Source organism: Shewanella sp. DW31, from assembly GCF_015767295.1.
In the GTDB taxonomy this organism is placed as follows: Bacteria; Pseudomonadota; Gammaproteobacteria; order Enterobacterales; family Shewanellaceae; genus Shewanella; species Shewanella oncorhynchi.
In genome coordinates, this window is the sequence record NZ_JADWMP020000005.1 from 115,343 (window position 1) to 230,685 (window position 115,343).

100 protein-coding genes and 1 pseudogene (2 of these 101 running past the window's edge) are annotated in these 115,343 nt (G+C 44.3%); 44 read left to right on the forward strand and 57 right to left on the reverse strand.

The features are described from left to right. Positions 1-244 carry the beginning of a LysR substrate-binding domain-containing protein gene (locus tag GWI56_RS06180; protein ID WP_173248252.1) on the reverse strand. The gene continues 677 nt to the left of window position 1, outside the view, so the window shows 244 of its 921 coding nt (coding positions 1-244); its start codon is at positions 242-244; the stop codon falls past the left edge of the window. A gap of 1,150 nt (positions 245-1,394) precedes the next feature. Here GWI56_RS06180 and GWI56_RS06185 point away from each other — a divergent pair. Further along, positions 1,395-1,943 carry a winged helix-turn-helix domain-containing protein gene (locus GWI56_RS06185; RefSeq protein WP_173497959.1) on the forward strand — a complete coding sequence of 183 codons (549 nt, stop codon included), beginning with the start codon at positions 1,395-1,397 and terminating at the stop codon, positions 1,941-1,943. Between the two features lie 597 nt (positions 1,944-2,540). Here GWI56_RS06185 and GWI56_RS06190 read toward each other — a convergent pair. From GWI56_RS06190 to GWI56_RS06335, 30 genes are all read right to left on the reverse strand, one after another. Beyond that, on the reverse strand, positions 2,541-2,759 hold the full coding sequence (locus GWI56_RS06190) for a FliM/FliN family flagellar motor switch protein (RefSeq protein ID WP_242068362.1): 219 nt from the start codon (positions 2,757-2,759) through the stop codon (positions 2,541-2,543). Further along, positions 2,760-3,395, reverse strand: a complete 636-nt coding sequence (locus GWI56_RS06195) for a hypothetical protein (RefSeq protein ID WP_198572416.1) — start codon at positions 3,393-3,395, stop codon at positions 2,760-2,762. It lies immediately after the preceding gene. Positions 3,396-3,408: 13 nt separating this feature from the next. Next, the gene (locus GWI56_RS06200) at positions 3,409-4,413 is read right to left on the reverse strand and encodes a hypothetical protein (RefSeq protein ID WP_173497957.1); all 1,005 of its coding nucleotides are present in this window, start codon (positions 4,411-4,413) and stop codon (positions 3,409-3,411) included. After that, positions 4,400-4,795, reverse strand: a complete 396-nt coding sequence (locus GWI56_RS06205) for a hypothetical protein (RefSeq protein WP_242068363.1) — start codon at positions 4,793-4,795, stop codon at positions 4,400-4,402. Before GWI56_RS06205 ends, GWI56_RS06200 begins: the two co-directional genes overlap by 14 nt. After that, a complete protein-coding gene (locus GWI56_RS06210) occupies positions 4,785-5,567 on the reverse strand; it encodes an OmpA family protein (RefSeq protein WP_347339117.1) in 783 nt (260 codons plus the stop codon). Before GWI56_RS06210 ends, GWI56_RS06205 begins: the two co-directional genes overlap by 11 nt. 52 nt (positions 5,568-5,619) lie before the next feature. Beyond that, positions 5,620-6,666: an EscU/YscU/HrcU family type III secretion system export apparatus switch protein gene (locus GWI56_RS06215; protein ID WP_168827156.1), complete on the reverse strand. Its 1,047-nt coding sequence runs from the start codon at positions 6,664-6,666 to the stop codon at positions 5,620-5,622. Positions 6,667-6,670: 4 nt separating this feature from the next. Continuing rightward, entirely contained in the window at positions 6,671-8,554 is a 1,884-nt protein-coding gene (locus GWI56_RS06220; RefSeq protein WP_173248262.1) for an FHIPEP family type III secretion protein, read from the reverse strand. Further along, a complete protein-coding gene (locus tag GWI56_RS06225; RefSeq protein WP_173248264.1) occupies positions 8,551-9,147 on the reverse strand; it encodes a hypothetical protein in 597 nt (198 codons plus the stop codon). The genes GWI56_RS06220 and GWI56_RS06225 overlap by 4 nt, the downstream gene beginning before the upstream one ends. Positions 9,148-9,284: 137 nt before the next feature. Continuing rightward, positions 9,285-15,041, reverse strand: coding sequence for a hypothetical protein (locus tag GWI56_RS06230; protein ID WP_347339118.1), 5,757 nt, complete (start codon positions 15,039-15,041; stop codon positions 9,285-9,287). A gap of 550 nt (positions 15,042-15,591) precedes the next feature. After that, the gene (locus GWI56_RS06235) at positions 15,592-16,158 is read right to left on the reverse strand and encodes a hypothetical protein (RefSeq protein ID WP_198572418.1); all 567 of its coding nucleotides are present in this window, start codon (positions 16,156-16,158) and stop codon (positions 15,592-15,594) included. A 5-nt stretch (positions 16,159-16,163) separates the two neighbouring features. Then, positions 16,164-16,583 (reverse strand): hypothetical protein, encoded by a 420-nt coding sequence (locus GWI56_RS06240; RefSeq protein WP_198572419.1) that lies wholly within the window; start codon positions 16,581-16,583, stop codon positions 16,164-16,166. Between the two features lie 7 nt (positions 16,584-16,590). Further along, a complete protein-coding gene (locus GWI56_RS06245) occupies positions 16,591-17,097 on the reverse strand; it encodes a hypothetical protein (protein WP_028759493.1) in 507 nt (168 codons plus the stop codon). Positions 17,098-17,135: 38 nt separating this feature from the next. After that, positions 17,136-17,942 (reverse strand): type III secretion system protein, encoded by an 807-nt coding sequence (locus GWI56_RS06250; protein ID WP_173248270.1) that lies wholly within the window; start codon positions 17,940-17,942, stop codon positions 17,136-17,138. Positions 17,943-17,956: 14 nt separating this feature from the next. Continuing rightward, positions 17,957-19,000, reverse strand: a complete 1,044-nt coding sequence (locus tag GWI56_RS06255) for a VspD (RefSeq protein WP_173248272.1) — start codon at positions 18,998-19,000, stop codon at positions 17,957-17,959. Between the two features lie 156 nt (positions 19,001-19,156). Next, positions 19,157-20,329, reverse strand: coding sequence for a hypothetical protein (locus tag GWI56_RS06260; protein WP_198572420.1), 1,173 nt, complete (start codon positions 20,327-20,329; stop codon positions 19,157-19,159). A 20-nt stretch (positions 20,330-20,349) separates the two neighbouring features. Then, a complete protein-coding gene (locus GWI56_RS06265) occupies positions 20,350-21,537 on the reverse strand; it encodes a hypothetical protein (RefSeq protein WP_173248276.1) in 1,188 nt (395 codons plus the stop codon). Positions 21,538-21,705: 168 nt separating this feature from the next. Further along, complete coding sequence (locus GWI56_RS06270) at positions 21,706-22,194, reverse strand: regulator (protein WP_198572421.1); 489 nt, start codon at positions 22,192-22,194, stop codon at positions 21,706-21,708. A gap of 29 nt (positions 22,195-22,223) precedes the next feature. Next, positions 22,224-22,715 (reverse strand): regulator, encoded by a 492-nt coding sequence (locus tag GWI56_RS06275; RefSeq protein WP_173248280.1) that lies wholly within the window; start codon positions 22,713-22,715, stop codon positions 22,224-22,226. Continuing rightward, positions 22,702-23,247 carry a type III secretion protein gene (locus GWI56_RS06280; RefSeq protein WP_173248282.1) on the reverse strand — a complete coding sequence of 182 codons (546 nt, stop codon included), beginning with the start codon at positions 23,245-23,247 and terminating at the stop codon, positions 22,702-22,704. The genes GWI56_RS06275 and GWI56_RS06280 overlap by 14 nt, the downstream gene beginning before the upstream one ends. Then, on the reverse strand, positions 23,247-23,492 hold the full coding sequence (sctI, locus tag GWI56_RS06285) for a type III secretion system inner rod subunit SctI (RefSeq protein ID WP_006079534.1): 246 nt from the start codon (positions 23,490-23,492) through the stop codon (positions 23,247-23,249). Before sctI ends, GWI56_RS06280 begins: the two co-directional genes overlap by 1 nt. A 574-nt stretch (positions 23,493-24,066) precedes the next feature. Continuing rightward, positions 24,067-24,441 carry a hypothetical protein gene (locus GWI56_RS06290; protein ID WP_173248284.1) on the reverse strand — a complete coding sequence of 125 codons (375 nt, stop codon included), beginning with the start codon at positions 24,439-24,441 and terminating at the stop codon, positions 24,067-24,069. A gap of 40 nt (positions 24,442-24,481) precedes the next feature. Beyond that, on the reverse strand, positions 24,482-24,715 hold the full coding sequence (locus tag GWI56_RS06295; RefSeq protein WP_173248286.1) for a flagellar biosynthetic protein FliQ: 234 nt from the start codon (positions 24,713-24,715) through the stop codon (positions 24,482-24,484). Then, complete coding sequence (locus GWI56_RS06300) at positions 24,702-26,345, reverse strand: hypothetical protein (RefSeq protein ID WP_198572422.1); 1,644 nt, start codon at positions 26,343-26,345, stop codon at positions 24,702-24,704. Before GWI56_RS06300 ends, GWI56_RS06295 begins: the two co-directional genes overlap by 14 nt. A 4-nt stretch (positions 26,346-26,349) precedes the next feature. After that, the gene (locus tag GWI56_RS06305; protein WP_173497860.1) at positions 26,350-26,745 is read right to left on the reverse strand and encodes a hypothetical protein; all 396 of its coding nucleotides are present in this window, start codon (positions 26,743-26,745) and stop codon (positions 26,350-26,352) included. Continuing rightward, positions 26,699-27,961 carry a type III secretion system ATPase VscN2 gene (vscN2, locus tag GWI56_RS06310; protein WP_168826340.1) on the reverse strand — a complete coding sequence of 421 codons (1,263 nt, stop codon included), beginning with the start codon at positions 27,959-27,961 and terminating at the stop codon, positions 26,699-26,701. The genes GWI56_RS06305 and vscN2 overlap by 47 nt, the downstream gene beginning before the upstream one ends. 2 nt (positions 27,962-27,963) lie before the next feature. Further along, positions 27,964-29,427: a secretin N-terminal domain-containing protein gene (locus GWI56_RS06315; protein WP_168826338.1), complete on the reverse strand. Its 1,464-nt coding sequence runs from the start codon at positions 29,425-29,427 to the stop codon at positions 27,964-27,966. Then, a complete protein-coding gene (locus GWI56_RS06320; RefSeq protein WP_168826336.1) occupies positions 29,417-29,704 on the reverse strand; it encodes a hypothetical protein in 288 nt (95 codons plus the stop codon). Before GWI56_RS06320 ends, GWI56_RS06315 begins: the two co-directional genes overlap by 11 nt. After that, entirely contained in the window at positions 29,697-30,374 is a 678-nt protein-coding gene (locus GWI56_RS06325) for a type III secretion system apparatus protein VscT2 (protein WP_242068364.1), read from the reverse strand. The genes GWI56_RS06320 and GWI56_RS06325 overlap by 8 nt, the downstream gene beginning before the upstream one ends. Before the next feature lie 7 nt (positions 30,375-30,381). Beyond that, the gene (locus tag GWI56_RS06330; RefSeq protein WP_168826332.1) at positions 30,382-31,077 is read right to left on the reverse strand and encodes an EscR/YscR/HrcR family type III secretion system export apparatus protein; all 696 of its coding nucleotides are present in this window, start codon (positions 31,075-31,077) and stop codon (positions 30,382-30,384) included. Positions 31,078-31,120: 43 nt separating this feature from the next. Beyond that, positions 31,121-31,399, reverse strand: coding sequence for a hypothetical protein (locus GWI56_RS06335; RefSeq protein ID WP_014620520.1), 279 nt, complete (start codon positions 31,397-31,399; stop codon positions 31,121-31,123). 573 nt (positions 31,400-31,972) lie between these two features. On the opposite strand from GWI56_RS06335, the gene GWI56_RS06340 reads away from it, so the two are divergent. Next, the gene (locus GWI56_RS06340) at positions 31,973-33,067 is read left to right on the forward strand and encodes a YopT-type cysteine protease domain-containing protein (protein WP_173497859.1); all 1,095 of its coding nucleotides are present in this window, start codon (positions 31,973-31,975) and stop codon (positions 33,065-33,067) included. A gap of 240 nt (positions 33,068-33,307) precedes the next feature. On the opposite strand, the gene GWI56_RS06345 is transcribed toward GWI56_RS06340, so the two are convergent. From GWI56_RS06345 to GWI56_RS06360, 4 genes are all read right to left on the reverse strand, one after another. Beyond that, the gene (locus GWI56_RS06345; RefSeq protein ID WP_198572423.1) at positions 33,308-34,174 is read right to left on the reverse strand and encodes a hypothetical protein; all 867 of its coding nucleotides are present in this window, start codon (positions 34,172-34,174) and stop codon (positions 33,308-33,310) included. Between the two features lie 233 nt (positions 34,175-34,407). Beyond that, a complete protein-coding gene (locus GWI56_RS06350) occupies positions 34,408-35,784 on the reverse strand; it encodes a hypothetical protein (RefSeq protein ID WP_198572424.1) in 1,377 nt (458 codons plus the stop codon). Between the two features lie 395 nt (positions 35,785-36,179). Next, the gene (locus GWI56_RS06355; protein ID WP_173497857.1) at positions 36,180-36,731 is read right to left on the reverse strand and encodes a winged helix-turn-helix domain-containing protein; all 552 of its coding nucleotides are present in this window, start codon (positions 36,729-36,731) and stop codon (positions 36,180-36,182) included. A gap of 517 nt (positions 36,732-37,248) precedes the next feature. Then, positions 37,249-38,709 carry a WH2 domain-containing protein gene (locus GWI56_RS06360; RefSeq protein WP_198572425.1) on the reverse strand — a complete coding sequence of 487 codons (1,461 nt, stop codon included), beginning with the start codon at positions 38,707-38,709 and terminating at the stop codon, positions 37,249-37,251. A 297-nt stretch (positions 38,710-39,006) separates the two neighbouring features. Between GWI56_RS06360 and GWI56_RS06365 the strand changes: the two genes are divergently transcribed. The 4 genes from GWI56_RS06365 (at position 39,007) to GWI56_RS06380 (ending at position 44,746) form a co-directional block, all read left to right on the forward strand. Next, entirely contained in the window at positions 39,007-40,089 is a 1,083-nt protein-coding gene (locus GWI56_RS06365; protein ID WP_173497855.1) for a hypothetical protein, read from the forward strand. 473 nt (positions 40,090-40,562) lie between these two features. Continuing rightward, a complete protein-coding gene (gene ompR, locus GWI56_RS06370) occupies positions 40,563-41,288 on the forward strand; it encodes a two-component system response regulator OmpR (protein WP_006079507.1) in 726 nt (241 codons plus the stop codon). Positions 41,289-41,330: 42 nt separating this feature from the next. Beyond that, entirely contained in the window at positions 41,331-42,647 is a 1,317-nt protein-coding gene (gene envZ / locus GWI56_RS06375; protein ID WP_198572426.1) for a two-component system sensor histidine kinase EnvZ, read from the forward strand. A gap of 128 nt (positions 42,648-42,775) precedes the next feature. Next, positions 42,776-44,746, forward strand: a complete 1,971-nt coding sequence (locus GWI56_RS06380; RefSeq protein WP_198572427.1) for a methyl-accepting chemotaxis protein — start codon at positions 42,776-42,778, stop codon at positions 44,744-44,746. Positions 44,747-44,783: 37 nt separating this feature from the next. On the opposite strand, the gene GWI56_RS06385 is transcribed toward GWI56_RS06380, so the two are convergent. After that, a complete protein-coding gene (locus GWI56_RS06385; RefSeq protein ID WP_198572428.1) occupies positions 44,784-46,076 on the reverse strand; it encodes a DUF5666 domain-containing protein in 1,293 nt (430 codons plus the stop codon). A gap of 86 nt (positions 46,077-46,162) precedes the next feature. Here GWI56_RS06385 and GWI56_RS06390 point away from each other — a divergent pair, with 86 nt between their 5' ends. From GWI56_RS06390 to GWI56_RS06400, 3 genes are all read left to right on the forward strand, one after another. Then, on the forward strand, positions 46,163-46,831 hold the full coding sequence (locus tag GWI56_RS06390; protein WP_131525518.1) for a response regulator transcription factor: 669 nt from the start codon (positions 46,163-46,165) through the stop codon (positions 46,829-46,831). Beyond that, the gene (locus GWI56_RS06395; protein ID WP_198572429.1) at positions 46,803-48,068 is read left to right on the forward strand and encodes a HAMP domain-containing sensor histidine kinase; all 1,266 of its coding nucleotides are present in this window, start codon (positions 46,803-46,805) and stop codon (positions 48,066-48,068) included. The genes GWI56_RS06390 and GWI56_RS06395 overlap by 29 nt, the downstream gene beginning before the upstream one ends. A gap of 154 nt (positions 48,069-48,222) precedes the next feature. Then, positions 48,223-48,612: a NirD/YgiW/YdeI family stress tolerance protein gene (locus tag GWI56_RS06400; protein ID WP_113940229.1), complete on the forward strand. Its 390-nt coding sequence runs from the start codon at positions 48,223-48,225 to the stop codon at positions 48,610-48,612. Between the two features lie 71 nt (positions 48,613-48,683). Here the strand turns inward: GWI56_RS06400 and GWI56_RS06405 are convergent, their stop codons facing one another. Then, the gene (locus tag GWI56_RS06405; RefSeq protein WP_113940228.1) at positions 48,684-49,157 is read right to left on the reverse strand and encodes a peroxiredoxin; all 474 of its coding nucleotides are present in this window, start codon (positions 49,155-49,157) and stop codon (positions 48,684-48,686) included. Between the two features lie 80 nt (positions 49,158-49,237). After that, positions 49,238-50,182 carry a choice-of-anchor H family protein gene (locus GWI56_RS06410; protein ID WP_198572430.1) on the reverse strand — a complete coding sequence of 315 codons (945 nt, stop codon included), beginning with the start codon at positions 50,180-50,182 and terminating at the stop codon, positions 49,238-49,240. Between the two features lie 367 nt (positions 50,183-50,549). On the opposite strand from GWI56_RS06410, the gene GWI56_RS06415 reads away from it, so the two are divergent. The 10 genes from GWI56_RS06415 to GWI56_RS06460 all read left to right on the forward strand — a co-directional run bounded on the left by GWI56_RS06415 (position 50,550) and on the right by GWI56_RS06460 (position 59,655). Continuing rightward, positions 50,550-50,852: a PepSY domain-containing protein gene (locus tag GWI56_RS06415; RefSeq protein ID WP_198572431.1), complete on the forward strand. Its 303-nt coding sequence runs from the start codon at positions 50,550-50,552 to the stop codon at positions 50,850-50,852. Between the two features lie 2 nt (positions 50,853-50,854). Then, on the forward strand, positions 50,855-51,550 hold the full coding sequence (locus tag GWI56_RS06420) for a response regulator transcription factor (RefSeq protein ID WP_105250672.1): 696 nt from the start codon (positions 50,855-50,857) through the stop codon (positions 51,548-51,550). Next, on the forward strand, positions 51,543-52,907 hold the full coding sequence (locus GWI56_RS06425) for an ATP-binding protein (RefSeq protein ID WP_198572432.1): 1,365 nt from the start codon (positions 51,543-51,545) through the stop codon (positions 52,905-52,907). Before GWI56_RS06420 ends, GWI56_RS06425 begins: the two co-directional genes overlap by 8 nt. Before the next feature lie 148 nt (positions 52,908-53,055). Next, positions 53,056-54,558, forward strand: a complete 1,503-nt coding sequence (locus GWI56_RS06430) for a DUF3300 domain-containing protein (RefSeq protein WP_198572433.1) — start codon at positions 53,056-53,058, stop codon at positions 54,556-54,558. A 259-nt stretch (positions 54,559-54,817) separates the two neighbouring features. After that, entirely contained in the window at positions 54,818-55,393 is a 576-nt protein-coding gene (locus tag GWI56_RS06435; protein WP_198572434.1) for an alpha/beta hydrolase, read from the forward strand. A gap of 144 nt (positions 55,394-55,537) precedes the next feature. After that, on the forward strand, positions 55,538-55,711 hold the full coding sequence (locus GWI56_RS06440) for a YezD family protein (protein ID WP_011790691.1): 174 nt from the start codon (positions 55,538-55,540) through the stop codon (positions 55,709-55,711). A gap of 89 nt (positions 55,712-55,800) precedes the next feature. Then, positions 55,801-56,814, forward strand: a complete 1,014-nt coding sequence (locus GWI56_RS06445; protein WP_198572435.1) for a sulfate ABC transporter substrate-binding protein — start codon at positions 55,801-55,803, stop codon at positions 56,812-56,814. Between the two features lie 68 nt (positions 56,815-56,882). Continuing rightward, positions 56,883-57,707, forward strand: coding sequence for a sulfate ABC transporter permease subunit CysT (cysT, locus tag GWI56_RS06450; RefSeq protein WP_011790693.1), 825 nt, complete (start codon positions 56,883-56,885; stop codon positions 57,705-57,707). A gap of 4 nt (positions 57,708-57,711) precedes the next feature. Then, positions 57,712-58,563: a sulfate ABC transporter permease subunit CysW gene (gene cysW / locus GWI56_RS06455; protein WP_198572436.1), complete on the forward strand. Its 852-nt coding sequence runs from the start codon at positions 57,712-57,714 to the stop codon at positions 58,561-58,563. Positions 58,564-58,590: 27 nt separating this feature from the next. Continuing rightward, positions 58,591-59,655 (forward strand): sulfate ABC transporter ATP-binding protein, encoded by a 1,065-nt coding sequence (locus GWI56_RS06460; RefSeq protein ID WP_168826299.1) that lies wholly within the window; start codon positions 58,591-58,593, stop codon positions 59,653-59,655. 24 nt (positions 59,656-59,679) lie between these two features. Here the strand turns inward: GWI56_RS06460 and GWI56_RS06465 are convergent, their stop codons facing one another. Together GWI56_RS06465 and GWI56_RS06470 are read right to left on the reverse strand one after the other, a co-directional pair. Continuing rightward, the gene (locus tag GWI56_RS06465; RefSeq protein ID WP_198572437.1) at positions 59,680-60,156 is read right to left on the reverse strand and encodes a cytoplasmic protein; all 477 of its coding nucleotides are present in this window, start codon (positions 60,154-60,156) and stop codon (positions 59,680-59,682) included. Between the two features lie 97 nt (positions 60,157-60,253). After that, positions 60,254-63,901, reverse strand: a complete 3,648-nt coding sequence (locus GWI56_RS06470; protein WP_113940219.1) for an EAL domain-containing protein — start codon at positions 63,899-63,901, stop codon at positions 60,254-60,256. 615 nt (positions 63,902-64,516) lie between these two features. On the opposite strand from GWI56_RS06470, the gene GWI56_RS06475 reads away from it, so the two are divergent. The 6 genes from GWI56_RS06475 (at position 64,517) to cyoE (ending at position 70,090) form a co-directional block, all read left to right on the forward strand. Next, entirely contained in the window at positions 64,517-64,906 is a 390-nt protein-coding gene (locus GWI56_RS06475) for a hypothetical protein (protein ID WP_198572438.1), read from the forward strand. 189 nt (positions 64,907-65,095) lie between these two features. Continuing rightward, on the forward strand, positions 65,096-66,199 hold the full coding sequence (gene cyoA, locus GWI56_RS06480; protein ID WP_173497841.1) for a ubiquinol oxidase subunit II: 1,104 nt from the start codon (positions 65,096-65,098) through the stop codon (positions 66,197-66,199). Positions 66,200-66,201: 2 nt separating this feature from the next. Next, a complete protein-coding gene (gene cyoB / locus GWI56_RS06485; protein ID WP_198572439.1) occupies positions 66,202-68,181 on the forward strand; it encodes a cytochrome o ubiquinol oxidase subunit I in 1,980 nt (659 codons plus the stop codon). Position 68,182: 1 nt separating this feature from the next. Further along, positions 68,183-68,803 (forward strand): cytochrome o ubiquinol oxidase subunit III, encoded by a 621-nt coding sequence (gene cyoC / locus GWI56_RS06490; protein ID WP_011787513.1) that lies wholly within the window; start codon positions 68,183-68,185, stop codon positions 68,801-68,803. Beyond that, positions 68,803-69,144 (forward strand): cytochrome o ubiquinol oxidase subunit IV, encoded by a 342-nt coding sequence (cyoD, locus tag GWI56_RS06495; protein ID WP_011787512.1) that lies wholly within the window; start codon positions 68,803-68,805, stop codon positions 69,142-69,144. Before cyoC ends, cyoD begins: the two co-directional genes overlap by 1 nt. Before the next feature lie 13 nt (positions 69,145-69,157). Then, complete coding sequence (gene cyoE, locus GWI56_RS06500; RefSeq protein ID WP_198572440.1) at positions 69,158-70,090, forward strand: heme o synthase; 933 nt, start codon at positions 69,158-69,160, stop codon at positions 70,088-70,090. A 111-nt stretch (positions 70,091-70,201) separates the two neighbouring features. Here cyoE and GWI56_RS06505 read toward each other — a convergent pair whose 3' ends face one another. The 5 genes from GWI56_RS06505 to GWI56_RS06525 all read right to left on the reverse strand — a co-directional run bounded on the left by GWI56_RS06505 (position 70,202) and on the right by GWI56_RS06525 (position 75,857). Next, positions 70,202-70,726 (reverse strand): protein disulfide oxidoreductase, encoded by a 525-nt coding sequence (locus GWI56_RS06505; RefSeq protein WP_198572441.1) that lies wholly within the window; start codon positions 70,724-70,726, stop codon positions 70,202-70,204. A gap of 25 nt (positions 70,727-70,751) precedes the next feature. Then, complete coding sequence (locus GWI56_RS06510) at positions 70,752-71,636, reverse strand: thioredoxin domain-containing protein (RefSeq protein ID WP_198572442.1); 885 nt, start codon at positions 71,634-71,636, stop codon at positions 70,752-70,754. A gap of 136 nt (positions 71,637-71,772) precedes the next feature. Next, positions 71,773-73,884, reverse strand: a complete 2,112-nt coding sequence (locus GWI56_RS06515) for a protein-disulfide reductase DsbD domain-containing protein (RefSeq protein WP_198572443.1) — start codon at positions 73,882-73,884, stop codon at positions 71,773-71,775. 399 nt (positions 73,885-74,283) lie between these two features. Continuing rightward, positions 74,284-74,694, reverse strand: a complete 411-nt coding sequence (locus tag GWI56_RS06520; protein WP_198572444.1) for a hypothetical protein — start codon at positions 74,692-74,694, stop codon at positions 74,284-74,286. A 413-nt stretch (positions 74,695-75,107) separates the two neighbouring features. Further along, complete coding sequence (locus tag GWI56_RS06525; protein WP_198572445.1) at positions 75,108-75,857, reverse strand: 3-oxoacyl-ACP reductase family protein; 750 nt, start codon at positions 75,855-75,857, stop codon at positions 75,108-75,110. 185 nt (positions 75,858-76,042) lie between these two features. Here GWI56_RS06525 and GWI56_RS06530 point away from each other — a divergent pair. Then, positions 76,043-76,963: pseudogene (locus GWI56_RS06530) on the forward strand (LysR family transcriptional regulator). A 46-nt stretch (positions 76,964-77,009) separates the two neighbouring features. On the opposite strand, the gene GWI56_RS06535 reads toward GWI56_RS06530, so the two are convergent. Continuing rightward, positions 77,010-77,657, reverse strand: a complete 648-nt coding sequence (locus tag GWI56_RS06535; RefSeq protein ID WP_198572446.1) for a CatB-related O-acetyltransferase — start codon at positions 77,655-77,657, stop codon at positions 77,010-77,012. A 228-nt stretch (positions 77,658-77,885) separates the two neighbouring features. Beyond that, positions 77,886-78,632 carry a class I SAM-dependent methyltransferase gene (locus tag GWI56_RS06540; RefSeq protein WP_063882138.1) on the reverse strand — a complete coding sequence of 249 codons (747 nt, stop codon included), beginning with the start codon at positions 78,630-78,632 and terminating at the stop codon, positions 77,886-77,888. Between the two features lie 266 nt (positions 78,633-78,898). Between GWI56_RS06540 and GWI56_RS06545 the strand changes: the two genes are divergently transcribed. Both GWI56_RS06545 and rlmJ read left to right on the forward strand, forming a co-directional pair. Next, positions 78,899-81,163: a bifunctional diguanylate cyclase/phosphodiesterase gene (locus GWI56_RS06545; protein ID WP_198572447.1), complete on the forward strand. Its 2,265-nt coding sequence runs from the start codon at positions 78,899-78,901 to the stop codon at positions 81,161-81,163. A gap of 92 nt (positions 81,164-81,255) precedes the next feature. Next, positions 81,256-82,101, forward strand: a complete 846-nt coding sequence (gene rlmJ / locus GWI56_RS06550; protein WP_198572448.1) for a 23S rRNA (adenine(2030)-N(6))-methyltransferase RlmJ — start codon at positions 81,256-81,258, stop codon at positions 82,099-82,101. A gap of 69 nt (positions 82,102-82,170) precedes the next feature. Here the strand turns inward: rlmJ and GWI56_RS06555 are convergent, their stop codons facing one another. Genes GWI56_RS06555 through GWI56_RS06565 form a run of 3 tightly spaced genes read right to left on the reverse strand, consistent with a single transcriptional unit; the run spans position 82,171 to position 84,579 of the window. Next, positions 82,171-82,926 carry a lytic transglycosylase domain-containing protein gene (locus GWI56_RS06555; protein WP_168826208.1) on the reverse strand — a complete coding sequence of 252 codons (756 nt, stop codon included), beginning with the start codon at positions 82,924-82,926 and terminating at the stop codon, positions 82,171-82,173. Further along, on the reverse strand, positions 82,926-83,963 hold the full coding sequence (locus GWI56_RS06560; protein ID WP_198572449.1) for a DUF3137 domain-containing protein: 1,038 nt from the start codon (positions 83,961-83,963) through the stop codon (positions 82,926-82,928). Before GWI56_RS06560 ends, GWI56_RS06555 begins: the two co-directional genes overlap by 1 nt. Before the next feature lie 49 nt (positions 83,964-84,012). Continuing rightward, positions 84,013-84,579, reverse strand: coding sequence for a LemA family protein (locus GWI56_RS06565; protein ID WP_173248363.1), 567 nt, complete (start codon positions 84,577-84,579; stop codon positions 84,013-84,015). 559 nt (positions 84,580-85,138) lie between these two features. Here GWI56_RS06565 and GWI56_RS06570 point away from each other — a divergent pair. Then, entirely contained in the window at positions 85,139-86,761 is a 1,623-nt protein-coding gene (locus GWI56_RS06570; protein WP_206766008.1) for an AbgT family transporter, read from the forward strand. 56 nt (positions 86,762-86,817) lie between these two features. On the opposite strand, the gene GWI56_RS06575 is transcribed toward GWI56_RS06570, so the two are convergent. The 5 genes from GWI56_RS06575 to GWI56_RS06595 all read right to left on the reverse strand — a co-directional run bounded on the left by GWI56_RS06575 (position 86,818) and on the right by GWI56_RS06595 (position 93,377). Further along, positions 86,818-87,141 carry a hypothetical protein gene (locus tag GWI56_RS06575; protein ID WP_198572450.1) on the reverse strand — a complete coding sequence of 108 codons (324 nt, stop codon included), beginning with the start codon at positions 87,139-87,141 and terminating at the stop codon, positions 86,818-86,820. 37 nt (positions 87,142-87,178) lie between these two features. After that, on the reverse strand, positions 87,179-87,442 hold the full coding sequence (locus GWI56_RS06580; protein WP_198572451.1) for a hypothetical protein: 264 nt from the start codon (positions 87,440-87,442) through the stop codon (positions 87,179-87,181). Between the two features lie 141 nt (positions 87,443-87,583). Next, complete coding sequence (locus tag GWI56_RS06585; RefSeq protein WP_105250702.1) at positions 87,584-90,718, reverse strand: efflux RND transporter permease subunit; 3,135 nt, start codon at positions 90,716-90,718, stop codon at positions 87,584-87,586. Positions 90,719-90,727: 9 nt separating this feature from the next. Continuing rightward, positions 90,728-91,873 carry an efflux RND transporter periplasmic adaptor subunit gene (locus GWI56_RS06590; protein WP_105250703.1) on the reverse strand — a complete coding sequence of 382 codons (1,146 nt, stop codon included), beginning with the start codon at positions 91,871-91,873 and terminating at the stop codon, positions 90,728-90,730. 814 nt (positions 91,874-92,687) lie between these two features. After that, the gene (locus GWI56_RS06595) at positions 92,688-93,377 is read right to left on the reverse strand and encodes a DNA-3-methyladenine glycosylase I (protein ID WP_173497830.1); all 690 of its coding nucleotides are present in this window, start codon (positions 93,375-93,377) and stop codon (positions 92,688-92,690) included. A 206-nt stretch (positions 93,378-93,583) separates the two neighbouring features. Here GWI56_RS06595 and GWI56_RS06600 point away from each other — a divergent pair, with 206 nt between their 5' ends. Continuing rightward, complete coding sequence (locus tag GWI56_RS06600; RefSeq protein ID WP_131524442.1) at positions 93,584-94,231, forward strand: glutathione S-transferase family protein; 648 nt, start codon at positions 93,584-93,586, stop codon at positions 94,229-94,231. 24 nt (positions 94,232-94,255) lie between these two features. Here the strand turns inward: GWI56_RS06600 and GWI56_RS06605 are convergent, their stop codons facing one another. Both GWI56_RS06605 and prlC read right to left on the reverse strand, forming a co-directional pair. After that, the gene (locus GWI56_RS06605) at positions 94,256-94,786 is read right to left on the reverse strand and encodes a thioesterase family protein (RefSeq protein ID WP_011791203.1); all 531 of its coding nucleotides are present in this window, start codon (positions 94,784-94,786) and stop codon (positions 94,256-94,258) included. A 175-nt stretch (positions 94,787-94,961) separates the two neighbouring features. Continuing rightward, positions 94,962-97,001: an oligopeptidase A gene (gene prlC / locus GWI56_RS06610; protein WP_105250706.1), complete on the reverse strand. Its 2,040-nt coding sequence runs from the start codon at positions 96,999-97,001 to the stop codon at positions 94,962-94,964. 269 nt (positions 97,002-97,270) lie between these two features. Between prlC and GWI56_RS06615 the strand changes: the two genes are divergently transcribed. The 14 genes from GWI56_RS06615 to GWI56_RS06680 form a co-directional block, all read left to right on the forward strand. Beyond that, positions 97,271-98,062 (forward strand): hypothetical protein, encoded by a 792-nt coding sequence (locus GWI56_RS06615; RefSeq protein ID WP_198572452.1) that lies wholly within the window; start codon positions 97,271-97,273, stop codon positions 98,060-98,062. A gap of 152 nt (positions 98,063-98,214) precedes the next feature. Then, positions 98,215-98,781 (forward strand): hypothetical protein, encoded by a 567-nt coding sequence (locus tag GWI56_RS06620; protein ID WP_198572471.1) that lies wholly within the window; start codon positions 98,215-98,217, stop codon positions 98,779-98,781. A 146-nt stretch (positions 98,782-98,927) separates the two neighbouring features. Further along, the gene (gorA, locus tag GWI56_RS06625) at positions 98,928-100,283 is read left to right on the forward strand and encodes a glutathione-disulfide reductase (protein ID WP_113940197.1); all 1,356 of its coding nucleotides are present in this window, start codon (positions 98,928-98,930) and stop codon (positions 100,281-100,283) included. 181 nt (positions 100,284-100,464) lie between these two features. Further along, entirely contained in the window at positions 100,465-100,665 is a 201-nt protein-coding gene (locus GWI56_RS06630; protein WP_105250710.1) for a DUF1656 domain-containing protein, read from the forward strand. Positions 100,666-100,671: 6 nt separating this feature from the next. Beyond that, positions 100,672-101,535 (forward strand): HlyD family secretion protein, encoded by an 864-nt coding sequence (locus tag GWI56_RS06635; RefSeq protein ID WP_198572453.1) that lies wholly within the window; start codon positions 100,672-100,674, stop codon positions 101,533-101,535. A 5-nt stretch (positions 101,536-101,540) separates the two neighbouring features. Continuing rightward, the gene (locus GWI56_RS06640; RefSeq protein WP_198572454.1) at positions 101,541-103,619 is read left to right on the forward strand and encodes an FUSC family protein; all 2,079 of its coding nucleotides are present in this window, start codon (positions 101,541-101,543) and stop codon (positions 103,617-103,619) included. 163 nt (positions 103,620-103,782) lie between these two features. Further along, a complete protein-coding gene (locus tag GWI56_RS06645) occupies positions 103,783-103,959 on the forward strand; it encodes a hypothetical protein (protein WP_168826181.1) in 177 nt (58 codons plus the stop codon). 3 nt (positions 103,960-103,962) lie between these two features. Then, positions 103,963-105,459, forward strand: coding sequence for a sodium/proline symporter PutP (gene putP / locus GWI56_RS06650; protein WP_168826179.1), 1,497 nt, complete (start codon positions 103,963-103,965; stop codon positions 105,457-105,459). An 11-nt stretch (positions 105,460-105,470) separates the two neighbouring features. Continuing rightward, positions 105,471-106,571: a glutamate 5-kinase gene (proB, locus tag GWI56_RS06655; RefSeq protein ID WP_198572455.1), complete on the forward strand. Its 1,101-nt coding sequence runs from the start codon at positions 105,471-105,473 to the stop codon at positions 106,569-106,571. A 48-nt stretch (positions 106,572-106,619) separates the two neighbouring features. Beyond that, positions 106,620-107,867 (forward strand): glutamate-5-semialdehyde dehydrogenase, encoded by a 1,248-nt coding sequence (locus GWI56_RS06660; protein ID WP_198572456.1) that lies wholly within the window; start codon positions 106,620-106,622, stop codon positions 107,865-107,867. 402 nt (positions 107,868-108,269) lie between these two features. Next, positions 108,270-110,456 carry a TonB-dependent siderophore receptor gene (locus GWI56_RS06665; protein WP_198572457.1) on the forward strand — a complete coding sequence of 729 codons (2,187 nt, stop codon included), beginning with the start codon at positions 108,270-108,272 and terminating at the stop codon, positions 110,454-110,456. 39 nt (positions 110,457-110,495) lie between these two features. Next, positions 110,496-111,137, forward strand: coding sequence for a nickel transporter (locus GWI56_RS06670; protein ID WP_198572458.1), 642 nt, complete (start codon positions 110,496-110,498; stop codon positions 111,135-111,137). A gap of 26 nt (positions 111,138-111,163) precedes the next feature. Beyond that, positions 111,164-112,213 (forward strand): efflux RND transporter periplasmic adaptor subunit, encoded by a 1,050-nt coding sequence (locus GWI56_RS06675; protein WP_198572459.1) that lies wholly within the window; start codon positions 111,164-111,166, stop codon positions 112,211-112,213. Between the two features lie 4 nt (positions 112,214-112,217). Next, on the forward strand, positions 112,218-115,343 hold the 5' portion of the coding sequence (locus GWI56_RS06680) for an efflux RND transporter permease subunit (RefSeq protein ID WP_198572460.1). Its footprint extends 42 nt past the window's final position; only the first 3,126 of its 3,168 coding nucleotides appear in the window; it begins with the start codon at positions 112,218-112,220; its stop codon lies off the right edge, out of view.

Here is a 115,343-nt window from a genome sequence, read left to right on the forward strand (position 1 = left end):
CTCTCTCTAACTCATTCAGGATTAAATTCATTCTAGGCTCAAACATCATGCCGGCTTTAGTTAATACAGTGCTATTCATCCCTCTGTCTAACAAGGTAACACCCAGCGTCTTTTCAAGCTCCTGGATACTTCTCGTCAAAGTCGACTGTGTCTGGTGAAGCATTTGTGCAGCAGCACTAATATTACCATGTTGAATAATAGCCCTAAGATTTCTAAGTTGATTTAGTTTCGGCAACGCTTTCATTCTATCTCCTTCAATATAATGGACTTTCTTTTTTACTACATTTCCATACGCAGGATAGCTGTAGATAGGATCACTCTGAGTAATAACTGGAACTTAAAAGCAATACCTCCATTGGCAAAACAACACTCAATTAATAATAGTAATAATTCTTGTTTAAGATAAGGGTATTTGCTACTACGTCGTGACTTATTAAAATTTGGCTTCAGCATACAACGACTTAGTATCGCAGACATTCCTAGTTTTAGCCCATGAGACCTAATGTGTACTGCAACCTCATTCGACTTATAGCAGGAAATATTATCAGATAAAAACCTCTTGACTGTAGGAAGGTGTGTTGGCATAGATCAATCACTGCAATGACTTTTTTAACAACCTCAAGGTCATTTTTGACAAATAATACAACAATATAATTACCAGAAAACCATCAAAAAAAACAGTGGGTTATGAAAATCAACTTCGCAAGTTAAAGGACAAAAGAACAAAAAATTCATAGCCATGAAAAAAATATAGTTTTTTTTTTAAGCGAGTCTCGCTAGTATGCCTCTCCGTTATTGAGCACTTGACGCATAGTTTTGTTGTTTAGTACATATTAAAATCATAAATATCAATTCGATATACTTGCAGTTTTACCAAAAACTATCATGACACAACTGGGAAATGTGAAAATTTTTATCCAGAAAATCACGAAAATATCAAAAAACAACAATTACAAAAAAATATAAATTACTAACTTACTTACAAGGCGGTGTTTTTCGATTGATGCATAGTTTAACTATTGAAGTAAATTAAACTTGATCAACAACAATATTTGAAATGACCGAACAAGGAATAACACAGAAATCAAGTGCTGAGGGCAATACAAAGTTATCTCCTAAACTTAATAAAATGACTAATTTTTAATTTATAAAACACAATATAGCAACATGAGTCACTAGCGATGAATAAATTGCTGCTCCGCATAAATAGACTAAAGACTGCTTTTGACAGTAATGAGCACGGCAAGCAAATGACACAGCAAAAAGCTGTCAAACAAACTAGTCTAATAACCAAGAAAAAATCATTAAATACCTTATTCATAAAACGAATAGGGTTCATTTATCATACTTAACACTAGACTTATATCAAACGAGTGAACTTAAGAGGGCAAAAAATGACAAGAAACTATGTGTTGGGAAATCAGTTAGTATTTGATGTACTTAAAAGACAGATTAGTACACAAGAAAATACAGTGAAGATAGGTGGTCGCGAGGCAGTAATCTTAAAGTTACTATGTGATAATTTTAATAGTGTTGTGGATAAGGAATATATTCAAGAAAAAGTTTGGGGAAAAGTATTTGTAAGCGAAACATCCTTGACAAAAGCTATTTCAAATTTGCGAAAAACCCTTACCCAATTCGACAACTTAGCTTGCGAAATCAAAACAATTTCAAAAGAAGGTTATGTACTTATTTTAGATGAAAGTACCACGGACATTCAAATTCCCGATAAAAAAGATATAATTGACATCAAAAGTATCGAACAAGGAAATAAAGCTTTAAACAATCACGGCATGATTTCATCTTTCATAGAGAAAACGGAAATGATGCGAGAAAATTTGTCTATTAAGCATGTATATTTTTTCTTAGTATGCTTAATTTCTTCACTACTTGCATCGATGTTTACCGTTGTAGCTATTGTTACCATAAATAAAATATTTTAATAACTATAACAGCTGTTTTTGGTTTGAATATCTCATTATATATTATAAGTATGTAAAAATGAGCTGTAAATATATTCCATAAAAATCAAAATACACTTGCATTATATAGCCAAGGCATTGGCTAATGATATTATACAAGTCAATAAATCTAGCTCAGATATAGTGATGAAGAGTGAATAGCTACACATTAACTCTACAGAAATAAGTTCTCCAAAGACATCTGCAAGCGAAATACATAATTAGAATAGAGTATTTACACTTTAGAATAGGAGGTAGTACCTTACTAAAAAATCTATCAGCCTAATTATTTGCAATAAACACGTCTATCTAATTAACTTCGAATCTACTCAAATCTGATTAATTTTTTTTCATAGTGCTTTATATCTAAATAAGTTAACTATTGATTAACACTTGCTTGCATAATATAGAAACTCTTAATGCCAATCAATATAGTTAGCAGAAAAACCTTACTAATAAATAAAATATAAAGGCACAAGATATCCTCTGATATACATGCGCCACAAATATATAGATTTAACCAATAGATAAATCGTTATATTAATTTAACTATTACAGATTTTAACTTGAAAATATAAATTAATTCACGATGTTATTAACTTGTTCAATAGAAACATAAAACTGGTCATCTACTTTTATTAATGAGCCTGTTGCTATCAGTTCATTACCACTTTTTAATAATACTTCAGATTGAACAAAGTCGTTTACTGGCTTAATTTGACTTGTTTGTAAATGATTAAGTTCATCCAATGTCATAGTGCAATTTGCAATAACAACATCTATCGCGATGCGCATCATTTAGCCTCCCTGAGAAATAGAAATAATTGAGCGACGGACATCACGGATCTCTTCTTGAGCAGAGGTAATTTCTGTCATCGTATTTTTAAACTTTTGTTGCTCAGTATCTAAATCGACTTGGATGGTGTCACAATATGCTGTCATAGTTGCATTCATAGATTGGAGTTGATCATAAGTTACGTTCTTAGTGCTCCAATCAGTACCCGCGATCTCTCCAACGCCCTGAGGATTGCCAAGTTTAGTTTTAATGATGTCGTCTATTTGACTCAAAAACCCCGCTGCACTGCCTCCATTTAACTTAGTGCTTTTATCATCACCAGGTTTAGTGTTCGGTAATCTATCACTCATAATTAACCCCCATAGGCGGTTAATTTCGGCAATGGCCTCTGACTTTAATGAAATATTGTCAGCTTTAGCTTCAGCACTTTTTGTCTGTTCTGAAATATATTTTGAAAGAATTGTATCAATCAAGCTCAACGGGTCTCGATTGCCCGCTGAAAATAAATAATTTGAAGATGATGCTTTAACCGCTTTAGTCGCTATGGGAAGCTGGCTCAAGGCCAATTCGAGCGCCTTAGCCTCGGACTCAGGAGTGGGAATAGCACTGGTCATAGATCTAGCTTGAATATCTAGCATTTCAGTTTTCCTATTATGATTGAATAAAATATACGCGTGTTTGATTGCGGTCTTTAAAAATGACCTTATTACGTGAAATAGACTGAATCACACCTAGAAGTGGTACATTACTACCAACCCAATATCGATACTTGTCGTCATATATATACCCTCTTGATGTCGATGAGTAAAAGATTGAATATGGAAAGTTGGCATTATCAATAACTTGAGTGCTATCATTCCGAACTGAAACGGATGGGATAATATCCTGTAGCCCATTAGCTCTTAGCACAATTGCAGCTTTGGCGTTATCATTGACAAACCAAGTATCATTTATCTTATTAAACGACAAACCATATTCGCCTAACACAGCCATAACTCGATTATCAGTTTCAAAGGTCTCAACCTGGATTTGATCACGATCGACTTTATTTATTACCTTATAACTAACAGGCTGCTTCGAATCGCTTGAGACTAATTCCACAACAGGTTGTGAGAGAATTTGTAAATTATTTGCTTCAACAATCTCAGCATTTGCTTGCAAAGCCTCAGGCAACAACAAAAAAGAGGCGCTATTGGGCACCTTAAGCTTGCCATTCTTGACGTAACTACCATTGAGTTGAGTTAAGTGTTCTGCAATTTGCGTGTACTGGTTAGCTTGATATACCATCCACATACCTAGACCCAATCCAGCATTAAGCAACAAAGTTAACATAATGAGTGCTTGATATTTTCGTGCTAGATAGCTTAACCATTGTGGTTTACGTTTACCTTCTTGATAAACAAAAAAGGCGATGCCTCTTAAGCGATAGATACGGCCTGACTTCAGTTTTTTTAATCGGTCGTTTTTTCTTGTTCCTCTAATACAGATGATATTTTTATCATTGCAAAACTCCCAACGAGTACTTACAGGCAAAATTTCTGGAACATAAAGCGTTTCTGCATCTATATCTTTATTTGACCCTGTAATAACTAGTTTTGGTTCGACTGGTAATATTACGCCATGCAGGTGGCCATCAACGAATTCAACTAACCACATGCAAGTTCAACTCTTGTCTCAATGTATTTGCAATACTCACAGTATCACTCAACGCTTTTAATAAACCTTGAGGATGGTCCGGTAAAGGCATATTACGCACATAGAAATAATCATTCGACTTAAACTTAGCAATATATCCACCCGATGTTAATGAAAAATTAGCATTTATCTTTAACGCAGTCTCTGCAGGGAAATGCTCAATATCGAGTTCAACCATAATCAAGATAGTGTTGGCAAGGCCAACGCGAGCACCATCTTCAATGCGGCAGCTTACATCACCAAAATGACACAATAATGCTTGGTGTTCATCTAGCGATAGGCTTGAAGCTTGCACTAAGTGAGTAAATTCCATTATAAATAAGGTAAATTTTTTATTTTTCATCGTAATTAAACTTCATCTCAATCATAAAGCGGCGCTGAGTAATACGCTGTTCAGCAGTTGGTAAACCATTTTCAACACTACCGCGTAAAAAAATGGGCGTATTTCTCATACCTTCAGTTTGTAAAAAGTATTTCACGCTTTTAGCGCGCGCATCAGCTAGACGTCGATTACTCTCATAAGCTCCTGATGAATCAGCAATGCCATAAACCAATATGCTTTCTATTGGCTTTCCACGCAGGTCTTCAATCATGCGAACCAACATATTTCTACCATCTGGTGTCAGAGCTGATTCATTCACCATAAATAGCTCATTAAATACTAAACGTACGTGTTTAGACTGAGTACGACAAATATCGAATCTATTATCTAATGCGCATGATGATTGATCGTCTACTATCCAATATTTCCCATCGTCCGAACTCCAACGATCACCTGCGATAGATCGACCAGTATCAGCGGCAGTTGAACGGTCACTGCCAGAAACTTTATTACCCTTCACTACATTAATAAGATTTGAATAGAGCCAATAGTCACCTTGACAACTGCTTACCTCGCTTAACGCATAGGTATGTAAATTAGCGAGATATAGCCGACTTGGATGAGAAGGCGTAGAAACTTCAATACATGTCGTTTGATGTGGTGAACCATCTACATATTCAGGTATTCTCTTTACCCAATAACGTAGATGATCTACATCATCAATCTCAGAAAACAGTAAATTATAAATATCTTGTTTCCATTCATGATCCCATATTATTGAATCATCTTTCACATTCTGGGCACATGAAGTGAGTCCAACTATCACCCCTATCCAAAGCCAATTTCTAAACATTTTTTGCACTTTCCTGCTTATTTAATTCTAAGAGAATAAAAGCGATATGGCGGTAAAACTCTTTAGGAATATAGTCTTCACCAGTACGCATACTTTTATAGAATGCCCTTGCAAGCCCTATATGTTCCAAAATCGGAATATTAAGCGCCTCTAATCTACGGCGTTCATCCAATGCAAATGATTCAGTTGTAATCTTGAGCACGACAGGGACTTTATCTATCATGCAGTCATAGCAAATAGGCACTAAGATATGCGTAGGATTTGCAATAGCAAAAGTTGGTGTACGCCCTTTAGTCATTGGCGCATCCATGACTTCTCGCATTTGCCGTTTGCGTTCAGACTTCATTTCTGGCGAGCCTTCAGTTTCTTTCATTTCATTTTTCATTTCAGTAAACGTCATACGGTTTTTATGATTAAAGTGATAACTCTCAGCCATAAAATCTACACAACCTAAACTTACGCCATAAACAAAAAACAATAAGGAAACCAAACCCACATACAGCATTAGATTATAAATAAAGTATGACACATTGTTTATTTGTGCCAACCTAGTCAATTCTGCGCCACCAATATCAAAAACATATTTAAGCAAAAACAACAAAAACGTTAACTCTAGCACCTTACGTAATGAACGGGATATTGCCTCAATGCCAAATATATTTTTAGCCCCCGTAACTGGGCTAATCTTTTCCATTTTAAGACCTAATGACTCAGTATTAATAACATTCTTATTTAGCATTACCCAACTAATAGCTGCCATGACGAGCTTAATCATTAGCAGTATGAATATACCCCACGCAATCACACTGTAAATAATGTCTAAGCCTGTCTGTATATCTGCATATAACATTACCTCAAACCAATCATTTGACGAATCAAAAATAAAATAAACTGTACCAATAAATATCACTGCAAATACCACTAACTCCATAGTCGGTTCTGCTAGTTCAGTTTTTGGAAACTGACCTTTTTTTCTTAACTCCCGAAGCTTCTTCTCCGTTGGCGGATATTTTTTGGGTTCAGTTGATTCGTTTGACATAAATTTAGATCAAAACTTGTAGTGGTTCGGAACTCACAACACAACTTGGATCAGCTATATCACCATGGCTACATACTGAAATAGTTGATACCACCTGCTGGAAGAAAGATTTAACCGAATTAATTTCATTATCGTTCACAACTAAAGTCGGCTTACTTCCATATAGTGAGGTCATTCGCAGAACTTCCTGGCGTAATGCTGACTGAAGCTCAATTAGGCTATCTAAATCCTCACTCTCCCCCATGACAAAGGTTTCAATGCACTCGGTTAGTTCAGAACTCAACAGCGCAACATAGATTTTTCCCTCAGAATTCATTAAACGTGAGGTGATTTCATATCTTGCTTGATTTCGAATCCGATTGAGCCAATTTTTAGACTCATTATCGATACGAGACCAATAAATTAATGCCTCAAAGAAAGTCACCCTATCGAGATAAAACTCGCGAGCACGGATCATTTCTTTAATCACATCATGGACACGGTTCAAACCAAGTGCCGAGTCGATTTCGTTTTTAATCACTTCACTTTGGCTTGCAAGTCCTTCAATAATATTGCTGGTGTATTGAAGATTATACTTTTCAACTAAGCATTTCCGTAAAAAATATTGCACAATCGTAGCGATATTTTGGGTGGCAGCATCGCTAACAAAAATTTCGTCCCCAAGTACTTCGATTAGCTCTGCAGACTCATCATGTGAGAAGCTATAAATACGAATACCCGAAATATGAACTTCTATATCAACAGTAAGTTGCTCATCTACTGTGATAATAGGGGCGCCGAGGGCTTGGCCCCAAAGTGCTTTTTCAATCTGTACAAGACTAGTTTCTACTAGGGTGCAATGCTGAGGTTCCCTTAGCACAAATGTAAGAGATTCATATAGTCCACTGCCGGCAATGCCTGTATTTACGACAGTTTTTGGCTTGCCTTGCACTCGCCACAGTAAGAACGCTGACAGCGTACATAAGATAAATAACGTCATACACACATAGAACAGACTTGGACTGAGTAGACCGAGTAGTAAAATCAAGGCTCCAATAACTAACAGGCTTTTCCAAAAACGGCTAACCTGCTTTGCCATCTGCCCCATAAATGAACTAGATTCTTCATCCCCTTTAATACGCGTGAGATACACACCGCAAGCGATTGATAACAATAAGCTGGGGATCTGCGAGACAAGACCATCACCTATCGTCAGTACAGAGAATCGGCTAACACTTTCAGATAGCGAGAGATCAAACTGATTAACCCCCACATAAATGCCACCAAACAGGTTAACCAAGCTGATCAAAATACCAGCAATAGCATCACCTTTGACGAATTTCATTGCCCCATCGAGCGAACCAAATAGCCGATTTTCGGTGCTTAAATCAGAGCGTAACTTTTGTGCTTGTTCACCTGTAATAAGACCGCTTTTTAAATCGCCGTCAATCGTCATTTGTCTACCAGGTAAGGCATCCAGAGAGAATCTGGCCCCCACTTCCGCGACCCTTTCGCCACCTTTGGTAACAACTAAAAATTGCACTATGGTGATAATGATAAAGATGAGTAACCCTGAAATAAGGTTCCCTCCCATCACAAACTCCCCCACAGTTTCAATCACATTACCTACATCTTCATTCGCAATAATGTTTCGGGTCGTTGCGATAGACAATAACAAGCGAAAGGTCGTCAGTAACAATACGACCGTTGGTAAAAATGTCACCATTAGAGGTTGATCATTCTCAAGCATGATAACCAGCAGCAACACTGAACTAATAAAACTAATTAAAATAAACAGATCGATCACCACTCCGGGAAGGGTGAACAAAATAATAGTTGGCAACGCAAATGCGATAATCACACTGCTGGGATTAAACTTGATAGGAAACCGACGAAGACGCTTAATCATACCGTCTCCAAGCTAGTCCGTAGTGCTTCAACAATCGACTGAGTTTCTATGCTAATAATCTTGTCGTCATTCTCTATCGTCAGCACGGCGAATCCATTGACATAGGTATGCTCTACAGACAAATGTCTTGCCTGATCGTCTATTTCAGCATGGAGTAAGTCCACAAGATGTCCGATTAAATACTCATTAAGACTCAGTTCTGTTAAACGCAATTTTACGGTTTCAGCGAGTCGGTTTTTCAATTCATCTTTCAACAAACTAAGACTTTGATACTGTTCTTCAACAATATCGACAAGCTGTTGATTGGCTTCGTCAAACCAACGCTCTTGATTAACCTGAAATTCTTCTTCTATCTCATTATATAAATTATTAGCGTGAAGATTGAGCGCCTGCTCTTTCTCCTCGATCAGTTGCACCACTTGCTCTTCAAGCATTTGCTGGTATTGCTCGACTCTCTCTTCTAAAGCAGATAATAACGACTTAGCCTCGTTATAAATAAGAAGATCAGACTTCTTTATTACGTTTGAGTGACGCTCTTTCTTAAATGCAATCTGTGGAACTAATCGATGCAATGAATTGATTTCTATATACAAGACATACCTCATTCTGGTTTAGAATTTAAGCTTACTAAATCCTTAAATCTCACTACAAAAGAAAAAAAAAGATTAAACCTGAACTCTTATGATTTAATCTTTTCAATTGATGGAGAGTCTGGAGGTTAGCTATTGATTCAAGGCGCTAAAACCAGATTACTTCGAACAACCGGAGAGGTAACAATCAGTTTTCCACTGGCAGTCCCAAGTAAATATGAGCGTCCGGTCGACACTAGATCCAACCCTGAAATTTGCTGGTAATCAGATTTATTCATTCGATTAACGGGATTTAACTGCGACTTAATCTCGGCCCGATCCCTTAAATTATTTAATTTACCGGCAAAATGATTTTGTCCCCGCATACTGGTAGCCCCTTGAGTCAACAGGACCTTCGAATTCAAACTTTTCAAATACTGACCTAAATCTTGTTTTCGCCACTCTTCAAATTCAGCAGAATCTTTTTTACCTCGTAAAGACTCAGGTATAGGTCGCCAAGATCCCATTAACGTGCCAGCCTCTGGACGATCTAAGAACTTAGGTACCCTATGTTGAATATGTCCCCCCGCTCGGCCTACTATGCGCGATTCGATCTTACCTAGGTCAAGTTGTGGTTTAGCAGTACTTTTTTGACTCTCAGCGGCAATAACAGGACCAGCTGTCTCAGTCGACACTGGGGTTAATGTATTAACTAACGTTGCAACAACACCAACTTCACCATCAGTCACATCCGTCATCGATGGCGAACCGTTACCCGTTGCAGCTGAGGTTGTACCGCTGCCATTACCAGCCGCGGGACCACGAGGATGAGCTGTCGCTGCACTCGGCACTGCATCTGGGGTTGTCCCCAAATTACGTCTAGGTCCTTGGGTGTAATTACTGCCAGTTTGTGCACCCTGACTCAGACTCACCGGGGTGGGACTACTCACCTCCCATTTACGGCCGGTGTATCCTTGTGCAGCATTCGCCTCAGGCACTTCTGTTGCAGGGGTGTCTTCCGTAGGCACGCCATCCGTCTGTGACATTGAAGGCGTGTTTGTGGTCTTCGTCGCAACAGGCGGACGAGCCGATGTCCCCGCATTCGTCGGTGTTTCTGCGACGGCTGTCGGAACATCGGTTTGAATCCCATCATCTGTTACATCCGCCACCGATGGCGAACCGTTGCCCATCACTGGTGGGGTTGTTCCGCTGCCATTGCCAGCCGCGGGACCACCGGGATGACCAGTCGCTGCATCTGGGATTGTCCCCAAATTATGTCTAGGTCCTTGGGTATAATTGCTGCCCGTTTGCGCACCCTGACTCAGATTTACTGGTGTAGAACTACTCACCTCCCATTTACGGCCGGTGTATCCTTGCGCAGCATTCGCCTCAGGCACTTCTGTCGCAGGGGTGTCTTCCGTAGGCACGCCATCCGTCTGTGACGTTACTGGCGTGTTTGTGGTCTTCGCCGCGACAGGCGGACGAGCTGGTGTACCCGCATTCGTCGGTGTTTCTGCGACGGCTGTCGGAACATCGGTTTGAGTGCCATCATCTGTCATCGATGGCGAACCATTACCCGTTGCAGGAACAGGACCACGAGGATGAGCTGTCGCTGCACTCGGCGCTGCATCTGGGGTTGTCCCCAAATTACGTCTAGGTCCTTGGGTGTAATTGCTGCCCGTTTGCGCACCCTGACTCAGATTCACAGGTGTTGAACTACTCACCTCCCATTTACGGCCGGCGTATCCTTGTGCAGCATTCGCCTCAGGCACCACTGTCGCAGGGATGTCTTCCGTAGGCACGCCATCCGTCTGTGACATTGAAGGTGTGTTTATGGTGTTCGCCGCAACAGGTGGACGAGCCGATGTACCCGCATTCGTCGGTGTTTCTGCGACGGCTGTCGGAACATCGGTTTGAGTGCCATCATCTGTTACATTCGCCACCGATGGCGAACCGTTGCCCGTTACCGCTGGGGTTGTACCATTGCCATTGCCAGCCGCAGAATCAGGCTCAGCACCAAGTGTCGTACCAAGATTACGTCTAGGTCCTGGGGTGTAATTGCTGCCCGTTTGCGCACCCTGACTCAGATTCACAGGTGTTGAACTACTCACCTCCCATTTACGGCCGGTGTATCCTTGCGCAGCATTCGCCTCAGGCACCACTGTTGCAGGGGTGTCGTCCGTAGGCACGTCATCCGTCTGTGACGTTACTGGCGTGCTTGTGGTCTTCGCCGCGACAGGCGGACGAGCTGGTGTACCCGCATTCGTCGGTGTATCTGCGACGGCTGTCGGAACATCAGTTTGCGTACCATCATCTGTCATCGATGGCGAACCGTTGCCCGTCACTGGTGGGGTTGTACCGCTGCCATTGCCAGCCGCGGGGCCACCGAGATGAGCTGTCGCTGCACTCGGCGCTGCATCTGAGGTTGTCCCCAAATTACGCCTAGGTCCTTGGGTATAATTGCTGCCCGTTTGCGCACCCTGACTCAGATTCACTGGTGTTGAACTACTCACCTCCCATTTACGGCCAGTGTATCCTTGTGCAGCATTTGCCTCAGGCACCACTGTTGCAGGGGTGTCTTCCGTAGGCACGCCATCCGTCTGTGACGTTACTGGCGTGTTTGTGGTCTTCGCCGCGACAGGCGAACGAGCTGGTGTACCTGTATTTGTAGGAACATCGGCTTGCGTGCCATCATCAGTCATCAATGGCGAACCGTTGCCCATCACTGGTGGGGTTGTACCGCTGTCATTGCCAGCCGCGGGACCACGAGGATGACCTGTCGCGGTACTCGGCGCTGCATCTGGGGTTGTCCCCAAATTACGTCTAGGTCCTTGGGTGTAATTGCTGCCCGTTTGCGCACCCTGACTCAGATTTACTGGTGTAGAACTACTCACCTCCCATTTACGGCCGGTGTATCCTTGCGCAGCATTCGCCTCAGGCACTTCTGTTACAGGGGTGTCGTCCGTAGGCACGCCATCCGTCTGTGACATTGAAGGTGTGTTTGCGGTCTTCGCCGCGACTGGCGGACGAGCTGGTGTCCCCCCATTCGTCGGAGTGTCCGCGACGACTGTAGGCGAATCGGTTTGCGTGCCATCATCTGTCATCGATGGCGAACCGTTGCCCGTTACCGCTGGGGTTGTACCATTGCCATTGCCAGCCGCAGAATCAGGCTCTGTACCAAGATTACGTCTAGGCCCTGGGGTGTAATTGCTGCCCGTTTGTGCACCCTGACTAAGACTCACCGGGGTGGGACTACTCACCTCCCATTTACGGCCGGTGTATCCTCGCGCTGCATCCGAATTAGGCACCACTGTCGCAGGCGTGTCGTCCGTAGGCACCCCATCCGTCTGTGACATTGAAGGTGTGTTTGTGGTCTTCGCCGCGACAGGCGGACGAGCTGGTGTACTCGCATTCGTCGGTGTTTCTGCGACGGCTGTAGGCGCATCGGTTTGCGGACCATCATCAGTTATCGATGGCGAACCGTTGCCCGTTGCAGGAACATGACCACGAGGATGACCAGTCGCTGAACTCGGTGCTGCATCTGGGGTTGTCCCCAGATTACGTCTAGGTCCTTGGGTGTAATTGCTGCCCGTTTGTGCACCCTGACTCAGACTCACCGGGGTGGGACTACTCACCTCCCATTTACGGCCGGTGTATCCTTGTGCAGCATTCGCCTCAGGCACCACTGTCGCAGGGGCATCTTCCGTAGGCACGCCATCCGTCTGTGACATTGAAGGCGTGTTTATGGTGTTCGCCGCAACAGGTGGACGAGCCGGTGTACCTGTATTTGTAGGAACATCGGCTTGCGTGCCATCATCTGTTACATCCGCCACCGATGGCGAACCGTTGCCCATCACTGGTGGGGTTGTACCGCTGCCATTACCAACGGGACCACGAGGATGAGCTGTCGCAGCACTCGGCGCTGCATCTGGGGTTGTCCCCAAATTATGTCTAGGTCCTTGGGTGTAATTGCTGCCCGTTTGCGCACCGTGACTCAGATTCACAGGTGTTGAACTACTCACCTCCCATTTACGGCCAGTGTATCCTTTTGCAGCATTCGCCTCAGGCACTTCTGTTGCAGGGGTGTCGTCCGTAGGCACGCCATCCGTCTGTGACACTGCGGGCGTTGTAGTTTGACGCGTGTTTGTGGTCTTCGCCGCGACAGGCGGACGAGCTGGTGTACTCCCATTCGTCGGTGTATCTGCGACAGCTGTCGGAACATCGGTTTGAGTGCCATCATCTGTTACATTCGCCACCGATGGCGAACCGTTGCCCGTTACCGCTGGGGTTGTACCATTGCCATTGCCAGCCGCAGAATCAGGCTCAGCACCAAGTGTCGTACCAAGATTACGTCTAGGTCCTGGGGTGTAATTGCTGCCCGTTTGCGCACCCTGACTCAGATTCACAGGTGTTGAACTACTCACCTCCCATTTACGGCCAGTGTATCCTTGTGCAGCATTTGCCTCAGGCACTTCTATCGCAGGGATGTCTTCCGTAGGCACGCCATCCGTCTGTGACGTTACTGGCGTGTTTGTGGTCTTCGCCGCGACAGGCGGACGAGCAAGTGTCCCCCCATTCGTAGGTGTTTCTGCGACGACTGTAGGAACATCAGTTTGAGTGCCATCATCCGCCACCGATGGTGAACCGTTGCCCATCACAGGTGGGGTTGTACCGCTGCCATTGCCAGCCGCGGAACCACGAGGATGACCAGTCGCGGTACTCGGCGCGGCATCTGGGGTTGTCCCCAGATTACGTCTAGGTCCTGGGGTGTAATTGCTGCCCGTTTGCGCACCCTGACTCAGATTCACAGGTGTTGAACTACTCACCTCCCATTTACGGCCAGTGTATCCTTGCGCAGCATTCGCCTCAGGCACTTCTGTCGCAGGGGTATCTTCCGTAGGCACGCCATCCGTCTGTGACATTGAAGGTGTGTTTGTGGTCTTCGCCGCGACAGGCGGACGAGCTGGTGTACCCGCATTCGTCGGTGTGTCTGCGACGGCTGTCGGCACATCGGTTTGCGTGCCATCATCTGTCATCGATGGCGAACCGTTGCCCGTCACTGTCGCAGGTGTATCGTCCGTCTGCGTCGCAACTGGCGTTGTGGTTTTCGTTGTTGTACCTGCTAAAGGCCTAGGTACATCGGATCCCGTCGCACGATCGTGTTCATCAATAACCAATGATTCACTATTAGGAATAACAGCATACGCTGTAGCACCATCTTTCCCTTTTATTTCGACCATTTGAGCACATGCATCATCCCCGCTTAGAAGTAAATTGAATAAGGTTACCAGCTGCGGATCTACTTGCTCTTGGCACTCAGATATTAACGTCTTTAATCGCGCTTGACGCTCCTTAACTGGCGTCTCGACAACAGTGACTTCAGCAGCATCAGCAAAGGGTAACGTGACCCGCCCGATCGATGTTGCATCAGTTGTTTGCGTGCCGATATTATTAACATGCGACTCGTTAGGGGTCTTAACTTGATCTTCTGAAACCAGATTAATGTCTGGATCCTTGGAAGAGTTAATAAAGACATACCAACTGTTATGAAAGTTATTAACGTTGTTAAAACAGTTATTAAAAACATCTCCGCGTTCGGTGTCTTTGTCCGTCACATCTTCTGTATGCTTAGGTTCCGGTAGCTCGGCCAGGGGAGGTAAATGAAAAGGGCGCTTAGTTGGTAAATCTTTGGGGGCATCAACTTTAGGCGGCTCAAGCGGGGCTTTTTTCTTCTCTTTATCGCCAGCGACAAATTGGGAGCCACCATACATAGCTATCGCAGATGCATTACCATACATCACTACAAATACCGTCGGTAATAAACTAAATCCTAAGGTGAAGGGAGCTAACACAGTACCGATTGTTACGGCACCGGCGATAGCAGCCAAATGAAACTTAGCCTTTTTCTCTGTGCTCACTCTATTTGATTTTTTAGTGCTTTCTTTAATCTTTTTAGGCTTAGCTTTAGAATGAGGCTCTTCCGTCTCCAAAATACTAGGGGCAGTAGAGACACTCTCTGGAATTTGAGGTTCCGCAGATCTAAGTGTTGGAGCTCTAACGTCCAATAAAGAGGTAGATCGTGCTATATTCCTAGGTAGAGCCTCACAGTCTAAACGTGATAACTCTGGCATAGAAGTACTACGAGTCAACGCTGGATTAAGTGCCATATTAAAATCTCATCTTTTCAAATAAATTAATGCTTAACCGTCTCACATTATCTTCGGAATAATCTTGCTCAGCTATTGTGAGAGTAAGAAATCCATCAACACGAATAAATACACCTTTTGAGGCCATTTCAAATTGTAAAATAAGATCAATAACGGCCTCCAAGTTAACGAGATGTATTAACTGGAAAAAAGGAAAAACTGGCAGCAATAGATTGTCTGGGTAATCTCTAAAAATAACACTCTCATTTTTTTCGAGGCGCTGTAAAAATTGTTGAATGTAGTCACACGTTCTAGTTTTCATTTACTTTGGACAAACCAATACAAGGTCATTATTAGTTAACGACAATATTTCTTCAACACTAAGACTAGTTTTAAACATAGTACAAGATGCCATCAGAACTAACGTTTTCGGTAATGAAGATAAACTAGTTTTCAAATAGTTAGCATCAATAATGAGTGTATCCACTTTTAACAATGCAGATATGTTGAAATCTCCTATAATAAGTTTGCAACTCATTAACAGAGGCAACTCATCTATATCCATCTCAGGATATGATTTAAACGCTAATCCATACTGGCTTAAGACTTGAGTGATTACATAGGATAAGTAATCCTGTTCGAGATGGTTCACATCCAAACCGAGCAACCTGCCTGCTTCGCATAAAGAAACATATAGTTCAGCCTCGATACCAACATGCTTTAAGCTGAGTAATATGAAATCCTGCTGCTGAAATCGATGATATACAGCCCCCACATCAACTCTAATCTCTTTATTATTAAAAGTCGTTCCAGCAACTTGATTAACTACTCGGTAAATTGCTGGTTTCATCTCATATTTTGGCATGAGATTGACGCGTTTGTGTTTCATATATTTCACCGATTCCTAGATAACAATGCTAATACATCCATACTCATTTTAAAATCTATATCATCGATCCAATCACGTATTCCAGTAGGTGTTTTACAAACAAAGTCATAAAGCTGTTGATAAGCAACTTTCGAAGTCACCTCTTCAAAATCAACACTTTGCACTAATGTCAAAATAAAGGTGATTTTATGAAATTGACTATCTAATATCCCTTCTACCACAATCGCTTTAACTGTTGTTTCAGAATAGTCGCGCAACATAGCAAACCATTCTATTACCGCTTGTTTATCGGCATATATCTCCACATCAGATAATCTATTCCAACTAAGCCGTTCTGACTTAGCTTTTAATAACTGATAAGGATCAAGTGTTTTGCCCTTTAAGTGACAATGCGAGATACGAACATGGCGATTATTTGTAGGCATTTATACTTTACTCTTGAATATAGTAACGGCGACATAAAGCCAATAATGACAGTAAACCATCTAAATTATGTTCATAAGCGACAAGTTGCTGCACTGTTTTGCTATTAGCATCCATATCCCCTGCGGAAGACTTAACATCTGCAATATATTTTTTAAGTTGCTTTCTTAACGTTAATGGATATAAGTGCTCACAGTGCTCTGCCGCATGTAATATCCAAAGTTGAGCATCATTTAATGATTTAACATCAAGTAAATTATCAGAGAAACCTTGCCAATCTCGTAACGCCTTGAGCTGATAGCTATTAAGCTGTCGAGCAAATTGCCTTTGCTGATCCAATGTTAAATTTTTACGTTTAACCCGGAACAGACGAGGATATTTTTTAGTTCGCTTGTCGACTTGCTTTATATCTTTTACTCGGCGAGGCTGGCGGTGGTCACCAGCCTTCTGAGTTCGGTTAATATCCGAAATTTTTTCGGTGCGTTGTGTCACGGCAAAAGAAACGGGTCGAAGCATAGTTAATCAGAGCGAGCTTAGGCTCGCTCTGCTCCGTATTATCGGTTAGTCACTAAACTCGCTTTCGCTACAGCTTCAAGGATCTCATTTAACTTCACCGCTTCAGCAGTCAGATCTTGAATATATTGATCAAGCTGAGCATCAAACTTCTCTTTCAAGTCTTTGCTCGCTTGAGTCTCTTCTTGTACTTTCACCTGTTCAGCATTTTGAATTTCGTTTGCATTGCCAACCATACCATCAGCCATTCCACCCATTTGAGTGACAGAGTTGTACTTGGCAGTACGCTGCTGCTGAAGATTAGCACTGTATTGATTAAGCTCTTTTGCTGTTAGATCTGAGACTTTAGGAGACTTATCAACATTAGTGACTTTACCAGACTCAAGATCCGTCGTTTTTAATAACTTGACTCCTCCTGTATCCGCAGCCCCTCGGTCGCCCATTTTGGATAAGTGTTTATCCTTCAGCGTTTTAGTTTGGCCAATTCGAACAGTTGCTGCTGTTGTCATTCCCATGTTAACCACAGATGACGCTAAGGTAATACCGAAGCGTAATTTGGCATCTTGAGATTTATCTTGCGCGAGCATAGTCGCCAACTCTGACGTAGCAACAGCTTCACCAATGCGATTCTTCATCACTTGAGCGCGAACCTGTTGAGACGACTCGATAATTTGTGCTAAAAGTGCCAGTAAATCAGCCATTGATACCGAGCCTTTGTTGGCCTCTTTCAATGAGTTTTCATAACTGCCCCATGCTTTTTGATCTATCGGCTTGAGATTATTAACAGAAGAAGTCTCTTCAGATTTTGTCGATGGTAGTGACAGTGCACTCATTTGTACTAAATTCATAAATTAGCTTCCTCTTACATATTGATTGAAATAATCTTGTCGTTGTATTCGCGCTGATCACTATTAACTTTAAAAAGTGATTCAAAAGCATGGCTTACCGCACGCAACGCCTGATTAAGCATGGTCAAGATTTGCTGGATACGTGTTTCCAACTCCTCTTGGTTTGCTTTAGCAATCTCAAGATCTTTTGTAATGTCGGCAGACTTAATCGCGTAACCGCTACTCACGACTGAAGTTGCATTTGAAGTAACCGAACTTGCTTGAGCAATCTTTGAGGTCAGCTTTTCACCACCACTTGCAAATGACTTAATCTTATCGAGTAAAGGCTCAATCAACTTCATAACTTTGTTGACCATACCCTGAATTTTTGTCGATATAGTGCTGAATGACTTCAACGTTTTAACTGCGTCGACAGCCTTATCAACCATAGTTGCGACTTTCGCAGCCCCACTCGCAACAGCCTTACCCGCAGTCGCCATCATGTTCCCAGGATTGAAACTGACCACCATACTGATAATGCCAATAGCAATCTCTAATCCCATTGATACATAGCCCCTGATCTCTTCAGAGACACCTGCGGCTTCCATAATCTTATCGACAATTTTAGGCAATACGATCGAAGCAATCATGAAACCAATCATCACTGCAGCCATAACAGGATTGAATGGCGCCATTATAATTGCCGCAAGAAAACCTAATCCCATAGCAATCTTGCCCCAAATGCCTTGGCTCTTTTGGGCTTGCTTCTGTTCTTCAATCTGCGCCATACGCTCTTTAAGCGCATCGATCTGAGTATTTTTTTGAATATCTATCAGTGTTTTTTTCGCTTCAGAGTTTTCTTTACCGGTACCAGAAAACGCTTCAGCGGCCAGTTTCATACTCTCTTGCACCATGCGCCAGAGCTGACTATCGGACACTCCAATCGTATTGCCTGGTAAGGGTTGATTCGGCTTAGCCGATTCTGTCGCAGCAGTGTTTTGGCGCTGAACACTCTGGCTCTGTTCATCGACTGTACCAATAATGCTTGGCGCAGCGACGGTAATCATGAATGTACTCATAGTTATTTCCTTTCATGTGACGATACTGGGAATAGATGCGCACTCACTATCAGAGTTACTGAAGTGAGCTTGCACATCTAAATTCTCGCGATGCGAGCGGCATGTTCCCAGTGCTACCATGCCCTTCTATTTTGTACTTAATACAAACACGACTCTTTAGATGTTCCTTGCGAATGCCATTTGTTCATCACGGCAGACCTGAATCCAATACTTAAGGGTCTGCTGCAGCATCTTGACTTGATCGCCGATACGGTTAATTTCTTTAATATCTTCATCAGTAAGCTGTCTAGGCGAGAAGTTTTTATAAAGATCTGTTAAATATTGAGCCTGAATCGTTCCGTCATAATCGAAGGCCTGAGTCACTCCAGGTGGTAAAGGCTTATTTGTGTCCGACGAATTCTGCCAACCAGGACACTTAGCACTGAACAAGTACGCCATCGCATCCATATTGGCTAATTTAGTGAGTAGTCCATCAACCTCTGCTTTACTGCCAGTGAGAATGGTCTCGACCTCGGCTGCCGATACTGTTTGATCACCGTTTAACGCGCTCAGCAACACAATTCTTGCCATAGGGCTAATATCGTTAAGGCCGCTGGTGATCCAGCCACCGGCATTGGGATCGTTATACACAGACGAGGTAAAGCGACTCGATAACTCTGTGGGCGTCGTCGATGAGATATTGCCGCCACTCATAGCTGACATAGCTTGGTAAGCAATGCTATCCGTTGGAATTTTCCCCCCCTGAATCGCACTATTCAGAGTACTCCAAACATTATTGACCTTCGCCCCCAATTGCTCAGGGGTAAAATCCCAATTGGTATGACTGCCACTACCAGTTTTTTCCAGTAGAGTCCCCAATTCTTTCAAGAAGTTAGCGTCTTCTAAACCGTACTCTTTACTATTACTCAACACATCGAGCAGCACCAGCTGGAACATGTTCTCGTACTCAATTCCGTTAATCCCGCCCTCTTTCATAGCAGTAAACATCTGCATAATGGCGGCCTCGAATGCAGGTTTTCCACCACTGGTCCACTTATTAACGATGTCTAATTGACTTCCATAGCCCTCAATACTCGTCGCAAGAGCCGAAGCAATAACGGCCTCGGAATGTTGGCCCGCCATAGCCATCACCACTTGTTTCTGCTGCGCCGCAACCATTAATAGCGTTGTTACATCCCCCGTTTCGACATCGAGTGAGGCGAGCGCACGGTCAGCAATCGCCAACTTAGATTCATTCGCGACAGGCACCATAGCTTTAAGTGGTGCATTTTCGGTTGTAGACGGCACTGTCCACTGGGGCTGAAGACCAGAAACACCATTAATACTCATAGCAAACTCCCTGTTGATTGTTAGATATTTCTAGCAAATGCCATGAGTTCATCCCGGCAGATCTGAATCCAGTACTTAAGGGTCTGCTGGATCATTTTCACTTGATCGCCGATACGGTTAATTTCTTTAATATCTTCATCGGTTAACTCGCGTGGTGGAAAGTCGGTATACATATCTTTAAAATAACCGGAATCCAATCCAACCCCCTCCCAATCAATCACCTTATGCCCATTTTGAGTGACTTCACGCCAACCGCTATCTTCCCCGTGACCATCATTTTTAAAGAGAAAATCCATAGCAGATGTATAACTTCCGCCCGGTGTATTATTTTTAATAAAGTCATTCAACTCACCCACTGACCCAGTAAGAAATAAATTTATCGTATCTTGCGTTACGTCAGGATACTTATTTAAATAGGCAGCCATTAGTGCCATACGTAACATAGGCGAGACACCTGCATCACTTGGATATCCAGCATCACCAATAAACGAATATTTATTTTCAAAATTATTTTTAAAGTGGTCGACTAATGCAGATGGTGCGCCTTGTTTATCTTTTAAAAATGTCAGTACTTCATTACACAGGCTGTCTTTCGGAGCATTTTTCAACATAAAGTCAAAGATAGCTGTACTTTTATCTGCGAATTTCTGTCCATTCCAGCCCTCATGATATCCATGTGAACCAGAACCCGTGCTCTCTAAAAAATGCATCATGTCTTCCATCATCTGTGGCGTGAGATCTGGAAAGTCAGCTGAGTGTGAAATGTAATCCATAATGGCTAGCTGAAATAAATCTTCAATTTCATTACCTGTGATACCATCTTTCAGAAAACCTTCGAACATTTCTCTCATTGCACTTTCGAACATTGGCAGACCGCCAGTTGTCCAACCTTGTATATGTGCTAATTGTTTACCATAAGCTTCAATGCTTCCCGCCAAAGCAGAGGCGATCGCGCTTTCAGAGCTCAGGCCAACCATTGAGCGTACAACTTCTTTCTGATGGGCAGCAAAAGTAGCAAGCGTCTGAAATGGAGATGGCTCACTCTTAGTAAATGGCAGAGCTTTATTTGTTTTTTCTTCTTGCTGGGAGGCAGACTTAACTAACTTTTCTATATCATTTAGATTTTTTTTATCGGCATCAGTCAAAGATGAACTTTTTTGTTCAAAATTTAGCGCATCTGATAACACTCGTGCATTATTCACTATCATTTATAGAGTCTCTACAATTTAAGAATCCTGTATCCTCTTGATGGTACAGGTTGGGAATGCACTCACACAGAACAGCTAAATGTGTGAGTCATGAAATTGGCTTATATCTCAAGAAAAAACTTAGATTCAAATGGTTGTTTCATATTGACTCTGCAATACTATCTATAATTAAGGTAAATACGGGCTCAGCTGCGACTTAAGATAATGATATCGTTGCAGATAGAAATCATTTAAATTATCTTCTTTTACAATAAGCCAGGTAACACTAGCCTCGGTATATTCATTTAACTTATAATGACACAAAGAAATGTTGAGAATAGTTTCATCTAGATCATTTGTCGGGAAAGTCTTTAATATGTTTAGCACTTCCAAAGCTTTTTTAAATTGCCCTTTTTCCAAAAAAATGGCAGCTAGACATCCTGGGCCTCGATGATCATACGGATTTAAACCAACATAGGCAGAAAAAACAATCTCAGCTTCCTTAAATTGGAATTCAGTATAAAACTTAACCCCTAATTCATAAATTGATTTTAGTTGAGTTATTGTGATTTTCTGCGACTTACGCATAGCTGCAATATCTTTTTCAATGACTGTGCCACTCAATAGCTCAAAAAAGTCATCACAGGTTTCACCTGGGCGTATTGTATTTTTTTTCATATAAATTCAATCCAATTTTAACGGTTATTTTACCCGCCGCTGAGTTCGATATCTGTATCCTTGGCGACTTGTAAGATAAAGGCATCAAGTCTAGTAGAAGATTTTACTGCTAATATGGATTCTGGCAGTGATATACCTAGTCTTAAAGCCCAAATGATGGCATGACGTGGATTGTGAATAGCCAATAATGCTACTCCAAGTTTTTGGGTGCACATATTTTTTGACACATTAGAATCGAGTTTAATTCCTAGTGTACTTGACCAGAGATATTGACTTTGATTGAGATATTGCTTGCTCAGCAGCCAAGAGCGATCACTCGCGTCACCTTTGCGAGCTTGGTATATGACTACGCTACCCAATACTTTCACTAAAGCAGTAATTTTTGAACGTCTAGGTGTAAACCATACCTGTACCTCACTCTCGGTTAGTGTTGTAAGCACACTATATTGATCCGGGGAAAGTCGCCGATTGACCAGTAAATAATGTAAGTATGTTTGATGAAGTTTTTTATACTTTTTCATTACCCGTATTCTGAAAAAAATAACTGACAGTTAATGTATCCAACTCTGAAACTAAGCCTTTCAAAAAACGCTCAATATTCAACTTATTTTCACGTTCGATTTCATCAAAGCTAAAAATAATAACCGAGACTCGCTTATTTTTTTCCCCAGTGACGATAACACTGCTCCGTAGCACATTGGGAATAACACTAATTTTGTTATATATTTCGCGGCTCTCAAGCAAGTTTCCCTTCACTATCTCTAACTTACTCAAGCTAGCAAATTTTGACTCAAGCAGATCATTGAGATCTTCTCGTTCAAAATAGAAATTGAATTTTGTTAACACTTCTCTCGCCTGAGCTAAGTGATCTTTATCAACATAGACAAGATGACGATCCTTGCTAATAGATAAAGAAGCGGAAACCTGATATCGGGCCAGCAGAACAACCACTTTGTTCGCTGCATCAGCGGAATCAAAATTGGCAACTTCTACTCGGCCCTGATCATTACATCCAAAGAGTACAAGAAAAACTATCCAGTACAGTTTTTTCATCACTGGGCCTTCATGACATCATTTATTGCAGTGGCAGACTTCGAAGCAATTTTAGTTACTGTTTCCTGATACATGCTGTAATGAAATACCGATTGCTGTAAGGCCAACGTATCCTGCAAGGTAATCGTTTTTCCATCATTTATCTTCTGTAAATTATTCATAATCTCTTGAAAACCTTCACCAATATTATTAAAGGTATCTTCAAATACAGAAGGTTGTATCGCTTGTACATTAAGATCTACCATTTCTAAACAACTCTTTAAATCAATACGCTTCACAATGTTTGATATTTAACCGCTGCCATCGTTAGCAAGCAAATGAACAAACTGGAATCAAAGTGAAAAAACACGAGTTTAAAAATAACTTTTTAATACAATGAGTTAATTAATAGACCCCGAGTTATTAGTTAAACTCCTAACCCGTCATATCCAAATATATGCGCTTTAGGAAAGTATTTATCGGCTTCAGTTTTACGCTTTACCCAAAACGTCAACACCTTTCCTTCTCGAAGTAAGTCATTTGTAGTCGAACAGCTTCGCTATGGCCTACAACATAAATATTCTTAATACTTTATCGGGTAGACAATTGATTGCTAAAAGGGCTATAGATGACACCATTAGTCACATGACGAACACGCGTTGCGTTGGATTTAGAATCAATAGCCACTTTTTCAGTGCATTATGGAGCCAGCTTAGTCGGATATACTGGAGACAGTTGATGAACAGATAATAATGAAAGAACATTAAAATTAACTAAATCATTCCTCTTGAATCATCAACTGCAGAAATTTCATTCCTGAATAATGATGTAAATTACTGGCTAGACTTTGATATATGCAACCATGTTATTGAACAGTTTCAGCTTACCGGCCAACACTCGTTCTACATTAGCGATATCTGCGGAAAATTCTGTCACTACTGTTAATTTCTCTTTCTTTATATTGAAGAAAACGTCTTCATCAGACATGAGACTCTCTATTATTTTAGGAGCTTTATTTTTAAGCATGCGTTGATCACGCAAGGGGATTTCAATAAAAGTTTGCAATGTTCTATCATTTATATAAACAAATATCTCCTCTCCGCCATTCAATTCGATTGCGATAGGATCATCACCCTCGATGCGAGATAATAAGCTTGGTGACACATTAAAATCATCTACGAGTGTTTTATAAACAATTTCTCTGAGTTTTTTCATAATACCTTCCGTTTAAAAGTTAATATTTAACTATTCAATGTTAGAGTTGCCCAAAAAGCAGATGGAATTGATCATAAATCCCACCGCCAACTTGTGTAAGTAAAACGATAAATACAACTAATTTAGCCGCCATAGGTAAGCCTGGATCTTGCACACTAAACACAGTTTGCAACAGACCGACAATAACTCCCGTGACGACAAAACTAAGCGAAAAAATAATAATCGCACTCTTGAGAATGTCTAAGCATGCCGCTGTGACATCAATGACGGTCATAATAATCCTCAAGAAAGTTAGTCACTTTGTTATCCTCAAACTGGAATACGTAGTACTTATTGCGAAAAAATACTCGATAGGTGTTCAATTGCGCATATTGGGTAAAATACTCGGGTGCGATTTGGTAATGCAGCATCAACGAAGACAATACAGGTTGGACAGTCATGCCTGCACTCACAGCTCCAATCGCCACAAGTTTAGAACCTAGACTTGGTAATTCCATCTGAGTGACTAAAACTGAAGATTTTTCCTCAATAAAAACCTTATTTATGTGCTGACCTCCCTCCTTTACTTCTAAATTTGAATGAACTGGTACAAAAGCTTTAATAACCGGGTCTTCTTTCTTCTCTCCGGCGGATAAGCCTTTATTAGCATTCGATTCTCGCTGTACTCGAGCCAAAACAGGTACATTAGAGTGAGCAACTGTTAATTCTGATTGCTTTTGAAGATTCACTCCAGACTCCCCCTCCATAGCAGCCAGCTGACTTATTGGTGGTGATTTAATTGGTGACGACAGAGTCGCTGCCGCCATAGACTGGGGTGGTGTCGTCAGTGAGCGCGTAGCCTGTTCTGAATTCACAACTGGTTGCACTACTATCAAGGAGTTACCAACCAGCGTCGTTGACACTTGAGCATTCGCTCCAGACTCTCGTCCGATAACAGCGGATGGCTGACTTATTAGTGGCGACTTAATTGGTGACGACTGAGTCGGTTGAAGCACTGCCGCCATAGACTGGGGTGGTGTCGTCAGTGAGCGCGTAGCCTGTTCTGAATTCACAACTGGTTGCCCTACTATCAAGGATTTGCCAACCAGCGTCGTTGACACTTGAGCATTCGCGCCAGACTCTCGTCCGATAACAGCGGGCGGCTGACTTATTAGTGGCGACTTAATTGGTGACGACTGAGTCGGTTGAGGCACTGCCGCAATAGATTGAGGTAATCGCGTCAGTGAGCGCGTAGCCTGTTCTGAATTCACAACTGGGCGCTCTACTATCAAGGATTTGCCGACAGGCGCCTCTAACACTTGAGCATTCACTACTGACTCAAACCCCATTGCCGTAGTAGGTTGCTTTATTAGTGACGACTTGAGTAATGGCTGAGAAAGTTCAGACTTTGCCCTCAGAGGGAGCGTAATCTTATCCGCACCTACTGTTGACTGAGCTGTGTTCAAAGACTTGCTGACTGGCACCGTTGAAGATGACACCTGGGTATTCATCGCAACCTCATCAGTGTTGCTCACTTTTAACTGAGATTGAACATGATTCGCTACTGGTATTGCACGTCTAGGCCGCTGCAAATTAGCCACATTTGCCAATGGTTCACTGGTCTCTAGTTTAAGCCGACTGCCACTAACTGCATCAGACGAATGGATTCTGATAGCTTTACTCGCCGAAAATATATGCTGCCGAAGTGGTACATAAGCCGTGACAGGTACAACATGCCCCCAAATAAAACCCTCTTCATGCTCAGCCTCATGGCTTTCAATGGCCTCCTTTTCACCATCAAATGTTGATGCATCATGAGAAGAAGCCTGCCGTTTTGATAGATTCAAAAGCTGTTCAAATTCGCTCTCTACTGGGCTCAAACAGGCTATTTGGGCAACTGGGGCAAGTCTATCCATCTTTGTCATTTTGTCACTCATCTCTTAACTGTTCTTGGATCTCAGCTAAAGCGTCCTTTCGTTTTTCTTGCCTTCGCTTTTCAGCGATAACAAGGGCAATCTCGGCAGCTAATTCATTAGCATTTTGCTGGGTCACAGACGCATCGAAGAATAAAGACTCGATATGAGACTTAACGCTTTCTCTTCGCTGAAACAAACGAGAAAGCCCATTTAATTCGTCTTTAACGACTAGACTTTTTAACTTTTGTTGCTCATTGGCGATTAATGCCCATGAGGCCTCTATCGAATCCAATAGCTCTTGATGCTTCAAATTTAGTTTGGCTAATTTACGTTGTTGCTTGCCAATTCTGATGTCAACTACATCAATAAGTTGACCAAATTCGATCCATTGCTTGGAGGGTTTCTTCATATTCGACCCCGTCGTAACCTTGCTTCAAAAACTCCATGATATATGGGAAGCGCTCTATCGCTTCGTCGGTCGCCAAATCGTTACCTTTCTCGTACTCGCCGACTCGGATTAACAATTCAACATTAAAATAGCGATACACCATATCTTTGAACTTTTCAGAAAGACTTACATATTGAGGATCCTGAACTTTATTTTGTAGACGGCTCTTGCTCTTTAGTACATCAATAGCAGGATAACGGCCAGTAGAAGCAATTGTCGTTGAGTAGACCAAATGTCCATCAATCAGTGACTTAACTTCATGTGCAATAGGATCTTCATCAATTTCTTTTTCAATCAATACCGTAAAAATTCCAGTCACTGAGCCATGAATAGAGTTACCACAATTCTCTACCAGTCGTGACAGTGCCAAAGAGACTCCGATCGGAATTCCGCCCTCGATGGGAGTACCATCTAACATGGCTTGTGCACGTGCAAAACGTGTCAATGAATCGAAATAGAGCACCACTTTCTTGCCCTGAGCCATGTAATGCCGAGCAATAGATACAGCGACTAAACCCGATCTCACTTTCTCCAACGGATTTGCTTCGGATGTAGACACTATAGTGATCGATTTTTGAATCACAGCAGGACCAATCTCCCCCTCCAAAAACTCAACCACCTCCCTTGCACGCTCACCAATCATGGCGAAAATCACCACATCGGCATCCATGTTATTTGCCATGATCGAAACCGTAGTAGTTTTGCCAGCACCTGCGGGGGCAAATAGGCCCAAACGCTGCCCTACTCCAATGGTGAATAAGCCATCAATAATTTTAATTTTTGTTGGAAAAACAGTGTCGATTGGTGCGCGAATATTAAGCGGTATAGGCTTATCGATAATGGGTAGATCATAGTAATCACCCTCACCGCCCAAATATTGTTCACCATACAATGACTCGCCATAGCAATTAATGACCTTACCAATAAGAGCCGTTTCATTCAGCGGGAAACAGAAGCGCCGCGGGGTAATTTCAACTTTACTTCCCCGTTGAATAGCACCAGGCTGAAGCAACTTAATTTCTACTCTTTTACCAGTAATTTTCATTATCTCACCACGAATACGCTCATTAGCGACTGTGATAATGAAGCACTCCTGCCCCACAAAAGTATTTATACTGACATGACAAATCACTGTATCTTGATAAGATTCTTTAACCTTAAAAAAATGTTTGATCATGACTAGATAACCTTAAATGACACTGATACGTAACGTTTATATTTACGTTTAGTTTCCTTCTTACTCTTAAATAATTCACCTAACCAAGGAATACTTGAAAGGATAGGGACACCACTCTCGACACTATCAGTCACTGTATTGTCAAATCCTCCAAGAATAACGGTCTGCCCTGGTTCAATATAGACTTCTGATGTCAAAGATTGAGAGTTAACTCTAGGCGCCTGAGTCGCTCCGCCTTCTGTCTTATCATCACTCAGTGACTCTTCTATATAGCTAAATTTCGCCTGCACTTTTCCCGATGGCAATAAACGGCCAGTGACATACAAACTATTTTCGGCCTCAATTTTTTGAGTTGATACTTGCTTATCAGATATAAGTACAACTGTAGCCGTTTCTTTTTTACCAAAATGCCCTTGCTGGTTCTCTAAGACTAAGAGATTAGTTTCATATACTCCTCTAGCCATATTATTAGTATACAAAGCTTGAAAATTTTTGAAAAAATCTACTGTATCCGTAAAGGGAGGAACGATAATATCGTACAGACCTCGACTGCCATTCAACCATGAACTATTAACACCTAGTGCTTCAGTTCGTTCTACCGAAACATCATAAACCCGAAGGAAAAATAGCAACTGCTGCCGTTTAACATCAATAAGAGTGGCAATACGCTTAGCTAACTGGATCTCCTCAGGGGTACCACGAACTAGCAATGCATTACTTCCAGGTAATACCTGGACTTTAGAGGTAAACTCATCCTCTTCAAGCTGTTGTTTATCATTTTGGTTAAGTTTTAGTTTATAAGCGCGCTTAACCATTTCTCCATCGCTAATATTCTCAAACTGACCAATTTTCTCAATTGCCGATGAGATTAAAGACTGCGCACCAGGAAAAATAACATTACCGTCATATGAATCAATTTGGCGATCCATAACAGATATATAATCAAACTCGATCCGTGCCAATTCCAAATTATTACCATTCTCTAAAAACTGATTTTTATCAATCATATTAGAGTAGACAACAACGTCATTAACAAACTTACGTGTTCCTGAAATAAAGATAGAGTTGCCACTGCCCACGAGTTCAATTTTCGTCGTATTATTGGCTCTGAACGTACTCTTTAATTCTTTAAGCAGGCTAGCTGGCGTAATATTTCTGGGTTTAAATGCATGATTTATATAAGCCTGACCAGAGTGAACCGTTAGTGTCCCACCATATACATACCAATCAAAATCATAAACATCAGAAAGCTGGTCCAACAAATCGAGACCGTCACCAGAGAGTGTTTGAGTAATAGGCTGTTTAGCCTTTTTTTCTTCAATATCATCAACTAACTTTAGCTGCATATCCTTAGCTATTGCCGCCAAGGCGCCTTTCAAATCGATATCAGACTGCTTAATAAATACCTTTGCCTGACAAGTAAATGCCGTAAACAAAAGGAAAATAAGTAAGATTCTAGACTTCATCAAGTATCTCCTTCATACGTTCCTGACTAACTTTCATTTGTCTGATACTTTGATTAATAATGGCTTGCTCTACTATTTTCATCGTAAACTCTTCTTCAGTAACATAATCATTTTGCTTACTAGCGTGTACTTTTACTTGGCTATCGGAAAATTGTTCACTTAAATGTACTTCACCAGCAGCTTTGAGTTCTGACTCAAACTGAAGGGCATCCCTTTCTGAAGTGGTTTTAATTTGCTGACTATTCAATGTGACATTCAATAAATTAATGTTACTCATACCCTGCCTTTTTCATTATTTGTTTAAAAACATAAAACTGATCTTGTAACAGCCATAGGTTAAGAATAATAATCATGGTGATAGCTTTAATATCTGCTGTTGTACTAATAGATAAAGAAGCTTTTTTGAAAAAAAGGTCAACATAGCCACAACAAATAGTAATACACAACAACAGAACCATGTATTTACCAGTCACCATAGCCATCATAGTTAAGCTATCAGTGATGTAAAAATACAAAGTATCAAAACCAACATTAGCACCTTGTTCAATATTCTCTGAGATCACCGCCAGCAAAGGTCTAAAAACCACACCAGAGTCCAAGGCATACATCAAAAACATCAAAGAGCTAATCTTAGATAGCGCTTCAGACTCATCAGTAAAACGTTTATCTTGTACAGACTGTTCGTTAAGCAATAATAACTGTTGTATAACACTGCCAACCATACCACTGAGCCAATAAGGTACAGATGAAAACATAGCAAAAATAATAACGCTTAATACCCAAAAAGGAGTTGGAATATTTCCTAAATCACTAGAATCTATAACAATTGCAAGTCCAACAGCAATAGCAAGTGCCGTCGAATTATCAAGATAAAGACGTGTTGGATTATAAATTTTTAAAAATAAAAATAATCCTGCAAATAACAGCCAGTTAGGAAATAAAAGCATGTCCATATCACTGGAGTGCTCTAAATAAAATAGTCCAACTATCAGAAAAATAAAATACTGCGAGTTTTACAGGTGTCGATATTACCGTCGGTGATAACATAGTCATACCTACACCACTGAGAATCACGGCAATTAAAAAATCAATACTCACAAATATCATGTATAGCTTTAGGCCAAACTCGAAACCTTGATACAAATCTAAAATCAGATTACCAAGAAAATATTTTAGTGTATCACTCCCTGAGTCAAAATTAAGTGGAATGTCAATAATGCCAGTTAGTTCATTAGTTTTACGCTGCGCCCTCGCCAACAGTTCAGGGAAAAACTCAAATACATTGCTGACCAGATAATACATAGTCACTTGTTCTGGCTTTTTATCCTCAAATAGGGAGGATGATTGCAAGACGTCAGGGTCTATTCCTCCATTAATCTGCTCAATAAAATATGGCTTAACCCTCTCTAATCCGGGTTTTATATCAGGCCAAATACTATTAAGCGCCATTAATGCCGCAAGTAAATTCACTACTATTGTAGGTGGAATTTGTTGTGTACCCACCGCATTTTTAATGATGTTAAGTACAATATTATATTTAACATATCCAGAGAAACAGATAAAAAAGACGGTAGACAACAAGATCAGAGTCAGGAGCAAAATTAAATTTGCTCCTGAAAATGCATTATCTGGATTCAATAATTGCAACATCTATAGCACTCTCTATTGCCCATAATGCATTATAAAATTAAAGTTAAATGTTTCTTGCCGCTGCAGAAATAGAGTCTTTAATTGATTTTAATGTAGTTGTTGAGGTTTGAGCGGTAATGCTTTGATCTGCCATTAACTGTTGTAGCGATAAAGAATCAGATGCACTCAAAATAAGTGTACCATCTTTATCTGGTGTAAATTTTCCATCTTTATCAACACTTCCAGTATGATCGGTAATGAATGTACTGACCTTATCGTCGGCATTATTAACTAAACCGCCAAAAACACCACTTATATACCCAGTTGATAATTGTTGAGCCATTTAATACATCCCTAGTTATTCATACGTTTATTTCTAATGCTTAACATGCCTACTTATACTTAACATGCCTACTTAATTTTACATACATGCACACATGCACACATGCACAAACTTCTAGATAGCTCTAGAATGCGCAAAATATAAGCCATCTGCGCCAGGCCAAGCCAGTGAAAACTTCTGATAAAACACGGAAAAAGCTCATTAAAAGCACAATCAGCTAATGTATTAATTTATCCTTGGCGCTTTGCGCGTCTGTTGAACACGGCCAAAAACCACTGATTAATATGGTTTTTTAAAAAATCAAATTACCGTAAATCACAATGACCTGTATCTTCTGAACCTTTAAGCTGTAGGCCGCGCCGAACATTCTGCATAGATATTATCTCTTCCCATACATTTAAGTTAAATCAAGCTGCATGACTTATAGTCATTTATATGTTGAATCGACAATTTAAACTCATAAGACTTGCATGGTAACCTTTGCCTTAATATTTCATAAACAATCTTACAATTATATCTAACTAAATATACTAATATTCACTATAAATATTGCAATTAAAATTTTAGGTGTCTATGTCTCTTGTTCCAATTTCAATACGATCTAATCTTGGATTAAGTGTTTCATCGATCGAATTGAGTAATCTTGAAAATATAGATGTGAAAAGCATTAATAAAGTCGACATTTCTCGGTTAGACAAAACATTATTAGTAACAAAAAAGCCTGTTAAACGGGAAAAAGTTATAATATTGAAGGATAAAATTAGTGATGCAAAATATGGTCGAATTTTTGATGTAAAACGAGAAGAAATAAAAAATGAAGTATCAACACTTAGTACTAAAGGATTAACGAAAAGTGTATTAAAAGCATTCAATAAAGATAAACGGCTTGCAAGCATCATTCATAAGACTAATGATAAAACGATTGGCCAATCTGCTATCATTAGAGATTTCCAGCTCGTAGGGGTTAAGCTGACCACTCTCCCTAGCAATTATCGAGAATTATTTGAATTCATAAGAGCAAGCTTCTCAGATAATAGTGTGGTTGATGGCATTTTCAAAAAATATGAAAATCGTGGTCAACTTGATGAAGCTTTAAAACCTAACGCGACTAAAAAAATTCTCTCGATACTTTTTTCATTACCACAAAATCAACAACTGCTTGCCAATTATTTCGGTGGATGTCTTGATGTCACTTGGGATCAATCGAGCATACTGAAGAATATTCAAGTAGGTAAAGATGGGCTATGTTCAACGCTCGCCATAAAATGGTGTGCTGACAAACATCAGGGTGTTCACTTTTTTAATGATATGGACACAAAAGAGGGTTTAGAAGAAGTTGTAAACCTAAAAATAAACAAAGAAGTAGCATCATATTTGCAATCTAGTGGGTTAGCTGTCTCGGAAAATGAAACAAACCTTAATATAAAAAAGGCAGGTTTCCATTTATTGGGTCTTTCTCCCAAAAATAAAGGTTATGGACATGAAGTCGCAGCATTTATCGACGACCAAGCGAAACAGTACAAATATTTCGATCCTAATCTTGGAGAGTTTTCTTTTTCAACGTCAGAAAAAATGAAGTCATTTATTCTGACTTCATCGACCAGAATATATACAGACTTAAAGCTGGATCAAGACTTAATATTAACTGCAGTTGAAGAAAATAATTAGCATAGCTCCGAACATTTCTCTGATTTCCCAGTAAAATCCACTTTTCAAAGAAGGAGGTCGTCATTGCGACCTCCACTATCTGCAACTCTTAATGGAGAAATATTAACCTAGCCTTTTTCACTTCAATTGGTTGCTCGCAGCTTTATAGTGAGGATATTGAGTAACCATTCACTTCCCGACCATTTTTGTCCAGCCGTTTAACACTAACCAATACCCAATGACTATTCAAATTAATGAGTTTTATTTATTATAATCAACATAACGTTGACCATAATAATAAGGACCATGTTGTTGCTTAAACTCACGAACCTCCCTAGAGCGTTCGCTATTGCTCCTCGTTAATCCTATCTGTTTTGCATCAATAGGCAGATAGTCATATCTTCCATGTGAATTTTTGACTTTCATAAAATTATCAGGCTTTACATCAAAAGGTCTAAAACCTGCTTTTTCCATCATAACCAGCACTGAATATGGAATTTTTTCATGATTATCTAGATGCTTTGCACCTGGTATTTTTTGAAAAGTAAACACTCTTACTCGTGGAGAGCCACATACTCTATCATCCCTCATAGTAATAAGGTCATTGTTCGCAAAAATTGCATACTTACCATCATAGAAATTATGATTACGATATACATCATTTACTCTTAAGTCGGCATTAGTTAACGCTCCCCACGTACTATCTTGTTTAAAGATCTTATACCCTCTCCCTGTTTTTTTATCGATAAATACTTCTCGATTTGTCCCCTCAAATTTTTCATATTTTCCCGCCTTAGCCTCCTCTTTTAATTGAGATATTGTTTCTGGATGACGGATGTTTATTGAGTCAACATGACTTGACAGTGCTAGATGCAATGGCAGAACTTCATGCTGCAGTTGTGGCTTCAACCTTGGTCTTGGTAGTAGTAGTTTTTGTGGTGTAGCTAGCTTAGCTAAAAATGTGGCTATTACTTCCCTTTTTTGTATATTCAGGCTCCTTATCAAAGTTTGCTTTAAGCGTAAAATATCCACATTACGAACACTTTTTACATCCAACTTTTTTAATTCACTCGATGATATATTTAACCCAAGCTTTTCTCGCAGGGAAGGAATTATGATAAATGACATATACACCTCTAAATTTGTTGATGAAAAGCACACCATCTTCCACGAAGAATACAATCAATGACTATGCAACATATACATTAATGTTATTCTCATGTTACAAATAACTTTAGTTTATACATATAAAAACATTAACCACATCTTAAATAAGATCTGCAATAAAAAACCACTTTTAAAAGTGGTTTTTTAATAACACTGAGACATTGTGATATCAATTAATGCCAGAGACTAACTCATTACCTACGATAAGTCGTTGCCATCAAGTCTGTGATTTTTTTATCTGCATCAGAAATGGCACTCTTTAAACTACTATACATTTCATCATGCTTCATAATTTTATCATTTTTATCCAATACACCTTTATTTATTAGCATATTGGCTATATATGCCCCCTGTATCACTTCAGGCAAACTATGATGCACAGGCTGCTTTACGCTATCACCAACTAAGTGGTCTAAGCATACATCAAGCACTTGTTCGAAATTAAATGTAGCATTAGTGGCACGACAGAGTTTAGCTGTCTGAATGGTATAATGCAGAGCATTTCCAGATACACCGGCAGTGAAACCCTCCATATCAGGACGGCTGAAATTATCCATATTGAGGTTTACAGCTAAATCAAGTATATCTTGGCCTAACGTATCGATATTATTTTGATACATTTTTTCGTTAGGCTTAAAATCAAAATGTAACCCCCCAGAAGCTAAAATCCCCTCATTAAATAAGCCACTTTTACTTTTACTGGAATCGACAGGGTCCCGCATAATACCTTGCAAGGCACCACCAAAAAGCTGACCTAAATCAACTGGCTCACCTTTTTCACTCATAAATGCGTTTAATGCATAGGTTTCATGGAGCTTAGCGCTTGGTCTATCTAAAAGGCTGCTAGGAAAGCCAAAATTCTCAACTAATATCTTATTATTTCTTGCTTCAGTTTCATTTTTAACAACCGCAGCATCACCAGGAAACTCTAACACTAAATTTTCTGGCTTCAAGAGTTTGTTTGTATAAAGGTTATTACCTTGAGTGTCCTTCAATGCATCTTTAGTTAATTTTTCAAATAAGTGTTTCTCTTCACTTTCATTCAATTTTTCATTTTTTGATAATTTGTCTCTGATTGTGTTCAAACGTTCAGATAAATCACTTTGGTTAGAATTCATAAACCCATCAAAACATACTGATAACCGTGAAAAGATCTCTGCTTTATGCACAAGTGTAAATTGATCAGATGTCACTTTGACAGGCTTACTTTGATCGCATTGAAGAAAGTTTTTCACATATACCTTCTTCCCACTTAGATCTACATCATCTGTTGCCGTATTAAGAATATTAGTTAAACTAGATGCCATTGCATCGAGAGCCCGTTCAGAAGCAGTACTTTTACCATTTATTAATTTATTTTTAATTAAAGAAGAAAAAATTTCACTGCCGCTTTTTAGTTCTACTTTTACTTTTTGGTAAGGTTTTGGACTCAACAATTTACTTAAAGAAACAATGGGATCTTTATTCTCAATGTGGGAAATTTTTTTGACATCTAAATCAATATTTTTTTTATCCATGATTTCAGATGTTTCAGTCTGTCCGCATGCAGCTAGTTTGTTTAATGAAAGCATAATATCTCCTAGAGGTTAAGCTTTAATTATCCATCATCCTGCACATCAATATCACCAGATTACTTATGAAAAAATCCGTAAAAAATAACTATCACCGAACGACATGTATAACAACCAACAGTCGCGCTTATACCAAGATGTAAAAGTGACTTTAAAGGAGCAAAAAAGCCTTATCCTTGGCTCAAATCTCTGTAGAGAAGCCCATAAATTATAGAATACTAGTAGAATATTTAAGACAATCTTGCGTATGATTTCATTTCGTTTCAAGGTTGAATTTGAACGTGAAAAATTACACTAAAAATCTTTTAGATTGAATCAACTCTTATTTTAAAAAACAAAAGTCAACCAATATGAATCTTGGCACGCATAAGTTTAAATTTACGTGAAATATAATTTTAAAAAAACTTATTGAAAACGACTATTGCTCCTACTGTTAACATAGATGCAAGAAGAGCAGAGAAAAAACATACCAATAAAAAATATATATTTCTCATTGGTATGTCAGTACGAATTGATAAATTTCGTTCGATTGAATATGGAGAAACATTGATATTACTTAAGGATTCTTTACGACTCTGCTTAATATTCTTTATCTCAAAAATCGGATATTCCTCTTCAATTAAAACGCCTGAAACACTTTCATCCAGAATCAGTATATAACCTTCTTTAGAAATGGTTTTTATTTCGCACGCTAAGTTATCAAATTGCGCAAGAGATTTTCTTAAATTAGAAATGGCTTTGGTCAATGATGTTTCACTCACGAAAACCTTACCCCAAACTTTTTCTTGTATATACTCCTTACCTACAACTTCATTTACATGATCACATAGTAGTTTTAATATTACAGCCTCACGTCCACCTATGCTAACTACATTATCCTCAGTGCTAACCTGTCTTTTAAGCACATCAAAAACCATCTGATTTCCTAACGCATAGTTTCTTGCCATTGCTATTCCTCCTAAGAATTACTCGTTCATCACAAAATTAACTCAGAGTTACATTGTGGTCTTTTTTTCAGAATAAAGTAATAAAAAATCGCCAAAAAAAGATGAATTAACCAGAAAAAAATCGAAAAAAACACACTCAAAAAACAAGGTGCGGACCTTTTGCAGCTTTGAAAACAATGGAAAAACAAACGAAACCAAATGTATCAAGCTGCCGAATGTAAATACTAATTATTAAGATTACAGTACATTGTGCTGATATGCTTAGAAGGTGATAAGGAACTACGGGAACCACAGAGAATATAACTAACAAAAACCTAAATATTCATACTTTAAAATATGACACACTTTATTATACTCACCTTAATTATTTTAAATTAAAAATTTACCTTTAGGAAAGTTTAGTGTTGAAACTTAATTTATTAATGTGTACACATATGTTTATGTTTACAAATCTATATACATTAAGTCATAAGCCAGGCCCAAAATATCTACTTAGACCCGACTTACTATTTTTAGCTTAACTGTTAGAATAACCCAGTTTTAATTGTAATGTTTTTATTAACTCACTCTGTTTTTTGACCAAAGCCTCCTGTCCTAAAAAGGTAAAGTCTTCAAATCCAGTTTTCATATGAATCGATAGAAATCTTGATATATCTGCTTTAAGACTGTCGGCTCCATGGATGTTTTCCATGAATTGCTTTTCCAATTTTGCCTGCGCATCTTTACCATTCTTAGTAGCGAATCCTTCCATAAAAGGCATTTCTGTAAGAACTTTGAGTGCTGACTGACGGTAATTGCTACCTAGTAAATTCAATTTTTCTTCATTTGTCGTCAGTTGATTGGCTGTGCGACGAGCCCCATCTAAAATGGCTTCCCCTTTTTTCATCTCAATGGCGCCACGGCTACTATCCGAGCGGAAAAGCCGTGTTTTTCCTGAATCGAGGCGACTCATCGTTTCAGTGGCAACACCTTTACGCTGCGTCTGGAAAGGCTGATCAGACACAACATCGGCTCGCTTCCATAGATCAGGAAAACGTTTCACTTCGGCCCAATAACTTGAAATCGATTTAGACTGCCCGTTCATTGCCGCCTCTAACGCATCAATATCCGCATACTGCCCATATTGATCGAGTAAAATGCCTTCCCAATTAACCTCCATAGCATTGACAACATAATCACTAATTTGTTGGCAGAGCAACTCTCTATTAGCTTGATTCATATTGGGCGCTGTTTTAAGTAATTCATCAGAGTAGAGTTCATCCATGGGCTCATTTTTTGTTGCAGGTGCCTGAACATCGTCATTTTTGATTCCAGTAACTGCTTTTTTAAGGTTGTTTTTATTGAAACCTGTAATTGCATTTAGCAAAGCGTCCTTTCCTCCACCTGACGGCGCAACCACGTCACTTGCCATCGCACCTACTGGCAGGATCGGAGCCGGTGGCGGCAAAGGTGGCGGTGGCGGTGGCGGTGGCGGTGGCAATGTACCACTTGCCATAGTTAATGCGACAGGAGGCTGAATATCTCCTTGCACTGTGGATGGTGCAGTACTTTGGCTGGATAAAACCATCCGAGCGTCTTGCATTTTTTTCAATACTTCTTGTAAAAATGAAGTATCGGCATTGGGCGTCACAGGTCGCGCTTTCTGATCTGCCGTTACCGATCGCAACTCAACGCCATCACGAATCGCTTGCATTAATGACAGTCTAGAATCCGCATTTTGCTTCGGCGCTGTAACTGCCATTTTGGCAACTTGGGCTGGTTTGGCTAACTGAAGCGGTTTATTCGCAACTGACTTTTCTTTGCCATTCTTCGAGCGAGATTTAAGACGGATAGATTGAAACAGCGATAAAAAACGCTTTTTTATACTAGGCCTATTACTCACCTGCTTAATCTCGAGTTTATCAGTTGCGGCGTTACTGACGCCCTCACTCTTGATATCTGATGAAGGTGGATTGATGATGTGATTGGAAATTGGCATCCGGTACTCCTCTGATCATAGGCTCACTAATGTTATAAATGTGTGAGCAATTAACTATCTACTCCATCACTATATAAATAAGTAGAAGAGGGACACACAGACTTTGTCTGAAATATTCTGAGTAAAAGTGGAATGACTTAATCACTCTGTTTATTTAGACAAGTAAAAGTAATCACTAGTTAGTTAAAAATTAGGATTGTGCAAGTAAATTAATCATTTTTTATTCATCATTTGCCATTAACCATTAATAAAATTTTCATTTATTTTAGTATTAATATTCCATTCAGAGATTTGATAATGCCGATTCATACAAGCAATTATTCTAATTTTTCCAGCTATAAAAGCTACAATCAATTCGCAGCTATACCTAACACGCTCAATATCGTAAAACTTTCCCAACGTAGAGCTGATACGCTAAAGCCTGTGAAAACGATAAGTTCATTCGCAGAGATCAACAATGTCAAAAAATCTCTCCATCGAGTGAAAATCGAAGCGGCTCAGCTAATACAAAAAAGTTATCGCTCTTATCAACAAAAAAAAGCTGAAAAAGAGCTCAATACAGTAGGTATTAAATCACTCACAAATGCTAAGGCAGGACGTAGCTACTTCTATAATGCACAAACCGAATTAGTCGCAAAAACACCAACTAAGTTTCAACCTGCTGGGAAAGGAACCTACAAACAGTTAGTACGCCAAGATAGTCAATTTGTGCAATTACATATTCATAATGACACGTTTGATATAGATAAAAATAAATACAACCAATTAGCAATGAACCAACTTAGATCGCATCCTTCAATTTGTCCTTCTATTTATGTAAACGATTCGACCATGATTGCCCATAATGGTGGCATTGAAGTAGCGCAATTAATTGAACAAGGGGACAAGATTCCCTTAATTCACTTTAAATCACTCTTAGAAGATTTATGTTCCTTACATAGCGAGGAGATATTCCTGCACGATATTAAACCTGAAAATCTAACCTATAAAGGCAGCCATGTGCATCATATTGATGTGGAAAATCTGGTCGCGGCGGATTATAACGATGGCGAGAATGGTATTGTCTGCACGCCAGAGTACACCACAGCGCATTTAACAAATGCGATTTTAAACGGGGATCCACTCGCAGACCAAAACCACGATAACTACGCCATTTTATTGAGCATGATTGAAGCCACTAGCGGTGACTTCTTCCCAAATGCCCCAGTTGTAAACCCACAACGTATTTTCGGGCTCATGGGTAAGGATCTAATAAGAGCTCAAGGCTGGATACAAGAGCACATCAAGCCTGAGTACCAAGCGACAGCAGGAGCATTACTTAAGTGTCCAGGAACCAATAGCGATTCAACGCCCTTAATCGATATGATTAATTGGAAGTAAACTGTCTCAAACCGCTTGTAACAATCAATGATTGGAGCTCTATTTCCATAGATGGCTCCATAACCACTTTTTATGGTTATGGAGCTAACAACGGTTCTTAGTTCTGTGATGACTTTATGAGCTGAACGTGCAAATAGTACATTCATCAAAGTATGTGTACTATTTCTATCCACTAAATCATCTCTGTGCATAATGGCTTTTAAATCACCTCTTTTACTGATGCCAATTTAGTTACAATTTCAGCTATAGCGTGAATAAACGCGAGTATTCCCATGCAATTTCATTTGCTTAATATTAACATTGGGCAATCAATGTCAGCATTTATCGCATTCAAGTTACTAAGGTGAGCTAGTCGCCTTGGTTAAATGCGGCTATATTAGGCAGATTCGTTTTCAATTTCAGCCAGTTGGTTAATCTTAACTGTTTCTCATCAGTAGAAGTAAGCACCAATCTGAGCAATTAAAGGACATCCCATGGGACAAGAAACCTCGAAAATCCTCGTCGTCGATGATGATATGCGCCTGCGAGCGTTACTCGAGCGTTACCTGATGGAGCAAGGTTATCAGGTGCGTAGCGCGGCCAATGCCGAGCAGATGGACCGCCTATTAGAACGCGAAAACTTCCATTTACTCGTGCTCGACTTGATGTTACCCGGTGAAGATGGCCTGTCTATCTGCCGCCGTTTGCGCCAGCAAGGTAATCCTATTCCGATCGTGATGCTGACGGCCAAGGGCGATGAAGTCGACCGTATTATTGGCCTAGAGTTAGGCGCCGACGATTATCTGCCAAAACCTTTTAATCCACGGGAATTGCTCGCGCGGATCAAAGCCGTGATGCGTCGCCAAACCCAAGATGTGCCCGGTGCGCCAGCCCAGCAGGAAGCACAGATTAGCTTCGGTGAGTTCTCGCTAGATTTAGCCACCCGTGAGATGTACCACGGCGACGAATCCATCGCACTCACTAGCGGTGAGTTTGCCGTACTTAAAGTGCTCGTCACCCATCCACGCGAGCCCTTGTCTCGGGATAAGTTAATGAACCTCGCCCGTGGCCGCGATTATTCGGCGCTAGAACGCTCCATCGACGTGCAAGTGTCACGTCTGCGCCGCTTAATCGAAAAAGATCCCGCGAATCCTCGCTACATTCAAACGGTTTGGGGTTTAGGTTATGTGTTTGTACCCGATGGTGCCGCGCGTCGATGAGCCGCGTTGCCATCTTAATCTCCTGCGGTTATTGAGCCCACGATGAAAGCTAAGTTTTGGTGGCGGTTTGTTCCTCGCAGCGCATTTAGTCAAACCGTGATGCTGATTGGTTGTCTATTACTGATCAATCAGTTGGTGTCTTACGTCACGGTCGCCGTCTATGTACTTAAGCCAAGTTACCAACAAATTAATCAGTTAATCGCTCGCCAAGTCAAATTACTGTTTGTCGACGGCATAGATATTGGCCGCGAACACTTAACCATAGTCGATGCCCTTAATGCCAAAGTCCACGACGATGGCATGAAAATCTACAATCAACAGCAAGCGCATGAAGCGGGTATTGAGCAAGCCACTTACTATGGTTTCTGGTCATCGCAGATGTCGGAATATCTTGGTGGCGATGCTGAAGTCCGCGTCACCCATGGCAGCGTATTACAGATTTGGATCCGTCCACCACAGGCGCCCTCGATTTGGATAAAAGTGCCACTTATCGGCCAAAATGTTTCAGATCTTTCGCCACTCACCCTTTATTTAATGGTGATTGGCGCACTCAGTGTCGCTGGGGGATGGTGGTTTGCTCGCCAGCAAAACCGCCCACTTAGGCGACTACAAAAAGCTGCGATTTCAGTCTCCCGCGGTGAATTTCCCGATCCCTTGCCGCTAAAAGGTTCGAGTGAAATTGTCGAAGTTACCAATGCTTTCAACCAGATGGCACACAGCATGAAGCAACTGGAGCAGGACAGAGCGCTATTGATGGCGGGGATCTCCCACGATTTGCGCACGCCGCTCACCCGTATTCGCCTCGCCTCTGAGATGATGGTTGAGGAAGATCAATATCTTAAAGATGGCATAGTCAATGATATCGAAGATATGGACGCCATCATCAGCCAATTTATTGCGTATATTCGCCAAGATCAGGAAACCAGCCGTGAGCTAGGCCAAATCAATAAACTCATTCAAGATATCGCTCAAGCAGAAGCCAATCGCGCTGGTGAAATTGAAGTGGTGTTAACTGACTGCCCCGAAGCCCAATTCCAAGCGATTGCCATCAAGCGGGTACTGAGTAACTTAGTCGAAAATGCCTTTCGCTATGGTTCTGGCTGGATCCGCATTAGCTCACAGTTCGATGGTAAACGTATCGGTTTTAGCGTTGAAGATAACGGCCCAGGGATCGATGAGTCACAAATTACCAAACTATTTCAACCTTTTACCCAAGGTGATATCGCCCGTGGTAGTGTTGGTTCGGGCCTAGGCCTCGCCATCATCAAACGGATTATCGATAGACACCAAGGGCAAATTACACTCTCCAACCGCGCCGAAGGCGGTTTAAAAGCCCAAGTGTGGCTGCCGCTGGAATAACGCGAGATCACATATTTGCAAATCAAATGACAACGCTGACATCCAAGTGAGCACTTGTCATATTAATGTCACCTTAAATTCATAAACTCAGCACAGTTACTGGCTCTGACCATTATGAAGATTGCAAAATGAAAATTTCAACGCTGTCGCTTTCTGCTTCTGCCCTGTTGTTATTGCTCGCGGGATTGCTAGCAGCCGTAGTGCTGTGGAGCAGTGATCAGCGGCAACAAATTGAGCAGAAAACACTTACATTACAAGCTATTCAGCAGGATTTTCTCGTCGGTGTACGCCGCGATCTCGATGGCTATTTAGCCAGTGGCAACGCTAGCCAACTTGAACAAGCGAAAAGCAAACTCAGCGCCATTAAGAACCAGCTCACGCAGCTTAACCTCGCAGCCATGGGCGCTACCGACAATGACTTGCAAGCCAGCCTAAGCAACTTCATTCAAGATTTAGATACCAAGTACCGCGCCGCGGGTAAACTCGCTGGCAACCCTAGGCAACTGCTCGCCCACGCCGAATCTGAAATGCTCGACTATAACCGTCGTCTGGGCAGCTATGCCGATAAAGGCTTAGCCACAAATGCGGCGGTCGCCGAACAATATCTGCAATTGAGCCGCGATTTACCTTCTATCGTCTACCAACTTTCCCAGTTGACCGATGGTTATCTGATCGGTAAAAATCAGCAGCTCAAGGGCATTTTAGACTGCACCAGCAAAGAGCTAAATACGTGGCACGACACCCTCAGCGCTCTGCCGTTAATCGGTGTATATGAGCAGCAAGAAGCCGATGAGTTTGCCCTCGGTGCCAGCGAACCAGAACAGATTGAAGTCGGCGAAAGTGACCGCAGTGAACTGCTCAGTCTCGCCAATCGATACAACAAAGAAGTCGCCAATACTCACCAGTTGCTGCAAGCCAACCAAGAGATGCAAGATCAACTCATTCAAGCGATTAGCAATGTGGAACAACAGCTTATTGGCTTAGGTGAGGCTCAGGCAGCAAAGAACCAGCAGCTGAAATATGAGTTACAGCTAATCCTCTACACTATGGTTTCCATCATGGCCTTGTTTGCCATAGGTTATTTAATTCTGCAGCAAAATCGCGTCGTCAAACCGCTGAAACGTCTTAATCAAGCCTTTATGAAATTAAGCGAATCGAACAGCCGCGAGCGTTTAGATATTAATCGTCGCTGCGAGACGGGCCAAATCGCAGGTCATTTCAACCAGTTGCTGCAAAGGTTTGAACAGGAAGATGAGGCGCAACGCCAGCAAATCACTAAGGTTTCTCAATCATTAAGCCAACTGGTTGCGCGAATTACTCAGCTGTCGCAGCACACAGAGCACACCCAAACAATTGTGGCCGATACGCAAACACAGACCGAACATATCCGCAGCCTCGCCAATGAGGTGAGCCACACTTCGGCACTCGTGGAAGACAGCGCGGCCGAAACCATGCGCCAAATGCAGTCGAGTCAAGCACAAGCAGAGGCGGTATTGAGCGCAACCGAGCAAACACAAACCGCGGTAGGTCTGTGCCATTCGTCCCTTGAAAGCCTAAATAACTCAGTGACGGATGTATCGAAAATCATTGATGTGATTGGCAATATTGCCGAACAAACTAACTTACTCGCCCTTAATGCTGCCATCGAAGCTGCGCGGGCTGGCGAGCAAGGTCGCGGCTTTGCCGTGGTGGCCGATGAAGTACGTAATTTAAGCCAACGCACTCAAGTGTCTTTGAATGAGATCGTGAAAATTCTGCAACAACTTACCCAATCAAATCATGCGCTCAGTGAGAGTGTCGATGGCATAGCACAGGCCACCAGCAGCCAGAAACTGCGTGCTCAGAGCCTGTGGCAAGTGGCGCAAACAGTGCAAAACCAAGCAAGTGAAATGGCGAATACCGCCAAACAAGGCTCGCTCAATGCCAAAGAGCAAGTCGATTATCTCGATGAATTTGTTCGCACTATGGATAGTTTAAAAGAACAAGCGCAAACCAGTTCACTGCAGAGTGAGGTCATCGCCCAAGAAGTACAGCAGAGTGTAGAAGATATTGAAACCAGCTTGGGGATTGGGCAAAGCCAAATAAACCGTGCGGCCTAAAACCACACGTTTATTCACTTAATTTCTCTATTTGTGTTTAATCGTCGATTCGACAATTGTGGATATTAGAGCCATCGAACTGACATTCGACATCAACCCATTTGCCTTCAAATGGCGTTAATGAAGCATCAGTCGCTTGATAGCCCCACAAGGTCTTTTGCATCACTAAACCCGACAAATCAAGCTCATTGCTTCGCACTTCAAGATCAATTTCTTTCACTAACCACTGGTTGTCTGCGAGTTCAACACCTTCTATTTGAATCCATTTTTGGTCAAGTGTCGCTAAGGTTAAACCGTCATCGAATTGAGTTCTGGCATCAATATCAAATGTAAATCCATTAATTTGTAGCTGATTATTGGTGGTCAGTGTCGCCAGACCTTCTAGCTCGAACTTTTTACCTAAGGTTGGAGGTATTCCACCATTATCATGTGATGTTTCAAATTCAACTTCTCTGGCCCATAAACCCTGCGGCATAGATTGAATATCTACATCGACTAACTTGCCTTCAACCAAGTTAGCTTGCTTGCCATCTTCAAATTGAGTATTTGTAGTGACATAGAGTCGAGTACGGGCATTAAGCTCAAACTGCGTCTTATCTTGGTTGACCCAAGTAATAGTCCCTTCTAGCTCCATATCATTAAAAGACGCCGTATCTTCCACCTCGACTTCAGAGGCCAAAAATGAAGCACCACTTTGCTGGCCTTCCACTTCAACCCATGCGCCTTCCTGTAAGCTGCCTTCTAAACGTGCGGTGGCATAATTAATCACTGCCGAACCGATATTGAATTGTTGCGTGGCCTTGTTTAATCCAGAGACACGTCCCTCGATTTCAGCAAACGCAAAATTGGGGATAAGGTTTATAGAATTAACCTGCCATTCTCCCATTACCGTTGGATAACCATTTACCGCCACCCAATCGCCTACTTTATACTGGGTCGCGTCCGCTGGTTTAATGACTAAATTAATCCCATTAACGGCAATAGTATTTTGATTAACGGAACTGATTTCACCCACGAGGCTTGGATCTAATATGACATTTTTAGCCTGTTGGCCTTCATTATCAATTTTGACCCTCATCCCCATTTGAATGGCATTAACCTCTAACGGCTGTTGTCCATAGTGAATCTTAGCATTAGCGATATTGACGTTATATCCATTGACCGTAATCGAATTATTGTCAGAAGCAACATTTGTTACTGTACCGTTAATTTTTGTGGGTAACGTAGGTTGTGGAACGATAGGATCGGGTTTAGAGGTATCTGTTGATGAATCATTACCACCGCAACCTGCCAGCAAAATGGCCGTAATACAGACTAAGAGTTTATTCATTTTCTTCCCTATTTTGTCTTGTTAAATCAGTGCTGGGCATCTTAGTATGAAGATCGTCAAGCAAATGTGAAGAAATGAATTAACCGATGAAAGTATTAATTGTTGATGATAATCATGATGTTATTGAAACAATCATGGATTATTTAACCCTAGAGGGTATTATTGCCGACTGTGCATATCACGGGGAAAGTGCAATCAATTTAATTCAACAAAACCATTACGATGTCATCATAATGGATATTATGATGCCCAAATTAGACGGTATTAATACGGTCAAAAAATTGCGTGAAGAAATTTATTGTAATACACCGATTATATTTTTAACCGCCAAAGATAGCCTGCAGGATAAAATTGATTCTTTTACATCTGGTGGGGATGATTTTTTAAATAAACCTTTCGCGATGGAAGAATTATGCTTACGACTGCATTCACTTCATAATCGTGGCCCACGTTTAGATGTGGGTATTTTACGCTTCAGTGATATCAGTTTAAATTTACAAACCCATCAAGTTACCCGTGCTGGTAAAGAAATTAAGCTCAGTAAAATTCAGCGCACCATTCTTTCACTGTTACTAAAACATGCGCCCGCTATCGTGAGTAAAGAGCAATTGGTAGATACAGTATGGGGAGATGATGCTCCTTCGAGTGATTCACTTCGCAGCCACATATACAGCTTACGCAGTGCACTCGATAAAGGTTTTTCAGACTCAAAATTAGAGACTATCCATGGCCAAGGTTACCGACTTATCCCCTGAGCATTTTCCGAGTTTATATAAAAAAATCCGCCTCACTTTTTTAGTATTAACTAGCTTGATGTTTGCCATTTTTTGGAGCCTCATTTATATCGCCGAAGAACAAATTGAGAAGATTAGCCTCGAGCAAACGCTGGCCACAGAGACTCGCGAATATCTAAAGAATTATCAAAGGTTTGGTGATAAAGCACAGCTCCCCGATATCAATGAATTGAAAACATATTGGAGCAAAGAGTTTGTACCAGCTTGGCTGCAACCTTATCAAAATACCGGATTTTACGAACATCAACTGGGTGACGAAGATAAACACTTTTTGATATCCGCTCATCCTTCTGGGCAAGGGCTGTTGTATGTGGTTTATAAGGATGACGCGGACGATTTCCTTGATAGTTATGAAGATAGAATGCACATTTTGATCTCTATTATGGGGATAGGTTTGCTCCTGTTTATCATGGCGTATGGATTGTATTTTGTACGTCTGCTATCCAGTCCACTCGCTGAGATTGAAAATAAAATCAATCAACTATCACCAAAAAGACCGACATCAACACCGAGTACTTCATACCGTGAAACCCGCCAGATTGAGCAAACCCTATTAAGCAACAAAGCTAAAATTGCCGCCTACTTCACTCGGGAACAAGAATTTAGCCGTTTTGCCTCCCATGAACTACGCACGCCCATTATGGTGATCCAAGGTTCGGTCGAATTGCTCAAAAAAATCCCCAATGCGACAACCGAGGCTCAACAATTAATGGTCAAAAAAGCCATTACACGTATTGATTACGCAGGGCATCAAATGAAAACGCTCACCGAGGCCTTTTTACTTCTCGGAAAAGAAGACATTGAATCCCAGCACTACAGCCAAATTGATTTAGCACCACGCCTTGAACACATTTTAGCTGAGATGGCACAACACTTTGCCAAGCAAGAAATCACCTACAGCTTAACGCTTAAAGATTGCTTGAGCATCAAGGCGCCACTGAGCTTTATTGACATAGTGATAGGTAATTTAATTAAAAATGCTTTCAATTACAGTGTCGGAAACATTGAAATTACGATGCAAAGCAACCAATTATGGATACTGAATCCACTAAGCACTCAAAGTACTGATACATCAGGCTATGGCTGCGGATTAATTATTATTGAACGTATTTGCGAGCGAATGGGCTGGGCATTTTCAACCCAAAACGATGGTGCTAGCTATCAGGCTTATGTTCAGTTTATAGATAATGCCCATTAACTGAAGTTAGCTTGGATAAATGACCTCGTTTTAGCAAATTCTGAGTTGCAAACCCAATCTTCACAACCGCTTCACGCTTGTCTTGGCACTATGCTCGCAACACTGTAATAGCCATTGAGGCTGAGTTACATAAAACCATAGAAAGGACAAACAGATGAATAAAATGACTCTTACCGTTTTCGCAATGGCACTTTCATTCACGACTATGGCCAGCCAAGCAGGCTTTCAACCTACAACGGGTGAACCTCAAATACAGGGTGGCTTCCAAGGGCCGAGCGCAAGACAAGTGATTCATGATGTGGTGAGCGCGCTCAATGCCAGTGATGACGCCCAAATTGAGTTAACGGGCCATATCATTTCTTCCATTGGACACGATGATTATATTTTCCGTGACGCTACGGGTGATATTAAGGTCGAAATTGATGATGATTTATGGCGCGGCAACACAGTAACACCTGAGACTCAGGTCATTATTCGTGGTGAAGTGGATAAAGATTGGTCTGAAGTGACCATAGATGCAGACAACATTCAAATCGTACAATAAATGGATTTAGTTAAAGCCAGCCAATGAATGGCTGGCTTTGGTCACATCCAAACTTCATGTCTTAAATACGCTTAGATAGCAGCCAAAACAACTTCAGCTTTACTGGCTTCAAAAGCCTTTGGCTCTTCTACATTCAGTAGAGTCACTACACCGTTATCGATGATCATGGCATAACGTTGTGAACGCACTCCACCAAAACCGGCAGTATCCATCTCCAAACCTAAGGCTTTAGTAAAGCTGGCATCGCCATCGGCTAACATCATTAATTCAGAGGCATTTTGTGCTTCGCCCCACGCTTTCATCACAAAGGCATCGTTCACAGCAACACAGGCAATCAAATCCACGCCTTTCGCTTTAAATTGATCGGCTAATACCACATAGCCAGGTAAATGCGCTTCAGAACACGTTGGAGTAAAAGCACCTGGCACTGCAAACAATACGACTTTTTTACCCGCGAACAATTCGGTAACTTGGTGATTCACCATGCCATCTTTAGTCAGTTGACCTAATGTGGCAGCAGGTAATGTTTGACCTTGAGCAATCATGTCTTTCTCCATTTAGTTAAAATAACTCATCCATACTAGCCCTATTTACCGCAGATAAACACCGAGAGAAATAAGGGCGATTAGGCTCGAGTTCGATTCAACCGCAGCCCCGCACACAAACTAAGACATAACAAACCTAATACTGAGAAGGCGCCGCCACTTTCCTCAACAACGATAATGTCGGGCTCTCTGTCTCGATCGCTACTCTCCAATGGCAGCGCATACAAACTATCGGTCTCATCGGCGCTAATGGTCGCAACAATATCGCTGTAACCCACTTCATACACATCAATCAACACATCATAGTGATCCGTCGCATAACCCGTGTAGAGCGTGGTCAACACTTCGTAATCGTCCTGTGTCGAATCGCCGTAAATGGTAAATACGTCTGTGGTGTAGTAATGCACCCAAGGGCCACCATCACGACTGAGATAAAGCTCGGCAAATAAATCAGCTCTTTCATTAAGATATGCACCATTGACATCAACGTCGAAGGTCACGCTAAACGTTTGATAAAACCCATCGTAGTCAAAGTCTTCAAACAAACGACTGCTGGCATCAAAAATCGAAAAGCTGTGATACACAGGTGCGCGGTAGGGATCGTCACTGGTCGCGCTCGAACTCGGAATCCCTTGGCTCGCATGTTTCGCTGTCACTTGCTCACGCGTCATCGGCGAGGCGCCCATAAGTTGCACTCGGTTTGCCGTCGGCGCTTTGGATGATAAGGCTGGCGCCAAGGATTTCACGGCCGCAGCGGCGACTTCAGTGACATTTTTTGCGGGCGCGGCTTGTTGTAACAAAGTTAAGGCTTGTTGTTCCTGCTCGGCAGCTTGCTCGCTATTTTCCGCTTTTTTAGCAATGCCAACGCTGGCTGCAGTAAATGGCGTTAAGCTTTGCGATGACTCCAGTTCGCGGGGCTGAGCGCTAGCGGCAGATGACGCTAAAAACAACGCAGCAATAGCCGTTGCCATAAATAGCTTAATATTAACTGTGGCTGCCATATCTTGCTTATTGAGTGTGTTCATCTTGAATATCCTATGGATAACCCGTTCAAATTGGAGCTATTAAAGTGCAATGAAGGTGAACATAAGCTGAACATCAACACTCACTGTTCTCAGCTAGAAGATACGTTCAGCCCGAGTTCATCTGGAATGAGTAACACTCACCAAACTTAAACGATACAAGCGCGAGCATAGAGATAGACTCGCCAACAGAACTTCAGTTCTGTCACGAATAACAAAATAACTGCCAGAGTTAATTTTGAAGGAATTGTGCCAACCAATTGGCTGATCTCTATGTGTTTGTTAAGGTGATGAGGTATTCTTAGTCGACTCGATAAGTTATCCATCTCACTCATTAACTTAAGATCGCTGAACATTGCGGGTACCCGATATGAAACTTGGTTTGACCTTGGCCCTAATCACTTGCTTATCAGCCTCCTTTGGTTGCATAGCAGGTAATGATAGACATGATGATCGCAATCAGCCTAGTAACCAAGGTGCGAAGAATGAGCAGCGCCGTCTAGCGGTCAATAGCCCTGATCAAGCGGTGGCAATGGCGCAACGACAATTTCAAGGCAAAGTATTGAGCGTACAATCCAGCGGATCGGGATATCGTATTAAAATCCTCAATAATGATGGCCAAGTATTTTCTGTTTCAGTAGATGCCGCAACGGGCCGAGTCTCGAGGAACTAACGATGCGATTGTTACTAGTTGAAGATGATATAGAACTACAGACTAACTTAAAGCAACATCTCCTCGATGCCCATTACAGTATCGATGTGGCGAGTGATGGTGAAGAAGGCTTATTTCAAGCGCTCGAATACAACTATGATGCAGCAATTATCGATGTAGGTTTACCTAAACTCGATGGTATCGCCTTGATCCGTAGCGTGCGTGAACAAAAACGCGACTTTCCTATCCTGATTTTAACCGCAAGGGACAGTTGGCAAGATAAGGTTGAAGGACTCGATGCCGGTGCCGACGACTATCTGACGAAACCTTTCCATCCCCAAGAACTCATCGCACGACTAAAAGCCCTGATCCGTCGCTCTGCCGGTAAGGCCAGCCCCCTGATCTACAACGGCCCCTTTAGCCTTAACACCAGCAGTCTAGAAGTACGTAAAGGCGAAGAACTGGTTAATCTCAGTGGTTCTGAATACAAGTTATTCGAATTTTTTATGTTGCATCAAGGCGAAGTCAAATCAAAAACTGTACTCACAGAGCATATTTACGATCAGGATTTTGATTTAGATTCTAACGTCATCGAAGTCTTTATCCGCCGGTTACGCAAAAAACTCGACCCAGATAATCAATACAACTTAATTGAAACTCTGCGCGGCCAAGGTTATCGCCTAAAAGCGTTAACGTCCGGGCAAGCAGCCGATGAGTAAACGCGCCATGGCGTGGCAAGTGTTAAACTCCCTTAAAGCGCGCTTAGTTGCCAGCGCGCTATTATTTATCTTAGTGTTATTACCTTTGATCGGCGTTGCCTTAAACGATGCCTTTACTGAACAAGTTAAAAGCGCAACCAAGAATGAACTCAGTGCCTATGTCTATTCGATTCTCGCGGTGACTGAAGTCGAAAACAAACAAATCTCCATCCCAGAGTTAGTGTTAGAGAATCGTTTTAACCTCATTCAATCAGGGCTGTATGCCATTGCAACCACTGAAGACGCCAGCGGCAAACAAGATATAGTGTGGCACTCGCAATCTTTTATGGGGATTACGCCACCGCCACATTTTACCATCCCAGCCACAGGTCAAAGCGCATTTGAGCAAATCGAGCTCGCCGATCAACTCCATTTGATTTATAGCTTTAGTGTCAGTTTTGCCAGCCAAAATCAAAACGTGCCAGTGACAATCCACATCATTAAAGACGAGCGAGAATTTCAGCAGCAAATTGATCAGTTTAATCAACAGCTTTGGACTTGGCTGCTGATCTTAATGTTAGTCATGTTAGTGTTTCAATTAAGTTGGTTACTGTGGACGTTGCGACCTTTAGCACGCTTTACCCAAGAGTTACATTCCGTCGAGCAAGGTAAGTCGATGCAGCTAAGTAGCCAGTACCCCACTGAATTACAAGCGGTTGCTCGGCAGCTTAATATTTTGCTCAATACCGAACAAACCCAACGAAAACGCTATCGTAATGCCTTGGCCGACCTAGCCCATAGCCTCAAAACGCCACTGGCGGTGATCAAGAGTCAGGCCGACTTAAGCGAATCCTCCAGTGAGCAAGTATCAGTGATCAGCCGGATCATTGGCCACCAGCTAAAACGCGCCCAAACCGCAGCGGCGGCCTCGTGGCATTTAGGTATTCGTGTCGATGAAATCGCCGCTAAGTTATTACGCACGTTAGCTAAAATTTATCGAGAGCCACAAATCAATCTCAGCGGCGAGATGGTAGAACACGCAGTATTCAAAGGGGATGAAGCAGATCTGACTGAAATTCTAGGCAATTTACTCGACAACGCCTGTAAAGCCGCGAAGTCTACGGTGACATTAACGGTCACAGGCGATGCCTATCAACTGCTAATCTGTATCGAAGATGATGGCCCAGGGATCAGTGAAGCCCTGCAAAATCAAATCTTTGAACGTGGTATTCGCGCAGACTCCTACCTTCAAGGTAATGGTATTGGGCTTGCTATCGTGCGCGATTTAGTCGACAGCTATAACGGCAGAATTTCTGTCTCTCGCTCAGAAACCTTAGGTGGTGCCAAATTTAGCATCAGCTTTGCACACTCAGTTTAAGTCTTTATTTTCAATGTGATAGATTTATTACTTCTCTTAAAACTTGGCTATAAATAAATATTTAACCGCAAAACACTTTCAGCTTATGTTCATATTCACACGCCTAATATGCCCATAACATCCTCGAACAGGATTATTGGAGCAAACCATGAACAGACTACATCGATGGAATTGGCTAGTGTTAACGGCGGCATTAGTGGCCTTGCCTTTCACTACCACAGCACAGGCTGCGGGCATATCTGCGAGCCAAGGATCGAGCACAGCGGCAAGCCAAGCCAAACTCGAACAAATGCTGGCGCCTATTGCCCTGTATCCCGATAGCTTATTGACCCACATACTTATTGCCTCAACTTATCCACTCGAAATAGTGCAGGCACAGCGTTGGTTAACCCAGCGCCCCAAATCATCGATCGACCAAATTATGTCGCAAGCCGAAGATCAGGACTGGGACCCGAGCGTCAAAGCCTTGCTGGCCTTCCCGACGCTGCTGCAAAAAATGAGTGAAGATCTCGAATGGACTCAAAGACTCGGTGAAGCCTTCTTAGAAGATGAAGGCCAAGTGATGAACAGCATTCAGTCCCTAAGACAACAGGCTGATAAAGCGAATAGCTTAGCGGACATGGATAACATGGCAATTACCCGCGCCAACAATCAGATCATCATAGAACCCGCTAAGCGAGAAATCGTCTACGTCCCCTATTACGATCCACGCGTGGTTTACGGCACATGGCGTTGGGGTGTGGCTTATCCTCCTGTATATTGGGAATTTGGCGGCTATGCTGGCTATCCCTATCGTCCGAGTCATAACCATTTCTACTGGTCACCGGGCATCCATATTTCCTTTAACTACTTCTTCAGTTCGTTCCACTGGCACAACCATAAAGTGGTGGTGATCGACTATCGCCATTCACACCGATATCGCCCACGGGAAAGATACAGTGTCAGCCATGGCGCACAACCTTGGAAACATAAACCCGAACATAGACGCGGTGTGAGTTATCACAATCCAGTGGTGAAACAACGCTATTACCATGATGATAAATATCGCGGCAAAGATTCACACTCAAGCGGTAGTAAACAGCACTTCAATAGCCAATATTCGAAGTCTGAAGAACGCCAAGATACCCATAGTAATCTGGGTAATATGAGTAATCAGGGCAATAAAAGTCGTGATAATAAAGACTATCACAACGTCAGCCGTGAACGTGATAACCGCACGCCGAGTTATCAGAAAACACAAGCCGAGTTAAAGGAGCGTCGCTCCGCCCCTATGGTACAAACACCAACCCACAAGGAGCGTAATGACATGCAATCAAGACCCGTGCAGTCAAAGCCAATGTCATCAAAGGAGCCTCAGCAAAGGCAATACCAAACTCGGGAGTCACAGCCGCGTAATGTCGATCAACAAAGGGCACAGTCACAAAGGCAAGAAAAACCAAGAACTATGACCCCAAGAGTTGAAACGCCACGACCTGAAACAAGACGTACAGAGCCACAACGGATTGAACAACCAAGACAAGCGGCGCCTAGACAACGCGAAGAAGTGAGAGTGAGACAAAGTGAGCCACGCCAAAATGCGCAAACCGCTCGCTCGGTAGAACATAACCAAGGTCGATCAACTCAAAGCCAAGAACGTCGCCATAGGGAATAACAAGATATAAACTGAAAACGAGTGCCCAGAAGACTCACCCTCTTACTGGGCATTTTTATGGATTATTTATCTGTAACATCACCTCACAAAGGCAACTTCCTCCAGAATTAATATCCTAAATATATCTCATATTCCAAAATGAACTACAAATAATAATTTTAATAACCAAATTTGTAGATATAGTCAGAGTGCGAGTCAAACTGGCTTCATCCGGTCGTCATTTGGCTCTCTTATAAACTCACATCTTGGAGGATGAAATATGGCAACCTTATTAATTGTGCCAGGGTTTGGTGGTAGTGGCCCTTTACATTGGCAAAGTTGGATTGCACAAAAATATGAATCAGCTATATGGGTCAATGACTTACCACTATTAGAGCCTAAGATTCATATCTGGGCCAATGCCATTTGCCGCGCAATCGATCAAATCGAAGGTGAAATCCTCATCCTCGCCCACAGTTTTGGCTGTTTAGCGACAAGCCTTGCCATCGCTCATCATCCACAGCGGGTAGCAGCAGCTATTTTAGTCGCGCCAGCATCACCAGCACGATTTTCTGAGAATGGACACATTCTGCCTGAACACGATGGCACTCAAACGATCAAACACTTGTTGCCAAAACATCCCTTAGGTGTCACAGGGCTTGTCATTGCCAGTGAAAACGATCCTTGGATGCCCTTTAATCAAGCTGCAAAACTGGCAAAAAAATTTGGATTCCCAACAATCAACTTAGGGTTAAGTGGCCACATTAATGTCGATTCCGGACATGGACAGTGGCCCCTCATTGATGTGCTTATTGGTAATCTTATCTATCAAATAGAAAGTGCAACTCAGATCTAGCCTAACGATCTCGCAAACTCAAACACACAAAAGACACACTTATTACATAAAAGAATATCAAATCGCAAAATGTAACTTTTTAGTTATCAATATTTGATTATAATTCCAATTACGTTGTCAAAAACCAATTACATGAGGACTTATATGGCAACCAAAGAAGATCTACAAACCGTGATCCCCTTGCTCGTCAATAGTTTAGAAAAACTACTGGGTAGAATTGAGTTTGGGACAGTGGAATTAACCTTTCACCATGGGAAATTAGTGCAATTAGAAAAGAAAGAAAAAATTCGTTTAGACCAAGTTACGCCGTCAAAATAAAAACGAAATTTACCACCCAATCAACACAGCTAGACCACATCGCTGACCGGTCAACCGGAAGCCTTATTAAATAATATGAGGATTTCGGTATGAATATTTTATCTCACCTACAAAAAGCAACACTCACCTTAGTTTTGGCCTCTGCTAGTTTTCTCGCACTCGCTGAAGATACGCTATTGAATGTTTCCTATGATCCAACCCGTGAATTCTATCGGGAATATAACCAACTCTTCAGCCAATATTGGCAAAAACAAGGCCATAAAGCCCCAACCATACGTCAATCTCACGGTGGTTCAGGCTCGCAAGCTCGCTCAGTTATCGATGGATTAGAAGCGGATGTTGTCACCCTAGCACTGGCCTATGACGTTGATGCATTAAGACAAAAAGCGGATTTAATTCCTGAAAATTGGCAAAGTCGCCTGCCACACAATAGCTCGCCCTATACCTCGACCATAGTGCTATTGGTTCGCAAGGGAAATCCCAAAAATATCCATGACTGGAATGACTTAGTTCGTGAAGGTGTAGAAGTCATTACCCCAAATCCTAAGACTTCAGGCGGGGCACGCTGGAACTATCTCGCTGCTTGGGGTTATGCACTGAAGCAATACGGCTCAGAAGAAAAAGCGTTAGAGTTTGTCACTCAGATTTATAAAAACGTACCTGTGCTGGACTCAGGCGCCCGTGGCGCAACCAATACCTTTGTACAGCGTAACATTGGCGATGTGTTCATCGCTTGGGAAAATGAAGCCATATTATCTGTTGAGCAGTTAGGAAAAGGTGAATTTGAAATTATTGTTCCAAGTGTCAGTATTCTTGCCGAGCCACCAGTGACAGTGGTAGATAAAAATGTCGATCGCAAAGGGACACGTAAGTTAGCAGAAGCTTACTTAGCACATCTCTATACTGATGAAGCACAACACCTAGCAGCAAAACACTTTTATCGCCCGACAAACCCAGACGTTGCGTTGCAATACAAAGACAAGTTTCCACAACTGACGCTCTTTACCATTGATGAGGTTTTTGGTGGCTGGAACAAAGCACAAAAAACTCATTTTAATGATGGTGGTCAATTCGATTCTATTTTAACCAAGATTAGCAAGTAATCTTTTACGCGGTTTCACTCATACGAAACCGCCCATGAGTTTCACTTATCTCGCGACGGAATAATGATATGAGCAAGGTTGTCATAAAATCTGTGCTACCTGGATTTGGTATTACCTTAGGCTTCTCAGTTTTATATTTAAGTTTGCTATTTCTTATTCCTGTAGCCGGATTAGTTCTGTTTACGCTGCAAATGAGTTGGGCTGACTTTTGGGTCGCAATTAGTCATCCTCAGGTTGTAGCCTCATACAAGCTGTCATTTACGGCGTCTTTTATTGGCGCCAGCATTAATGCCATTTTTGGGACTCTCGTCGCTTGGGTGTTAGTACGTTATCAATTTTTTGGTAAAAAAGTCGTCGATGCTTTAGTCGATCTGCCTTTTGCCTTACCGACGGCTGTCGCAGGTATCGCGCTCGTAACGCTTTATTCGACTACCGGGTGGGTAGGTCAATATTTACACTTATGGGGTATTAAAGTCGCCTACAGTCAAATTGGTGTTGTGATCGCCTTAACTTACATTGGATTGCCCTTTGTCGTACGAACAGTACAACCGGTTTTGGCTGATTTTTCAAAGGAACTTGAAGAAGCATCTGCATCCCTCGGTGCTAATCGATTAACCACCATAAGAAGAGTGATCCTACCTGCGGTATTACCTGCATTATTAACGGGTTACGCCTTAGCCTTTGCACGTGCAGTGGGCGAATATGGTTCCGTCATTTTTATCTCGGGCAATTTGCCCTATCGCACCGAAATTACTCCGCTACTGATAGTGTCCAAAGCTGAGCAATATGACTATAACGGCGCAGCGGCTATCGGCGTGGTCATGCTCGCAGCAGCTTTCCTCTTATTGTTATTAATTAATAGCCTACAGTGGTGGGCGAGTAAAAGAGGTTAAGTCTATGGGTCAAATATCGACTGTAAATCATCACGCTACCACTGAGGCACCTTGGATAAAGTGGAGTTTAATCGGGATCGCATTAAGCTTTCTCGCACTGTTTCTGGTTTTGCCATTAGCGGTTGTGCTCTACGGCGCCTTCGAAGCGGGTCTCAAGGTCTGGTGGCAAGCCGTGACCGATCCCGATGCGCTCGCTTCCATTCGCCTCACCTTGTTAGTGTTAATTATTGTTGTACCCACTAATGCTATTTTTGGTGTCGCCATCGCTTGGGCCATTGCTAAATTTGAGTTTAGAGGCAAAACCATACTGATCTCGATAATCGATATGCCCTTCGCCATTTCACCCGTAGTGGTCGGGCTGATTTTTGTGATCCTCTTCGGTGCCCAAGGCTGGTTTGGGCCTTGGCTTGCTGCCCATGATTTAAAAGTGATTTTTGCCGTTCCGGGCATAGTCATTGTCATCATGTTCGGCACTTTACCCTTTATTGCCCGTGAACTCATCCCACTGATGCAACAACAGGGCAAAGATGAAGAAGAGGCCTCACTCACCCTAGGTGCCAGTGGTTTAAAGACCTTTTGGTACGTCACACTGCCTAACATTAAGTGGGGCTTACTCTACGGCGTGATCCTGTGTAATGCCCGTGCTATGGGCGAGTTTGGGGCGGTAGCAGTGGTCTCTGGGCGCATTCGCGGTGAGACCAATACTATGCCGCTACACATAGAAGTGCTTTATAACGAATACATGTTTACGGCCGCGTTTGCCGTGTCATCCCTGCTCACAGGTTTAGCACTGGTCACTATAGTGCTGAAAAGCCTTGTGGAGTGGAAAGATGAGCGCAAACATCAAATTAACTAAACGCAACGTCCTTGGGAACAGAGCATTATGAGCATACACATTCAACAAGTTAATAAGCGTTTTAGTGATTTTGTTGCCGTGGACTCGGTCAATTTAGAGATCAAAACCGGAGAGCTGACAGCCCTTTTAGGCCCATCCGGCTCAGGCAAAACAACTTTACTCAGGATTATTGCCGGACTCGAACAGGCCGACAGTGGCATAGTCAGATTTAATGGCGAAGACATCACCACACAGCATGTGAGTGAACGCGGTGTCGGTTTTGTATTCCAACATTACGCCCTATTTAAACATATGACTGTATTCGAAAATGTCGCCTATGGACTCACAGTCAGACCACGAAAAACACGTCCGAGTAAGGCAGACATTGCCGATAAGGTGCATTCATTACTCAAACTCGTCCAATTAGATTGGACTGCTAATCGCTATCCATCACAACTTTCAGGCGGTCAAAGGCAACGCATCGCACTCGCCCGCGCGCTTGCGGTCGAACCTAAGGTTCTACTGTTAGACGAACCCTTTGGCGCGCTCGATGCAAAAGTCCGCGCAGAATTACGCCGCTGGTTAAGACGCTTACACGATGAGATTAATGTCACTACCGTATTTGTGACCCATGATCAGGAAGAAGCACTCGAAGTCGCAGATAAAATTGTAGTGATGAATCAAGGTCGTATCGAGCAGCAAGGTACGCCAGAAGAAGTCTATGATAATCCAAGCAATCCTTTTGTGTACGAGTTTCTTGGCAATGTGAACCTATTTCATGCCCGGGTAAAACAAGGGCATAGCACTATAGGCAATATCCACATACCCTCACCTGAACACACAATTAGCGAAGAGCAACAAGGCTTGGCCTATGTTCGCCCACACGAAATCGAGGTACTGACACAACCAACTGAAAATGCCCTTAAAGTCAGTTTAGACTTAGTGACCATAGTTGGCCCTGCAGTGAGATTAGAAGTCCTAACTGAGCTAGATAACCAACTGATCCATGTTGAATTATCTAAAGTGCAATTTAAACAGCTTGGCATAAACAAAGGTGATAGCGCTTGGATCCAGCCACGCTATACCAAAGTCTTTTTAGGGGAAGGCATTTAGCCACTCACCGCCATAATCAATAGATCAGAACTTCAAGGTCAAGGACTGACCTTCTCCCATTCCCTGCCACTCAACACTCAAATCCATAATCTCATTGAGAATATGATCAAAATCTGTTTGGTTAACAGTAGGAACGGCTAAGTCTCGACTGCTACAGGCTTGCTCTAACAGATAAATAAAGCCGTCATAGGTTGGCGTTTCGCCCGACCAGAGTAGCGACTGCAAGGTCTCGACTATGGATTCGGTTTGCCACACTTCCGTTTTATCTGCGATAGCGCGGGAGGTTTCATTATGTTCCAAGGCGAAGCTGATATCGGCGCCAGCTCTGACCTGCGAGAAGAAAGCCCCTTGAATATGCAGACGTTTTTCAACCACATAATGAATCATATCGTGGGGAGCAATGCCCTGTTCTGGCATTTGGGTTTGAGTCGCACTACCGTCCATGCGCACGCAGCGCAACTGGCCATAACGCTGAGTACCTTTAGTGAAGATGACTTGCATAAAACCATCCTTAGTATTTTGATTAGCGCATGCATAATGCGAACTCAAGTATAGTCCAACTCTGCGCCAGCATTAGAAAAACAACAACACTCTGCCGTTATAAATTACGCTGGATAAAGCGGAAACACTCTTCTGCCGCTAAGGGTTTACTAAAGTAAAACCCTTGCACTAAGTCGCACCCCATGCTCGACAATAATACCAATTGCGCCTCGTTTTCAACCCCTTCAGCGACCACAGTTAACCCCAATTCATGGGACATAGAAATAGTTGCAGCGCTAATGGCTGCATCGTTCGAGTCGGTCTCAATATCCTTCACAAAGGATCGGTCGAGCTTTAACCTGTCTAAGGGCAAGAGTTTCAAATAGGATAAAGAGGAATATCCTGTACCAAAATCATCGATGGCGAGCTCGATACCATGTTGGCGCAATTCCGCTAATAGGCGCGCATTCTGCTCAGGATATTGCATCGCCACACTCTCGGTAATCTCCAGCTCCAGTGCGCCTTTGCCCAACTTATGCTTCACCAGCACATTGGTAATATCGGCGACTATCGTATCCTTACGGAGTTGATGCGCTGACAGATTCACTGCCATTCGCAACTCAGTGGCACCCGCTGCGCGCCAGACAGCAAGCTGCGCCATCGCCGTTTCTAACACCCATTGGCCAATTGGGATGATCATGTCGATCTCTTCGGCAATGGGAATAAAGCGGTCAGGCGCTATCATGCCAAATTCGGGATGCTGCCAGCGCACAAGCGCTTCGACACTGACCACTTGCCCGCTTCTAATATCAATTTGTGGCTGATAATGCAGCCGTAATTCGTCGTTTGCTAACACTTGCCTCAGGCCCGTTTCAATATGCTGGCGCTCAGTGATCAAGGTGTTCATTGCCGCAGTAAAGAATTGATAGTTATTGCGTCCAGCCGCTTTTGCGCGGTACATGGCCATATCAGCATTTTTCATCAAAGCTTCAACACTGTCACCATCATTGGGAAATAAACTGATCCCTATACTTGGCGATGAATGTAATGCTTGATTATTAATCACATAGGTTTGACTCAAACCACTGCGCAGCGCCTCGGCTAAACTGGCCACTTCATCATGGTTCGTATCGGACAAGGCAACCACAAACTCATCGCCCCCCAAACGCGCCACAGTATCATTATCACCAACGATGTATTTCAAACGTCGGGCAACCTCTAGCAGCAGTTGATCGCCCACATGATGGCCCAAGGTATCGTTGATATTTTTAAAGTGGTCCATGTCGATGAACATTACCGCTATTTGGCTGTGGGATACCAGAGCATCCTTAAACACCACTTCGAGGCGCGACTGCAAGCTCAGTCGATTAGGCAATAAGGTCAAAGAGTCATGATGGGCAAGGAAATGAATGCGTTCCTCACTGACTTTACGCTCACTGATATCGGTAAAGCTGCCAATATAGTGACTCACGGCACCAGAATCATCCCGCACCACAGACATCATCAACCATTTCGGGAAATCGTAGCCTTGTTTATGCCTATCCCAGACTTCACCTTGCCAGAAACCCGTTTGCTCGAGGGCTGCACGGACTTGAGAATCGATACTTTTATCCGTTCGTTCAGCCTCTATAAAACGGCAGTTTTTACCAATAATGTCCTCTCGGGAATAACCCGTGATCTGAGAAAATGCGCTATTCACATCCACAATAATATCGTTGGCATCCATAATCGTGATGCCTTCACCACTCTGCTGAAATACTTGCGCCAAGAGATTTACCCGCGCAACGGTACGCTCCTGCTCGGTAATATCTTCGACGATAAACAAAATTAGCTGTTCACCATTGGCACCAGTAACTAAAGCCCCGTTGAGGCGCACCGCCACTAATTGGCCATTTTTATGTAAATAATGCTTCTGATAGGGGCCGTAACGGCGCGTCTGCTTTAAGCGCTCTAATTGCTCAGTTTCACTTAATTGATAACGCTTTGGGGTAAGATCCCAAGGATCAAGTTGATTAAGCTCATCGAGTGAATAACCCGTAATCGCTTGAAAGGCGGGGTTAATTGCCACAAATTGACCATCATCTAAACGTTTAAGCACATGCCCCACAGGGGCCTTATCAAATAGGTTTCGATATTTTTGCTCACTTTCGACCAAGGTAGCTTGAAAAGCCTGACGGCGGGCAATTTCCTTCGACAATGCCATGGTTTTTTCTGTCACTTTTTCGGCAATACGTTGGCGCTCGCCGGAGGAAACCAGTGTCATACCGCCCACGACCGCACAAGTGATAAATGCGAGCAGAAGCATCAGTAGCGATAAGCTAAAAGTATCGCCCATCAGTACCGCATAGGATTGATAAATCACTATATGCCAATGACGATCCGCTAACATCAGGTTTGCCTGAAAATACTGCCCAGTTTTATCGCTGAAGAGTTTACTGCTAAATTCGGGAAACGATTTTCGAGTATTGCTATAAAGTAAGGTACCGCCCGCACTCATATCTGTCAGTTGCCACTGCAACCCTTTTACACTATCAACATCATCAATAATGCCTTGCAAATCAATTACGGCAGAACAAAACCCTGAGATCTTACCCAATCTGTCAAAAGCAGGAGCAATGAGTAAAGTGCCACCAGGGCCATTGGGATCTTGTGCTAATTGAATCTTGGCTGTCATCACGGGTGCTAACGTCGCACGCACTTTTGCGATGGCTGCGGCTCGCGTTGGCTCACTATTGAGATCTAATCCCAAGGCCGCTTCGTTACCTATCTGCGGCTGAATATACATCACAGGGACTAGCCAACCATCAGTATTCGCCTGCCAGCCTTCGGGACGAGTCACTTTGTAGGAACCACCAACCACAGAACGAATGGATGCCTCAAAACTTTGCTGATCGGCTGCCGCCACAAGCGGTGACCAAGACCAAGCTCTAAAGCCATCCTTCATCAACATATTGCGTTTGCCAAACTGTACAAACTCATCCTCAGAAACCTGCTCGCTATTATCGAACAAGCTTGCTAAGGCAACAATTTGTTGGAGGTTAGCATCTTGAAAACTTTCAATATTGCTAATAATCGCATTAGATTGAACCAGAAACTTATCCCGTAACTGTTGGCGCTGATTCATATCTGAGTAGTAATAAATCCCCACGCAAAATAAAAAACCCACCAGCAAAGGCACACCCGTCTGAATGCGGCGAGAACGCCAAATAACTCGCTTATCAAATAACAACATAGTCAGAGGGATAAAAATCACGGCACCGAGCAAATCCCCAGTCCACCAATTTATTAAACTACCCAGTAAATCGGACTGTGGAATCGTACCGTTAATCACTAAGGAGAAATTGCCAAAAACAGTCGCTACTGTACAAGTTAAAGCTAAACTCAAGCAGGATTTAATGACGGCGTTAGGATTATCTAGGGTGAATAAATGATCGACTCGCCCAAGAACATAGGCAGAAAGCACTGCCTGTATAGATGAACCAATTGAAATAGCAAAGGGCAACCACCCCCAATGGATATGTCCGCTGATGTTGAGATTAATCAACAAAGAACCAATGAACACGCCAATCCAAGGCGCATATTCCTTCCATAAAACACAAGCGGCAATAGCAATACCTGCGGCAGGCCAAATTGCAGCAGAATATCCAGGCGGCAAAGCAATCATCAAACCAATTTTACCTACAATAACGTAAGCTAAGGCGATGAAAATGTTTACCTTAAGGTATGGGATAAATGACTTTATGTGTAGTCCTTCATGCTGACGCACTTCGAGAATTGAGAAGCATCATGCCCTACTCACAGGCTCAATCTCAAGCACATATCAGGGGCGAGATAAGTTCACAGTTTAATAATCGGTTTATCTAATGTAAATAGCGTAAATGACTGACACAATCACTCATTTAACGTGATGTTTTTATTTGGGATGCCGATCTCAAATGCACTTAATCATACAGCCAAACTTGGCGAGCCCAATCTTGCGACAAACAAGCTAACCCATCAAGACAACTATCGGCAACATTAGCCCTGCCATAGAAGTTAAGCCTAGTCTTTTTGCGGGTAAAGCAAACATGTTTATAGGGGCTGTAATCAACTCAATGACGCCACGAGCAAATCAACTTTAGTCAAAATGAATAAATGAGAGGCTTCACAATTTTTTATTTTATGAGAACAAAATCAGTTTAAATACTGTTAATCTTGTAAAACCAAAGATCTAATTTGGTTTTAATTAAGGTTTTTTTAATACTAAAGCCCTTTTACTACGGGGATCCGCTTTCATTCAATAGCCGCTTCTTGGTATCCTCCTGCCGCATAAAAAAGTTACATGCTGAATATTTTTTGTTCTGCCAACTGACTCCTTTTCCCGTTCAGCCGGACTCATTAATTGAAATTAGCTCTTAGCCAATTCATTGTTGAAAGATTGAACCTAACTATTCGGCTTTCAACCTTTAGCATGACAAATCTAACCCTGTTTTTCGGGTTATTGTTTGTGCTGCCTATTGCTGACGTTTTATCCGTGTTGATCGGCGGTTGTGTCGATATTAGTGAATTAATCAGCCTCAGCAATGGCTTTTTAGCCGAGTTTATCGGCGCTAGTTTGCTCAGCCTGTTATTACTCAATCCCCTCGTTATTCTGCAGTTATGGCATTTAATCGACTGCTGCTTCAAATTTTTCAATCATCTCGATTTAACTAACGCTTCACTTTTTTTAGCACCCCCAAGGCTAAAATCCCTCGAACATACCGCCCACGGTTGTCGCGCTCCGCCATTTTAACCCTCTGTTTTTAAATTAAAATTAAGCATTAAGCGCTGAAAGCGGATCTTAGATTTGCCTCGGAATGGCGGCACATTGTTGTGTCATGCCTCTTGGGTCTCAGGATTTGCGCTCAGATAACGCCGCTTAGTGTGACTGCCAGTTAACGCTTGGCAGAGTTGTAAACCTTAGGGTTAGAGGAATCTTCCTTTGTTAATTCGAAAATTAAGTAAAGCAGCAATCGCGGCAGTAGCACTCATGCTCGCGGGTTGTGATGGCGGAGTATTGGACCCTAAGGGCCAAATCGGTATCGATGAAAAACACCTGATTATCGTCGCCACCCTACTCATGCTCATTGTCGTTATCCCTGTGATTGCCATGACATTGTACTTCGCGTGGAAATACCGCGATGGCCGTGATCAGGAAATCTACGCGCCTAAATGGGCACACTCAACGGCGATTGAAACCGTAGTGTGGATAGTGCCGATTGTGATCGTGATAGTGCTCGGTGTGATCACTTGGGGTTCGACCCATGATCTTGATCCCTATAAACCTTTAGAACACGAAGCTAAACCCGTCACGGTTGAAGTAGTGTCGCTGGACTGGAAATGGTTATTCATTTACCCAGAACAAGGCGTGGCATCGGTCAATGAGTTGGCGTTCCCGGCCAATGTGCCGGTGAACTTTAAGATCACCTCTGACACTGCGATGAACTCCTTCTTCATCCCTCAGTTAGGCAGCCAGATTTATTCTATGGCGGGCATGACCACTAAATTGCATTTGATCGCTAACGAGCCAGGCACCTTCGACGGTATCTCGGCTAACTACAGCGGCGCTGGATTTGCGGGCATGAAGTTTAAAGCGATTGCCACTCAAACACCTGCTGACTTCGAGGCATGGGTTGCCAAGTTAAAACAACAGGGCAAGACATTGGACTCAGCGGCCTATGCCACACTGGCTAAACCGAGTGAATACAATCCAGTTGAATACTTTGGCTCAGTGAGCAAAGGGATGTTTGACCAAATCGTGATGCAATACATGCACATGGACTCACATGAGGGCATGAAAGGTCACGAAGGAATGGACATGCACGCAGGCATGGAACACATGGGCACTGAGCACACATCTGACATGGCAGACATGAAAGGTATGCACGACATGGCACATATGGCAGGCGAGCACGCGATGGAAAATACACAGAACATGGCCGACATGGATAGCTCAGCACCTTCTGTACCGTCATTAACACAAGACTCATCCACAGAACCTTCATCATTAGAGCACTCATCCACTCACAAAGTGGAGGCGGAGTAATCATGTCATTTCTCGGTAAATTAAGCTTAGATGCGATTCCGTATCACGAGCCCATCATCATGGTGACCCTAGCGGTCGTCGCAGTGGTAGGTTTGTATATCGCAGCCTTGATCACTAAACACAAAAAATGGAGCGTACTCTGGAATAATTGGTTAACCTCAGTTGACCATAAACGCCTCGGTATCATGTACATAGTGTTGGCTTTGGTGATGCTCATTCGTGGCTTCTCCGATGCCATTATGATGCGTACCCAGCAAGCACTCGCCACCAACGGCGCCGCAGGTTATCTGCCGCCAGAACATTACGACCAGATCTTCACCGCCCACGGCGTGATCATGATTATCTTTATGGCGATGCCATTTATGATAGGCCTAATGAACTTAGTCGTGCCGCTGCAGATTGGCGCCCGCGACGTTGCCTTCCCCTTCTTGAACAACCTCAGTTTCTGGCTGACCGCCTCTGGCGCTGTGCTGATCAATATTTCATTGGGTTTAGGTGAATTTGCTAAGACAGGTTGGGTGGCGTATCCCCCCCTCTCAGAGCTGGCTTACAGTCCGGGGGTTGGAGTCGATTACTATATCTGGGCACTGCAAATTTCAGGCATAGGAACAACCTTAACCGGGGTGAACTTTATCGCCACCGTACTTAAGATGCGCGCCCCCGGCATGAAGCTGATGCAAATGCCAATCTTCACTTGGACTTGTACTTGGGCGAACATTTTGATCGTCGCGTCATTCCCAATCTTAACCGCCGTGTTAGCCATGTTAACGCTCGACCGTTACATGGATTTCCACTTTTTCACCAATGACGGTGGCGGTAACGCCATGATGTATATCAACCTATTTTGGGCGTGGGGACATCCTGAAGTTTACATCCTGATTTTGCCTGCTTTTGGTATTTTCTCCGAGGTGATCTCAACCTTTACGGCTAAGCGTTTGTTCGGTTACACCTCTATGGTGTGGGCGAGCGGTGCGATTTCAATTTTAGGTTTCATCGTTTGGTTACACCACTTCTTCACTATGGGCTCAAGTGCCAACGTCAACGCTTTCTTCGGGGTGATGACTATGGTGATTGCAGTTCCAACCGGGGTAAAACTGTTTAACTGGTTGTTCACTATCTACCGTGGCCGCCTACGGTTAACGGTACCTGTGTTGTGGACGCTAGGCTTTATGGTGACTTTCACCATAGGCGGTATGACAGGTGTGCTATTAGCCTTACCAGGAGCCGATTACGTTCTACATAACAGTTTGTTTTTAATCGCGCATTTCCATAACACTATTATTGGTGGTGCGGTATTTGGTTACTTAGCTGGCTTTGCTTACTGGTTCCCTAAAGCGACAGGTTTCCACTTGAATGAGCGTTTAGGTAAAGCGTCATTCTGGTGCTGGCAAATCGGTTTCTACGTGGCCTTTATGCCGCTGTACGTATTAGGCTTTATGGGTATGACGCGCAGAATTAGCCATACGGATAACCCGGCATGGAATCTATGGATCTACTTAGCCGCTGTGGGTGCTTGCATCATCATGGTCGGTATCATTCTGCAGTTTATCCAACTGTACGTGAGTATCCGTGACCGCGACCAAAACCGCGATACCACGGGCGATCCATGGAATGGCCATACTTTAGAGTGGTCAACCGCTTCACCACCACAGTTCTATAACTTCGCTAAGCTGCCACAGGTTGATGATATCGATGCCTTTACCGATGCGAAAGAAAAAGGCTTGGCTTATCAAGGCCTCAAACACTATCAGCCAATCCATATGCCGAAAAATACCTCAAGCGGTATCTTAATGGCGCTGGGGATCACTGCCGCGGGTTTTGCCGCTATTTGGCACATTCTGTGGTTAGCCATTGTGGGCTTAGTGGGCGCGTTTATCGTGTTCTTATTCCGTGCCTATAACAATGACGTCGACTATTACGTGCAACCCGATGAAGTGGCTCGCATTGAAAATGCCCACTTAAACAATGTAGTAAGGGGCTGATATGAGTATTGCAATCCCAGCAGATTTAGAAGTAGCTCACGCAGAAGATCATCACGAACACCATGATACGAGTGGCAACACTCTGTTTGGTTTTTGGATTTACCTGATGACAGACTGCATTTTGTTTGCCTCGGTTTTCGCAACCTATGCTGTGCTCTACATGAACACGGACGGTGGCGTTTCGGGTAAAGACATTTTCGAATTGGACTTTGTGCTGATCGAAACTGCCGCCCTGCTCGTCAGTAGTATTACCTATGGCATGGCGCTGATTTTTGCTAAACGCCATAACAAAGCCGCGACCTTGGCTTGGTTACTCGTGACCTTCGCCCTCGGTTGTGTGTTTATCGGGATGGAAGTCTATGAGTTCCATCACCTGATTGAACATGGCAATGGCCCACAGCGCAGCGCTTTCCTGTCGTCCTTCTTCACTCTGGTAGGTATGCACGGCTTGCACGTGACCGCAGGTCTGATTTGGATGGCGATCATGATGATTGAAGTGGCGAAAACCGGTTTAGGTCATCGCAGCATCACCCGCCTGAGCTGCTTAAGCCTGTTCTGGCATTTCCTCGACATAGTGTGGATTTGTGTATTCACGGTCGTGTATTTATTGGGAGCACTGTAATGAGCGCACATAGTCATACTGATAAGCCTAGCCATGGCACTGACGATCTGGCCGCGAGCATTAAGTCATATCTAATGGGCTTTGTGCTGTCAGTGGTATTAACTGCCATTCCATTTTGGGCGGTAATGACCCATCACTTCGAGAAAGCGACCACCCTTAGCTTAGTGCTAGTGATGGCGATAGTGCAGATAGTGGTACATCTTAAGTACTTCTTGCACTTAGATTTCTCGAAAGAAGGCAAAGTGAACACCTTCTCCTTCCTGTTTACCGCCCTGATTATTGTCATGGTCGTCGGCTTGTCGGTGTGGATCATACTCGAAGCCAACGCTTTGATGATGTAACGAGAAACAGTCTATGCAAACACAAGACAGATTTATGTCACCGCAATGGAAAGCACGCTTCAAAGGGTATGTGCAGGTTACTAAGCCTGGCATCATTTTCGGGAATCTGATTTCCGTTGCTGGCGGTTTTTTATTAGCCGCCAAAGGCGACGTAAATTTGGTCTTGATGCTGGCGAGCTTAGTGGGATTGTCCTTAGTTGTAGCCTCGGGCTGCGCTGTCAATAACTGTATTGACCGTGATATCGACGCCAAGATGCAGCGAACCTGCAAACGCGTGACCGTCACGGGCGAAATTGCCGTGGGTAACGTACTCGCGTTTGGACTCGCCTTAGGCGTGTTGGGCTTTAGCATCTTAGCCTTGTTTACCAATGCATTAGCCCTGCTATTTGCCGTTATTGGTTACATCGTTTATGTGGGGGTTTATAGCCTCTACATGAAACGTAACTCAGTGTATGGCACTTTAGTTGGCAGCTTCTCGGGCGCAGTACCGCCCGTGGTTGGCTATTGCAGTGTGACAGGGCAAATGGACATGGGCGCAGCTATTTTGCTGTTGATGTTCAGTCTATGGCAGATGCCGCATTCCTATGCCATCGCGATTTTCCGTTTTAATGACTATGCGGCAGCCAATATTCCAGTACTGCCGGTTGCAGAAGGCATGACCAAGGCAAAACTGCATATCGTGCTTTATATTGCTGTGTTCGCCTTAGTCAGTGCGCTGTTACCACTCGCGGGTTACACAGGTATCGCCTTTATGGCAGTCACCTGTGCCACTAGCCTGTGGTGGCTTGCCATGGCATTAAAAGGTTATCGCCACGGCATCGACATGCACCGCTGGGCTCGCCAAGTGTTTGGTTTTTCAATCATCACTATTACGGCGCTCAGTGTGACTATGGCGCTCGACTTCCAAGTTGTGAGTCAGGCACCACTACTCACTTTAGTGAGGTAAACCCTAAGCTTTCAGCTAGTAGTCTAGTCCTGAAATAAGTTGATAATACAAAAGCGCTAACCAAGATTAGCGCTTTTTTTCTCTCCTAAAACAGCCCCTGAAGCATCACTTCTAAGTGAACATCATTCGCCACCACATACCGGGTAGGCTAGTAAAGCCTGTCGTATAGTGTTTTAGCTCACCCTCTTTAAAGATCATAATGGTTGGCGTCGCCTGCAATGACCAATCACGGGCAATCTTGCTGTCACTATCGTTAATAGTGTCAAAGCCATAGCCTTGATACTGAAGATATTTTCTCAGTTTCTCATCCTCCCCCGAATTCATGGCAACCGTCACCACGGGGTAATAGGCCGACATTTGATTGACTGCCGGGCTGACAAAATTACACACAGGGCACCAAGTGCCCCAAAAGTATACCAATACCGCCTGATCTTGGCTTAACTTGGCAATATCAAGCGCTTCCCCAGCCAAAGTCGTCCCTTGGAGCTGCGGCAAATTATCCCGCGGGATATCTTTGCCGCGCCAGATGTCCATCACGCTGGTCACGATAAGAGCAATGAGCAGCCAAAGTGCCAGCTGCTTAATCCAGCCCAATATGCGTTTAGATAAAGATGTCGAAACCTGTTCGGCGCTCATATTTTCAGTTTCCTTTGGCGGCATCTTAACTGCTCTTCTGCGTCTTATCTTTAGCGGCAATCGCGGCTTCAAGCTGCTCTTTTAACACTTCGTAAGGCACTAATCCGGGAATAAGCGTATCGGCCACTATCATACTTGGAGTGCCACCTATGCCTAACTCATTCATTAAATTAACATTGTCATCGACCATTTTAGCCACGCGCTCATCTGTGTTGCCAACCCAACGCTCGGTTGCCGTCAGTTTAGCGACCTTAGCGATGGCGGCGGCATCGAGTCCACGCGGACTCGACATCAACATATCCTTCACCTTGAGATACTTTTCAGGCTCGTTTAACCAAACCGTTTGGGCAAAATCGACTGCCATTTTGGAGCCTTCGCCCTGCAGCGGCACCATTTTAACTATGATTTTTAACTGCGGAAATTCTTCAATCAGCTGGTTCAGCGAAGGCTCGATTTTCTTGCAGTATGGGCAGTTAAAATCGGTGAAATACACCATCTCAATCTCAGGTGTCGCAGAGCCCTTCCACGGATCGCTTTTGGTCTCATACATGGCTTTATGATGGGTCACTAGGCTCGTTTGCATGGCGGTATTGGCCCCCTCTTGCTCCCTTGCTTGCCACGCAATAATTGCTTCTCTCATTAGGTCAGGATCATTGATCAAGGCATCTTTAAGAATCGCTCGCACCTCTTGCTGCTGGGCCGCCGATAAACTGCTGTCTTTGGCATAGGCCATGGTGCTCACCGAAGGCAAGGAAACCACCAGCATTGCCATGGCGACACCCGAGACAGCAAACATCTGCAACTTGCGATGTTTGAATAAAGAGCTAAATTTCGACATCTTAGTGCCTCCGATGACTTGAGTATTCTGCATTGATTCAGTGATGTTTTGTGCTTCAATTGTCTGTTTCATAATCGATTTCCATTGTCTTAAGTCAGAGTTATCCCTGACCTGAGTATTTGTTGAGTGCCACTCGACTCGCTATTGAATGAGACTCGCCAGTGATATTGCCGAATGACATGTCCGAGTGAATGGCTGTTCGTTAGCGTTATTTCTCTGCCGCTACTGATGACTTTTCAAGGGACGCTGAGGCCTGCTCAATCGCAGCGAGCACAAGGTCAGTCGATAGAATTTCCGGCAGCTCAATCCCCTGCGGTGCACCCGGGCCGTAAACCACGTTGAATGGCACCCCAAAACGATGATGGCTTTGCAGGTAGTGAGTAATGGGCTCAGAAGGCGTAGTCCAATCGCCCTTCATCGGCAAAATATGCGGCTGTTGCAACAGGCTATAAACAGGGTCTTGCAAGATCACGCCAACTTTATTGGCCTTACAGGTAATGCACCAATCGGCAGTGACATCGACAAATACTGTCTTGCCCTGGGCGACCTGCTGATTAATCAATGCTTGATCCAATGGCGTCCAAGCAAGATCCGCAGGTAAAGGTTTAGCCCACTGGTTCACCGTCATAAAGGCGATGATTGCCGACAGTAAAATACCGATACCTAAGCAGCTCACAATGGCAATCGCGCCATATTTTTTAGCCATAAACACCATAAATATCAGTGTAATAATGCCAGCTAATGGCCACAGGTAGATTGTATCAATGAAGCTGGACAACAGGCTAATGAGCCACAAACTGGTGAGTAGTAACATGCCGGAGAAAAACACTTTGACTGTGTTCATCCAGCGACCGGGTTTAGGGAAATAACCCGCCACTTGCGGAAATGCCGCCACAATCAACCAAGGGAACGCCATACCCACGGCCAACGCAGTGAAGATGGCAAACAAGCTCAGTACATCGGCGCCCAAGGCGAAGGCGACTGCAGTACCCAAAAATGGTGCACTGCACGGCGTCGCCAGTAGCGTCGCAAACATGCCCTGTAAAAAGTGCCCGCTGTTATTATTGCCGCCCGTTGTCGCTAACTTGGTTTGCACGTTAGAGGGTAAGTTAATCTCAAATACACCTAACATATTGAATGCAAACACTGTAGTCACCAGCGCCATAAAGCCGATAAACCAAGGGTTTTGGAACTGCACACCCCAACCAATCGCCTGCCCCGTGAGCTTAAGCATTAAGATAAAGCCAGCGAGTAACCAGAATGAGGCCAATATCCCCAGCGCTGATGCGATGAACTGTTGACGGATTTGATTACGCTTAAGATCAGGCGCAGCAACCACTGAACTGAGCTTCATGCCGAGTACTGGTAACACGCAAGGCATGACGTTTAAGATCAAACCACCGATAAGCGCTAACAAAATCATGCCAAATATCGAGGTGCTTTCTTGGGTAATCACCACAGGCTTAACTTCGGCGCTGTATTCCAACGCCCGCTCGCTATCGGCAACAGTCATGTTCAGCGATTTGCCCAAAACTTCAGGCTCGCCCAGCCAACTTTTACCGCTAAAAATACCGACCAATTGCTTGCCGTTAACATCGCTTTCACTCGGTTTTAAGCTCACTAGCTTAAATGTGGTATCTGGCTCACCATCGATAATCACGGTTGGACTCTGCCAGTTGGCATCATTGAGTCTGATTTCAAGTTGACCTTTGGCGGCATCCCAACCCATGGTCATGGCAGGATTTTGGCCCTCTTGGGTCAACACTTTTTGTGGCACAAGCGACACGGCCTTGTTGTAGGCCAACATGGCATCGGTATCCGCTTGCAGCGCATTAGGCGTGAAGTCGAGACTAATCTGATAATCCGTCAGTACACAGATAGTGGTACAGGTCGACAAGGTCACTTTGCCGCGCAGCTGAGTTGGCGCAGCGATATCATCGACTTTTAGGGTTAAGGGAAAGGTAGTATTGCCTTTATAACCAAAGGTTTGTAATCCCAATAATGAGAATTCCTCTGGCGCAGGCCATCTCCAATCCACTTGCTGTAGATTGCGTGAGCCATCCCATTTTATCGTCGGTGCGATACCGCCTTCCCCAGGACTGCGCCAATAGGTTTTCCAATCGCCCTCAAGTTGTACTTCAAGCACAGCGGGCAAAGTATTCGTTGCGGTATCAACTTCACCTGTCAGCATAAAACGCACTTTGGCTGGCGGGTGATTATCATTAACCAACCACCCCGTCGATGCGGCCATTAGCGACGGACTCGTCACTATCAAGGCGAGTATCCAGAATCTGGTTAACATGGATTTTAATGTACTCATTTTGTCCCCCAAATATGCACTAACTGTTTGTTATTAAATTGCATATTAATCTCTTCGATATATCGTCAGCATTTGCCATTGCAATACTTAAGCGCTGTTAGACCAAGCTAAGTTAAACAAGACTCTGTGATGCTGCGTGCATGCTTACCTTGCTTCTAGGCCATATAAATATTGGCTAACGCTATGTTCTGGTTACCAATATCGTTATGGCTTAAGAAACATCAGCGTGATAGAAGGCTTAAGTTCAAGCAGTCAGATAGGGAGGTGTGATGTGTAAAATTGGATGTTCTGCAGCCGCTTAACTTTCTTTTCTACCGGCAAACTGGCGAGAAAAGTCAAATATTGACTGAGAGAAAACATGCCTAAACAAACCCACCTATCAAATTGATAAATAAGTTTTTATTCTTGAAAGCGACAATGTGTGAGATGTATTCGCCTAGGTTTAGCTTGATAACCTTGTATGGGTAACACTGTTATCACGCGGGAGGCGCGGGGAAGTAACGGCAGTAGGAACAGCAGGATAAGAAATGGGATGGTACTCGGAGTGTCGATACAGGTTCGGATCGATTTCTCAGACAATTCACATTTTTTAGGTTCACTTTTGACCAGCTCAGTACCCGCCGCTTGAGCATCGGCGTGGCTAGCCATATTGTTTGAAGCTGAACTGGTATTTAAAGCTGAGTTGGCGCTAAAACCAGCACCAGAAAAAGACGTAACCGACATCGCTTGCGCGCTCGACTCCTTGAGCAACAAGTTAAGTATTCCACTATTTTGAGTCAAACAGAACAAGGTCAGAATGGTAAACACCATCACGCCCCATAAGTTGCCTGTTTGCTTAGTCGATAACTTAGAAATTTGGATTTCCCTTCGTCTTATTCTTTGATAATAAAGATAAAAAATGATTGTCTTTCAACAGATAGCTGAAGATAAGACCGGCGGATTGTAACAATAGTTCATCAACAAGCAAATTATTTCGCCTTGCCTGAGTCAAGCCATAGTCCACCATTTCAATAAAACCACGCTTTGCTGACGGATAATTTGAGTAACAACGACCTAAGGTCTTACCATCATAATCAACGAGTTTTTATGCTCTAACATATTGATTCTGCATAACTAGCAACAACTTAAGCAAAGCCCGCCAGAGTGACTCTTGTGCAGGCTTATTAATGACTGGAATCAAACTTTTTGCCTACTTTTGCCTAAAAGATAAATACAGACAAAACTTATGCAGAAAACCCACCATCAATCATCAAACTCGCCCCTGTGATGTAACCCGCTTCTGGGCCCGCGATAAAGGCGACAAAACTGGCGATCTCTTCGGCTTTACCGTAACGCCCTAGGGCGCCTATCGCCTTAACGGGCTCAGATGAATCACCGTTATCAGGGTTCATATCGGTATCCACAGGTCCAGGCTGAATATTGTTCACCGTAATAGCTCGAGGGCCTAAATCCCGCGCGAGTCCTTTGGCCAAACCGACTAAGGCCGATTTACTCATGCCGTAAATCGCACCACCTACAAACGGAATACGCTCAGCGTTCGTGCTACCGATATTGATGATCCGGCCGCCGTCATTCATGTGCAGCGCGGCTTCTTGGCTCGCCACAAACACACTGCGCACATTAGTGTTAATGGTTCGCTCCCAGTCCTCTAACGTCAGGTTCTCGATGCTATCCCAAATCAACGTGCCCGCATTATTGACCACTATATCTAAGCCACCGAAATGCGCTTTGGTCTCGCGGATGGCACGACGAATCGCCTCCGGCTCTGTGCTGTCGGCCTTAATGGCAATGGCTTGACCGCCATGAGTGATAACTTCGTCCACCAGCAATTGTGATTGGGCCTCAGATGACACATAGGTAAAGGCAACCGCTGCGCCGTCACTCGCTAAACGTTTAACAATGGCGGCACCGATACCACGACTACCACCTTGTACAAAAGCCACTTTACCTTGCAGATTATTCGACGATTTCATAGTTTGCTCACTCAATAGGAGGTTAAGGTTTATTGTATAGAAAAACCTTTTTAATCAATTACAAAATGACGTTCGCTTGTACGTTAACGCTCATTTTCATACTGTGGTAGTAGCTTACGCGATTCACTTGCCATGATTAAGTCACTAAAATGACCTTCACTAAGTCCTATAAGGAATTAATTGCCGTGATAAATAATCAATTTGTTGAGATACGCCATTTCGTCACAGTTGCCCAGCTCGGCAGTTTTACCTTAGCGGCGCAGGCGTTAGGCATGACTGGTTCGGCGCTCAGTAAAAGCATAGTGCGATTAGAAACCCGCTTAGGCACTAAGCTACTGCACCGCACCACAAGGCGTGTAAGCTTAACCAATGATGGCGATTCGTATCTCACAAATTGCCAAAATGCCATGGCAATCCTAGACAATGCACAGAGCCGACTCGGCAGCGAACAGCAAATTCCCTCAGGTCGAGTGCGAGTGGATTTACCCGTCACTTTTGGGCGGCGATATATACTGCCAACCCTATTATCACTATCGCAAAAATATCCCAAGCTCGAGTTATCCATTACCTTTAACGATAGAGCGACCGACTTGTTCAGTGACGGCATTGATTTGGCGGTGCGTGTCGGACAACTCGGCGACACTGTGGATTTAGTCGCCCGCAGATTAGGGGAACAACGCCGAGTGATCTGCGCGTCTCCCGCCTATTTCGCTCGACTTGGCACGCCACAAGACAAAGAAGATCTCAGCCAGCACCAATGCATTGTCGGCTGGCCGCTTGGGCAGCAACATCGCTGGTTACTTAAAAATTAGGATGGGGTCACTGAGGCCTATGACATTCCAGTACGCCACGAAATCGCTGATTGCGAAGCCATTTTAGCGGCCACACTGGCGGGAGTGGGTTTAGCGCAAGTGCCTATATGGTTGGTTGAGGACTGCCTTAAAACCGGTGAACTTATCTCGGTACTGGACGAACTCGCCAGTGACGACACACCCATCCACTTGATTTGGCTTAAAACTCCTTACCTCCAACCCAAGCTACGGGTGATCATCGAAGAACTGGCCGACTTAGCGAAAGCGCCCAAAAGCAGATTTAAGGCAGGATAAGTAAAAGGCCTCGACTGAGCGCGACCTTTGACTTTGGGACTAACGGTTACTTGCTTTGATGTACAGATTGGTCATAGAGAGTGATCGCTTTGCTGAGCGCGTCAAAATCCGCCGAACACAAATACCGCTTTAAGCTTTCAAACTTTTCGGCAGGCCAATCGTATATTTTTAACGCCAGTAACTCACTAATAACGTCTTTATCGAACCGATACTTGACTAATTTTGCAGGTGACCCCGCCACAATACTGTAGGGTTCGATATTTTGGGTGACGACACTATTTGCGGCAACAACCGCACCTTCACCTATCGTCACCCCTGGCATCAACATACATCTCATGCCTAACCAAGCCCCATCACCAATATGAGTATCACCTTTGCCTACGTAGGCCTCCTCGATGAAATCCATAAAGGGGTATAAACAAAACCAATCTGCTCTATGCGTATGATTTCCGCCCATTAAGATCACAACTTCGGCAGCGATACACACATAGTTCCCGATATAAAGTTTATCGATAGGCCACTTAGGCTCCCACTCACGGCTCACTTCATCACCATGAAGATATCTCACTGCTGATCCCTCAAAGCCAGCATCCCAGCAATCACTGTAATAGCTATGTTGGCCTTTCACTATGATATTGGGATTGGTGACCACTTCATGCAATAACTGAACTTTTGACCAATGCTTGTTCTGCATTGCAAATCCTCTTTATAAACAAAATAGTTAATACGAAACATAATGTTATGAGAAGTTTCACATTAGAATAGTCAGTGAATTCGCGGTTGTTTTAGCAGAGGAATGAGTTTCATATAAAAAATCACAAGTGGGTATAAAAAAGAAAATAGCCCATAAAACTGAAATATCGACATGAGCTAAGCCGTTGTCACTGAAAGCATACAATGTTCGCGATGAGAAAAATCTTCGCTATTTCATCGCAGCTTTTACATAGACATCGAAACGGTTTTTCTTGGTTTCAATAACCGTATTAGGCTTAACCCCATCCAAATCTTCGGCATAGTCTGGGCGCTTAACGACGACACGTTTAGTTGCTAAGGCTAAAGCTGGGGTGAGTAAGCCATCGGCATCTAAATCAGCACCGACTAAGGATTGGAATACACGCATTTCTTTTTTAACAAGGGCCGATTTATCACGGTGGGGGTACATAGGATCGAGGTAAACCACATCCACCTCTTGTGCCAATTTCGATAGTGCTTCTAGGCTAGAACCATGAAACAGGCGCATCCGCTCACGCATCCAATCGCCGATTTCAGCATCTTGATAAGCACGGCGTAAGCCATCTTCAAGTAATGCGGCAACCACAGGATGACGTTCAACCATAGTTACTGTACAACCAAGGCTTGCGAGCACAAACGCATCGCGCCCTAAACCCGCAGTGCCATCAACCACACTTGGTGTTACCCCTTGCTTCAATCCCACCGCTTTAGCGATAGATTGGCCGCGACCACCACCAAACTTACGTCTATGGGCGACGGCGCCAGTCACAAAATCCACCACTATGCCATCGAGCTTAGGCTCATCGCGTTTATGCAGTGATAAAGTATCTGATTCAAAACGCAATTCGAAGGTCGCATTCGCATCGTAGACGAGTTGCCAACGTGCACAAATATCCACAAGTGTTGGGTATTGCTGATTGAAAAAAATCGGGGTCACAGGCTGTCTTCTAACCAACGAAAATGATGGCCATTATGCCTAAAAATCTCGTTTATGAATATGCTAGTAAGCAAAACACATCGCTAAGCTCATCACTGTCTTAGCCAATTTGTCTCAGTACGCCCTTAATAATTCAAACAAGCATCACACTGTAATGTACTGATTTATAAAGCCGGCAATCTATTTGTATAACAGTTTAGTGATTTATGTTATATGTTACGTCCCCAGCCAACCTGCGTGACTTCCGTACGGGATAAGGACTTTTTTTGCTTCAATGGCTAAAAGGTTTTTTGTTTATCAGGGAGCAAGATTTTTTAAATCCTGACAAAACGATATTAAAAACCAGCTTATTGCGGATTATTCTGCTCAGTGGCGCCATCTTGACCACTAGCATAGTGCTGCATAGCTCTTTAATTGCGTATGAGTTAAACCTCACTTTCATTATCAGCATTACGGTCAGTTTTTTAACTGTACTATTCCTGTCTTTATGGTTTACGCGCAAATATTTACTCGTCAGCTCTATCAGCCTGCTGGCGATGGTTATTGCAGCCTGTTTATCTATGCTGTTGTTTATCCCTGACTTTAACTTATCGCAGGTAGGTATTACTTTCTTATATACCTTGCCCTTGATGGCGCTTTTCCTGTTTGGCAGAAAAGTCGCTTTTATTATGATGTGTTTCAACGTATTGCCTTTTTTACTGCTACTGCGTAACCAAAACCTGCCACCCATTATCGATATTGATATCAGCCTACCTGCGACCCACGCTTATCTAAACGGTTTGCTGTTTATGTTTTTTAATATCTGTATCCCGTTGTCGGCGATGCGCCTGCTAAAAACCCAGAAAATCCATGCGCAGCAAATGATCCAGCATCAAAATGCACTGCAACATACATTAGACCAATATGCTGAAATATTTGAAAATAATGGTACAGCCTCTTTCTTCTGCAATGAGGATGGAGTCATTCTCAACCTGAATAATGCCGCGAGGGAAATCGCTGGAGAAGTCACACTAAACCGCACTCGCCTATGTGACATTTTTGAACTTACCGAAGATACCAGCACAAATTTACTGGCGGCCTCGTTTCCTACCCATTTAAAGAACAATAACAGCACTAAATATCTGCTGCAAAAAGCCTCATTACAGCACCATGATACTTTGTTGTTTCACTGCCACGATGTCACAGAACAGGCAAACCATGCGATTGAGCTGAGTCGACTTAAAAAGCACCACATCAGCACGCATTTCTATGATTTAGTGACGGGATTACCCAACGAAAATCACTTGTATAACCCAGCGCCAAGCTTGATCCATCTGGAAATGACCGTAGCCTTAATCAAAATTGATAATCTTAGCCAAATTAATGCTGCTTTCGGTATCAGCGTCGGAGATGCCATCCTAAAAGCCTTTGCTATTGAACTCAAAAATCGCTTTGGTCATATCGCAAAAATATACCGATTTAGAGGAGCATCGTTTGCACTCGAGTTTACTAGCCTGCCGCTTATCTCCCCTGAAAACCTAGCGCTACAATTACGCGAGCGTATTCCAACAAACCTACAACTTAAGCAAGAACAACAGACTGAATATCATCTCGAGTGCAGAGTCGGTTGCAGCTCAGGTAATAAAGCCTCACCGCAGCAAGCCGCGGAGCAATGTTTAATTGCCATAAAACAAACCACCCAAGCTAGCCCAGTGATGGTGTATTACATTGGTTTGATTAACAATCTGCTCGAAGCTTCATCGCAAAAAGCCAGAATCCGTGACGCGCTGAAACACAACCGCCTTGAAATGTGGCTGCAACCTAAAGTGATGGCCAATGGCCACATTACTAGCTTTGAAGCGCTAGCCAGAATGTTTGACGAAGACGGCACTATGATCATGCCGAACACTTTTATCCCCATCATAGAGTCATCTCAATTGCAGGCGATTTTTGCGATAAAAGTTTTCAGGCAATTACTACAACTGATCCGTTCTTGGCCTAAAAATGTGCCTCTGGTCAGGATTGCCTTTAATTTATCTGGGCAAGATATTCTGTCGGATCGCTTCTTTAAAGTGTTGATCCAAACCTATATGAATCATCCTGAACTCATCCCATTGTTGGAAATTGAAATTACTGAAACCTCTGTATTTTCAACCCATAAAGAAACAGGACGACGCTTAAACACCTTAGCTCGCATGGGGGTTTCTATCGCCATTGACGATTTCGGCACTGGCCATGCGTCATTAAGCCAGCTCATTGATATCAGTGCCGACACAATTAAAATCGACCGTTACTTTGTCAGTCAAATGGGCATTAGTGAACGCCATACCCAAATTGTTAACGCCGCCATCCTGTTAGCCAAGAGCTTAAAACTCAACGTCATTGCCGAAGGTATCGAAACCGAAGCCCAGTTATTGCAACTCACAGCGCTAGGATGCGAACAATTTCAAGGTTATTTATTCGGTAAACCTGCACCAGCGAATCTCTGGCTGAAAACCTTTCAAATGCAAACCCCCACACATTGGTTTACCAATAAAAAGAGCGCCAACTGAGGCATTAAATTTACGCCTAGAAGCATCGCAGGTATAATTGCCGACTGGCATTTGCCTCTCTTTGCTATGTTTGCAAATTACTAGGATCCCCCATGTTAAGTTACCGCCATGGTTATCACGCTGGCAATTATGCCGATGTGTTGAAACACGCCATCTTGCTACAAACCTTGCAGCTGATGCACAAAAAAGACAAACCACTCGTGTATATCGATACCCACGCAGGTGCGGGTGGTTATGCTTTAAGCGATGAATTTGCACAGAAAACAGGTGAATACCTCGAAGGTGTAGCTAAGCTTTGGGATAAAACTGACCTACCACAATCACTGCAGGACTATGTCGCCGCCGTGCGCCATTTTAATGAAGAAAATCCAGAAGAACTCAACTTCTACCCAGGTTCACCCGCCATTATCGACATGGAGCTAGGGCCTAAAGATCGCATGGTCTTGCACGAGCTGCACAGCACTGATTATGTGTTATTGGATGATTATTTCTGCGAAGACAGACAAGTTAAAGTGATCAAAGGTGATGGCTTAAAAGGCCTTATCGCCGCAGTACCACCATTAGAGCGTCGTGCTCTGGTGCTAGTCGATCCTAGCTACGAGATGAAAACCGACTACCAAGATGTGGCCGAAACCCTGATAAAAGCGCACAAGCGTTTTGCTACGGGTGTGTTTATCCTGTGGTATCCAGTCGTAAATCGTGCTCAGACCGAAGGTATGTTATCGCGCCTCGCCAGCAGTGGCATTAAACGTCAGCTGAGAATTGAACAAGCCATTAAGCCCGATTCAGATGAATTTGGCATGACAGCGGCAGGATTATGGATCATCAATCCACCTTGGCAGTTAGACGAAATCGCAACTGAATTAATGGATTACTTGGGTAAAACACTTGGACAAGTGGACGGTGACATTACCGTAAAATGGGAAGTCGGCGAGTAACCTTCGATTCAAATGGCGGCGATGATCTCCGGATTTTCGCCACTTCATTTTAGCTTATCAATGCGGCAACTAAACGTCCTTCTGCTCGCGGTAACGCTTCAATAAAATTTTCACACGCTCAACATAGGCTTGGGTTTCAGGATAGGGCGGAATGCCATTGTACTGAACCACGGTCGTCGGCCCCGCATTGTAAGCCGCGCAGGCCAATGCGATATCACCATTGAACTGTTTTAGCATTTGTGCCAAATACTTACTGCCACCTAAGATATTCTCTTCGGGTAAAAATGCATTTGCCACACCCATTTCTTTTGCTGTTTCTGGCATCAATTGCATTAATCCCATGGCGCCAGTTCGCGAAAGTGCACGCGCATTAAAGGCTGATTCCGCGTGGATCACAGCGCGGATTAAGGCGGGATCAAGTTGATGCTTATGGGCTGCATGGGAGATCAAGGCATCATAATTAGCGGTAAATAACCGAATACCATTCCAGTCTATGGTCGAATCGGGACGACAGGCAAAACAGTCATATAACAAAATTTGATACTGGTTATTTGCGGGGGCTTTGTCGGTAAATACGGTGACACCATTAGCTTGTTGGTATTGATAAATTTTGAGCTTTTCTAGACCTTCACTACTCACTATGCCGCTCTGTGAGTACCGCGCCACAATACGCGGCTTAGCTTTTTCGCGCGCCTCCTCAGCATTTGCATTTATCATCAAACTCGATATCAATAATAAGCACAGGCCTAGCGCCTCAAATCTGCAGGGCAATGAAAAGGCTGCAAAAGTCAGTGTACGAGCAAGCGCTAAGCGAGTAAGCAACATCAAAGTCCCGTGTACTGATTAAGTTTAAGTACTTCAATAATAGCAAAGAGTTGCTTCATTTCTCGGTTTATCTGACTAAATTCTACTGAAAAGGTTGCGCCATAAAAAATGGACTGCATTTGAAAATGCGTTCTGCGATTCGGCAGGAACAAAGTCAATTTATTGCGGAAAAATGCACATTGAATATTGCCATCGAAATGTTTGGCAAGCTCCTGTAAGCGCTCCATAAATGCCGTATTGAGCAAATAACGTGACTCGATTTGATCCGTTGAAAACACGTCGAACTCTTTTTCAAATTGCGGATCTTCAAGTTTGACTCGTACCAGTCCCGCATGGCTGTCGGAAAGGAAATTTGCTAAACCACCGCGATCCCTCAGCACAACAGTATGACCCATAAACGCTTTATGGCTACTAAGCTCAACCACTAAGCCACGAAACTGGGTTTCCGTGCGGGTCACAGTTCTGCGCCTGCTGGTACTGACATCCAGCTCTTCGACTTGCACATTCTTGGTCAGGGTAAGCTCATTGACCGCCAACTCAACGCCCTTATAGCAGCCTTGTATATAGTCACCGAAGCTGACTTTGTCGTATCGCGGTAATACTTTAGCCGCAACGAGTCGATTCATGTCGAGGCGCATTTCGCGGCTATAAATAAAATCATCGCCGAAATATTTAAACATCAGCGGATAAATATCATTTTGAACCAAATGCTTAAACTCACGAGTCGGAGCAAAGCTCCACCAGCATAATCCGACTAAGGCAAGCAATGGCAAAGGCGGGAAATAAGCGCCACCGCTGTAGTAGCCAATAACGGTGAGCAAGCTCAACCCAAGCACTATCATCAAACTCAAATACAAACGTTTACGCGCCGCCTTAAGGCAAGCCACACGCTTAGTTTCATATTTGCGACTGATTGGAGCGATATGTTCTTCGTAATACGCTTCGAGTTGAGGTAGTTCGTCCAAATCCGCAGTCAAACCAACAGGCCCCCGATAAGTCCGAATCGGGCTACCTAAAATAAAAGTGATGATATTCATATTGATGTCATAGTATTGCAGGGTGATAACTCACCCTGCACAGCTAAACTTACAAGTATTCGGCCGCATCTACGGGCGCTTTTGCCGCTTCGCTCACCTCATAGAATGGCATCACTTTAATACTCGCCATAGAAGCGATAATCGAGCCGGGGAAGATTTCTACCGCAGTATTAAGCTCGGAAACTGCCGAGTTATAAAAACGCCTCGCAGCTGAGATGTGTGCTTCGACCTCGTTATAGGTCTGCATCGCCTGCAACATAGTGTTGTCGGACTTGAGCTCGGGATAGTTCTCCACATTCACCATCAAGGTGCTCATTTTGTCGTTCAACCGCTCAGCCTGAACTAAATGCTCTTTAACGGCACTCGGATCGGCCTTGTTGTAATTATGGCTGAGCTGAGTGCGTAATTCGGTGATTTCAGTGAGCAGTGACTTTTCATGCTCCATAAATCGTTTAGCGATTTTTAGAATATTAGGCACAAGGTCGGCACGCTTGGTCAGCTGTACATCGATACCCGACAAGGCTTCGAGCGCGGTATTGCGCTTTTTGACTAGGCTGACGTACCAAAGATAGGTCACGATAAAAATCAGCGTTAATCCCAATAACAATTTTTCCATCTTCCATCCTTAGGTTTCTTATTCTTGTTAATAGGATACAGCTAACCATAAATGAGTGAAAATTTCACCTGCGGGCTGATTAAGACAATGAAATTACTCGCTGGTCAGAGCTGGCAATGTCATCTAACGAGCAATCATCAATGAAACTGGCCATATTCAACGATGAAAAGTGATCATCTGCATAAAAAACAGCATTTAACCTATAAATTTATCGATATTCAGCTCCGATACAGCAAACAACGTCTATAGTGATATGGCACAACATTAGAGCATCCAATTTTGCTCGTGAATACTGGACTCCTCGAGAGTCCATTTTTTTATCCTAATTTTAGCCCTGCTCACTTCAACACAGTCAATAGCAACATTTAAGTTTCAATTAAAACTTAACAATCATACTTTGCCGCTAATTTTTTAACTTTTACCTTAGCTTTCACTCCGAGTCTTGCACCTAGAGTTATCCCCTCAGCCACGTCATCCACAATCGGCCGTCGGCAATGTCTCGAGTCTGTTATAGGGTCCAAATATTGCGCTGCGTAAAGGTCGACATAAAGGAAGGACGATGAGTTTTAATTCCGGCGATATTCCCCCAAAAAAAGCTTCTGAACCCAATCCACAACAGGGCGATATCAGCTCTAGTGGTTGGTTTGTACGTTTTCTCAATATTGTTGAACGCTTAGGCAATCTGCTGCCCCATCCAATCACCTTATTCGCACTGTTCTGTGTTGCAGTGGTCATTATTTCAGGTATTGCGGGCTACTTTGGGTTAACCGTGGTCGATCCTAGACCTATTGGCTCACACGGCCGCAGTGCCGACGGTTTAATCCATGTGGTGAGCCTAATGAACGCCGAAGGTTTGCGGATGATAGTCTCGCATCTAGTGACCAACTTTACCGGCTTTACGCCGCTCGGCACTGTGCTCGTGGCACTACTCGGCGTCGGGATTGCCGAACGCTCTGGCTTATTATCTGCGGCTATGCGTGCTTTAGTCATGGGCGCCTCTAAACGATTAGTCACTGTGACCATAGTATTTGCCGGCATTATGTCCAACACCGCTGCCGAGCTTGGCTATGTGGTACTTATCCCTATGGCGGCGATGATTTTCCACTCCCTTGGCCGCCATCCACTTGCAGGTTTAGCTGCCGCTTTTGCCGGGGTTTCAGGAGGTTATAGCGCTAACTTATTGCTTGGTACTGTCGATCCCTTGCTATCGGGCATTACCGAAGCTGCCGCGCGCATGATAGATCCTCAATACAACGTCGGCCCAGAAGTAAACTGGTACTTCATGTTTGTCTCCACCTTTGTGATCACTTTCCTTGGCGCCTTTGTCACAGAGAAAATCGTCGAACCTAAGTTAGGTCAATACCAAGATGATGATGCAGACGAAACCGTACTGCAATCGATGGAGAGCATCAGTGCTATTGAGAAACGCGGCTTAAAATGGGCTGGGTTATCTATGTTAGTGCTCGCGGTTATTTTAGCGATTTCAGTCGTACCAGAAGGCGCACCGCTGCGCCATCCTGAAACCGGTCTCATCTCAGGTTCACCATTCCTCAAGGGCATAGTCGCCTTTATCTTTATCTGTTTTGCCATACCGGGCTTTATTTACGGCAAAGTCGTGGGCAGCATCAAAAATGATAAAGATGTCATCAATGCCATGTCCCACAGCATGAGCACTATGGGCATGTATATCGTCCTCGTCTTTTTCGCCGCACAGTTTGTCGCCTTCTTCAACTGGAGTAATTTAGGCGCAGTATTGGCGGTGTTAGGTGCCGATGCACTGCAATCCATAGGCTTGACGGGCCCAATCGTATTTTTGTTCTTTATTATGCTCTGCGGCATTATCAACTTGATGCTTGGCAGTGCCTCGGCCCAGTGGGCAATTACCGCTCCTATTTTTGTGCCTATGCTCATGCTGGTTGGTTATGCGCCCGAAACGATTCAAGCGGCGTACCGTATTGGGGATTCGGTGACTAACTTAATCACACCTATGATGAGCTACTTTGGTTTGATTTTAGCAGTTGCCTGTCGTTACCAGAAAAACCTAGGGATAGGTACGCTGATCGCCACTATGCTGCCGTACTCGCTCGTGTTTTTCGTGGGTTGGACAGCGTTCTTCTTCCTGTGGGTATTTGGCTTTGGTCTGCCCGTTGGGCCGGGAGCCGCGACTTACTACACGCCTTAACCGCAATAAAAAGGGCGTCGATGATGAAGTCGACGCCCTTTCTTTATTCAATAGCTTTAGTCGTATAGCCATTCCATTAACAGACTGCAGATCATCAAAAAAATACCTAGATTAAACACATAGGTCTGCAGGGTAGATTTTAATGTCGTGTCCTCAGCTTGCGATACTATCTGGCTCACTGACATAAAAAATAATTGAGGGGCTAGCCCCATGCCCACAAATAACACAGCAGCACCGACACAGCGAGTTAACTCTGGTAGTACAAGCTCCTGCAAGTAAAATGCATAAACGCCATAGGCCAAAAATGCCAGCGCTATGCCATGGCATATCATTCCCACGATAAGTTGCTTAGTGGCAAGATTACCCCACGAAAACACCATGTCACTCCTACACTCAGCTTAACCAGAACTATTGATACTATTGGGAGCGAAGTTTATCTCGCTTACGATTAATCTGCACCCACACAAACCAACCAAATAAAATACCGCCAATGGGATAAATATAGAGCGCTCTTTGCAGTTCCGCCCAGAATGGATCGCCCGAGATAAAATAATGTATTAAGGCGACCACGAGGGACGTCAGCATACCCCAGAAAAATACGCCAAAGACCAAAATGACGTACATCTTACCTTTAGCAATGAGTGCATCTAGTTTTTGCAATTCCAACGCAGCATCATCCATGTTTCGTCCTCTTAACTGCCTCAGCGCAATATGCCAGAACTCGCGCACAGTGCCTATCCATCTTTATAACTAACAGCATTAAAATAACAAAAAGCCCTGCAATTGCAGGGCTTTAGTTTAGAAGTTTAGAAACGATCGAGCTTATTCAGCTGAGTTTGGCTTCTGTTCTTTACCTTTCTTCTCGCGCTTACTGAAGAGACGCTCCACTATCACGAAGAATAATGGTACGAAGAAGATCCCTAGGAAAGTCGAGCTCATCATACCGCCGAGTACACCTGTACCAATGGCGTTTTGACTACCAGAGCCGACACCGGTACTGATAGCTAACGGCACAACACCCAGACCAAAGGCTAGAGACGTCATTAAGATGGGGCGAAGACGCACACGCACCGCATGCAAGGTCGCCTCGACTAAGCCTGAACCTTTCTCATAGAACTCTTTGGCGAATTCCACAATCAAGATGGCGTTCTTAGTCGCTAACCCTACTGTGGTTAACAGCCCCACTTGGAAGAACACGTCGTTTGGCAAGCCGCGACCATTCATTGCAATCAAGGCACCGATGATCCCGAGCGGAACCACGAGCACAACTGCAAAGGGTACCGACCAGCTTTCATAGAGTGCTGCCAATACTAAGAAGACCACTAAGATCGACAGAGCATACAGCGCTGGCGCTTGGTTACCCGATAAACGTTCTTCATACGATAGACCGTTCCACGCGACACCAAAACCAGGAGGAAGCTGCTTGGCTAAGTCTTCCATAATTGTCATAGCTGCACCGGTACTGAAACCAGGAGCCGTGGCACCCTGAATGTTCATCGATGGTAAGCCGTTAAAGCGTTCTAAACGTGGAGAACCGTATTCCCATGCACCAGTGGCAAACGCAGAGAATGGCACCATGTCACCCTTGTTATTGCGCACGTACCAAGAATCTAAATCTCCCGGTTGCATACGATACTGGGCATCACCTTGCACATATACTTTCTTCACGCGGCCGCGGTCAATAAAGTCATTCACATAAGAACCACCCCAAGCCGTTGCAAGCACATTGTTTACATTAGTGATTTCAATGCCTAACGCGCTCAACTTAGCGTGATCTACATGTAATTGATAAATTGGCGCATCTTCTTGACCGTTTGGACGCACACCCACCAGATTTGGATTCTGTGCCGCCATACCAAGCAGTTGATTACGTGCCGCCACTAACTTCTCGTGGCCTTGGCCGTTCTTATCCTGCAGGTACATGTCGAAACCGTTCGCCGTCCCCAACTCGATTACCGCAGGCGGTACGAAGGCGAATACTAAGGCATCTTTCATCTGACCGAACACACCCATAGCGCGACCAGCAATAGACTTCACATCCATACCAGGCGCTTCACGTTCAGACCAATCCTTCAAACCAACGAAGGCGATACCCATGTTTTGCCCTTGACCCGCAAAACTGAAGCCCGCCACGCTAAACACCGACCTCACGCCCTCCTCAGCCATAAAGTGATCAGACACTTTCTCCAATACTTTTAAGGTACTTTCTTGAGTTGAGTTAGTCGGCAAAATGGCTTGCGTGAACAAAATACCTTGGTCTTCATCTGGTAAGAACGCCGTAGGCATACGGATAAAGATCCAACCCACTGCAATAACCAGCACAACGTAAATCGCCATCACTCTAAAGCCGCGCTTGATGATCCCAGCAACGCTCGACTCATAACGATTAGTCAGTTTATCGAAACTACGGTTAAACCAACCAAAGAAGCCAGTTTCGATATGAGCATGGCCCTTCTTAATCGGTTTGAGCATAGTCGCACAAAGTGCAGGTGTTAAAATCAAAGCAACTAGAACAGACAACGCCATCGCAGATACGATAGTGATAGAGAACTGACGATAAATAACCCCCGTTGAACCTGACATAAATGCCATAGGGACAAACACTGCAGAGAGGGTCAGACCGATACCGACTAAAGCACCGGTAATTTGATCCATCGACTTACGCGTCGCTTCCAGTGGACTTAAGCCCTCCTCGGCCATTACCCGCTCGACGTTTTCCACCACCACAATCGCATCGTCCACCAGCAAACCAATGGCGAGCACCATAGCAAACATGGTTAAAGTGTTAATCGAGAAACCCGCTAACGACAGAATCGCAAAGGTTCCCAGCAATACCACTGGTACCGCAATAGTCGGGATCAAAGTTGCACGGAAATTTTGCAAGAAGAGGTACATGATGATGAACACTAGTACAATAGCTTCAAGCAAGGTATGCACTACACCTTCTATCGATTTTTCAACGAAAGGCGTTGTATCGTATGGATAAACAACTTCTAGCCCTTGCGGGAAGAAAGGTTTCATCTCAGCAATTTTTTCACGAACAGCTTCAGCAGTATCAAGCGCGTTAGCACCCGTTGCCAGCTTAATCGCTAACCCTGTCGCAGGTTGACCGTTATACAGTGACACCACAGCATAACTTTCAGAACCTAATTCAACCCGTGCCACATCGCTTAGGAAGACGTTTGCGCCTGAAATATCCGATTTAAGGATAATTTTACGGAACTCTTCTGCCGTTTGTAAGCGGCTTTGAGCCGATACCGTTGCGTTCAACTCTTGGCCTGCCACAGAGGGCGCGCCACCTAACTGTCCAGCTGAAACTTGAGCGTTTTGAGAACGAATCGCTGCGATAACGTCTAAACTGGTCAAGTTGTATTGAGTCAATTTCAACGGATCTAGCCATATACGCATCGCATATTGGGCACCAAACAACTGAATTTCACCTACGCCAGGTACGCGACTCATAGGATCTTGAATGTTCGCACCAACATAGTCGGCGATATCGCCTTTATCTAACGAACCATCGGTCGATACGAAGCCTAATACCATTAAGAAGCCTGAACTCGACTTGTTAACGTTAACCCCTTGCGCCTGCACCTCTTGCGGTAACAGGGTCATAGCGCCCTGTAACTTGTTCTGTACTTGAACCTGTGCAATATCCGGATCGGCTTCAGCGTTAAAGGTTAAAGTGATCTCAGCATTACCAAAACTGTCACTGGCTGAGGCGATATAACGGAGGTGATCGATACCCGTCATACGTTGCTCAATCACCTGAGTCACAGAATCTTCAACAATCTTAGCGGAAGCGCCAGGATAGTTAGCACTGATCACCACGGTCGGTGGTGCAATGTTAGGATATTGGGACACTGGCAGCGAGCGGATCGAGAGGATCCCCGCCAGCATAATAATCAAGGAGATCACCCACGCAAAGATGGGGCGATCAATAAAAAAACGTGCCATAGCTATGCCCTATTGTGCTTGCGTTTCAGAAATAACTTTGGTGGTTACTGGAGCGCCGGGACGAACTTTCTGTAATCCTTCCACAATCAACTTGTCGCCCACAGTTAAACCAGAAGTGACTCGCCATTGGTTGTTAATCACTTCTGCGGTCGTCACTGTTTTCGCTTCGACTAAACCTTGGTCATTCACCACCATAGCCACAGCTTCACCCTTAGAGTTACGCGTAATCGCTTTTTGTGGAACCAAGATAGCCTGTGGATCAGTACCCGCATTTAACATAGCGCGAACATACATGCCAGGTAACAAGATACCTTCAGGGTTAGGGAATTCTGCGCGCAGAATAACGGAGCCAGTGTTTGGATCCACGCTCACTTCAGCGAACTGCAACTTACCCGGATGACTATATTGAGTACCATCTTCAAGCAATAATTTCACGTCTGCATTTTCTGAAGCTTGTAGTTTACCTTGCTGCAACTTAGCTTTAAGACGTAACAACTGAGCACTCGATTGCGCGATATCCACATTGATAGGATCAAGTTGTTGAATCGTCGCCAGCGTTTGGCTCTGGTTGGCAGTGACTAACGCACCCGCAGTCACACTCGATTTACCGATACGACCAGAGATAGGTGCTAATACTTCAGTATATTGCAGGTTGATTTTAGCGGTGTTAATCGCAGCTTCAGCCACGGTAACATTTGCCAATGCTTCTTTATAAGCCGCTTCAGCTTCATCGAACTCTTGCTTACTGATGGCGTTGGTTTTTACCAATTGCTGATAACGTGCCGCCTTAGCTTTTGCTGAGGCTAAGCCCGCATTCGCTCTGGCTAAATCAGCATTGGCACTCACTAAAGCAGCTTTATAAGTTGAAGAGTCAATCTGATACAAGGATTCACCCTGTTTCACATTGCCACCTTCAACAAAACTACGCTTAGTGATAATACCGTTAACCTGTGGACGAACTTCAGCCTCGAGGAAAGCTTTACTGCGTCCTGGTAATTCCACCTGAATCACTTGTGGCTGGGCAACAACATTAAGGATTCCCACTTCCATACTACGTGGACCAGCACCCGCCTGAGCGCTCTCTTCTTGAGGGCTGCAAGCTGCCATCCATAACGCCACGCTTATAACTGAGGCAAGTTTAATTGTCTGCCGCATGAGAACTCCTTCAAATATTAACTGCCCACATACCAGTACACTTATTGCGCTGACACGAGCCGTAATTGTAACTAAAATCAAATCCGTTATTTATCTCATAGCCTATATGAATCAACAAGGAAGATAACGAAACTAAATTGTAAACTAATGAAAATTTTCACTCATTCAGCATTACTATATTCATCGAATTGTTATTCGATTTAAAAAATCGGTTAACTTTGAGTGGCATTGTTAGGGAGATATGCCGTAAAACACCCAATAAGCCTACTCCATATTGAATATGTTGCAAATCTGTTCATATTCTAGACTTGCGGCAGGCCAAGGCCCACAGCTCAATGACGTTAGCTTAACCGTCACTTGTTGCAATAATTTGTACATAGAGACGAAAACGCAGCGCGCTTGTTTTTACTCAGGCCACTCTCAGCATCAAGTCGTTAAAAACGACCCTATCAAGACTGACAATACCGAAAGAGAGTAAGCAAAGAGCTGGCTTCAGACTGCTTGTGCGTAAAAACATGAATACATCCGATAGCGGATTGCTGTGCAGTTTATTACATCTACTATTTGTGCACGGCTAAAAGGCAGCGCCAGCGTTATGAGGTAACGCCACACAATTAAACAGTCACAAATAATAGCTAGCGGGCTATTTTAGTGGTTACCCCAAAACGGAGCAAACCCGAAATTCAGATTAATACCCCATTAAATGAAACTCAGACTCCCACAAATAATGCTTCTGTAATGACAAATATTGCTAGCAAAGCAATATTTGTCTATTAAAACTAATTTGTTCATCTTCAATCACAACTTAACAGGACTAAATTCGATTATCGCCCACGCTGCAAGCCAAAATACGGCTGATATCAGCCAAACAACGACCCGACTCCTGTTGCCACTGATTAAATACGGCTTGCACTTGCTTAAGCGCCGTTTGTGATGAAAAGCCCGCATCGACTAACTTATGTGCTTTAAAATAACCTTGTACATCATCGGTTAACAAAAAAGTATCTTTGCCAATACCGCGCAGAAAATAGGGACCCGTATTCCCGCCCAATCGAGTACCTCGTTTCTTTAAAAATGCCCACAACCCGATAATATCCTGCGTCGGCCAAGCGGCGATCAGCTGCGCCAAGCTGCCATGTTCGCGAGCAACATCGTGGATCATCAGAGCATTATCATAAATGGCTTGAGTCTTTTTAAGATGGCGAATCAAGGTCGCATCACTTGCCCGCGCTTGAATTTGCTCAGGCGATAACATTAATACTTTATGCGGTTCGAACCCAAAGAAAGACTTCTCATACTCGGGCCATTTGTTCACAACCACCCGCCATACAAAACCACTTTGAAACACCTGACGGCTCATCGCCGACAATAATTCAGCATCCCGATATTGGCGAATTTCATCATCAGACAGGCAACCAGACAATAAGGCTTCGAGTCCAGCAGGTCCGCCTTTGCGCTCACTGGCTCTGGCATAAATAGATGAAAAACGCTCTAACTGGCTCATATTATTACCTTTAAAATGATTAAATCCCGACACTTCCTATATGGGCTCATAATACCTATTTTTACCCCTGATGGATCACTTGGCTTTGCCAAGAAAAATTGTGTTTATTCCAGCATTTTTTAAGAAAACTCTTACAGCAAGCGCTTCAATTACGACTAAAGTTAAAACGTAAAGTCCGTAAAAGACTGGGTTTGGAGTGAGTGCCTATGGAGCTTTTTTATCACCCGTTATCACGCTATTCACAGAAAGTGCTCATCGCACTTTATGAAAAGCAGGCCAACTTCTACCCCAGAATCATAGATCTACGCGACCCTTTGTCCCGCAAGGAATTTCACCAACGTTATCCGCAAGCGCGAATCCCCCTGCTTAAAGCCCAAAATGAACAGCTGATACCCGAATCCAGCATTATTATCGAGTACTTAGATAGGCATTTTGAAAACAGTACCCAGCTGCTGCCACAAGAACCACAACGCAACTTACAGGTACGTTTGTTCGATCGCATCATAGACAATGATATTAACAACCCATTATTTCAATTAGAAAAGTTAAAGCACATAGAAGACAGCAATGAATTCGAAATCAAACAATTAGAGAAGCAACTACTGACACAGTTTCAACGCTTAGACGCGCAACTCACACAACATCATTGGGTCTGTGGCGACAGTTTTACCTTAGCCGACTGTGCACTCATCCCTTGTTTAAGCTATAGCTTCCAACATCTAAACCTGTTGGATTTAGATGAAATCGTGCGCTATTGGCAGCAGGCACAACTGCGTGGCGCTTGGATGTTAGTACAAGAAGAGGTGTTACTGGCTGAGATGGAGGAAACGGCAGGAATAAGAGGCATACCTTAGCGAGTAAGTCATGCCTCAACACAATCACATATTGCGTTCTTTCTTCAACTGCAAAAACGCTTTCCACTTCACGACTTCTGGCGGCAACTCAGGTGCAGGATCGGTATAACCCGCCTCTTTCACTAGTACATCTAACGGCACTTGCTTACCTTTGCACACAAACACACCGCGCACATGCACGATACAATGTAGGCCACGTTCGCTCACAAAGCGTTGTTCAATATAGAAATATTTTTCATCCCAACCGACGACTTTGGTTTCAATCTCAAAAGTTTTCAGCGGCTTAATATCGCGAATATAAGTAAATTCGGCGGCGTTAACTATCGGCATCCACTTCAACTTTAAGAAACGTTTCAGCAGACCCATCTCAGCCAACATATAGGTCCGCGCCAGATCCATAAACGCGGGATAGCGAGAATTAGTGAGATGGAAATTGATATCGCAATCGCTCGGTAAAGCACGATAAGTGATACGGCTTGTCCCTAGAAAATCGATCTTACGACAATGGCGCGTGCGCCAGAATAACAACCAAAACAAACGAAAATACAGATTCATAACGCGCCGCCCTTGAAATAAGAGCCACAGGCTAACAGAGGTCATACCACAGGGCAAGCGGGATATAGCTCACAAAAAAGACGCCCTAGGGCGTCTTTTTATCGTTCGATTAAGCTAAATACCCTCAGATAATCAGCCCATTAAAAGGGGCTGATTTATCAAAACTCACAATTGCTTATGCAGCAATGCCTGAATGTCTTAACAGGGCATCGATATTCGGCTCGCGTCCCATAAACTGTTTGAACAAGTCCATCGGCTCGGCTGAACCACCCATTTCGAGGATATTGTGCAGGAAACGACGACCCGTTTCAGGGTTGAAAATACCTTCCTCTTCGAAGCGAGAAAACGCATCCGCCGACAGCACTTCTGCCCATTTATAGCTGTAATAACCTGCGGCATAACCGCCCGCAAAAATATGGGCAAATCCATGTTGGAAACGGTTAAAATCCGGCGGTGTTAATACGGCCACCTGACGACGCACTTCGTCTAAGGTTTCTTGAATGCGCGCGCCTTTAGCGGGGTCGTATTCGTGGTGCATTCTAAAATCGAACAACGAGAACTCGAGTTGGCGCAGCATCATCATGCCAGACTGGAAGTTTTTCGCCGCCAGCATTTTATCCAACAAGGCTTTAGGTAATGGCTCGCCCGTTTCGAAGTGGCCAGAAATTTCGGCTAAGGCTTCTTCCTGCCAGCACCAATTTTCCATAAATTGGCTCGGTAACTCGACCGCATCCCAAGGCACACCATTGATACCCGACACGCCTGCAACATCGATTTTTGTCAGCATGTGGTGGATACCATGACCAAATTCGTGGAACAGGGTTGTCACTTCATCATGGGTAAACAGCGCAGGTTTGCCATCGACCGGACCATTAAAGTTACAGGTCAAATAAGCCACTGGCTTTTGTAATCCATTGGCGGTTTGACGGCGCACACGGCAGTCATCCATCCAAGCACCACCACGTTTACCTGTGCGGGCATATAAATCGAGGTAGAAACTGCCTCTGTGTTCGTCAGTTTCGTCGAAAATATCGAAGAAACGCACGTCTTTATGCCATCGGTCAAAATCCTTTTGCTCAAGGATTTTAAGGCCGAACAAACGCGATACTGTGTAGAACAAACCCGAGAGCACTTTATCTTCGGGGAAATACGGACGCAGGATTTCCTGTGAAATCTCATACTTATGCTGCTGCAACTTCTCAGCATAGAAACTTAAGTCCCAAGAGGCCATTTCAGTCACGCCATATTCGGCCTCTGCAAACGCTCTCAGCTCAGCCAGTTCTGCCTTAGCTTGATCCTTTGAGCGCAGCGCTAATTCATTTAAAAATGCCATCACCTGCGCCGGCGTTTCAGCCATTTTCGTCGCCAGAGATTTGTCAGCAAAACTGTCAAAACCGAGTAACAATGCGAGTTCGTGGCGCAAAGCAAGAATTTCGTCCATCAGCGGGCTGTTATCAAACTCTCCGGCATTGGGGCCTTGGTCTGAAGCGCGAGTGACAAACGCACGGTAGCATTCTTCCCTAAGACTGCGGTTTTCGCTGTAAGTCATGACGGGTAGGTAAGATGGAAAATCTAAGGTAAATAACCAACCTTCTAGCTCACGCGACTGCGCCATCGCTTTAGCGGCGGCTTTGGCAGACTCAGGCAAACCAGCAAGCTCAGCTTCATCAGTGATCAACTTAGTCCAAGCTTGCGTCGCATCCAGTAATTGATTCGAAAAACCACTGGTGAGTTCAGAAAGACGTTTTACAATCTCGCCATAACGCACTTTTTGCGCGTCATCTAAACCAATACCCGATAGTTCAAAGTCGCGCAGGCTGTGCTCTATCACCATCTGCTGGGCTTGGCTCAATTGTGCAAATTCATTGGATGCTCGCAGCGCTTTATAGGCTTGATACAAACCTTGGTGTTGGCCAACGTAAGTACCGTATTCCGATAAAAGAGGTAAACAAGCATCATGGGCGGCACGCCACTCATCTGTGCTAGTCACTGAATTCATATGAGAAACGGGCGACCAAATTTGGCTTAGCTCATCGTCAACCTGTTCTAATGGCGCGACCAAGTTGTCCCACGTAAAAGGACCTTGGTTCTGCAGCACTTCATCAATCTTAGTGCGGCACTGAGCAATGGCATGCTCAACGGCGACTTGAATATGTTCCGGTTTAATCTGTGAAAAAAGCGGTAATTTTGCGCCGCTAAGCAAAGGGTTGCTCATATTGACTCCTCAACAATCTGTATCTGTTATAAATAAGGGCTAATGGCCTATTTATCAAGGCGAGAAAACCGATTGTCCCCTTCGAACGCCTTACTTAACCCTATTTCCCCTGAAAAAAAGTGAACTAGTTCGCATTTAGGATTTACGTTTTATTTACCTACACATTGTTGCAATCTCGATCGCAAATCGAATCAATTCGCATTAATGTTTGTATGTGGGCAAGGTATTATCTGCATAACTAACGTACCTCGACCAAAATCAGCAAAAATATGGCAACACACTCAGTGAAACTTATCGCCAGCGTCCTCTGCACATTAGGGATCAACTGCCTTAGTCACAACGCAGTTGCTAATGAGGGCCTAGAACAAGTCGATAGTATTTCAAACACCATATTACCCCGCCAGATAACAGAACCTTTGGCGGTGACGCTGGATTTAGGTTGGGACAGCAAATATGTCTCACAGGGTCGCAATAACTTGCAAAATGGGGGTATTTATTGGCTCAATGCTACCGTTCAACACGGCAACTTAACCACTTATGCCTTAGTCGGACGCGGTGATAGCCAAGCCTATACAGAGTGGAATATCGGCCTTGAATATGGGTTCGACTTAGCCGAAAACCTAGAGGCCAATCTGGGATATCAGCGCATTGAAGGCTATAGCAATAGCCGCTGCCAAGATAACGAGCTATTTGCAGAACTCGCCTACAGCGCCACAGCTTGGTTGGTACCATCGGTGAATTATGTCTATTCCACAGAGGCGGCAGGCTACTTTATTGAAGTGAGTTTGCACAGTTATTGGAATATCACAGACCAATTCAGCCTCACGCCCTATATCACTCAAGGGTTTGATTTTAAATACCGCACAGAAGAACACGATGGCAGTAATAACCTGCAGTTTGGCCTCGAAGCGAATTATCAACTGACCCCAAGCATGAATATTAGCGGGCACATTAGCCACAGCATTGCCCAGAGTGATATTGAGCAAGAAGCCTCAGCCAATGGCGATATGAGTTCACAGGATCAAACCTATGCAGGCATCCACTTTGCAATAACGTTTTAACGTCGTTTTAGCTCTGTGTTTCTAGCGCTGTATTGCAACCTTCCTCTGTCAATTTATCCCGCGACATTTGGCAAAAACAAAGCTCACTAACTAAACTCAAAATGTCGACGGAGCGACTCACTATTCATATCGATTTTGCCGAGGAACAGGGAATGTTAACGCATCATTTCTATCTTATCCGAACCGCTATCATTACCTTGCCCCTGCTTTTTATCCCAGTGACAAGCTCGACTAATGCGCAACAGGTATCTGAGCCTGAACCGAGTCTAGAGTCCTTAGCGCAACCGACACAAACCGCGCCTTTGCCCCTAGGCACTTTGCTCGACAATGAGGGCAAGCCGATTAATGTGCCTAACCAAGTGCAAAGTGCATTCGAGTATTCACCCCCCACTGTCACACCCGCAGAGCCATCCAAAACCACTAAATCAACTAAAGCCACTCAATCGAACAAAGCCGCTAAGAGTAAAAAACTCAGTCGCAAACAACAGCTCGCCAGTCGTGAACATGTCGCCAATGATCCTAACTGCCGTTGGCTCGATAAACGTATGGATCAGCTAGAGTCCCTACTCGGCGACAAGCAAGATAACGCTGCTCAGCATCAAGCCGATGAACTCAGCGCCCGCCAAAAGGAGTGGCAATGTTTGAAATGTGGTGCAGAAGGCCCAGCTCAAAACGATCACTCTAAGTGCCAATATCGCCGCGAAACAGCCACACGATAACAACTGAATGCAACTTTAGGAGTATTTTTATTAAAAGCAATGCCTTATACGTTAGTGATGCAATAGGCTGGTCTGTTACCGCAAAGCCCCCTACAATGACCTTCTGCTGTAAAGCATCTCATCCTTGAAGTAAGACGGAGAAACTCATGGCTCAACATTTTGACTATATCTGCCTAGGCGCAGGCAGCGGCGGTATCGCCTCAGCAAACCGAGCGGCAATGCGTGGTGCTAAGGTTCTACTTATCGAAGCCAAACACGTGGGTGGCACCTGTGTAAACGTAGGTTGTGTGCCCAAAAAAGTCATGTGGTATGGCGCCCATGTTGCCGAAGCGATGAACCTTTACGCCAAAGATTATGGTTTCGACGTCACTGTTAATAAATTCGATTGGAACACTTTGGTCGAAAACCGCGAAGCCTACATTGGTCGTATTCACGATGCCTATGGCCGTGGTTTTGCCAACAATAAAGTGACGCTATTAAATGGCTACGGCCGTTTTGTGGATGGCAACACCATCGAAGTGGACGGCGAACATTACACCGCCGATCATATTCTTATCGCCACTGGCGGCGCGCCGACGATTCCGAACATTCCTGGCGCGCAATACGGTATCGACTCCGATGGTTTCTTCGCCCTACGCGAGCAACCTAAGCGCGTAGCCGTTGTTGGCGCGGGTTATATCGCCGTAGAAGTCGCTGGCGTGTTACACGCTCTGGGCAGTGAAACTCACTTATTAGTGCGTAAACATGCGCCGCTGCGTAACTTTGACCCTATATTAGTCGATGCTCTCGTCGATGCGATGGCAACCGAAGGCCCAACATTGCACACCCATAGCGTGCCAAAAGCCGTGGTTAAAAATGCCGATGACAGCCTGACATTAAACTTAGAAAACGGTGAAAGCATTACAGTCGATTGCTTGATTTGGGCAATTGGCCGCTCACCTGCAACAGGCAATATCGGCCTAGAAAATACCGAAGTGCAATTAGATAGCAAAGGCTATGTCATCACTGATGAGCAGCAAAATACGACTCACAAAGGGATTTACTGTGTCGGCGACATTATGGCGGGGGGCGTAGAGCTCACTCCTGTTGCGGTTAAAGCGGGCCGTTTGTTGTCCGAGCGTTTATTTAACGGTATGACAGATGCCAAAATGGATTACAACCTGATCCCAACCGTTGTATTCAGCCATCCACCTATCGGCACTATGGGCTTGACCGAACCAGAAGCCCGTACTCAATACGGCGACGATAACGTCAAAGTGTATACCTCGACGTTTACCTCCATGTACACAGCCGTTACGGCCCATCGCCAAGCCTGTAAGATGAAGTTAGTCTGCGCTGGCAAGGACGAAAAAGTCGTCGGTATTCATGGTATTGGTTTTGGTATGGACGAAATCCTTCAAGGTTTCGGCGTCGCCATGAAAATGGGCGCGACTAAGGCCGATTTCGATGCTGTGGTGGCTATCCACCCAACGGGCGCGGAAGAGTTTGTTACTATGAGGTAGAAGCGATTTTCGCTTTGATTTCATCATATTTAGGGCCAGCTTATGCTGGCCCTAATTGATCACAGATAGCATAAAACCATTAACTCTCACGCGACTTTCCTATAATCTCGACTGAGTACTTTGCATTTTAAACACTTAGTGCGGTTATCGCTGCGCCACTGTCATCGGGATGAATAGCGTAATGCTTAAAGAACTCGCGTTCGATGGTTTGTTATTTAGTCCATTAATTATCTTTATCCCCTTAGCTTTTCTGCTTTCCTGCATCACTCGCTGGGTACTCTATCAAACTGGGCTCTATCACAAGCTGTGGCGCGCGGCTTGGTTCGAAGTTGGGCTGTTTATCTGCTATCTGGCGTTGGTCATTTACTTGCTTGGGAGTTGATTGTTCATGGGAAAAATCTTTCGTATCAGCCTCACCCTTATTGTGGTCGCGATTGCAAGTATCGCCGGACATTGGATATGGTCGCACTACCTTTATTCTCCTTGGACCCGCGACGGCCGAGTTCGCGCCGAAATCATTACCATAGCGCCAGATGTATCCGGTTGGGTGAACCAACTGAATGTAAAAGACAATCAAGTCGTTAATAAAGGTGATGTATTGTTCACAGTGGACGATACCCGCTACAAAGCCACCATTGCCGAATTGAATGCCAAAGCGGAAAGCCAAAAATTAGCATGGGAACTGGCAAAACATAAATACAAACGCCGTATTGGTTTGACCAACGCCAACTTAGTCAGCAAAGAAACCTTCGACGAAGCCTTTATCAATACCGAACTGGCAAGAACCAGTTATGAACTCGCACAGGCACAATTGAATACCGCCAAAATTGACTTAGCGCGGACGCAAATTCACGCTCCCGAAAATGGCACCCTGATCAATTTAAGCCTGCGTAATGGCAACTATGTCAGCAAAGGCAACTCAGTATTTTCGCTCGTCAAACAAGACTCTCTCTATATCACAGGGTATTTTGAAGAAACCAAAATCCCCTTGGTTCACATAGGTCAAAACGCCGATGTCAGCCTAATGAGTGGCGGCCATGTCTTGCACGGCAAAGTGGTCAGCATAGGTAAAGCAATCGCCAATACCAATGTCACCACGAATGGACAGTTATTGCCGCAAATCGGCCAAACCTTTAATTGGGTGAGGTTGTCGCAGCGTATTCCGGTCGATATCCAGCTAGATAGCATTCCTAAGGACATAGAGCTGAGCGTCGGCATGACAGTTTCCATCCAGCTACAGACTGAAAAATAGTCATTATGACGCTGTTACTTAAGAGTTTATTTTTTCCTGACCGACGAACCCTCATCTTCGCGATTAAAGGCGTGATCTCGATGGCGCTCGCCTTATATGTGGCCATGTTTTTAAATTTAGAACGGCCATATTGGGCGCTGGTGTCAGCGGTATTTTTGCAAATTCGCCCCGAAAGTGGACTCGTGATCGAAAAGGGCTTATGCCAAATTGGCGGCACCTTAGTCGGTGCGCTCGCGGGGATTGCCATACTCAACGGGTTTATACCCTATCCCGAACTCGCCTTAGGATTACTCGCCTGCTGGATAGGGTTAAATTCTGGGTTGTCGGCCATGGTGCGCCAGCAAAACTTTGTCTATGCCTTTGCTATGGCGGGCATGACAGCCTGCTTGATAGTGCTCATTGTGATGGCAAGCCCAGGCACAGCCGATAGTGCAAAAATATTCGATGTGGCGCAGGCGAGGATCAGCGAAATTATCGTCGGCGCAATTTGTGCCGTCTTGGTCAGTTCGCTACTTTGGCCGACTAAGGTAAAACATGGTCTGCAACTGCATGCTAAAAACACAATTAATCAAACGCTTAACTATCTTGCATTAGAACTCGATTTACAGGGCGTACATGCGAGCCGCCATGAACATATCGACACTATTATGGAATCAGTATCGGCGCTGAGTGACGACTCCAGCGCAGTGATTTATGAAGGTCCAGAAGGACGCGGGCAAAGCCATGCGGCGAACTTTCTCTGCAATAAAACCCTTTCGCTGTTGGCGGCAATCCAAATATTTGGCCGATTACAACGTAATCACTCCCATCTGGTCAGCGAACCGCTCGCGAAAACCTTAGCCAATATGCGCAGCAGTTTTACCCTGATGGCGCAATCTACTGATGACCAAGAATGCTACAAAATGGCGCGTACTTTAAGGTATCAACTCCAACAAAACCTGATGCAATACCGCGACCGAACCCCATTAGAGACTCGCTTACTCAAAGTTGCGATGGAGTTAAGCGCCGATCTCATCATGGTGCTCAAGAGTTATAACGTACTGACAAGCAATTCTGCGGTACAACTCAACGCGCCGCCAATGGAATTTCACCGAGATCCACTGATAGGGTTTACGACCGGTCTACGCAGCATGGCGGTATTTGTCATTGGGGCTTCGCTGTGGATCGGCACAGGATCGAGCGCGGTACTCATGATGATCCTGATGCCAGTGGTTTTTTCCATCATGATGGCGCGCCAGCCACTGCCGATGCTAACCACGATTTTGCGCCGTATTCTTGTCGGTATCACTATCGCTGTACCCCTCACAGTGTTTTACGCTTTACCTTTGCTGGCAGAGAGTAGCGGCGATTTCGAAATCCTCATTTTAGTGCTCGCAGGCCCCTTTTTTATTGGGCTACTCGCTTTAGCGAATCGACCGACTTTACCCTATGGTCTCGGGATTTGCGTGCCGTTTGCGGTATTAGTACAGCCCAGTAATACCATTTCATTTGCGATAGAAAACACCGTCAGCAATGCCTTAGCGATTTTTGTTGGCGTCACTGTGCTGTATTGGTTGTTTAAATTGATTACCGAACCTAGCCAGCGGTTGATGCAATATCGTCTGCTGCAATCTATCCAAAAAGATCTAGTGCATATCGCGCAGCATAGCGATCCTGAGCCTTGGTTTAACGCCCGCATGGGCGATCGACTGCTGCGGATAGCCAGTTACGAAAAAGGCTCGGGCAAGAGTTCGAGGGTATTTACCGATCTGGTGTTCACTGCACTTAATCTAGGCCATGTGTCGATTCGAATGCGGCGCATGTTGCAGGGGATTTCAGATACGCACTCAGACTTAGGCTTAGGCTTAGAAAATGCACTCAACCTCTGGCAACACAATTTAGGCCAAGCATTTATCGCCTGCGCCCACGGCCAAGTCGCAGAAGAGTTTAACATCAGCAGCGAGGCCTTATTACAAGCGCTGGCGCAATGCCCGTTACCCCACGAACAATTCACTCTGATTACAGGGATGTTTGAACGCATCACATTAACCTTCGAACGCACTGCCCACAGTATCGCCGAGCAGAAAAACACCTCAGCAAAATAGTCAGTTCTCAAACTATTTTCCGCCCCAAAAGCTACTCTCGTACCGCCGCCACAACCATTTAAATCCAATAGAAGCTTGATATTTGGCCGATAAAATGCCTTAATATAATTAGATCACTAACTATATTGGTGATATAAATTCAATTATCAACCAAGGAGCAATTATGTCTACGGAGAACCCACCAGAGGAAAATCTTATCTCGCAAGTAGCAAGCTTTACCCGATTACACGCCAAGGAAACAATGCAGTTTATGTGTTTATGCGCAATATTAAGCACCTATCTCTTTGTCATTTTGAAACCGAGTATTATTCAAAATAACAAAGCGTTAGGAGACAAATAATCCATGAATTACCTGGCTTACGTTTCCTTAGCGATTTACTTTATCGCCATGCTTGCTATTGGCTTATTCGCCTATAAAAAATCCACCAGCGATGTATCCGGCTATATTTTGGGCGGCCGCAAGGTGAGCCCACAGGTCACCGCACTCTCAGCGGGTGCATCTGACATGAGTGGCTGGATGCTAATGGGTCTTCCCGGCGCAATGTTTTTGGTTGGTTTCGAAACCATTTACATCGCACTTGGACTATTAATTGGTGCTCTAATTAATTACTTGGTCGTTGCACCCAAATTAAGGGTCTATACCGAAGTCGCGGATAACGCCCTTACTATCCCGGAGTTTTTTGCTAAACGCTTCGGCAATGCCAACAGCAGTATCCGAATTATCTCGGCCGTGATCATTGTGATCTTCTTTACCTTGTATACCTCAGCGGGTTTAGTGGCTGGCGGTAAGTTATTTGAGTCAGCATTCGGCCTGAACTACGACATAGGTTTAGTCGTCACCCTCGGCGTAGTGGTTTCTTATACCTTGTTGGGCGGATTCTTAGCAGTGAGCCTCACTGACTTTGTCCAAGGCTGTATCATGTTTGTCGCTTTAATCTTAGTGCCCGTGGTGGCATATCAAGAGTTTACCAGCGCTGACACTATGCTGAACTTTGCGTATCAATCGATTCCACACTTCACCGATGCCATGCAAAACGTCACTATGTTAGGGCTTATCTCAAGCTTATCTTGGGGACTCGGTTACTTTGGCCAACCGCATATTATTGTGCGCTTTATGGCTATTCGTTCAGTCGCTGACATTAAAACCGCCAGACACATAGGTATGGGCTGGATGACAGTGACCATTGTGGGTGCACTGGCAACAGGTCTTGTCGGTATCGCTTACGCCAATAAATTTGGCATGAAGCTGACCGATCCTGAAACCATCTTTATCGTGTTTTCTGAGTTGTTGTTCCATCCGATCATTAGTGGCTTCTTATTAGCCGCAATTCTAGCCGCGATCATGAGCACCATTTCATCGCAACTATTAGTGTCATCAAGCTCGCTAACGGAAGATATTTATCGCGTGATCTCGAAGAAAGAATCTAGCGAAAAAGACATGGTGAAAATGGGACGTTTTGGCGTAGCTGGCGTGGCAATTGTCGCAAGTCTGCTGGCGCTTGACCGCTCTAGCAGTGTGCTATCACTGGTGAGTAATGCATGGGCAGGATTCGGTGCAGCCTTCGGTCCGTTAGTCTTGTTTAGCTTGTATAAAGCTAACTTAACCCACAAAGCCGCGATTGCCGGCATAGTGTCAGGTGCAGCCACAGTGCTGTTTTGGATTTATGCACCAGTACTTGCTGACGGTAAAGCTTTAACCACAGTGGTGTATGAGATGATCCCCGGCTTTGCCGTGAGCAGTGTGGTGATTTGGATAGTCTCGTTACTCGATACTGATCCCTGTGCCAAAACCACTAAATTATTCCATAAGGCTGGCCGTGTTTTAGCCGAAGACAGATGAGGCGCGCAGGTATGACTGACTTATCCTGGAAACGCATTGTCGTTAAAGTCGGTAGTGCCCTGATTGCTCCACACAAACAAGGTTGCAGCAGTCACTACTTACTCGGCATTGCCCAATTTATTACTTATTGTCGTGCCCAAGGGATCCAAGTTGTCTTGGTCTCTTCGGGCTCCGTCGCTGCAGGATGGCATCACTTTGGCGAGGTTGATAAACCGAGCGTCACAGTGAAAAAAGCCATGGCTGCAGCGGGTCAGGCCGATATGATGGCCACATGGAACAAGTTATTTGATTTCCCAACCGCACAGCTACTGTTAACCCACGGTGATTTACGCAATCGAGATCGTTACATCAGTATTAAAGACACGATTTTCAGCCTACTCGAACATGGGCTATTGCCTATCATCAACGAGAACGATGCCGTCACCGCCGACAAGCTCAAAGTTGGCGATAACGATAATCTCTCGGCCATGGTCGCCGCGGCGGCCGATGCCGATACGCTGATTATCTGTTCGGATGTGAATGGGCTTTACACGCAAAACCCCCATGAATATCCCGATGCACAGCTTATCAAGCAGGTGACCGAGATTAATGCCGAGATCTACGCCATGGCGGGCGGCGCCAGCAGTGCCGTCGGTACGGGGGGAATGCGGACTAAGATACAAGCCGCCAAGAAGGCGATTTCCCACGGGATCGAAACCTTTATTATTAATGGTTTTGATGCCGACTCATTCAACCAATTGTTGAAGGGCCAAAACCCAGGAACCTTATTTACCCCCGATGAGAAGCCAATGCAGGATCACTTGCACTGGATGACACATACCTCGCAGGCTCAAGGCGAAGTCATTGTTGAAAATGACTTTAATATCGCCCTTGATATCCATAGCGAGCAATTGACCAGTGACGATGTCGTTGCAATCAATGGGGACTTTTCTGTCGGTGACACCATTTTAGTACGCAAAGACGATGGCACTAAATTGGCCAAGGCCAAATCAAATTACAGCAGTTGTTTACTTAGCTTTATTACGGACCAAGACGATCGCGAGTTTGCCAGTGAATTTCAGCAAAAGACTGGACCGATTATTTCCGAGAAAAACATCGCCATTCTCGAATAAGCATCAGCCGAATAAAACTAAGCGAGTAAACATCTGAGCGGAGTAAATATGAATTTAATCAAAAACTTATCTCAAGAAGCTGCCAAAGCGGCTCTTATTCTCGCCCAAGTTGACGAACAGCTTAAAAATACTGTACTCCTCGACATGGCGCGTTCATTACGTGAAAAGTCCTACGAAATCCAAAGCGCTAACTTGATTGACCTACACAGAGCAACAGCCGATAACCTTGCCCCTGCAATGCTCGACCGTTTAACGCTAACACCAGAACGCGTAGAAGCCATGGCAGTAGGGATTGAAACCATCGCTGCCTTACCCGATCCCATTGGCAACGAACGCTATATTGGTCAACGACCTAATGGTTTATCCATCAGTAAGATGCGCGTTCCATTGGGCGTGGTTTGTATGATTTATGAAGCGCGCCCCAATGTCACCGCCGATGCGGGTGCCCTGTGCTTTAAATCCGGTAATGCCGTGATTTTGCGCGGTGGTAAAGAGGCGCTGCACAGCAGTAAAATTATCGCCACTATTTTACAAAGCGTATTGAAACAATACGGCTTGCCCGAGGCGTTAATCACAGTGGTGCCCGACCCAGATCGCGCCCTCATGCTAGAACTGCTGCAGCAACGAGATTATATCGATGTGATCATTCCCCGCGGCGGCGAAGGCTTGATAAACTTTGTGACTGACAACAGTAAAATCCCAGTGATCCAGCATTTTAAAGGCGTGTGTCATTTATACGTCGATAAAGATGCCGATCTGGATATTGCTATGGACTTACTGCTCAACGGTAAAACCCAGCGCACTGGCGTATGTAATGCCCTCGAAGCCCTATTAGTACACCAAGAAATTGCCTCGCAATTCCTGCCTAAAGTAGCCAAAGCGCTGGCCAAGCATAAGGTTAAAATCAACGCTTGTACTCAAGCCGGTGGTTATTTTGAAAACTGTACTTACATGGAAGAAGACGATTTCGGCCAAGAGTATTTAGATCTCGAAATTGCCATTCGCCAAGTCGATCACTTTGACCATGCTATCCAACATATTGCCCGTTTTGGTAGCCAGCACACCGAAGTGATTTGCACCGAAAACGAAGTCACTGCCGCACACTTCCAACGTGCGGTCGATGCTTCTGTGGTAATGGTCAATGCCTCTTCGCGCTTCTCCGACGGCAGCGAACTCGGCCTTGGAGCAGAAATCGGCATCGCGACCTCTAAGCTACATGCCTACGGCCCAATGGGACTCGAATCCTTGACCGCTGAGAAGTATTTAGTCTCAGGCACAGGCCAAGTGCGGGCGTAAACCTAAGGTGTAAATCATACTTTTAGGCTTAACAAGTCCGTTGGATTTCGATTCAATTGTAAAGATTAAAGGCCACAGTCAGTAACGACTGTGGCCTTTTTGTTAGCTAAAGGAACTTGAGTCACAACAGCTTTTGTTCCCAGTCGATGCCCTGAAACCGAGTTATAGTAAGGCATGCGCTAAAACCTCAGATCCCACTGCGACGGCTTATCACAGCTCGCTGACAAGCTATTCGCCAATAAGTTACAACCCAGCTTAAACAATTTACACATTGAGCATATTGCATTTATTTTCAACAAACCTATCATGCGATCGATTCTCATTTGCACCTAAACACTTTATTTGCACTCAGGATCACCAATCATTATTTAATCTGAAATCGCCTGAAAGGATTGAAATACCATGCCTCCCCTATCTGCTTTAACGTCTTGGCGCTCGCCATTGATCCCTGTACTTCTCAGCACACTTACTCTGACGGTTCAAGCCAATACTGACCCTAAGCAAGATGAGAAAAAAGATACAGAACAGATAGAAAGATTGAACGTGGTAGGAACATACACCCGCGCGGCAATGAATAGCGCCACGGGTTTGTCTATGTCACTCAAAGAAACCCCACAAAGCGTCACTTTGATTACCGAAGAGATGATCAGTGACAAAGGTTTGGTCACTATGGAGTCAGTGTTAAATCACACTCCTGGCGTCACTATGGTGGGCGATGCCTCTGAAAATAGTCAGATATTCGTGCGCGGTTATGCACTCGACAGCGGGGTGCAAATTGACGGCTTAATCACAACCTCTTCATCCCATGTTTACAGCGGCTCAATTGATCAAGGTTTAGACCCTGTGATTGCCGAACGGGTTGAAGTATTAAAAGGTGCGGCTGGGATTTTAAGTGGTTTAGGTGAACCTTCTGCCACGGTTAATTTTATTCGTAAACGTCCAACGGATGACACCCGCGCCACGGCAAGTGCGAGTTATGGCTCATGGAATACCTATAGATTAGAAGCCGATGTTTCTGGCTGGCTAACGGATTCGGGCAATGTGAAAGGTCGATTCGTGAGTGCGGTGAAGAAAGGCGATTCTTTTATCGATCGCTATCAGCGCGATACCACAGTGCTCTATGGCGTAGTTGAAACGAGTCTCGGCACAGATACTAGCTTGTCGCTGTTTGCGGACTATCAAAAATCACAAACCGACGGTGTGTATAACTGGAACTCTAATCCCGCATTTTATACCGATGGCACAGCTGTCGATTTTGGCCGCAACTACTCTAGCTCACAGGACTGGACCCATTGGGACGTGACCCAAAAAAGTCTCATGGCCGAGTTTAAACATAGATTCGATAACGACTGGTCACTCGTCAGTGCCTATCGTATTGCTAACGCCACCATAGACGCATTGGCCTTTTACCCAGGCGATTATATCGTCAAATCAACCGGCGAATTTGTTGGCCCTTGGGGCGATACCTATGCCGCCCAACATGATCGCGAGTCAGATACCAACAGTTTCAACCTGTATGCAACGGGTAACTTCGACTTACTCGGCCGTGAACATAGCGCTGTGATCGGTTTTAACTACGGTGACAACGAGTTCGATAACATCAACACTGAATCTGGACGCCAACGTCGCTATAACGTCGCGGATCAGGGCAATTACCCCAAGCCTAATATTCCTAATTCACCCACCAATGGCCAAACCAATGAGCAAAGCCAATCGGGTGTTTACGGCACTGTCCGTGTCAATGTATTGGATTCACTGAAATTAATGGTCGGTGGACGCGTAAGTAACTGGTCCTATGAAAAGCATGATCTCGTGGGTAACAGCACAGATGCGACCATGGAAAAAACCGGTATTTTCATCCCCTACTACGGCCTAGTCTACGATGTGACCGAGCAGATTGCTGTCTACGCTAGCCGTACTGAAATCTTCAAACCTGGCACCTATTTTGGTGAAGATGGCCAACTGCTCGAACCTGCAGAAGGCACAAACGTCGAAGGCGGCGTCAAGGTCGCGCTGTTCGATGACACGCTAAACATGTCAGCCGCCGTCTACGAAACCAATAAAGACAACGAACCCGAATATGCAGGTAAAGGTCAGCTACCTTCCGGTGACTCTATCTACGAAAGTGTGGATGGGATTACCACCAAAGGCTATGAGTTAGAAATTGCCGGACGTCTTACCGACTTATGGGATATCAGCGGTGGTTATACCCACAACAATGCAGAAGATAAAGATGGCCTACGTCGTCAAACTTATCTGCCCGAAGATATCTTCAAACTCACCACTAAATATAACTTTGAAGATATTCTGCCGGGCATTACTGCAGGTGCGAGCTGGCGCTGGCAGAGCAGCACCTTCTATCAAGGCACTATTTGGGGTGTCGATGGCGCGCCGAATGTGGCTTACCGCCAAACACAATCAGCCTACTCACTCGTTGACTTAATGTTTGGCTACCAAATCACACCTTCTATTTCTATGCAATTGAACATTAACAATATTTTTGACAAGAACTACAACCGCTCACTCTGGGGTTACGCCGACTTTGGCGAGCCACGTAATGCCACACTGTCACTACGTTGGACGCTCTAAAACATAGCCCTAACCCGAAATAACATTAAGGATGATCAAATGAAACAAGCACTTGTAATACTCACTTTACTCGGCGGTATCGCTTTTTCGGCTCAAGCACATGAAGTATGGCTTGAGCGTAATACCGATGGTTCGGTTAAAGTGCAATTTGGCGAACCGGGTTCAGAGCAAGCTTCGGCAGAAGAGTTAGCATCGTTAAGCGCGGCGCGTATTTTCGCCGCCAATGCCAAGACGCCGTTAACCGCCACAGCACAAGCCGATCATCTACTGGTCAAAACCCAAGATAGCAAGAGTGACATCAGTTTCTATGCCGATACCGCGTGGCAACCATGGAAAACCGAGACCGGATTGCAGGCTGCAATACTCTATGCCCGCACGGGACAAGAACACACAAAAGCGCTGCAAGATTTTGAATTTACACCAGTAAAGTCAGGCGTTCCCGAGTTTGTGCTTAGCTATAAAGGCGCACCACTGGTGAATCATCCAGTACAAGTTTATCGCCCCGGTTTTTGGAGTAAATCTTTCACCACCGATGCCCAAGGTAAATTCGCCCTCGATACCCCAGATGCGGGCCGCTATTTGCTCGTCAGTAATCACACCACAGAAGGTAAACAAACACTCGCAGGCAACGAGGTTGATAGCGTTTTACACATCACCACCACGAGTTTTATCACTCAGTAAAAATCTTATAGTGAGATGGAGTTAACGTGCGTTATTTAATGATAGGTTTATACATGCTGTGTTCTGCAGTACACGCAAGCACAGCACCTGTAACAGTCGCCTTGCCCCAAACAGGCAGTACCAATGAACTTTTGCCACTCAGTGGCTCCATTAAATCCGCACGGGTAGCCCGCTTATCTGCACGTACCGATGGCCTAGTTGCCAAAGTACTGGTCGATGCGGGCTCTAACGTTACCGCTGGCCAGCCTTTGCTCGCACTCGATGACACCTTAGCCATACACCAATTAGCACAGCGTCAGGCCGATGTAATGGCCGCTAAGACCATGCTGGCAGAAAAGCAGCGACTCCTCACCGAAGCGCAAACACTCAGTTCTCAGCAATTATTTCCCGAAACTGAGCGCGCGATTCGTCAAGCGGCGTTAACCGAAGCCGAAGCTAATCTGCAGAGTTTAACGGCGGCATTAGCACACCAAAAAGAGGTGGTCGCCCGCCACCAACTGATCGCGCCGTTTGCGGGAGTGATTTCAAGCAAACAAACTGAAACCGGTGAATGGGTCAATGTCGGCACTGAAATCTTCACCTTAGTATCCCAAGAACAGCTCTGGCTCGATATTCAAGTCCCACAGGAAATGTTCCAAAACATAGCCACTGCAACTCAAGTCGATATTGCCGCAGATATGCTGCCTGAACAGCAGTTTATCGGCCATGTGAATGCACTCGTCCCCGTGAGCGACCACAATGCTCGCAGCTTCTTGGTGCGCTTAACCATTCCTGATGCGAGTGGACTTTTGATGCCCGGCACATCGGCCACTGCGACCTTCCACTTACAGCGGGCGCAACACAGTGTTGTCGTGCCGCAAGATGCGCTAGTTCGTCACCCGGACGGCCAGTTCAGTGTCTTTACCGTGCAAAACAACATAGCCCAACGGCATACCGTTCAAGTGGGCCACACGAGCGCCATCGGGATTGAAATCCTTAGCCCATTACCTAAAAACGCGCCCGTAGTGATCCGCGGTAACGAAAGCCTACAAGACCAACAGCCAGTCTCTGTACTCAACTCTGCTGTAGGAGGTTAGTGGGATGCTGAAGTTTGGAATTAAACATGGCACCTTACTGTCTGTCATCGTCTTGATATTTTGCGTATTGGGCACGGCTGTAGCACTGCGTATCCCAATCCAAATGATCCCCGACTTAGATGTGCGCACCATCAGTGTCGCCACAGGTTGGCCGGGAGCAACACCGCAAGACGTCGAGAAAGAAATTCTGCTTGAGCAGGAACGCTACCTGCGCACCCTGCCCAACTTACAACGCATGACATCTTGGGCTGATACGGGTTCGGCATGGATAGAACTCGAATTCCCCCAAAGCACTGAGATAAGCGATGCGCTTATTCGTGTTAGCAATGCGCTCAGCCAAGTATCGTCCTACCCAGAAAACGTCGACCAACCACGGCTTTACAGCAGTTCATATTCAGACAACGCTTTCATGTATTTCCGCCTCGTGCCTGTCGCGGGGAACCCGCTGAATCTAGACATAGACATGATGCGCGATTTCGCTAACGACTTTATTCGCCCACAAATGGAGCGCGTCAAAGGCGTCTCCTCCGTCACCATTCAAGGTGGCGCTGAACGACAAATCCAAATACGGCTCGATCCTGCCAAACTCGCCCAACGCGGCATCAGCATTATGGACGTGCGCCAAGCCATTCGAGATCGCAACAAAGACACTTCTGCGGGCGATATCGACAGTGGTAAAAAACGTTATTTACTGCGGGTAATTGGCCGTTTTGAGGATTTAAATCAACTTAAGCAACTGATTTTAAAACGCCAAGGTAATACGAATATTCTGCTGCAAGACGTTGCCGAGATAAAACTCGACCACGCCGAGATCCGAGAACTGTCCTTTGCCGAACAAGAACGTACTCTCAGCTTAGCGGTCAAACGGGATGTCGGTTCTAACGTTATCGCCATCAAAGATGCCATGATGCCCGTGATAGCGCAGATCAATCAAAATCAACTCGCCCAGCACGCCATGCAATTAGAGTTATTCAGTGATGATGTACGCTATGTGCAAGATTCGGTTGCAAATGTGTGGGTCAATTTAGGCCTAGGTGCCTTACTAGCAACCTTAGTGATGTATCTCTTTTTACGCTCGAATCGAGCCACCCTGATTGGTGTTATCGGTATTCCGCTGTGTACCTTAGCCGCCTTCGTCGGGCTGCTGGTGTTTAATCGCACTATTAATGTCATTTCACTGGCGGGTGTTGCCTTTGCCATAGGCATGACGGTCGATAACAGCATTGTGGTGCTCGAAAGCATTGAACAAGCGCGCAGACGCGGATTAGAGCGTCTCGAAGCAGCCATAAGTGGTATCTACGATGTCTGGCCCGCAGTATTAGCCTCGACGCTCACCACAGTGCTAGTGTTTGTACCCATTCTATTTATCAAACAAGAAGCGGGGCAACTGTACTCGGATATCGCGATTGCCATCGCTTCATCCATTATCGCTTCTATGCTGGTCGCGGTGTTCATCGTACCCGCCGCTATTGCCCGTTTTGGTTTCGGTAAGATGCACTCGGCGCAGACAAACCAAAGTGAGCCGCCCAAAGCATCACGCATATTGAGCTTAGTCAGCCAACTTGTACTGTCGGCAAGACGCCGCGCCTTTGTGATTGTGCTGTCACTCGTCTCGACGATCGGGCTTGCGGCTTGGCTTATGCCTCCGGCCGAATATTTACCCGAAGGCGAAGAACCAAAAGCCTTTACTTCTATGGTCGCACCGCCGGGTTACAACCTATCGGAAATGGCTAAAATTGCTGAAGAATTAACGACTCAGCTATCCGCGAGAGTCAATGCCGAGGCGGCATCCTTTGAACGTGGTGAGCAAAAAATCCCGCCGCTAAAATACTATACCCTCAGCGTGGGTGTCGGCAGTATTTGGGTGATGAGCGAACCCGTTCGCAGCCAAGATATGGATGCCATGATGAGTTCACTCACCGCCTTGTTTGAGCAATATCCGGGCATGCGCGCCTATTCATCGCGGGGTTCCATTATTTCCAGCAACGATGGTGGCACCCGCGCTGTCGCCTTGGATATTTCTGGCCCGAATCAAGCCAGTCTCTATCGCGCTGCCGAAGCGGCGTATCAAGCGGCGGAAAAAGTATTTGCCGAGCCGCAGCTGTATTCTGACCCATCGACCTTGTCGCTAGACCAACCGCTGTGGCAGATCTCCCCTCGCTGGCAACGTCTTGTAGAACAAGATTTTAGCGGTAGCGAGTTTGGCTATGCGGTTTCGGCACTGAGCGATGGCGCCTATGTCGACGAGTTTTTCCTCAATGATAACAAGGTGGATATCTTTCTATTTAGTCTGGCAGGCAATCAACAGAGTCTGTCGCAATTAGCGCTCGCTCCGATAGTCACGCCTAAGGGCAATGTACTGCCACTGCAAGCCTTGGCCGACATTAGCGAGCAAATGGATAGCGACAGTTTACGCCGCGTCGATGGCCGCAGAACCGTGACCCTTTACATTATTCCGCCGCGTTCCATTGCGTTAGAAACCGCTGTGGCTAAGGTGCGGGAAGAATTAGTCCCCATCCTCTATCAACAGGGTGCTGTCGGCAAAGATGTCAGTTTGGACATTTCGGGCGCAGCTGATCAACTCGAAGCGACGAAAGCGGCACTCTCCAGCAATTTTCTGGTCGCCGTGTTGATCATCTACTTGTTATTAGTCGCGATTTTTAATCACTGGGGTTATCCGTTATTTGTGCTGATCACTATCCCGCTCGGACTTGCGGGCGGTTTAGTCGGCTTACAAGCGCTTAATTATACTGGCAGCTTATTTGCGTATCTTGGCGGCCAAGGTTGGCACCAACCCTTTGATATGATTACTATGCTTGGATTTCTAATCCTATTAGGCACAGTCGTTAACAACCCGATTTTGATCGTGGAACAGAGCCGTAAAAACCTGCAATCGGGTCAGTTTAGTGTCGTTGATGCCGTCAAATCTGCCGTCGCCAGTCGATTACGACCGATTCTAATGTCTACCGCGACGACCTTGTTTGGCTTATTGCCGCTGGTGTTATTCCCCGGTGCTGGCAGCGAACTCTACCGCGGCGTTGGCATAGTGGTATTGGCAGGTCTTATCGTGGCAACGCTACTCAGCTTAACCTTTTTACCCGCCTTGTTAATCTCTGTGCTATCCCGCACT

What these genes read in the sequence shown, in the direction of transcription:
- GWI56_RS06185 (WP_173497959.1), top strand. Translation starts at nt 1,395, where the DNA reads ATGACAAGAAACTATGTGTTGGGAAATCAGTTAGTATTTGATGTACTT.
- GWI56_RS06190 (WP_242068362.1), bottom strand. Translation starts at nt 2,759, where the DNA reads ATGATGCGCATCGCGATAGATGTTGTTATTGCAAATTGCACTATGACA.
- GWI56_RS06195 (WP_198572416.1), bottom strand. Translation starts at nt 3,395, where the DNA reads ATGCTAGATATTCAAGCTAGATCTATGACCAGTGCTATTCCCACTCCT.
- GWI56_RS06200 (WP_173497957.1), bottom strand. Translation starts at nt 4,413, where the DNA reads ATGTGGTTAGTTGAATTCGTTGATGGCCACCTGCATGGCGTAATATTA.
- GWI56_RS06205 (WP_242068363.1), bottom strand. Translation starts at nt 4,795, where the DNA reads ATGAAAAATAAAAAATTTACCTTATTTATAATGGAATTTACTCACTTA.
- GWI56_RS06215 (WP_168827156.1), bottom strand. Translation starts at nt 6,666, where the DNA reads ATGTCAAACGAATCAACTGAACCCAAAAAATATCCGCCAACGGAGAAG.
- GWI56_RS06220 (WP_173248262.1), bottom strand. Translation starts at nt 8,554, where the DNA reads ATGATTAAGCGTCTTCGTCGGTTTCCTATCAAGTTTAATCCCAGCAGT.
- GWI56_RS06235 (WP_198572418.1), bottom strand. Translation starts at nt 16,158, where the DNA reads ATGAAACACAAACGCGTCAATCTCATGCCAAAATATGAGATGAAACCA.
- GWI56_RS06240 (WP_198572419.1), bottom strand. Translation starts at nt 16,583, where the DNA reads ATGCCTACAAATAATCGCCATGTTCGTATCTCGCATTGTCACTTAAAG.
- GWI56_RS06245 (WP_028759493.1), bottom strand. Translation starts at nt 17,097, where the DNA reads ATGCTTCGACCCGTTTCTTTTGCCGTGACACAACGCACCGAAAAAATT.
- GWI56_RS06250 (WP_173248270.1), bottom strand. Translation starts at nt 17,942, where the DNA reads ATGAATTTAGTACAAATGAGTGCACTGTCACTACCATCGACAAAATCT.
- GWI56_RS06255 (WP_173248272.1), bottom strand. Translation starts at nt 19,000, where the DNA reads ATGAGTACATTCATGATTACCGTCGCTGCGCCAAGCATTATTGGTACA.
- GWI56_RS06260 (WP_198572420.1), bottom strand. Translation starts at nt 20,329, where the DNA reads ATGAGTATTAATGGTGTTTCTGGTCTTCAGCCCCAGTGGACAGTGCCG.
- GWI56_RS06265 (WP_173248276.1), bottom strand. Translation starts at nt 21,537, where the DNA reads ATGATAGTGAATAATGCACGAGTGTTATCAGATGCGCTAAATTTTGAA.
- GWI56_RS06270 (WP_198572421.1), bottom strand. Translation starts at nt 22,194, where the DNA reads ATGAAAAAAAATACAATACGCCCAGGTGAAACCTGTGATGACTTTTTT.
- GWI56_RS06275 (WP_173248280.1), bottom strand. Translation starts at nt 22,715, where the DNA reads ATGAAAAAGTATAAAAAACTTCATCAAACATACTTACATTATTTACTG.
- GWI56_RS06280 (WP_173248282.1), bottom strand. Translation starts at nt 23,247, where the DNA reads ATGAAAAAACTGTACTGGATAGTTTTTCTTGTACTCTTTGGATGTAAT.
- sctI (WP_006079534.1), bottom strand. Translation starts at nt 23,492, where the DNA reads ATGGTAGATCTTAATGTACAAGCGATACAACCTTCTGTATTTGAAGAT.
- GWI56_RS06290 (WP_173248284.1), bottom strand. Translation starts at nt 24,441, where the DNA reads ATGAAAAAACTCAGAGAAATTGTTTATAAAACACTCGTAGATGATTTT.
- GWI56_RS06295 (WP_173248286.1), bottom strand. Translation starts at nt 24,715, where the DNA reads ATGACCGTCATTGATGTCACAGCGGCATGCTTAGACATTCTCAAGAGT.
- GWI56_RS06300 (WP_198572422.1), bottom strand. Translation starts at nt 26,345, where the DNA reads ATGACAAAGATGGATAGACTTGCCCCAGTTGCCCAAATAGCCTGTTTG.
- GWI56_RS06305 (WP_173497860.1), bottom strand. Translation starts at nt 26,745, where the DNA reads ATGAAGAAACCCTCCAAGCAATGGATCGAATTTGGTCAACTTATTGAT.
- vscN2 (WP_168826340.1), bottom strand. Translation starts at nt 27,961, where the DNA reads ATGATCAAACATTTTTTTAAGGTTAAAGAATCTTATCAAGATACAGTG.
- GWI56_RS06315 (WP_168826338.1), bottom strand. Translation starts at nt 29,427, where the DNA reads ATGAAGTCTAGAATCTTACTTATTTTCCTTTTGTTTACGGCATTTACT.
- GWI56_RS06320 (WP_168826336.1), bottom strand. Translation starts at nt 29,704, where the DNA reads ATGAGTAACATTAATTTATTGAATGTCACATTGAATAGTCAGCAAATT.
- GWI56_RS06325 (WP_242068364.1), bottom strand. Translation starts at nt 30,374, where the DNA reads ATGCTTTTATTTCCTAACTGGCTGTTATTTGCAGGATTATTTTTATTT.
- GWI56_RS06330 (WP_168826332.1), bottom strand. Translation starts at nt 31,077, where the DNA reads ATGTTGCAATTATTGAATCCAGATAATGCATTTTCAGGAGCAAATTTA.
- GWI56_RS06335 (WP_014620520.1), bottom strand. Translation starts at nt 31,399, where the DNA reads ATGGCTCAACAATTATCAACTGGGTATATAAGTGGTGTTTTTGGCGGT.
- GWI56_RS06340 (WP_173497859.1), top strand. Translation starts at nt 31,973, where the DNA reads ATGTCTCTTGTTCCAATTTCAATACGATCTAATCTTGGATTAAGTGTT.
- GWI56_RS06345 (WP_198572423.1), bottom strand. Translation starts at nt 34,174, where the DNA reads ATGTCATTTATCATAATTCCTTCCCTGCGAGAAAAGCTTGGGTTAAAT.
- GWI56_RS06350 (WP_198572424.1), bottom strand. Translation starts at nt 35,784, where the DNA reads ATGCTTTCATTAAACAAACTAGCTGCATGCGGACAGACTGAAACATCT.
- GWI56_RS06355 (WP_173497857.1), bottom strand. Translation starts at nt 36,731, where the DNA reads ATGGCAAGAAACTATGCGTTAGGAAATCAGATGGTTTTTGATGTGCTT.
- GWI56_RS06360 (WP_198572425.1), bottom strand. Translation starts at nt 38,709, where the DNA reads ATGCCAATTTCCAATCACATCATCAATCCACCTTCATCAGATATCAAG.
- GWI56_RS06365 (WP_173497855.1), top strand. Translation starts at nt 39,007, where the DNA reads ATGCCGATTCATACAAGCAATTATTCTAATTTTTCCAGCTATAAAAGC.
- ompR (WP_006079507.1), top strand. Translation starts at nt 40,563, where the DNA reads ATGGGACAAGAAACCTCGAAAATCCTCGTCGTCGATGATGATATGCGC.
- envZ (WP_198572426.1), top strand. Translation starts at nt 41,331, where the DNA reads ATGAAAGCTAAGTTTTGGTGGCGGTTTGTTCCTCGCAGCGCATTTAGT.
- GWI56_RS06380 (WP_198572427.1), top strand. Translation starts at nt 42,776, where the DNA reads ATGAAAATTTCAACGCTGTCGCTTTCTGCTTCTGCCCTGTTGTTATTG.
- GWI56_RS06385 (WP_198572428.1), bottom strand. Translation starts at nt 46,076, where the DNA reads ATGAATAAACTCTTAGTCTGTATTACGGCCATTTTGCTGGCAGGTTGC.
- GWI56_RS06390 (WP_131525518.1), top strand. Translation starts at nt 46,163, where the DNA reads ATGAAAGTATTAATTGTTGATGATAATCATGATGTTATTGAAACAATC.
- GWI56_RS06395 (WP_198572429.1), top strand. Translation starts at nt 46,803, where the DNA reads ATGGCCAAGGTTACCGACTTATCCCCTGAGCATTTTCCGAGTTTATAT.
- GWI56_RS06400 (WP_113940229.1), top strand. Translation starts at nt 48,223, where the DNA reads ATGAATAAAATGACTCTTACCGTTTTCGCAATGGCACTTTCATTCACG.
- GWI56_RS06405 (WP_113940228.1), bottom strand. Translation starts at nt 49,157, where the DNA reads ATGATTGCTCAAGGTCAAACATTACCTGCTGCCACATTAGGTCAACTG.
- GWI56_RS06410 (WP_198572430.1), bottom strand. Translation starts at nt 50,182, where the DNA reads ATGAACACACTCAATAAGCAAGATATGGCAGCCACAGTTAATATTAAG.
- GWI56_RS06415 (WP_198572431.1), top strand. Translation starts at nt 50,550, where the DNA reads ATGAAACTTGGTTTGACCTTGGCCCTAATCACTTGCTTATCAGCCTCC.
- GWI56_RS06420 (WP_105250672.1), top strand. Translation starts at nt 50,855, where the DNA reads ATGCGATTGTTACTAGTTGAAGATGATATAGAACTACAGACTAACTTA.
- GWI56_RS06425 (WP_198572432.1), top strand. Translation starts at nt 51,543, where the DNA reads ATGAGTAAACGCGCCATGGCGTGGCAAGTGTTAAACTCCCTTAAAGCG.
- GWI56_RS06430 (WP_198572433.1), top strand. Translation starts at nt 53,056, where the DNA reads ATGAACAGACTACATCGATGGAATTGGCTAGTGTTAACGGCGGCATTA.
- GWI56_RS06435 (WP_198572434.1), top strand. Translation starts at nt 54,818, where the DNA reads ATGGCAACCTTATTAATTGTGCCAGGGTTTGGTGGTAGTGGCCCTTTA.
- GWI56_RS06440 (WP_011790691.1), top strand. Translation starts at nt 55,538, where the DNA reads ATGGCAACCAAAGAAGATCTACAAACCGTGATCCCCTTGCTCGTCAAT.
- GWI56_RS06445 (WP_198572435.1), top strand. Translation starts at nt 55,801, where the DNA reads ATGAATATTTTATCTCACCTACAAAAAGCAACACTCACCTTAGTTTTG.
- cysT (WP_011790693.1), top strand. Translation starts at nt 56,883, where the DNA reads ATGAGCAAGGTTGTCATAAAATCTGTGCTACCTGGATTTGGTATTACC.
- cysW (WP_198572436.1), top strand. Translation starts at nt 57,712, where the DNA reads ATGGGTCAAATATCGACTGTAAATCATCACGCTACCACTGAGGCACCT.
- GWI56_RS06460 (WP_168826299.1), top strand. Translation starts at nt 58,591, where the DNA reads ATGAGCATACACATTCAACAAGTTAATAAGCGTTTTAGTGATTTTGTT.
- GWI56_RS06465 (WP_198572437.1), bottom strand. Translation starts at nt 60,156, where the DNA reads ATGCAAGTCATCTTCACTAAAGGTACTCAGCGTTATGGCCAGTTGCGC.
- cyoB (WP_198572439.1), top strand. Translation starts at nt 66,202, where the DNA reads ATGTCATTTCTCGGTAAATTAAGCTTAGATGCGATTCCGTATCACGAG.
- cyoC (WP_011787513.1), top strand. Translation starts at nt 68,183, where the DNA reads ATGAGTATTGCAATCCCAGCAGATTTAGAAGTAGCTCACGCAGAAGAT.
- cyoD (WP_011787512.1), top strand. Translation starts at nt 68,803, where the DNA reads ATGAGCGCACATAGTCATACTGATAAGCCTAGCCATGGCACTGACGAT.
- cyoE (WP_198572440.1), top strand. Translation starts at nt 69,158, where the DNA reads ATGCAAACACAAGACAGATTTATGTCACCGCAATGGAAAGCACGCTTC.
- GWI56_RS06505 (WP_198572441.1), bottom strand. Translation starts at nt 70,726, where the DNA reads ATGAGCGCCGAACAGGTTTCGACATCTTTATCTAAACGCATATTGGGC.
- GWI56_RS06510 (WP_198572442.1), bottom strand. Translation starts at nt 71,636, where the DNA reads ATGAAACAGACAATTGAAGCACAAAACATCACTGAATCAATGCAGAAT.
- GWI56_RS06515 (WP_198572443.1), bottom strand. Translation starts at nt 73,884, where the DNA reads ATGAGTACATTAAAATCCATGTTAACCAGATTCTGGATACTCGCCTTG.
- GWI56_RS06520 (WP_198572444.1), bottom strand. Translation starts at nt 74,694, where the DNA reads ATGGTGTTTACCATTCTGACCTTGTTCTGTTTGACTCAAAATAGTGGA.
- GWI56_RS06525 (WP_198572445.1), bottom strand. Translation starts at nt 75,857, where the DNA reads ATGAAATCGTCGAATAATCTGCAAGGTAAAGTGGCTTTTGTACAAGGT.
- GWI56_RS06535 (WP_198572446.1), bottom strand. Translation starts at nt 77,657, where the DNA reads ATGCAGAACAAGCATTGGTCAAAAGTTCAGTTATTGCATGAAGTGGTC.
- rlmJ (WP_198572448.1), top strand. Translation starts at nt 81,256, where the DNA reads ATGTTAAGTTACCGCCATGGTTATCACGCTGGCAATTATGCCGATGTG.
- GWI56_RS06555 (WP_168826208.1), bottom strand. Translation starts at nt 82,926, where the DNA reads ATGTTGCTTACTCGCTTAGCGCTTGCTCGTACACTGACTTTTGCAGCC.
- GWI56_RS06560 (WP_198572449.1), bottom strand. Translation starts at nt 83,963, where the DNA reads ATGAATATCATCACTTTTATTTTAGGTAGCCCGATTCGGACTTATCGG.
- GWI56_RS06565 (WP_173248363.1), bottom strand. Translation starts at nt 84,579, where the DNA reads ATGGAAAAATTGTTATTGGGATTAACGCTGATTTTTATCGTGACCTAT.
- GWI56_RS06570 (WP_206766008.1), top strand. Translation starts at nt 85,139, where the DNA reads ATGAGTTTTAATTCCGGCGATATTCCCCCAAAAAAAGCTTCTGAACCC.
- GWI56_RS06575 (WP_198572450.1), bottom strand. Translation starts at nt 87,141, where the DNA reads ATGGTGTTTTCGTGGGGTAATCTTGCCACTAAGCAACTTATCGTGGGA.
- GWI56_RS06580 (WP_198572451.1), bottom strand. Translation starts at nt 87,442, where the DNA reads ATGGATGATGCTGCGTTGGAATTGCAAAAACTAGATGCACTCATTGCT.
- GWI56_RS06585 (WP_105250702.1), bottom strand. Translation starts at nt 90,718, where the DNA reads ATGGCACGTTTTTTTATTGATCGCCCCATCTTTGCGTGGGTGATCTCC.
- GWI56_RS06590 (WP_105250703.1), bottom strand. Translation starts at nt 91,873, where the DNA reads ATGCGGCAGACAATTAAACTTGCCTCAGTTATAAGCGTGGCGTTATGG.
- GWI56_RS06595 (WP_173497830.1), bottom strand. Translation starts at nt 93,377, where the DNA reads ATGAGCCAGTTAGAGCGTTTTTCATCTATTTATGCCAGAGCCAGTGAG.
- GWI56_RS06600 (WP_131524442.1), top strand. Translation starts at nt 93,584, where the DNA reads ATGGAGCTTTTTTATCACCCGTTATCACGCTATTCACAGAAAGTGCTC.
- GWI56_RS06605 (WP_011791203.1), bottom strand. Translation starts at nt 94,786, where the DNA reads ATGAATCTGTATTTTCGTTTGTTTTGGTTGTTATTCTGGCGCACGCGC.
- prlC (WP_105250706.1), bottom strand. Translation starts at nt 97,001, where the DNA reads ATGAGCAACCCTTTGCTTAGCGGCGCAAAATTACCGCTTTTTTCACAG.
- GWI56_RS06615 (WP_198572452.1), top strand. Translation starts at nt 97,271, where the DNA reads ATGGCAACACACTCAGTGAAACTTATCGCCAGCGTCCTCTGCACATTA.
- GWI56_RS06620 (WP_198572471.1), top strand. Translation starts at nt 98,215, where the DNA reads ATGTTAACGCATCATTTCTATCTTATCCGAACCGCTATCATTACCTTG.
- gorA (WP_113940197.1), top strand. Translation starts at nt 98,928, where the DNA reads ATGGCTCAACATTTTGACTATATCTGCCTAGGCGCAGGCAGCGGCGGT.
- GWI56_RS06630 (WP_105250710.1), top strand. Translation starts at nt 100,465, where the DNA reads ATGCTTAAAGAACTCGCGTTCGATGGTTTGTTATTTAGTCCATTAATT.
- GWI56_RS06635 (WP_198572453.1), top strand. Translation starts at nt 100,672, where the DNA reads ATGGGAAAAATCTTTCGTATCAGCCTCACCCTTATTGTGGTCGCGATT.
- GWI56_RS06640 (WP_198572454.1), top strand. Translation starts at nt 101,541, where the DNA reads ATGACGCTGTTACTTAAGAGTTTATTTTTTCCTGACCGACGAACCCTC.
- GWI56_RS06645 (WP_168826181.1), top strand. Translation starts at nt 103,783, where the DNA reads ATGTCTACGGAGAACCCACCAGAGGAAAATCTTATCTCGCAAGTAGCA.
- putP (WP_168826179.1), top strand. Translation starts at nt 103,963, where the DNA reads ATGAATTACCTGGCTTACGTTTCCTTAGCGATTTACTTTATCGCCATG.
- proB (WP_198572455.1), top strand. Translation starts at nt 105,471, where the DNA reads ATGACTGACTTATCCTGGAAACGCATTGTCGTTAAAGTCGGTAGTGCC.
- GWI56_RS06660 (WP_198572456.1), top strand. Translation starts at nt 106,620, where the DNA reads ATGAATTTAATCAAAAACTTATCTCAAGAAGCTGCCAAAGCGGCTCTT.
- GWI56_RS06665 (WP_198572457.1), top strand. Translation starts at nt 108,270, where the DNA reads ATGCCTCCCCTATCTGCTTTAACGTCTTGGCGCTCGCCATTGATCCCT.
- GWI56_RS06670 (WP_198572458.1), top strand. Translation starts at nt 110,496, where the DNA reads ATGAAACAAGCACTTGTAATACTCACTTTACTCGGCGGTATCGCTTTT.